The sequence below is a fragment of the Arenibacter algicola genome (assembly GCF_000733925.1).
Lineage (GTDB): Bacteria > Bacteroidota > Bacteroidia > Flavobacteriales > Flavobacteriaceae > Arenibacter > Arenibacter algicola.
On the sequence record NZ_JPOO01000003.1, the window covers coordinates 1,038,085 to 1,153,427 of the forward strand.

The window sequence follows — 115,343 nt, forward strand, 5'->3', positions numbered from 1 at the left end:
GCTTATTGACCTCTGAAGGGGAAAAGTCCCTGGTTCCTTTAGGAATGGATGGTTTTTGTGCCATTGTTTATAATTCTGTTGTAAATATAATGGATTGTAGAATTTTGCCTATACCGGATCAACTAAAATTAACCTATTAGATCATCGAACCATTTGTAAAGCTCCCCTTTGGTAATTACAGCTCCCTGTTTTATTAAACTAAACTTATCCAGGTTTTTATCTGCCGAATACGCTTTGGAGGCGGTTAGATATTCTACAAAATCTGATTGATAGTTTTTTCTGAACCAAGAAAAACCCTCTTTGGTACTAAGATCAATATCCGGATTCATGACTTTTACAGAAATCAGCTTCATCTCCTTTTCCTGCAGATGAAAAAAATGCATTTGCTGTGCGGATATATTTTCCAGAAACTGCACTTTGGACAATACACCCTCCCAAATTAAATCGCTAAAAACATCCAGTTCCTCCTCCGCTACCTCCGGTTTTTCTTTCTTCAACCTTTCCCATTCGTCCCCTGTAATGGACTGCGTAGCCAAAAAATTGATAAACTCTTGGTGCAGTTCCTCTAGTTGTTGCCTTGTTAGTCTTAAGTATTTCATTTCGCCATTAAATTTCGAAAATGCCCTGCCCATGAAACCAGGACGGACATATGGAACAATTTTTTGTTGTGAATTTTAAGGTAATTAACATAAAAAAGGCCACATAAATGCGGCCTTTCATATAACTTATCCGGATAGTATTATCCTTTTGCCTCTGCAATTACTTCAAATGGGAAATCGACCACCACATCTCTGTGCAATCTTATTTGAGCATTGTAAGGACCTGTCCTTTTAACGGCTCCACCCTGAATGGATATATATCTTCTATCCAAAGAGTGCCCAGCTTTTTCCAAAGCATCCGCCAAATCTATATTGGTAATAGATCCAAACAATTTGTCTCCGGCACCCGCTTTAGCAGCTATCTTGATTTCCAATTGCTTAATAGCTTCAGCTGTTTTATTGGCAGCGTCAACAATTTTCTTCTCTTTATGAGCTCTTTGTCTTAAATTTTCAGCCAATACTTTTTTGGCTGATGGCGTAGCTAAAGAGGCCAATCCTCTAGGGATCAAGTAATTTCTACCGAAACCATTCTTTACGTTCACCAAATCATCTTTAAAACCTAAGTTTTGTACGTCTTCCTTTAATATAAGTTCCATCGTCCGTTTCTTTTTATTTTAATAAATCGCCAACATATGGCATTAAAGCTAAATGACGCGCTCTTTTTACAGCAACGGCCACTTTACGCTGATATTTCAAGGAAGTTCCAGTAAGTCTTCTTGGAAGCAATTTACCTTGCTCATTTACCAATTTTATCAAGAAATCAGGATCTTTGTAATCTACATACTTAATACCTGATTTTTTGAAACGACAATATTTCTTTTGGGTATTGGTCTCTATATTAAGAGGAGTAAGATATCTGATCTCTCCGTCCTTTTTACCTTTTGCTTGTTGTTCTATTGATGCCATAATCCTTACGCTTTAGCTTTTAACTTTGTTCTTCTTCTTTCTGCCCATGATACGGCATGCTTGTCTAATTTCACAGTTAGAAAACGCATAACTCGCTCGTCCCTTCTGAATTCCAATTCGTAAGGGGCAACAACGTCGCCTTCAGCTGTAAACTCGAACAAATGGTAAAAACCACTTTTCTTGTGTTGGATAGGATAGGCTAATTTCTTTAGCCCCCAGTTTTCTTTGGCTACCATTTTGGCACCTTTGTTAATTAAGAAATCCTCAAATTTCTTAACTGTTTCCTCTATCTGTACATCAGATAGAACGGGATTTAGAATGAAAACAGTTTCGTAATTGTTCATATGTTTAAAATTTTTTAAGTGTGCAAAAGTAATTATTTTTTATTCATATCACAAGAAAATGAAAAAATCTTCGTTATACCTAGAGAAAACATAAGATTGAACTTAACCAAAAACAATTAAACTATGGTCATTGCCATTTACACAACAATTACTGCAATGTTTACAACTTTAGTTGTACATCAGCGTGATTTTTAAGTACTTTGTCGATGATTTAACCCCACAAATCAACCATTTATGAAATTAAGAAGCATTATCGTGGACGACTCGTCCATGCAGCGGATGGCAGTTGCCAAACTGGTGAATAACCATCCGAATCTGGCTTTGGTAGCTGAGTACAGTAATGCCATTGAAGCCAAGAACGGCATCAAAAACAACGAAATAGATTTAATTTTCCTAGATGTAGAGATGCCAATTATCACAGGATTCGACCTATTGGAGTCCCTAGATAACAGTCCTCAGGTAATTTTGATCACCGGTAAACCGGATTATGCCCTCAAGGCATTTGATTACGATGTAACAGATTACCTTCACAAACCCATTACCCTTTCACGTTTTGACGCCTCCGTTAAGCGGGCCGTAGCTAAATACGAACAAATTAATAAGGTAACGGAAGACGAAGAACATATCTTTGTTAAGAGTAACTTGAAGAAAAGAAAGGTTATTTTAAACGAGATAAAATGGATAGAAGCTCTGGGCGACTACATAAAACTAGTTACAGATGAGGCCAATATCGTAATTTTGTCAACAATGAAATCTTTTGAAAAACAGTTGCCGGAAGATAAGTTTTTAAGGATACACAAATCCTATATTGTCAACTTGGAGAAAGTAGAGAAGTTTAACAGCAAAAATGTAGAAGTTAGTGGAAAACAAATACCTCTAAGTAGAAATAAGAAAACTGAATTGGCAGAGGCGCTCAATAATTTTTAATTATATGTGATCTACATTGTAGATTACCCGAACACCTCTGTAATAGGAAATAGCATTAAAGGATTTTTCAATTCTTTTAATGCTATTTTTTGTTTTTACCAAAGAGTAGTTTTCCCCAATCTTGATAATAACATTCTTAATGTATTGATTTCGGATTCTTGCCACAGGCGGATATTCTGGCCCCAATACGTTTCCACCAAAACTATTTCTCAAGGATTTGGCAAACCATTCCGATGCATCGTTTAGTTTATTGTAATCCTTGTGCTTAAACGTAATTTTGATAATTCTGTTTATTGGAGGATACTTATACTGTTCCCTTTCATAAATCTGTTCTTGGAACATTCCAAGATAATCATTGGTGGTTACCTGCTGCAATATCCTATGGTTGGGATTATAACTCTGAATAATTACCTTGCCCCTCTTCTTGGTCCTCCCTGCCCTTCCGGCTACTTGGGTAAGCAATTGAAAGCTTCTTTCATGGGCCCTAAAATCCGGAAAGTTCAACAAAGAATCTGCATTCATGATTCCAACCAGGTTCACATTCCTAAAATCGAGTCCCTTGGTCAACATTTGGGTACCCACTAGAATATCTATTTCCTGTTGCTCAAAGGAGTTGATGATCTTTTCGTAACCATGCTTGCCCCTAGTGGTATCCAAATCCATTCTCCCAACATTGGCCTTTGGAAACAATGTATTGAGCTCCTGCTCCACCTGCTCGGTCCCAAAACCTTTGGTGTCCAAGGTGGTGTTCCCACAGGCCTGGCAAGTTTCCTGAAGGGCTATATGATAACTGCAATAGTGACATCGCAATTGTTTTCTGTGCTGATGATAGGTTAAACTTACATCGCAATTAGGGCATTGCGGGGCATGCCCACAGGTTGTACATTCCATAATGGGTGCAAACCCCCGTCTATTTTGAAAGAGGATAACCTGCTCCCCGTTATCCAAGGTTTCCGCAATCTCTTCCAGTAACCGCTCCGAAAAATGTCCCTTCATCCTCTTTTTTCGGGATTGCTCCTTTATATCTACCAATTCCATGTCCGGCATAAGAACATTCCCGTATCGTCTTTCTATATGGGCATAGCCGTACTTGCCAACCTTTACATTGTAAAAGCTTTCCACACTTGGCGTGGCGGACCCCAAGAGAATATCGCTCCCGTGCAAATTACCTAAAACAATGGCGGCGTCCCTTGCGTGATATCTGGGCGCCGGGTCATATTGTTTAAAAGAACTTTCGTGCTCCTCATCCACAATAACCAATCCCAAATCCTTAAATGGCAAGAACAAAGCAGACCTGGCCCCAATTACAATCTGTGCTACCGGCTTATTTTCCAAGACATTGTTCCAGACCTCTACCCTTTCCTGCACATTGTACTTGGAATGGTACACAGCAACTTTTTCACCAAAATAAGCCTGCAATCTAGAAATCAACTGGGTAGTAAGGGCAATTTCCGGGAGTAAATAAAGCGCTTGCTTTCCTTGGCTCAAAAATTCTTCTATCAGCTTCACATAGACCTCTGTTTTCCCCGAAGAGGTAACCCCATGCAAAAGCACTACCTTATTTTCCTGAAATGAGTTTTTTATGTCCTTAAGAGCAACCTTTTGATAGTCGTTCAACGATTTTAAGGCTTCGTTTTCATCATCACCCTCGTAAACAACCCTATCTATCTGAACAAATTGTTCTTCCAAAATACCCTTATCTATCAAAGTCTTAATAATAGAACTGGAACTATTACTGGCCTTTTCCAATTCGCTCACCTTTACGGGCTTTTTTGTAACCGCCTGTAATTGAAATAATGACAATACCACTTGGCTCTGTTTAGGGGCTCTGGTAAGGCCATTCAACAAGGCTTCCAAATTCTCTTCAGACCTATAGTTTTTTCCCAGTTGAACGTATCGGACCAATTTGGGTTTATATTGTTCGTACATCTCCTCCTTGAGAAAGATGATATTCTTTTTGAGCAACCTATTTAATACGGGGATGATATTCTTTTTGTCCAGGATATCACTTATTTCCTGAACCCTAAGAATTGATTGATGCTGTAAAGCCTCCAATACCATGAATTCATCATCGAGCAAATCGTTTTCCTCTATATTCGCCCTATCGTTCCTCAGTATCAAAGTTTCACTTTCCAAGAGCAGCGCACTGGGCACGGCCGAGCGAAAAACTTCCCCTATAGAACACATATAGTATTGGGCCAACCAATGCCAGAACTTTAGCTGGATATTGGTCACAATAGGTTGATCGTCCAAAATTTGATCGATCTCCTTTGCTTCGTATACTGTGGGAGCGGTGTTGTGGATTTCGAACACCAAGGCTGTATATATTTTTGACTTTCCAAAGGGAACGGCTACCCTCATTCCAGGTTTTAATGCTTTCGCCTCTTCCCCGGTAACCTTATAGGTAAAGAGCTTTTCTATAGGAATGGGTAAAATAACATTGATAAAATCCTGCATATTCCCTAAAATTCTATCCTTCCACCCGTATCCAAGTCTGGGTGCGGTAGATGAAGGCCAAATATCCCCTCACCTTTAATTCGTCCGGATTATCGGGATTTAGCCACAATTTGCACCTAAAGGTCATGGCCTGCTCTGGATCGAACAAAGTTTTGCCCTTCCATTCCCCATTGCCAACGTGCTCCACATCCTCAATTATTTTCATACCAAGAATTGGTTGATCTTTTTTTTTCCCATCGCATTTACCACATACGGCATTCTCCTTACCTTCTTCCAAGATCTCAACAACATGACCGTACATAAGTCCGTCTTCCTCATAGATGCTAATAATGGCTTTGGGATTACCCGTCCTGTCATCTATGGTCTTCCATTTCCCAAAGATACTTTGCGCCGATGCTGACAAAGAAAAAAGCATAAAAACACCCAACATTGCCCATTTATTCCTTTCCATCATGTTTTTCATATTTTTTTCTTAGTGAATTTAATGAGGCATTCAGTTCAAACCCCAGTAGCAAGATATTGGAATTTAACCAAATAAATACCAATAATATCAATAAACCTCCCAATGCCCCGTATAATTCGTTATATCGGGCAAATTTTTCCACATATACCCCAAACAAATAGGAAGTTAGGATAAAGAGCAAGGTTGTCATTAGCGCTCCAGCAGAAAAAAATCTGGCTTGCCTTCCCTCCTTGGTTCCAAAATAGTACAAAATAGCCGTAATAAAATAGGCCAACATACCTAAAAATAAAAACTTGCCCCATTGCACCAAAATAAATTCACTTTGGTCTACCTCCAATTCCACCCCCCTGTGGGTTATATCATATAAACCTATTAGTACATAGGCCTCAAAATAAACAAATATGACCGCCCCCAACAAAAGAAGAATGGACAGCATCAACCCCACCATTAAGGCATAAACATACTGCTTAAATATACTTCGGTTGAGATTTACATGGTAAGAGTTTTCAAAACCCACAAAAATTGCATTCACCCCATTGGCCATCAAAAAAATTGAGGTTATAAATGCGATTGCAGAAGACAGGACATCCCCTCTTTCCTGCGCACTGATCTGCAGATATATCTCGCTAAAATAATCACCGGTAGCCCGTGGCAAAAATGATTCCAAAAAAATAAGGAATTCCGTGTCAAAATTCGAATTTCCCACAGAAACATAGGGAATAATGAACGGAATTAAAGTGACCAAAAAAATCAACAACGGAAATAGGGCCAAAAACAAACTAAAGGAAATGGAGCTTGCACGGGTAGACAAGGCCCCCTTTACGATGCCCAAAACATACATCTCCATAAGGTCATAAAAAGAAAGGCCCTCAAAGGCCGGCAACTTAAAACTTTTCATTAGCCCCACAACCCAATTAATTATGGGAATCTTCTCCAGTTTTCTTTCAATTTCCTGGGACATTTACACTGCTTTAAGACTGAGATCCATATTGTAAATAGAATGGGTCAATGCCCCCGAAGAGATGAAATCAACACCGCATTCCGCATATTTCCGTATGGTTTCCTCATTAATTCCGCCAGAAGATTCAGTAAGACATTTATCCCCGATCATTTTTACTGCTTTCTGGGTATCCGTAAAACTGAAGTTATCCAGCAAAATCCTATATATTCCGTTGGACTGCAAGATTACCTCCACTTCTTGGAGGTTTCTAGCTTCTACAATGATTTTTAAATCCAATTTTTTGTCGGACAAATATTGTTGTGTTTTCTGGATTGCCTTGGTGATACCTCCTGCAAAATCAATATGGTTATCCTTTAACATAACCATATCATAGAGGGCAAATCTATGGTTTTCACCTCCACCTATCTTTACCGCCCATTTTTCGAGAGCCCTTATTCCAGGGGTTGTCTTTCTGGTATCCAAAATTTTAGTGTTGGTACCTTCCAAAAGTTTTACAAAATAATTGGTCTTGGTTGCAATGGCACTCATTCTTTGCATACCATTAAGTACCAACCTCTCCGCCTTTAAAATACTTTGGGAACTTCCCGAAACATAAAACACGATATCCCCAAATTTCACGGATGCCCCATCTTTAATAAGCTCTTCCACTACCAAATTGCTATCAACATATTGGAAGACTTTTTTGGCAAATTCCACTCCGGCAATAATGCCCTTGTCCTTAACCAAAAGCATAGCTTTTCCGTTTGCAGAAGCTGGAATACAGGCCAGAGAACTATGATCCCCATCACCCACATCTTCGCGTATCGCATTCTTTATTATTAAATCGAGTTCCTTCTTAAATTGTTCTTCTGATATCATGCACTATTTTTTCTATGCTAATTTACTAAAATGTTTCTCCAATTCCGCTTCCTTTGAAATTTCCTTAAATACATAAATGTTCTAAATAAAACAAAACTCCAAGGTATTCTGAAACCTATTTTTCCCCATGGGCACGGCAATTCTCCAAATATTTATCGCCATACACCTTTAAGCTTCTTTTTGGAGTTTAAAATATGCACATTACATTTGCCCTATGACTATAAAACTATTAGTACTGGGAAAAACCGATAGCACTCAATTGAGCCAATTAATTGAGGAATATCAGAATAGGTTAAAACACTATATTAAGTTTGAATTGGAAATAATTCCCGACATAAAGAATACCAAAAATCTGTCCGAAAAACAACAAAAGGAAAAAGAGGGCGACGCCATTCTGAACAAACTTAACGCTACAGATTTACTTGTACTGCTGGATGAGAAGGGGAAACAAAAAACTTCCGTAGAATTCTCGGAATACCTCCAAAAAAACATGAACTCTGGCCTAAAGCAACTCGTATTTGTCATTGGCGGCCCTTACGGGTTTAGTGATGCGGTATACCAAAAAAGCCAAGGCAAGATCAGTTTATCAAAAATGACCTTTTCCCACCAAATGGTCCGATTGTTTATGGTGGAACAACTCTATAGGGCATTTACCATTCTAAGGAACGAACCCTACCATCATCAATAGTAATAGATTATTGCTAAAGAAGGTTCCTACCTATTTAAAAATATCCTTTCCGTTGACCCCTAAAATACGGTTCCCAGAATTTATTCATTAAAAAGCATAAAAAAACTGCCTGAAAATAAATTTCAGGCAGTTTTATGGTTTTGATTATTAATTACATTCTAATATAAAACTCTAAATTTAATAGTATTATCTATTTTTTTAAGGGCCTTTAGAACATCCTTGTTGTACTCTTTGTCCAAATCGGAAATTACATATCCTACCTCGTTATCCGTAGAAAGATACTGTCCTGAAATATTCATATCGTAACGGGCCAAAACTTCATTGATCTTGGCCATAACACCAGGGACATTCTTATGAATATGTAAAAAACGATGTGCATTATTCTGTTTGGGCAGCCTAATATTAGGAAAGTTTACAGCATCTACAGTATTCCCCGAATTAATATAGTCCATTATCTTATTGGGGACAAATTCAGCGATATCGCGTTGTGCTTCTTCCGTACTACCTCCAATATGTGGTGTTAAAATAACATTCTCCAAGCCTTGAAGCTCTGTTAGGAACTCACCGTTACTTCTAGGCTCCTCTGGAAAAACATCAATGGCCGCTCCAGCAATCTTTCCACTTTTCAAGGCATTGGCCAAAGCTTCAATGTCTACCACAAAACCTCTGGACAAATTTACGAAAAGGGCACCATCCTTCATTTGGTTAATCTCCCTTTCCCCTATAAAATTATTATTGGCCTTATTATCGTCTATGTGCAAGGTTACCACATCGGAAACATTTAACAAATCTTCCAATGTACTGCACTTGGTAGCATTACCCAAAGCCAACTGGTCTCCCACATCGTAATAGTATACACGCATTCCCAAGGCCTCGGCCAATACGGACAATTGTTTTCCAATATTACCATATCCTACAATACCGAGATTTTTACCACGTACCTCTTTGGAATTGGCGGCAGTCTTATTCCATTGACCTGCGTGAATTTCAGTACTTCGAGGAAAGATACTTCTCATTAACATGATGATCTCACCAATAGCCAGCTCCACAACAGACCTTGTATTGCTATAAGGGGCATTGAATACCACTACTCCCTTTTTCTTGCAGGCCTCCAAGTCTATTTGGGTAGTACCTATACAGAAGGCACCAACCACCATTAATTTGTCCGCCGCAGCCAACACATTTTTGGTAACTTGGGTCTTGGAACGTATCCCTAGGACATGTACTCCTTTTATTTTTTCGATCAGCTCTTCTTCCGTTAAACTATGTTTTAACAGTTCTACGGAAAACCCTTCCTCTGAAAGGGTATCAAAAGCATTTTGATGGACATTTTCCAACAATAAAATCTTAATTCTATTCTTTGGGTAGGATATCTTTCTTGGCAACTTGTTCACAAATAAAAATTCATCTAAATTAGGTGTAATATAGTCTGCGTTTCTCGCAGCCTTTTCTCTATGCACATTCTCGGTATAGGCGAAAAATTTATCCGCAATACCCGCTTCGCGCATTACATAGTCACTATAACCGTCTCCAATTACCTGTACTTCCCCTTGTAAATCCAAGTTTTTTAAACAAGCAATTTTTCCGTTGTGCGAGGCCAATACGTTAGCCTCGTCAAATCCTATTATTTTTCCGCTTTCGTCGAATCGGAATGTATTGGCATACACCCTATCCGCAGGAATATTGTATTCGGCGACTATTGGATCTATAAACTCTTTAAAGCCACAGGAGATTACATAAATATCATCGGAATAATTATGAAAAAATTCCTTGTTGGATTCTATCGACTTGGATATCTTTTGGCGAAGTAATTGTACCAAATTCTCCAAATCATCCTTGTGTGCGTTTAATAGATTAATTCTTTTTTCCAAGGACTGGGTAAAAGAGATATCCCCATCAATGCCCAAATTGGTTATTTTTTGGATTTCCCGAATAATATCGTCCTTATCGGCTCTTCCATTTAGCGTAATTTCCGCCAAAACATCCAGTGCCTCTACCCTAGTTAGGGTACTATCAAAATCAAACACATATTTTCTGCCTGCCGCAACCATTGAATCTGAATTTTAAGGCGCAAAAGTATGAATTAATTTTATCCAAGTCCCTATAATTGCTAAGAAAAGTAATCGATACTTGATTTTCCTTCACAAATATGAGAAAATGATTTTTTTACACCTTTTAAATTAGGGAATTGATAAAATTTTTTCATCGCCGATCTAATGGGATATTTTTCAGATCCTTCAAATATCACTTATTTAATGATAATTGATTTAGCACAGATAATTTCCATACATATCCTTCCATTGATCAAATGCACCTTTAGCTTACCCCAAGATAAATTAATCCGGTCATAATAGCCAATCCAAAACTCAACAGTGTGCCGATCAAAATATACTCTGTGAGTTTCCTTGAGTTACTTTCCTTAAGATCGTTGAACCTGAAAACAGATTTAGCGGTAATCAACAGACCAATCGCCTCCCATCTACCTAAAATTATAAAAATAAGCACAAACAAACGCTCTATAATTCCTATGTATTTTCCCGCGTTTGGAAGGGATTTATGGTCCAATTCTATCTTGTCCGACATACCTTCCAACAATTTGGCCATAATAATGGAGGATGGGTAACTTACAAATACTACTGCGGTAACCAATGGCCAATTCATTTCCCGAAAAAGACCCACGGTGTGCCCCACTAAATCAGAATTAAACGCACAGTAATACAACACTGCCAAATGTAATGCCTGATCTATAAAAAAGGGAATGGCTTTATTCTTAAAATAAGGGTTGGCATATATTTTTAAGAGGTCTATAAAATAATGTGATAAGCCAATGACCAAAACCCACCCCCACAATTTTAAATCCCACACCAACAACATCGTAATTACAACATGAACCAATATATGTAGGTATAGATATTTGGATGCTATCTTATTTGCCTCTTTGTGCACTACCCATTTATTGGGCTGAAACAGAAAATCCCCCAGAAGGTGGGCCAAAAAGAGCTTGGTAAACAATATCATGCCTTAATATATTTTAGATTTTCATCGTAATAGGCCAGTAAATCCAACACCAAATCCATCCTGGCCCGCTTTAATCGCTGGCTTACCGCTGATTGCCTTATCTTCAATTGGTCCGCTACCTCCTGTTGTGAAGCATTTGGTTTTGTCAGGGCTAAACTCACCATTTGTGCTGAAACGGTAGACCAATCGTCCATAAAATTCAAAGCAAGTTTCAACATAAGGTTCAACGTCTTATCCTTGTCGTCATGGCCTGTGACTATGGCCAAATTAAGCTTTTGTTCTTTTAAGGTTTCAAAAATCCTACCCGAGCGTTGATAGGCCTTGCCGTTGGACTGACTCACACTACTGCCTACAAACGTTTCGGACCCCAGTCCTATTCCCATTCTTACATCCAAATTTTTAATGGATTTAATGAGGGCCTTAATCTGAATGGCCATTTGCAAAGCTTTTTCCGGGGTTGTTCTTATTTGAAATTCATCACCCCTATAAATCTCCCAATCATTGGGCGTTTTCCCCTGACGACCAAGATATGGCTTTAGAATATCCATCCATTCCGAGGCCACATAGCGGTCGGAATTAATGATATCCCCTGTAATTATAGCTACCATATATAAGTTAAAATGCTAATATATTAAAATATAAGCTAAAATACTAATATTTTCATTTATAAGTTAAATCGATTATAAAAAATAATTAAAACCAACGCCGGACCATTACGCAGTACTTTTGATACTCCTTCCCGAACATACTGGCCAACGCTTCCTCCTCGGGCATGATCTGAAAGGTATTCATATAATAGACAAATCCGGCCGCCAATAAGGTGTTAAAAGCATTTCCCAGATACAGTCCCCAGCTCAAAAGAAGCAACAACAATGCTAAATACATAGGATTCCTTGAATATTGATATAGCCCTCCAGTAACCAATTTGGATACTTTTGAAGGGGTACGGGGATCAATACTGGTTTTGGAACTAAAAAATTGAACCAAGGAAACAACCCCAATTAAAAATGCAAGAAAAAGAAGTACATACATTAAATAATACCTCCCGAAAAAATCAAAATAACCTACAGGCAAATATGTAGCCAAAAGATACATAAACAACCCAAAAATAAAAGTGACAACAAGTGGCGGGATTTTTAACTTCATAGAATATAAAATGATAAGGAAATAAAATTACTACTTTTAGGCCTTTAAAATTAATTTGCCCCTAAGATTATCGAACCCGAACAAATAGAATATTAAAACTAGGTAAAATGCAATTGGTATTTGCAACACATAATCCCAACAAACTAAAAGAAGTACAAATCCTATTTCCCAAGGACATAGAGCTATTGTCCTTAGAGGACATTGGCTGCATAGATGAGATTCCCGAAACTGCAAACGACTTGGAAGGCAACGCTGCCCTTAAAGCCAATTTTGTTACAGAAAATTACGGTTACCCATGTTTCGCTGACGACACGGGACTTTTGGTGGATGCTTTGGATGGGGCACCTGGGGTGTATTCCGCAAGATATGCGGGAGAACAAAAAAACGCAGATGACAATATGGACAAATTATTGCTCCAATTGGACAAGAAAACCAACAGATCGGCGCATTTTAAAACCGTTATCGCCCTAAATGTCAATAAGGAACAATATCTTTTCAAAGGAATTGTGCAAGGCGAAATAACAACCCAAAAAAAAGGCGGAAAAGGATTTGGATACGACCCCATTTTTAAGCCTAACGGCTATGACAAAACTTTTGCCGAATTACCTATTTCTGTAAAAAACAAAATAAGCCACAGGGGCCAAGCAATAGAACAATTACTTGCATTTTTCAAAAACAGAACCCATGTCGACAATTAAATCCGAGCAAACATCCACAACAACCCCTAGAACATTGGAACGCACCGAGACCATTGGAGGAATACTGATTGCCGTATTTGCCGCCTTATTGGCCATAGCGGAACTTGTCAACAATAATCTGGAGGAGGAAATGATGATCTCCCACAGCCAATTCGTAAACTACTCCAATTGGTACCAATCCAAGAGTATAAAACAAAGCTTAAAGGAAAGTGAACTGGACTATTTAAATGCCTTGACGGAAACAGGAATAATACCCGAGGATAAAATTAAAAATATTAATACCAAAATAGCCCAGACCAAAGGGATGGTATTAAAATACGAGGCGGAAAAAACCGAAATATTGGTGGGGTCATCCAATGTTCCAAGAGAACATTGGGCACAAGATCTTGATGGCGAAATGGGAAAAATTATAGGCATAAACGAATGGGAAAAACTTACCCAGGATTACGAAACAGCGACCAAGAAATTCGACTTGGGAAAATTATTGTTTCAAATATGTATCGTACTAGGGGCTGTTTGTATCATAATTCGTGATAACAAAAAATTACAGAAAAACTTTATTATACTAATGTTGGCGTTTGGCGCCATTGGAATTCTAATTTCTGCATACGGCTTTATCTTGGCCCCATAAAAACCGCTTTCAAAATAAAATATTTTAATTAAAAAATTAGCAGTACCTTTGCCGCTTCAATTAACGCCGCTGGTATAGCATGTGTTGCGCTGAGTCTAAATAGGTTATAAAGAATAATCGCTCTATGCAACATACATATTTGCGATTATTTAATACATATTATGACAAAATTTGAAGCATTGGGGCTAAAGAAGTCCCTATTGGATGCTATTTCTGATTTAGGATTTGAATCGCCTTCAGAAGTACAAGAAAAAGCTATTCCAATCTTATTGGAAAGTGAAACCGATTTAGTTGCACTAGCTCAAACGGGCACCGGTAAAACCGCAGCATTTGGATTCCCGCTAATTCAAAAAATAGATAGCGCCAGCAGAACTACACAAGGTTTGATACTTTCCCCTACCAGGGAACTTTGCTTGCAGATCACCAACGAACTTACATTATATTCCAAATATGAAAAAGGGGTTAATGTTGTTGCAATCTATGGTGGTGCCAGTATTACCGATCAGGCGAGACAAATAAAAAGGGGCGCCCAAATAGTGGTAGCTACTCCAGGTAGAATGAAAGACATGATTGGTCGTGGCTTGGTAGATATATCCAAAATTGATTACTGTGTTCTTGATGAGGCCGATGAAATGCTTAATATGGGCTTTATGGAGGATATTAAAGATATTCTTTCCAACACTCCAAAAGAAAAGTCCACTTGGCTATTTTCAGCTACCATGCCCAGAGAGGTAGCGGTGATAGCTAAAAAATTCATGCACAGTCCGCAAGAAATTACGGTAGGAACAAAAAATTCAGGAGCAACTACGGTACAACACGAATACTATGTAGTAGGTGGTCGTGATCGTTACCCTGCTCTAAAAAGACTTGCCGATACCAATCCGGATATATTCTCAGTTATTTTCTGTAGAACAAAAAGGGACACCCAAAAGGTGGCTGAAAAGTTGATCGAGGACGGTTACAACGCCGGTGCACTACACGGGGATTTGAGTCAGAACCAGAGAGATTTGGTAATGAACTCTTTCCGTAAAAAACAAATACAGATGTTGGTTGCAACAGATGTAGCCGCACGTGGTATTGATGTTGATGATATTACACATGTAATCAATTATCAATTACCAGATGAAATAGAGACCTACACACACCGAAGTGGACGGACAGGAAGAGCTGGTAAATCAGGGATCTCCATGGTTATTGTTACCAGAAGTGAACTTAGGAAGATAAAGGCCATCGAAAATAAAATTCAACAGGATTTTATTTCCAAAAAAATTCCTACGGGAATGGAAATATGCGAAATACAGCTTTACCATTTGGCCAACAAGATCAAGGACACCAAAGTAAACGAGGAAGTAGACAATTACTTGCCAGCTATAAATGATGTGCTTAAAGGTATTGACCGTGAAGAACTTATCAAAAAAATAGTTTCAGTAGAATTTACCCGTTTCTTCAATTACTACAACAAAACCAAGGATCTAAATACTTCAGATTCAGGCGATCGTGCCGAAAGAGGAGGATCCAGGGATGGCGATAGCCGTATCCCAGCTGACGGTAACGTAAGATATTTTATTAATGTAGGTGAAAAGGATGGCTATGATTGGATGTCCCTAAAAGATTTCTTAAGGGACACTGTTAATTTGGGCAAGGACGATATTTTCAAAGTTGATGTAAAAGATAGTTTCTCTTTCTTCAATACGGATGCGGCCGCTACCGAAGCCATTTTAAAAACCTTCACTGAATTTAAGGTTGATGGCCGATTTGTAAATGTTGAGGTATCTAAAAATCCTGGCGGAGGCGGAGGCGGAGGCCGTGGAAGACGTGATAGAAGTAGAAGCGGCGGAGGTCGTGATTCTAGGGACAATGATCGCAACAAAGGAAGACGAAGGGACCGAAGTGCGTCTAAAGGAAGTCCCAGTAGTTCAGGAAAAAGAAGAACTAAAAGAAAAAGTGATTTCTTTTAGTTAATTGTATATTAAAAAAATACGCTTCGGCGTATTTTTTTAGTTAGTTTACCAATTATAACATCGAATATATTTAATGAAAAATTATTTCTTGCCCCTACTCCTCATAATTGTTTCTTTTGGATATTCGCAGGACAACAAAAATGAAGAAGAGGTAAAACAATTAAAAGCGGTTGTCCAAAATGCCCAAACCGACCAGCCTATGGAAAGTGTCCATGTCGTAAATCTTAACGAAGTGGTGGGCACAATTACCAATGAAAAAGGAGAATTCAATATTCCTGCTAAGGTCAATGATACCCTATTTATTACTTTTTTAGGATTTAAATCCCAGAAAGTGAGGGTTACCAATGATATGTTCAAATTTAAGGATACAAAAATTTCCCTTACAGAATTGGCATATGCCCTGGAAGAGGTAATTGTTAGGCCTTACTCCCTCACAGGCTATTTAGAAATAGATGTCAAAAACTTACCCCTTAACAACGCTTTTCAGTATAGTATTTCCGGCTTGTCCGTGGGTTACGAAGCCGGGAGCAAGAACCCAAGCGCGGTCACCAAGGTATTGGGAGCAATACTCAACCCAGCCGATTTGTTGAGAAACTTATTCGGAAAGAAACCCAACCAAATGCGCAAATTACGTCAAATGAAGGAAGACGATCAAATTAGGGATCTTTTGGCCTCAAAATTTGACAGGGAAACCTTGACCGAGTTATTACAATTGGAAAAGGTAGATATTGAGGACATCCTTAATAATTGTAATTATTCCAAATCCTTTATTACCACAGCCAATGACCTACAGATCTTGGATGCCATAAGTGGTTGCTATGAAGACTATAAGGTATTGAACCGCAAAAGGTAACTTTTGGTTACTTTTTCTTCATGACCAAAATAATTTATTTTTATCTTATAGCAAGATTTGCAATTAGACTTAGCCTGTGGTTTGGCTGAAAATAAATTTTCTAGTCCCGACATCATTTTATAGCTTTAAGCAAAATAGATGCCAATGAAAAAGGGACTTCTTCTTGCCGCGCTTTTGTTGTTTTTTTTATCCTGCAAAGAGAATAAAAATGAAAAGGTAAAAGAAGCCGGTCCCACTACGGAGCTGCCACAAAAAAGGGAATTGAAATCGCCTTTTTTCTGGAATGCAGCCAACATTTATTTTTTACTTACCGACCGTTTTAACAATGGTGACACTTTAAACGATATTAGCCTAAACAGAACCAAGGAGACTGCTGTATTGAGGGGCTTTATGGGAGGTGATATCCAAGGAATAACCCAGAAAATAAATGATGGCTATTTTACAGATTTGGGTATTAATGCCATTTGGTTTAGCCCAGTAGTTGAGCAAATCCATGACAATGTGGACGAAGGAACGGGCAATACATATGGATATCATGGATATTGGGCCAAGGATTGGACGGCTCTGGATCCCAATTTTGGAACCAAAAAAGAATTGGAAATACTCGTTAAGACAGCCCATGAAAACGGCATCAGAATCCTGATGGATATTGTGCTCAACCACACGGGGCCTGTAACGGATTTAGACCCTGTATGGCCAAAGGAATGGGTACGCACCGGACCGATATGTGAATACACAAATTATGAAACAACAACCAATTGTACCCTAGTTAGGAACTTGCCAGATATAATAACGGAATCTGATGAGGCCGTTGAACTTCCCGATGCCCTATTGGCTAAATGGAAGGAAGAAGGTAGACTAAGCAACGAACTTGACGAACTGCAAGTTTTTTTTGAACGAACCAAATATCCCAGGGCACCACGATTTTATATTATTAAATGGCTGACCGACTATGTGAATGATCTGGGAATAGACGGTTTTAGGGTAGATACGGCCAAACATACGGACGAAAAAACTTGGAAGGAATTATACAGCGAAGCTTCATATGCTTTTAATACTTGGAAAAGAAAACATCCGGAAGAAGTCTTGGACGACAATCCCTTTTTTATGGTCGGAGAGGTGTACGGTTATAAAATATCCAGTGGTCGTGAATATGATTTTGGGGACAAAAAAGTAGATTATTTTGACAATGGGTTTCATAGTCTGATCAATTTCGAATTAAGGGATGATGCCAACCAGGATTATGAAACCATATTTAGCAAATATAATGACCTATTGTTTACGGAATTGGAAGGAAAAAGTGTGGTTAATTACCTTACTTCACACGATGATATTGACTCCTTTGACAAGGAGAGAAAAAACCCTTATCATGCCGCAAATGTATTGTTACTTACCCCCGGTGCCTCCCAAATTTATTATGGGGACGAATCCGCACGCAATTTAACCATTGAAGGCGCCCAAGGAGATGCTACCCTTAGATCTTTTATGAACTGGGGGGAATTGGACAGTATTCCATTGAATCAGAAAATATTGGGCTATTGGCAGAAACTGGGGCAGTTTAGAAACGATCACCCCGCAATAGGAGCAGGAAAGCACCAGAGGCTCTCCAAAAGCCCCTACGTTTTTGGCAGAACCTATTTAAATGGGGAATTTAAGGATAAGGTCGTAGTTGGTTTAAAACTTCCCAAAGGCAAAAAATACCTATGGGTAAAAGGCTTTTTCGGTGATGGAACAAAACTACACGATGCATTTTCCGAAACCGAGGTTACAGTAGAAAATGGCAAAGTTTTCTTAGAAAATGACCTTGACATTGCATTATTGGAATTAGTCAAGAAGTAATGGTCAAGATGCCACTTACATTATCTCTTTGACCCTTAATGGCATCAATTTAACTTTTTTACAAGACTATTTCTAAATATGTTTCCTAATTTCGTGCACTTCCTTTTTAATGTTAAAGAATGTTTCCAACAGATAATAAATGAAACTAAATAGAAGACAATTTATCCTAAAATTGGTTTTGGGGTCCTTTAGTTTTGTTGTCCTTGACGCTTTCTGGCTGGAAACCAATTTTATAGAGTGGACGGAGCACGACATTTCTGAATCGGAATCCAACAAAATCAAAGCCATTCACCTAACCGACCTGCATTTGCACAGTATAAAATCGGTTCATAAATCCATTGCAGACCGAATTAACGAGGAACAACCCGATGTCATTTTTTTTACGGGAGATTCCTTGGAACGAAATAAATATCTTCCGATTTTACAGGAATTTTTAAGTCTAATTGACTTCAAAATTCCAAAAATTACCATTTTGGGCAATAAGGAATCTTCGGGAAGAATAGATTTACAAAAACTAAAGGATGTTTATGTGAATCGTAATGGGATTTTGCTTGTCAACGAACCATACCTGCTAAAAACTAAAAATAGGAAAATTAACATTGTGGGATTGGACGACTTGGTGCATGGCCATCCGGATTTTAGAAAAACCACCGAAGTTATAGACAAATCATTAGCTACTATTATACTCAATCATTGTCCGGCCTATAGGGAGCAAATAGACCTTATCAGTGTAGAGCAAGAAATTAAGCCGAAATTAATACTTTCGGGACATACCCACGGAGGGCAGATAACATTTTTCGGAAAGCCCTTTTTTACGCCATACGGTAGTGGAAATTATGTTAAAGGATGGTATAATAACCAGGTTTCAAAAATGTACGTATCAAAAGGAATAGGTACAACATATTTTCCAATTCGCTTTGGAGCCCGCGCTGAGGCAAGCATATTCTACATCTAGTTACTAATTTTGCGAATGCAACGCTATTCTGTTGCCTTCCGTATCTTTTAGCAAAGCCATAAAACCATGGTCTTCACTAATTGTTTTCTTAGCTTGTAAGATTATCCCTCCAGCATCTTCAACCCTATTCAATTCAATGGTCAAATCCCTACATGAAAAGTACAATAATGGCCCTTTGGTATCACTTGGAATATACATCTTGTGCTGCACCAAAGACCCCATAGCTCCAGATTTACCAGGTGCGAACGGAAACCAACCCATTATCAAGCCGTCCAGGTCATGGACAGAAATAGTAATATTAAATACTGCCTCATAAAACTTTTTGGCCCGTTCCATGTTGGTCACTGGAATTTCAAACCAACCAACCATATTACTTTCCATGAACGACTTATTTTTCCAATATTGATTTTAAATTTCGTAGTCCCTCCTCAAAATCCTTACCAACAGCCTTATCCATGTTCATAAACAACATCATGATAGACATTGGAAACTTGTTCTCACCCTTAAATCCCCATGTAACCTTAGTTTTTCCTTTTCCCAGTTCCTCGAGATCCAAATAACTATCGGAGGTTGACTTAAAAGGCTTCATGAAACGCAGTTCCGCTTCTACCCTTTTACCTTCAATTATTCTAGTAATTTCCTGCTCACCCTCACCCACATCCTTGTTACCGTTCCAATAACTTATAGCCCCAACCTCGCCATCAACACCTGTGAATTTCTTTTCCATATTGGGATCTTTTTTTGACCAAGGAGACCACTCCTGCTGCTTCTTTAAATATTTTACATTATCAAACACTATGGCCTTTGGTTTAGCGATTTCTATAGAGCGGGAAACATCATAACTTTTGGGCGCCAATAGCGCCAGAACAGAAATCAATATAACCACCCCTATTATTATATAAAGCAATATTGTCATGAGCTTTTATGTATTGGTTAGTCTCGTACTAAATATACTAAAAATATCATTTTGTTCCGTGGAATCTGGCCAAAACATCATTCAAACTCCTTACGGATTTTTTGCTCCAATCCAATCTTTTTTCCAGTTTCTCTTCCTCGGTCAACCTCCAATTTATGCTCTCTTTGCGCAATTGACTCGTTAATGTATGCAAGATTATTGCGGCCGAAACGGAAATGTTTAAACTTTCGGTAAACCCCACCATTGGTATTTTCAGGAAAGAATCTGCCTTTTCCAATACCTCCTCGCTCAGCCCGTCCCGCTCCGTTCCAAAAAATAGCGCTGTCTTACCCTCTAACTTAAAATCAGTTAGGGAACAATTATTTCTATGAGGGGTTGTGGCCACAATTTTATACCCTTGTTCCCTCAGAGTGTCTATACAATCCGTCGTGGTATTGTATCTTTTTATATCTACCCATTGCTGGGCTCCCATGGCAATATCCTTGTCCAGTCTCTTGCCAAACTTACTTTCTATGAGGTGGGCCTGCTGCACTCCAAAGACATCGCAGCTTCTTACCACAGCGCTAGTGTTGTGCATTTGGTAAACATCCTCTATAGCCACCGTTATATAGTTTGTCCGATCTTCCAAAATATCCAAAAAACGGGCTTTCCTCTCCGGGGTTATAAAATCTTCCAAATAATCAAGCAACTTCAGATCGACCATAATCCTAAGGTATTAAAAAAGAAAACGTTTAATTTTACAAATATTACTATATTCTAGCACAATGAAAAAAATAGTAGTCTTAACCGGTGCAGGAGTCAGTGCAGAAAGTGGAATTAACACTTTTAGGGATGCGGATGGATTGTGGGAAGGTCATGATGTCACAGAAGTTGCTACTCCTCAAGGTTTTCAGAAGAATCCCAATTTGGTTCTCAATTTTTACAACGAGAGAAGAAGACAATTGTTCAAGGTCTCCCCCAATTTGGCCCATAAAGCTTTGGTGCGCTTGGAGGACCATTTTGATGTTAGCATCATTACCCAAAATGTGGATGACCTGCACGAAAGGGCAGGCAGCTCCCAGGTGATTCATTTGCACGGGGAGTTATTAAAGGCTAGGTGCAGTCATAATCCCAACAAAATAATTGACTGGAAAACCGACATTAAAATAGGCGACCTTTCTGAAGATGGAAAACAATTGCGCCCCCATATTGTGTGGTTTGGTGAGGAAGTGCCATTATTGGGAAAAGCAGCCAATATTACACAAACCGCCCAAATTTTGATTGTAATCGGCACCTCGATGCAGGTTTATCCAGCGGCCAGTCTAATACACTATGCACCCAGGGATACGCCGATTTATTTTATAGACCCCAGGCCTAATATAAGTAAAACCGATTTTAACGGACTCACCATAATACAGGCCAGTGCCGTAAACGGGGTACCCCAATTGGTTTCGGATTTAATTGGAAGGGAGTCCTAAATTTGGCCGTCCAGAGGTATACAAGCCTAAAATACTTTGCCTATTAGCCGAATGTTTAAAGTTCTTTTTATATTTATTTCATAAAATACCATCAGCTGTATAAAACAAAACTCAGATTACAGTCCAATAAAAAAATTAATTTTCAGGTGTATTTGTGACCTACCTAGAACTCTATAACGCCCTTAACTACGTTGATCATTCCAGGACCAAAAGAAGGGAAATGTCCAACCTTATCTTAAACGCTCCTACCCATATTGCACCCCTCATGGAAATTGCTTTTCAAGTAGATGACCCTGTTTCCTGTAAAGCATGTTGGGTTTTGGAATTTACTGCCAAAGAACATCTCGGCTACCTGTTTCCGAGTATTGACACTTATGTCCATAATATTGGTTCGGTGCATTTGGATCCAGCGGTAAGATCCATTGCAAAAATATGTGAGATCTTAATGAAGTCCTATTTTCAATCGAAGGACCAAGAGACCCGTGATACACTGAGCGAAAAACACTTGGAAAGTATCACCACCGCTTGTTTCGATTGGCTTATAGGTGACCATAAAGTGGCGGCCCAGGCATATTCTATGACCAGCCTTTTGTTATTGGGTAGAAAGTTCGACTGGATTCATCCGGAATTGCGAATGATATTGGAACAAAACTATCAAAATGGCAGTGCGGCTTATAAGGCCAGGGCAAGGATGACCTTGGCCAAACTAAGGTAGGCAACAGCTTTTGCACAAATAAGAGAACAATCTTCCGCTTCACTTTTAAACTCTTTAACTTATAGCTATCTTTGCGCTTTTCCAAAATCAATCAAATAGCATAAGATGTCATTAAACAAATTAAACGCCATATCCCCTATTGATGGCAGATACAGAAATAAAATAGATTCCCTTGCCTCCTATTTTTCTGAAGAGGCCCTTATAAAATATAGGGTGCGCGTAGAAATTGAATATTTTATTGCACTTTGCGAAATTCCACTACCTCAGCTTTCTAATTTTGACAATTCAAAATTCAATGATTTGAGAAAAATCTACATTGATTTTGACTCAGAGGACGCCATGGCCATTAAGGAAATAGAAAAAGTAACCAACCATGATGTAAAGGCCGTTGAATATTTTATAAAAAAGGAGTTCGACAAATTAGGTTTAGAGTCCCATAAGGAATTTATCCATTTTGGACTTACCTCACAGGATATAAACAACACTGCTATTCCCTTATCCATTAAAGAGGCCATGAACGAGGTTTACGTTCCACAATATTTGGAGGTGTTGAACAAATTAACGGCTTTGGTGAAGGAATGGGAAGCTGTGCCTATGTTGGCAAGAACACACGGCCAACCCGCATCCCCAACCCGTTTAGGAAAAGAGATCGAGGTATTTGCTGTTCGTTTGGAAGAACAGTTCAATTTGCTTAACGACATACCAAGTGCAGCCAAATTTGGTGGCGCAACAGGAAACTACAACGCCCATAAAGTAGCCTACCCTCAAATTGATTGGAAAGAATTTGGGCAAAAATTTGTTCAGGAGAAGCTTGGTCTACACCATTCCTTCCCAACTACGCAGATAGAGCATTATGACCATATGGCCGCCTTGTTCGACTGCCTCAAGAGAATCAATACTATTATAATAGATTTGGATAGGGATTTTTGGACCTATGTTTCCATGGACTATTTTAAACAGAAAATAAAAGCTGGCGAGGTGGGATCTTCCGCCATGCCCCATAAGGTAAACCCTATCGACTTTGAAAACTCGGAAGGGAATTTGGGGATAGCCAATGCCATTTTTGAACATTTATCGGCGAAACTTCCTATTTCCAGGTTACAAAGGGATTTAACGGATAGCACAGTGCTTAGAAATGTTGGCGTGCCTTTTGGCCATACGCTTATCGCCTTCCAATCCACATTAAAGGGGTTGAATAAACTATTGTTGAATAAGGAGAAGTTTGAACAGGACCTAGAAAATAATTGGGCCGTAGTAGCCGAAGCTATTCAGACCATTTTAAGGCGTGAAGCTTATCCCAATCCTTATGAAGCATTGAAGGGATTAACACGGACCAATGAGAAGATTACACAGCTGTCCATATCCAATTTTATCGATACCTTGGAAACAACGGAAGAAATAAAATCCGAATTGAAACAAATTACTCCAAGTAATTATACGGGTATTTAATCCCAAGCTAGAGAAGCCCCTTAGGTATAACCTTCACAATATAAACAAAAAGCCATCCAGAGAGCCATAGCGATACTCTGGATGACTTTTTTATAGTGACCACAAAGGAACAAAGCTTACCCCTTCTTTTGTATCTCCACCTGATGTGGATATGGTATCTCTATCCCCGCCTTATCAAGTGCCAACTTGCAATTTTCCAATGTCTCAAAATATACCGACCAATAGTCTGACGGAACACAAAAGGGACGTACGGCGAAATTCACGGAGCTATCCGCCAACTCCGAGACGTTAACGGATGGTGCAGGGTCTTTCAACACCTTTGGATTGGACAACAATACCTCCAACAATACTTCCTTGGCCTTCTTAATATCCTCATCATATCCGATTCCAATGGTAGTGTCCACCCTCATCTTACCTTCAGCGGTATAATTAATAATGTTGCCATTGGCCATGGCGCCATTGGGCACAATGGCCAGCTTATTTTGTGGGGTTATAAGTTTTGTTGTGAAAATTTCAATTTCCTTTACGCTACCCAATACTCCCTGTGCCTCTATTAAGTCTCCAATTTTGTAAGGCTTAAAAATCATAATCAAAACCCCGCCTGCGAAGTTGGACAATGAGCCCTGAAGTGCTAAGCCAACGGCCAAGCCAGCGGCTGCGATTACAGCGGCGAAGGTGGTGATATTTATCCCTAACTGCCCAATGACAACTAGGATCAAAAATATTTTAAGGACCCATGATACCATACTGAGTAAAAAACGTTGTAAGGATGCATCGTATTTACTACTGTACATAACCTTTCTTGTACCACCAATAATTCTTTTAATAACCCATAATCCAATTACAAAAATCAGGAAAGCCGTTAGTACCTTAGGTCCAAACTCCTTTGCCAATTCTATTCCGTAATTAAGCCATTCTTCTGCTTTTTCCATGATGTAATATAGTTAGTGTTTTTAGATGTACTAATATAGAAATTGAATCCGTAATAGCTTGATAATCTTAGTTATAAATATTTATGAAATGCCATTAACCCTATTTTAGGGTTGCCCACCCAAATATAACATACCACAAAAAAAGCCCTGAATTGCCGATTGACAAAACAGAGCTTATTAACTTTATTTTCAATATGTTAATACATCGTCTTTTATTTACCCCTTCAAAAAATTACCGATTTCACCTAAGCCTTCTCCCTTATAATCGGATTTTTCAACCGCCTTCATAAACTGGACCAATTTGGCAGGGCTCATATTTTTGCCCAATACCCGTACCAGTATAAAACCCTTATCATCACTATCACCATAGATGATTACCTCGTCAATGGCATCATCATCACCCAAATATCTTACGGAAGCTTTCCCATATTTGGTGTTCATTTTCATCAGCTCTGTGAATTTGCCATTTTTTAAGATGGCAGTTATATTCGCTTTTTCATTCTGAAACTCCATTAGGTTGTCCTCGGTTATTTTAAACGCCAGGATATTTAATTTTTTTAATGACCCAAGTGCTTCCCTTTGGTCTTCGGTTAAATCGGCCTTCTCCATGTTCAACAGGCTTACAGGCAGATCGACAGATAAAAAATTAGGATTATCCGCATTGTCTACAAAATATTCCTGTAGACTTTGTGTTGACGAACATGCAGACATTACAAAGATCAACAATATTGCCCACACCAATTTCTCGACTCTTGTTTTCATTTCCTATATTATAAAGTTTTGATCAAGTAGGGTAATGGCCTTTTTAGTTGACCACTACCCTAGCCTGTTATTACTTGTTCTTACCCGCCTTATTTAACTCGGACGGCAAATTCATCTTTTGAGTCAACGATCCAATCTTGTTTAGATCAATATCTCCGGTGAGCGATAACAATACCGTTTCAAATTTCCTATCATTGATTTCCACGTTCCCATTTTTAATACCGGTAACAAACATGAGCAATTCGCTTACATGGTCTTCATCCTTCCCGCTTTTGATGTAAAACTTTACATTGGCATCCTTATCCTTGACCCGCATAAGTTCCTGTAATGATGAAGATTTCAAATACTTCTCCATAGTAATCTGCATGTCTGTAGAAATCTTTTTATCCTCAGTAATAAAAACCTTTAAATTTTTCAAGTTTTGGGCTATGTCCATAAAATCCTGAGCCTCCTTGTCATCGACCTCAACATTTATCTTGCTCAACAATTTAAACATACTTTCATTGACCACAACGGCGCTCACATTGTCCAAATCTTCAAATTTATCGAACATAGATTGTGAAAACCCCATTAAAGGCAACACGGCCACTAATACTATTATGATATTCTTCTTCATCTTTTTTAATTTAATTTTTGTTGTAAATTTTTTGTTTTGTTTCTTCAAACTCCCGTAAATAAGCTACTTTCTCGGTTCCCTTACCAAGATTGGTCGCCAGAAGACTCAATGCCTTTTTGGTTTCCTGATAGGCATATTCTGCTTCTTTCTGTTCTTGATAACTTCTTCCAAAATATATACCAAATATCAAAATGCTCACTGCCGCAATGGAAATCCACTTTATATAACTTTTTTTCCTAGGTTTTAGTGGAACCTGTCTGGTAAACTTTTCTTCTCTGGCTATGGAAAAATACTGAAACATTGGGGCATATTCTTTTAAGTGCAAAGGAAGATCTTCCTTGGCAAAATATTCCCTCAACATTTCTTCTTCGGCAACCGTAGCAGTTGCTTCAAAATACCTTTCCAATAATTTTTCTATATTACTTAATTCCATAATTGTGCTTTTGAACTAATTTTTCCCTCACTGTTTTTCGCGCTCTGGATAAAGCTACCCTAACTGCCGTAGCACTCATATCCAATAGTTCTGCTATTTCCTCAAATTCATACTGCTCCACATCCCTTAACTGTAAGACCATTTTTTGCTGTTCCGGCAATTCCTGCATAATTCTTTCTATCCAACTTAAACTATCACTGACCTCCACCTGATTTTGCAGGGAAACATTGTCATCCCTGTAATTGCTGTGTACCAATTTTAAGTTTCCAGCCTGTTTGGACTTAAGTCGGTCCAAGCAAAAATTCTTGGTCATCATCATGGCATAAGCTTCTACATTATTGTAGTTTTCCATCATATTATTCTTGGACCATAGCTTCATTAAGATTTCCTGTGTGGCATCCTCGGCTTCTTCTTTAGAGACCAACAAACGTTTTGCCAGTCTGTACAGTTTATCCTTAAATGGCAATACCACATTTAAAAACTCCGTTTGTTGCATTTTGGTTTAGTTGTTTATAATCCTAAATAACAGGCTTACAATAGGAAGACGACATACATCGAATTTTGTTACAATTAATATCAAATTAGGTCCAATGTAAGTAAATTAGCGCAAAGGAAACCAAATTGGCATTATTACCGTATATAAATAAAATCGTTCCCCAAAACTGATTCATACTTTTTTAATGGAATGATATTTGTGAGTCTCTACTCGTAAGTTTTGGCAATTATTTTAAAAATTATGAAGAAGTATTTATTGATTTTTTTAGGATTGAGTTTGTTCCTCTCAAGTTGTAGCAAGAATGATGACACCCAGATTGCCGAGGAAATACAAGAAAATATTACTCCCCCGGAAGCAGAAATAGATGTAACAGTCCAAAACTTTATGTGGCAGACCATGAATACCTATTATTTTTGGCAAAGTGATGTAGTGGACTTGGGAGATTACCGTTTTGCTTCCTATGACGATTATGTATCATATTTGGAAACCGAGGAAGACCCCGGAAAATTTTTTGACGAAAAATTACTTTACACGGAAGACCGATTTAGTTTTTATTCCGATGATTATGAGGAATTGACTCAATCTTTCGCAGGAATATCCAAGAGTAATGGTTTGGAATTCGGTTTGAGCCTATTTGCCAATAGTGATGATGTTTATGGATATGTGCGCTACATTGTTCCAAATTCCAATGCCTCCACCAAAGATATCCAAAGAGGGGACATTTTTACCGGTGTCAATGGCACTACCCTTAACCTGGACAACTATATAGACCTATTATTTGGTGATAACGATTCCTACACCTTAAATATGGCTGAAATCTCCAATAATGTTATTACCGATACGGACAGGGAAGTTTCACTAACAAAAGAAGCCAACTTGACCGAAAATCCGATCCTTATCAACCAGGTATTGGAAACGGGAGGAAAAAAAATAGGCTATATAATGTACAATGCCTTTACCAATGAATTTGACGAACAGTTGAACACCGCCTTTGGCGAGTTCAAGTCAGCAGGGGTTACGGAACTAGTATTGGACCTTAGGTACAACCCTGGTGGGTCGGTAAATTCGGCCCGATTATTATCCAGTATGATTTATGGTACTTATACCAATAGTGTTTTCCTAAAAGCCAGATATAATGACAAACTACAATCGGAGTTTAAGGACGCTGACCTCATTGAGTATTTTGCCGACGCAACGGACAACAATACTCCTATAAATACGTTAGGCCTAAACAAGGTGTATATCATTGCTACTGGCAGTAGTGCATCGGCAAGCGAATTGGTTATGAATGGCTTGGACCCTTACATAAATGTAATCCATATAGGAACCACAACGACTGGAAAGAACGAATTTTCGGTTACCTTTGTAGACGATTTGGAGAATGGCAATGTTTACAATCCTGATAGAGAGGATAAAATCAACCCCGATAATCATTGGGCAATTCAACCATTGATAGGGCGAAATGAAAATACCAATGGCTTTTCCGAGTATACGGACGGACTTGCACCTGACATTTCGTTGAGTGAGGATCTATCCAATTTAGGAATATTGGGCAATATGGATGAACCCCTGTTGGCCAAGGCCATTGCCGAGATTACAGGAACTACTGCAAAAATGGATTTTACAGTTGATATGCCGGTAAAATTAATTAGTAGCTCCAAAATGTTCACAAAGATTAAGGATAATATGTTTATGGATATCAAAAAACCCTTAAACTTGACAAAAAAACAATAGTCAGTCCTCTTTATAAAGTGCCGCTTAAGGCTACAAAGATTAACATAGGCAAAATATTGAGCGACACTATTAATATTACAACTACATTATGAAAAAAATCTTAGGCCTACTTTTAATTGCCATAGCCCTTTCCTGCTCCGACAAGGATGATGACGCGTTCGTCTATCCCAAGGAGTCAACTGTGCAGAATTTTATGTGGCAAGGCCTAAATCTTTGGTATTTTTGGCAGGCGGACGCTCCTAATTTAGGTGATAGCCGATTCACATCCAATGACGACTATGTGGCCTATCTTGAATCCTATACCGATCCTGAGGAATTCTTTTACCAGACCTGTTACAAACACTCTAAGGTAGTTGGCAGCAGCTCCGCTATTGATCGCTTTAGTTTTGTTGAGGACGATTACGAAACATTGGTAAATTCATTAAGTGGCGTGTCCAAAAGCAATGGGCTGGAATTTGGATTGGCCCGAAATGAGGGTAGTACCGACCTTTTCGGGTACGTAAGGTATATAATCCCAAACTCCAATGCTTCCACCAAAGACATTGCCAGAGGGGATATCTTTACTAGAGTAAACGGGGTTCAGCTCAACGACGCTAATTATATAAGCCTCCTTTTTGGAAATTCGGATACCTACACCTTAGGTATGGCAGATATTTCCGGAACAATAGTTACGGATAATGATAAGGAAGTAACATTGACCAAGTCCGAAGGATTGCAAGAGGATCCAATATTGGTTGCGAAGACCGTAGAGGTCAACGGAACCAAAATTGCCTATCTCATGTACAACGGTTTTACAAATAGCTATAATGAACAACTAAATACGGTCTTTGGACAGTTTAAAACGGCTGGGGCTACGGAATTGGTACTTGATCTTAGGTATAACCCAGGAGGTTCGGTAAACAGTTCCAGATTATTGGCCAGTATGGTATATGGCACCAATACCAGTGAATTATATGTAAGACAACGATGGAATGACAAAATACAATCCATGCTGAACAAAGAGCAATTGGAAGATTATTTTGCAAATAAAACAGACTCTGGAACAGCATTGAATAGTCTAAACCTAAACAAAGTATATGTTCTGGCAACAGGCAGCTCTGCATCGGCCAGTGAATTGGTCATGAACGGACTGGCACCCTACGTTAATGTTTTTCATATTGGCGAAACTACCAGGGGCAAGAACGAGTTTTCCGTTACCATGGTAGATGACATAGACAATGACTATATCTATAGGTCCGACAGGGAAAATAAGATAAACCCCAGTAATAGGTGGGCAATGCAACCGCTTATGGGAAGAAATGAAAATTCTGAAGGATTTTCGGACTATACCTTAGGATTGACCCCCGATGTTGTTTTAGCGGAAGATCTTGCGGATCTAGGAGTTTTAGGGGATATAAACGAGCCGCTTTTTGCTAGGGCAATCCAAGAAATTACAGGAGTAAGTGCCAAAAAGGACTTTAGCGTAAAAATGCCAGTAAATGAAATATCCAACTCCAAAATGTTTACACCTTTAAAGGATAATATGTATCTGGACAAACCTGTTGATATTACTTTTCAATAGGCTTTGTACTTAGATTAATACCATCCAAAGCTATAAAACATACCCCCCCTCTTCTACTTGGTCCTTACCTTGTAAAAGAGGGGGTTTCGTTTTACATTTGTTATTGGTCAAGTAACCTTCTAGATTTCCTTTGTCAAAGAAACCCAACCTAATAGACCAATAACCTAATTAAAGTAAATTCCCCCAGGAACTATCCCCACCGTTAATGCTTTTATAGTCAGTTCAGTATTTAGATCATAAACTGTAAGCGTTCCATTACTGGCATAATCTCCTGCATCTGTTCCGTACAACCTGCCATTATTAACGACCATGGTATAAAAACTGACGCCTTCCAAGACGGTTTCCATATTCAAGCTTGTTGCCGACAAACTCTGTTCAAATACGGTATCTCCCAAACGATAGTACAAAATACCCCCATCCAAATTTAAACTACTGGGATGCTGGGTTGTTTCGAATTGGATATTGTTATCTACCTCATTGGTGACCGTATTGATCTTTGTCAGCACCCCTGCAGTTTCATCCCCCGTATAAGCAGGTTTGCCCGAAGCCAGTACCCATAAGTTCCCGGAGGCATCCAATTGCATGGAATTGGGCACGTCCCCCACTGTAAGCGTTTTTATTAGCTCGTTGGAAGTGGTATTGATAACCGAAACCTTATTGTTCTGCCCCCATGCACCCTGATGGGCTACATAAACCGTATTGTCCTTGGCCAAAATGGCCTCAGGGCCCAAAATTACAGATATGGTACCCTCTACGGTATAATTCTGAAGATTGATAATGGCTACGAAATCGTCTGTTTCATCTGCAGTATCACCCCAGTTGGTAACATACCCCTTGCCGTTAGCTTCAATAAAATACCTAGGATTGTTCAATCCGTCGGTAATGCTCGCTATTTTTTCAAAAGTATATCTATTTACTACATTTATCTTGTTGGAGACATTGGCCACTATAAAAGCCTCATTCTCCGTAAATCCTATCGACTGTACAACATTTCCTAAATCCTCATCATTCGTCATTTTATAAATTCCGTTATTTACTACGGACAGATCCTCGGAAATAAAAGTGACCGTTCCCGTGCCATTACTAAAGGGGCCTTCATTGGAAACCAATATTCCATTTGCGTAATCGCCCATTGGCTCTTGGATCTCCTCATCATCATTGGAACAAGACCAGGATAGGCCGATAATCAATAGCGGAAAAAATACATTTCTAATCTTCATTTGTTTAAGCTGATTTAAAATTTAGTAATTAATTGTAGTTGAAAATTTCTATTGGGCATTGGCCTATAGGCCACGTTCTGATAATTTTTATCAAACAAATTGTTCACCTTTAAACCCAAAATAAATTTGATTCCGGAAATGTTAGGCCAATGGTAATCCAATCCTATGTTCCCAACTGTATATGAGGACAAACTGTCGCTATTGTCGGTGGTGGTGTAGACCGAGCCAGTGTATAGAAATTGATAAAAGGCCACCAACTTCTTATATTGATAAGACAAATTTGATCTCAACATATGCTCAGGCACATAAAGAAGCTGATTTTTGGTTGTATTGTCGATCGATTTGGTATAGGCATATTCACTTTCCCAAACCAATTCTTGATTTCCCCATTTCCTTTTCCAGTCAAAACCCAGTTCCATTCCGTATTGGGAAACATCCTGAACATTCATCGCCATCCAAACTCCCTGTGTATTGGGTCGCCATTGAATTAGGTTATCGGTTGTAATACTATAGGCATTTAATGAAAGAGCTATATTTTTTACTTCTATTGTTTGTCCAATTTCCACCTGCCAAGAGGTTTCTGGCAAGACCTCCAAATTACCACTAGCTCCTGCCCCGGACCAATAAAGATCATTGAACGTTGGAACTCTATGGTTTTTGGATCCGTTGATATTTATAATGTAGTTTTTGGCAACCTTGTAACTGCTGTTCAGTGAAAAAAGAAAGGGGTTTTGATAATCGCTGACTACTTCTTGTCTCAGGTTAACACCATAATTCAATTTATCCGAGAGTTCATGGGAAAATAAAAAAGTACCGGAAACGAAACTTCTTTGGGCATTCTCAATAGAAGTCCCCTTGGCCCAAATGGAAGAAAAATCTATAATTCCATTCAAGGTTATTTTGTTCAATTGATATTTGTAATCATAGTTGGCAAGGAGGGTGTTGGCTTGCCCAAAGCTAAACTCCTCCCTTTGATTATTTGGGAAATACCGATAACGTTCATACAAATGCCCCACTTTTAAACGAGCGATCTTCCGTTCGTTAAAGCTACTGAGCTCTATGAGCGACCTGTGGTTTAAATCCCTGTAATTTTCATTGGCCGGGGCCGTCAGGGTACCCGAAAAATCCCTATCCCCGTTAAAGGTATTGTGGTAGACTTTTAAAATTTGTTGATCTGACAAGATAAAACCAACATTGGCATTTATATTAAGTTGATCGTACGCACCATTCTCGTTCCTTAAATCCGTTCCCAAATACTTGTAATCGTTATCCGAAGCTATGTGGTTGACTCCAATTTGAAGGGACGTTTTTTCCTTTCCAAGTGAAGTATTAAAAGCCAATTTACTGGTATTAAAACTACCATAACTTGTCTGTAAACTATTTTTCCAGCCGTCATTAAACCTAAAGCTATCGTTTAGCAGAATAACCCCCCCAACTGCGCCACTCCCATATTGTACAGACCCGCCACCACTTCTAACCACAACATCCCCATAGTTCCCAGGAATTAAAGTATTGAAATCTGTCTGACCGGTAAGTTGGGAATTTATGTTTATCCCATTCCAAACAACAGCGGTCTGTTGGGCGTTGGTACCGCGAAATGAAGCCGAAGAGACCATTCCATAACCATTTTCCTTAAAATATATATTTGAATTGTACCTTAATAGATCGGTTAGTGAGCTACCACTTTTTTCTTGTACGGAATCATTGACTACCCTAACTTTTGTTCCTTTGGAAAAATGAAGCAGTTTGGCGTCGCTCAAAATAACCTCGTCCAAAACAATAACGCCATCTCTCTGCCCAAAAACTTGAGCAAAGGCCATAAGTCCAATAAAAAATAAAAATAATTGCTTTTTTTCCATATTCAAGAAGATCCTTTGCCCGAAGATCTTTTCTATTTTGTGCTGAATATGGCAGGTCTCCTGACTTGCGTACTATCATTTACCTTCCCACCCCATAATTTAGGGCAGTGGTATTAGAAGAAATGATAGCCATCCAATAAACATGGATTAAGCTCACAGTTGCGGGAACAGTTTCGGAGTTTCACCGAATTCCCTTTTAATCCTACCCCTATAACATTAGGGAATAGAAACCAAAATTCGCAGCGAAACTACTACTTTTTTTTGGAAGTATCACTGTCTTTTTTTCTATTTAGTTTATAGGCCAACCAAATAAAACCGACCAAAAAATGCACGACTATAACAGCCGCAATAATGTATATTAGGGTGTTGGACTCTCCTCTCATAATTTTTTATTTGCCCAAAAATAAATACTCTGGTCGCAATAAATTATGACTATTGTTAGGCTTTTAGAAATTTCGATTCAAGAAATTAATGCTACTTTTGAATTCTGAAACAAACCTAAAGCCTCTTGAACAAAGCCCTGCTTTTACCAATCCTTCTATACATTTGTTCTTGTAAACAGACTAAGAAAGAGACTGTTACCAGCTCTGCTTTATCGCAGGCCATTAACATAGAATATGCCCAAGGTTTTACAGTTAATAGGACATCGCCCGATGTAACCATTATTAAAGTATCCTCACCTTGGCCGGAATCGGAAGACAGTTTCACTTACGCCTTGGTAGATAAAGAAAAATTGTCGACCATTACATTAAATAGGGATGAGTATAATGCCATAATTGGGGTGCCCGTCCAAAAAATAGTAGTAACCTCTACCACTCATATCCCTTCATTGGAAGCCCTGGGAGAGACCGAAAAATTAATAGGATTCCCGGATACGGAGTACGTATCCTCCCCAAAGACCAGAAAGCGAATAAATGAGGGCTTGGTGCAGGAATTGGGCAACAATGAATCCTTGAATTCAGAAATGGTAATCGCATTAAATCCGGAGGTAGTGGTAGGATTTAGCATTGACCACCAAAATAAGGCCTACGAAACTATACAACGATCCAATATTCCGGTTGTTTACAATGGAGATTGGACAGAAGAATCACCATTGGGGAAAGCAGAATGGATAAAGTTTTTTGCTCCATTTTTTCAAAAAGAAAAAGAGGCGGATAGTATTTTCAAATCCATCAAGGACAATTACAATAATGCCAAGGCACTTGCAAAAAAAGCGAATATACGGCCAAGTGTTCTAAGCGGAGCCCTTTATAAAGATATCTGGTACCTGCCAGGAGGGAAAAGTTGGGCCTCTAAATTTATAGAAGATGCAAATGCCGAATATCTATGGAACGATACAGCTTCAAATGGAAGCCTTTCCCTAAGTTTGGAAAGTGTAATAGAGCGTGCCCATGATGCCGATTTCTGGATTTCCCCCTCACAATTTGGGAGTTTTTCGGAATTAAACAAAGCCAACCGACATTATGCCCAGTTCTCTGCTTTCAGAAATAAAAAGGTGTATACCTATGCCAATTCCAAAGGGGAAACTGGGGGATTGATTTATTTTGAACAGGCACCGAACAGACCGGATTTGGTCCTAAAAGACCTTATCCATATTTTTCATCCTGAGCTGCTTCCCAACTATATACCCACTTTTTTTAAACCCTTGGATTAAGTGTTTCAATTAAGAACATATAAAACCTATTTTATCATACTGCTTTTGGTAATGCTGGTTTGTTTTATGGTGAACATCAGCTTAGGCTCCGTATCCATACCCATACAGGAAACATTGAATGCGATCATCGGAAAAGCTACCAAAGTGGATTCATGGAGCTATATTATTTGGAACTATCGAATTCCAAAAGCCTTTACAGCCATACTGGTAGGTAGTGGATTGGCCTTAAGTGGTCTATTGATGCAGACCTTATTTAGAAACCCTTTGGCCGGCCCCTTTGTCCTAGGCATAAGCGCCGGCGCAAGTTTAGGTGCCGCCCTCTTAATTTTAGGGTCCTCCCTATTCACCGGTATAATTGCCTTCGGCATGGTAAATGATATTTCCTTGGCACTGGCCTCCAGTATCGGGAGCTTTCTGGTGCTATTGGCGGTCATGGTTGTTGCGGCCAAGGTAAAGGATACTATGGCCCTTCTTATCATTGGTCTTATGTTCGGTAGCATTACCACTGCAGTGGTAAGCGTACTGTCTTATTTTTCCACGGCCGAAAAATTACAGCAATATGTTTACTGGTCTTTCGGAAGTATCGGGAATTTATCCTGGAACCAACTATTGTTGTTGTTAATGATTATAGCGATTGGAATTTTGATCAGTATTTTTTCCATAAAACCCCTGAACGCCCTATTATTGGGAGAAAGTTATGCCAAAAGTCTGGGTGTTAATATGAAACGATCCCGGTATTCCATAATTATTGCCACGGGATTATTGGCAGGTGGCGTAACTGCCTTTGCAGGCCCCATAGCTTTTATAGGCTTGGCTGTGCCGCATTTGACACGACAAATTTTCAACACCACCGATCATAAAATTTTGGTACCGGCCGTATTGATTTACGGCGCCATATTGATGCTGATCTGCGATACCATTGCCCAACTGCCCAATTCGGCCAGTGTTTTGCCCATCAACGCCATAACATCCATCATTGGGGCACCGGTAGTTATTTGGCTGCTACTTAGGAAAAGGAAAATGATTTTTTAATTTCTGATCAATATCGGGCAGTGGTAAAGTACCTTCTATGAATAAGTAGTGTAAAATGAGATATTAAAACGGCAAAACCTATAACTTAGCAATCATAAATTCATCTCAAATAGATACCACAACTTCCCATATCGCTCTAAAAACGGAAAACCTAAGTATAGGCTATTCCAACAAGAAACAACAGTCCTGTGTTGCAAGGGATATTAATTTTTCCCTAGTTACAGGGGAACTTGCGGCAATTGCTGGCATTAACGGAATAGGAAAGTCTACCTTATTACGCACACTTGGCAACGTACAGCCTAAATTATCGGGCAGTATTACTTTGAACAATTTGCCTATGGAACAACATACTATAGCCGAACTGGCTGCTGAAATAAGTGTTGTTTTAACCGAACCTATCGCTTCCAAAAATTTGACGGTGTTGGAACTTATCAGTCTAGGTCGGCAGCCTTACACCAATTGGATAGGTACACTTACCTCGGTTGACAGAGATCAGATCTCAATGGCACTGGACATGGTCCAAATTTCAGAATTAAAGTCCAAAAAATGTTATGAACTAAGCGATGGACAATTGCAGCGTGTAATGATCGCCAGGGCCATAGCACAGGACACCCAGCTAATTTTACTGGACGAGCCTACAACACATTTGGATATATACCATAAGGTACAAATATTGAAATTGCTCAAATCGATTGCCCATACAACGAAAAAGACCATTCTCTTTACTACCCATGAAATTGAAATTGCCATTCAGTTGTGCGACAAAATGTTGATATTGGAAAAAACCCAGAGCACCTTTGGCTCCCCTTGCGAATTGATACAACAAAAAAGTTTTGAAAATCTGTTCCCTACAGACACCATTACTTTCGATGCCCAAACAGGTTCTTTTAGAGTTAATAAGTAATAAAATTCAACATGATTTTTTTTAACACAATCCACTATCTTTACGGCAAAGATCAATAATTAAATGAATGAATTGCTTGTATATGCAGTCCTTGCACTAGTAGGCCTTGCCATTGGATATTTTCTAGGTAATTATATCCAAAATCTAAAAACAAAATCCAGCCAAAGTGCCCTTTTGGAGCGGGAACAGCAATTGAGAACCAACCTCAACGTCCTGGAACAAAAACTATTGGATGCTGAGGAATACAAAGCGCAATTACAATCCGAAAAGGAACAATTGGGTAATAAAATAGTCCGCTATCAGGCGGAAATGGAGAATTTAGACCTAAAAAACAGGGAACAAAAAGGGGAAGTAGAAAAATTACAAGAAAAATTCACCAAGGAGTTCGAGAATTTGGCCAATAAGATATTGGATGAAAAGAGCACCAAATTCACCGAGCAGAACAGGGAGAACATTAAAAATATATTGACCCCCTTACAGGAAAAAATAATTCTTTTTGAAAAAAAGGTAGAGGACAGCCAAAAAGAAAGTGTGGGGATGCATTCTGCCTTAAAGGAACAATTGGCCAATCTTCAAACGCAAAATCTTAAAATAACCCAAGAAGCCGAAAATTTGACCAAAGCCCTAAAAGGCGACAGTAAGATGCAGGGCAATTGGGGCGAATTGGTTTTGGAACGAGTGCTTGAAAAATCGGGTCTGGAAAAAGATCGGGAATATACGGTACAACAAAGCTTTACCAGGGAAGACGGAAGTCGCGTGCTGCCCGATGTTATTATAAACCTGCCCGACGGCAAAAAGATGATCGTAGATTCCAAGGTTTCCCTAACGGATTATGAGCGATATGTAAATGCCGAGGATGAATTGAAGGAAAAATTTCTTAAAGATCATATCAATTCCCTGAGAAGGCATGTGGACCAACTATCTGCCAAGAAATACGAGGACCTTTACGAAATGGAGAGCCCAGATTTTGTACTGATGTTCGTCCCGATAGAACCTGCATTTGCCATTGCAATAAACAACGATAACAACCTGTACAACAAGGCATTTGAACAGAACATAATCATAGTTACCCCTTCTACCCTACTGGCTACCTTACGTACTATTGATACCATGTGGAACAATGAAAAACAACAGCGCAACGCCATTGAAATTGCACGACAGGCCGGAGCCTTATATGATAAATTTGAGGGTTTTGTTGGGGACTTGATGAAGGTGGGCAAAAAGATGGACGAAGCAAAATCCGAATATAAGGGAGCTATGAACAAATTGGTTGATGGCAGGGGAAATATCATTACCAGTATAGAAAAACTAAAGAAAATGGGGGCCAAAGCAAAGAAATCCATCCCCGAATCCCTACTTAAAAGAGCACAGGACGATGATGACGACAACGAAGAACCCTTAACCCTGCTTTAAACAAACTAAGAATTAATATGAAAAAAATACTCGGATTAACCCTGCTCGGTCTGGCTCTAATTATGACGGCCTATTTTTCCTTTGTTTATTTTGTTCCTTATAGCGAAGGTATCCGTTCCGGGGAACTAATCAAAATTAGTCATAAGGGAGTGCTTATAAAGACATGGGAAGGTGAGATAAGCCAAGGAATATCAGGGGCACAAATATTTTCCTTCTCGGTCTTAAAAGACGATGTTATTGACAAGTTGAAAGAATATCAGGGGTCTTATGTTAAAGTGACTTATATTGAGCGCTACAGGACCTTTTTTTGGTTAGGTGATACCAAATATTTTATCACTTCTGTTGAAAAGGAAAACTCTCCCCACTTAAACTAAAAACAATGGACAAATTTAAAACTGCCAGACAATCCAGAATATCCATAACCGAGTTAATGCTGCCTTCACATTCCAATTTTGGTGGCAAGGTACACGGTGGCCACATATTAAACCTAATGGATCAAATAGCCTTTGCCTGCGCCTCAAAGCACTCTAGAAAATATTGTGTGACAGCTTCCGTGAACAAGGTGGATTTTTTGAATCCTATTGAAGTTGGGGAGTTGATTACACTTAAGGCTTCGGTAAATTATACTGGACGCACCTCTATGGTCATAGGCGTACGTGTGGAATCTGAAAATGTAACTACAGGTAAGAAGAAGCATTGCAATTCCTCTTATTTTACCATGGTCGCCAAAGATGCAGACGGACGGAGCACCCCTGTACCCGGCCTAATCATTGAAGACGAACAAGGGGTTCGTAGGTTTTGCCGTAGTATTCAACGGAAAAAACAGGCCATGTCCAGAAGCAGTCAATTTGAATCTTCCCAATTTAAAATGAATGACCACTTAAAGGATTTGGACAACGAAAATGTAAAAATTAATTTGGATCCCGCTTAATTGATTTGGGCTGCGGCCTCCTCGTCCAGAAACCAAATTAATTCCCCTGACGTAGGCGCTACCAAGGAAGCTGGGTAATTCTCATGACCTTCCTCTTTGGTAATTATAGACCTGACCTTTTCTGCTTTACTGCTCCCTGTAACCAAAAACGCAACCGTCTTGGCGTTGTTGATCAGCTTACCGGTTATGGTAATCCTTCTTTGTCCCGAATCGGGATGAATCGCTACTTCACAGTTATTAGGAGAGTCCCAAAGGCCAATTTCATGTGGGAATATTGATGCTGTATGTCCGTCATCACCCATGCCAAGGATCACCAAGTCAAATTGAGGTATGTTGTCCACTATGGGCAATTCCTCTTCCAAGACCTTTCCATATCTTCCAGCCTCCAATTCCGGCAGGTCTTCCCCAAGAACTCGATGAATATTATCTTTAGGAATATTGATCTTGGACAACAAGTGATCTACCGTCATTTTATAATTGCTTTCCGAATCGGTAGGAGGAACACAACGTTCATCTCCCCAATACAAATGAACCGTAGACCAATCCACCTCCTCATAATGCTCTGCCATATAATCAAAGACCACCTTAGGAGTACTACCTCCGGACAAGGCAATATGGGTTGTTTTATTATCTTTTATCAGTTCTTCCAGATAATCGGAAAAGTTTTTGGCAACTTCCGTTTTGGTAGGCGATATATTAATATGCATCTATTATATTTTATAAATTAATTTTTACTTAATAACACAGAAGCCCGGATCGTCGGCCAAGTTTTCACCAGGATTCCTCCACTTCAAGTCCCCTTCCAACAAACGGTCCGAATTAGTTGGACCCCATACTCCGGAAGAATAACCATATATGTTAACATCCGAACCATTCTTCCAATAGTCCAAGATAGGATCTACAAACTCCCATGCCGCTTCCACTTCATCCGCCCTGGCATAAAGTGTAGCATCGCCCTGCATGGCATCTAGCAACAGTCTTTCGTAGGCGTCCATTACATTATTGTCTGCCAGATTGGAATAGTAAAAGTCCAGATTGGCGCGTTCTACAGTAAAGCCCTGTCCAGGAACTTTCACTCCAAATTTAACAAGGATACCTTCATCCGGTTGAATCCTAATGATCAACTGGTTGTCCTTATTGTTCATATCAGAATTTTTGAACACCTGGTGGTGGGGCGATTTAAAATGTATTACCACTTCGGTTACCTTGGTAGGCATTCTTTTGGCGGTACGCACATAGAAGGGAACGTCTTTCCACCTCCAATTATCCACAAAAAATTTGATGGCGGCATAGGTCTCCGTCTTGGAGTTGGGATCTACACCTTCCTCCTCCCTATATCCTTTCACTTTTTTACCATCTATGACAGATGAGAGGTATTGTGCCCTAACGGTATTGTTGTATAAGGTTTCCTCATCGCGCATAATCCGCAATGATTTTAATGCCTTGACCTTTTCATTCCTAATTTCCTGGGCACTGGCATCGATTGGCGGTTCCATTACAATTAATGAAACTATCTGCAATAAATGATTCTGGAACATATCACGAAGCGCACCCGATTTATCATAATAACCGCCCCTTTTTTCCACACCAACACTTTCGGCATTGGTAATTTCTATATGGTGTATGTAATTTCTGTTCCATAGCGGCTCAAAAATACTATTGGAGAAACGGGTCACCAATAAATTCTGAACTGTTTCCTTACCCAAATAATGGTCAATCCTATAGATCTGGGATTCATTGAAGTAGGTCTGCAGACCTTTATTTAGATTCTTTGCGGTCTCCAAGCTATAGCCAAATGGTTTTTCAACAATGATTCGCTTCCAGCCGTCGGTTTCGTTATTTAAACCTTGCTCGGAAAGATTTTTTGCTATTAGCTCGTAGAGACTGGGCGGAGTGGAAAGATAAAATATATAGTTGCCCCCAGTGCTAAATTTATCATTTAAGTCAGATATCCTGGTTGCCAACTTACTGTATACCCTATTGTAATCATCGCCCAGATCCTCATAAAAAAACTTATCGGCAAAGGTGTTTATAAAATCCGAGGATGCGTCCTTTACCTTATCCTTTAGGTAGGTACTTTCCTGGACCACCTTCCTCCTGAACTCACCATCGGTCATGTTACTCCTACTTACTCCCAATACCACGAAATTCTCAGGAAGTTGTTTTGCCTTGTATAAATTAAATAAAGCTGGTACCAGCTTTCTAGCAGTTAAATCTCCTGATGCCCCAAAAATAACAAGCATTTGATTTGCTGTTTTGTTCATATTATAATTATTGGAAGTTTTGCTCAATTTGTTGGGAATTTAAAACTTTGGTTCTAAAAACCGTATAATTGACTATTTTTGATTTTTGAATTATCGTGCGAAGATAAAACTAATTTAGATTATTCATTTATAAACAAGGACACTTAACAAAAGCCACTTTATTTTGTTAAATAACTTTAAGGAAAAAACATGGAAAAAACATATGATTTTGGATTGATTGGCCTAGGGGTAATGGGACGTAATTTTATTTTGAACGTTGCGGACAACAACTTTTCGGCCATGGGATACGATCTTGATGATGAAAAAGTAAATGCACTGATCGAAGAAGGAAAGGATACCAAAAGAGTAAACGCCTCTACAGATATTCAACACTTCGTACAATCCTTATCACAGCCTAGAAAAATCATGCTTTTGGTACCCGCTGGTAAAATAGTGGACTCCGTAATTGAAAGCCTATTGCCATATTTGGACAAAAACGACCTTATCATAGACGGAGGTAATTCCTTTTTTACCGATACCGATCGCAGGGAGACCTATTTACAAAGTAAAGGAATTCACTTTTTTGGCTCTGGGGTCTCGGGAGGCGCAAAAGGTGCCAGGAGGGGTCCAAGCATAATGCCAGGAGGAAACAAGGAGGCCTACAAAGAGGTACAACCCATATTTGAGGCCGTCTCCGCCAAATTTAAAGGAGAGCCCTGTGTAGCCTATTTGGGACCAAAATCTGCCGGCAACTATGTAAAAATGGTTCATAACGGCATTGAGTATGGCCTAATGCAACTTACCTCCGAAATATATGACCTCTTAAAAAAAGCAGGCAAATACAATAATGATGAACTTCATGACATTTTTGATTCCTGGAACAAAGGTAGATTACAGTCCTTTTTAATAGAGATATCTGCAGAGATTTTTAAACAGGAAGATGATAAAGGAGAAGGTAGATTGGTAGATAAGATATTGGACAAAGCCAAACAAAAAGGCACTGGAAAATGGACTTCCCAAAATGCAATGGACCTAGGTATTCCAATTCCCAGCATAGATATAGCCGTGAGTATGAGGGAAATTTCGGCCTTAAAGGAAGAAAGGGTTTTGGCCGATAAGTTGTATAACAGGCCGGAACCGGCCATAATGGACAAAAAGGAAATGGCCAAATGGGCAGAGGAAGCCCTTTACTTTTCCTTTATTACCACCTATGCCCAAGGACTACATCAATTGGCGGATGCCTCCAAGGAATACGGCTACGATCTGGATCTTTCCGTAATAGCCAAAATTTGGAGGGCGGGATGTATTATCCGTGCCGGATTGCTGGAAGACATATCCGCAGCCTTTACCAAGGACAGGCAATTGCCAAACCTTTTGTTATCACCACAGTTTGTTACCAAGGTACAATCTACAGTAGGGGCCGCGAGAAATCTTGTAGCCTATGGGGCCAAAAATGGCATTCCATTGCCAGGTCTTTCCAACTCCTTAACGTATTTTGATGCCTATACCTCTGGCAGATTGCCATTGAACCTTATTCAGGCGCAACGCGATCACTTTGGATCGCACACCTATGAAAGGACAGATATGGAAGGCATCTTCCATACCGAATGGGAATAATAGCCTAGGGATTAAACAAACCTTTGTGTATAACTTTTTTTGGGCTATTTTTAATATTAATTAAAAGTAGCCCAAAATATTTAAGATGAGCGGAAGTATTCAGGACATGAACAATAGAGTGAACCAGAATCGCTCTTTAAAACCTTCCAATAGAGCTAGGTTTAAAGACAACAATAGGGATAACATATATTCCGATTCCTCACCCGCTCTTACAAAACTGAACTTCAAGACCGTTTCCGAAATAGAATTAAAGAAAATAAAGGAAAGAATTAAAAATAGGGCCCTAAGAGATCGCACTAGGCAAACTTATATTTTCCTTTTTATCGTAGTTGTCCTTTTAGGGTTGCTAATTTTACTCTTCAAATAAAAAGAACACCACAACAATATATGCCGTGGTGTTCCCACCTAAAAAACCACTAAACACACATTACCAATTTTAACCCCGCCTTAGAAATAATGTGTCCGCACCACCCAATTATTACGTGATCACAGATTCAAAATTTTGCTTTCCATAGTCGGACCAAGTTCATAGATTGCACCTAACAATTCCTGTTTTAATTCTGAAAGCTTGGAATAATTCCCAGTAGCCTTGTAAATTTCCGCTGTACGATAAAGTATTGTAGGCTCATAGGTTTTGCCTTCAATATGTTTCCTAACAATCTCTAGGGCCCTATCCTTTTCTCCTAGTTTAAAATAACTATAAGCCAATAGATTATAGGATTCCGGAGTAGGCCTATTATCCACTTCAATTTCCGCTACCTTCAGCGCCTTATTGTATTGTTCTGTCAATTCCAAATACATATCTGCATTATAAACATTGTACATAGCACCATAACTAGGGTTCTCCACGGCTATGGCATAACTGTCCAAGTTATGGGTCAATTGCGAGCTGTCCCCCATATACTCAGCTATCTCTGCTTTCAACAGGAAGTAGTCTGGAGACATATAAGTTTTGGTAATGGAATCCAAAATTCGCAATGCCTCTTTCGGATTTTTTTCATAAGAAAATACGATCCAAGCAATTCCTTTCTTGGCATAAGCGTTTTGGGGATCCATTCGTAGTGATTTTAAATAGTGATCATAGGAGTCCCGTATTCTTCCCGCATGTCCGTAATAATCCGCCAAATTGGTATAGGACCACAACATTAAGGAGGAATTCTTTGCGGATTCGGCTTTTTCCTTTGCCTTCTCCATGAAATGAATGGCTGTTTCCAAATCCCCTATATGATCGTTCCATTTGGCCAATCGAATCAAATAATCAAAATCGGACATATTCTTTATACTATCCAGATACTTCTGGGCGTCTACATAATTGCCTAGTTCCATATGGACGTCAAAAAGTAATTTCTGCGACTCTCCAACCCCACTGCCCATATTCCTGGATAATTTGGCCAGCTCCAATGCCTCCTTGAACCGGTGTTGTGAAATGTAGTTACGGGCCAATGCCCTGTAATAGCCGGATTTTCCAATCGCAGCGATTTCAACAGCCTTTTTCAGGGCTCTTTCCGCCATTTTAAGCTGAGTAATATCTCCGGTCTCCTGAAAATACCTACTGTACTCCCCTGCAACGATCCCAAAACTCATAAGCTGCATACTGTCCGGTTTGATCATGGAATTCCATTGCTCAAAATATTTGGATGTTTTCTTGGATTCCGCTGAACTGAGATAAACATCATAATCGCGGATGTCTGTAATTTGCTCTGGAGCCTCCTGGGAACAGGATACCAACATAAGCAACACTATAATTAGAAATGTATATTTCATTGTTGAAGGTTTAAAATACTAGGTGATACTTTCTTAAATAAGGGAGGACTATTGCCATCCTCCCCTATTCTCCTTTTCATCTACTTAAATTATATGGTATATTTTTCTGTTAGATCCGCCCTACTTCTTCATTCCCGTCCGTACCGGAACGGGCGGACAGGCCGGTGCAATTCGCCATTAAACAATTATTCCGAGTAATTGTACAGAGTTGTCCAAAACTGTCATGGCTCATTTCACAGATAAATACCTATTCCGGATTACCCACATATGGAAAACTTGAAGAGACGGTAGCTGTTAACGCAACACCATCGGAAGTTAGTCTTGGAGTATCCGGACTACCATCCATATTTTTATCGGAACCGTCAAAACGGTCCCCTTCAGCCCCACCAAATAGTAGTATTAACGAAACATCTATTACATCATCTGTCAACCTCCTACCGGTAAGTGCTACCTCGTCCCCGTCCGGAACCAATATCCTTCCATCGTTGTCAAAATCGGTTCCCGGATCAAAATAAGTAGTGGGCAAGCTTGGAGAAATCTCCAATACGTCTGCAGCCAAGTAAGTCGTTAGGGTAGCGGCATCCAGTCCCAAAATATTATTCTCGTAATTAAGGGCAGCTGGGTCAATACCTAAAAGATCGGCATACACATCATAATATTGCTCCAATCGAGCTTCATACCCAGCTTGGAAAGTAGCAGCCATTTCCGAAGGAATAGTCCTGTTATGTGCATCCTTTACACTTGGCTGACCCTCCATATCGTATCCAAAAACCGTATTTATTCCAGGTCTCCCCATATGATCCACCTGGGTATAGTTACCCGAAAAATTCACCGCGGTCATACAAGGTTCGCAAGAGCCTCCACAATCAATGCCCGTTTCACTTCCATTCATTATACCATCATTACAAGTGGCCATAGCAATGGGCTCCATCATGTCGTCATCGTTATTACAAGAAGCCATTACAGCCAGTCCCATTATCGACAGGAATAAGTACTTTATATTATTTAGTATCATAGTTGTATTTTTAATAGTTATGTGATTATTGTTTTTTGTTTGTAGTAACCCAGGCCTTATAAACCGGTAATTGCAACGCATTAGTACCTGTAGGGGTTCCTAACAAGGTGTTTGGTACCTCTACGACAATGGACATGGTATTTTTACCTTCAAAAGTATCCACTGCCTCATCAGCAGTCTTAAATCCTCCTGGAGCCATTCCGCCAATGACGGCATTAAATTGGAAGAAATCGAAGAAAAAAGAGTCCTGTCTAGGTCCGGCAAAAAGCGTTACACCATTGGCCGTAGTTGCCTTAATGGCGGTTGTTCCGGAAATTTCAACACTTCCCAACGGGGAGTCCACCAAAACTTCACTGTCCAATCCAGTTTTTACAGGCGTTACAGGTCCAAAGAAATACATTCTACCATCTCTAGGTATGGCCTGGATTACCAAATCCTCTACCAAATCCCCGTCGGTATCAATATTGATTTCGGTTAAAACCATTTCATCAAAGCTTCCATATGCCAAATCTGGCAGCACATTGGACTGAAGGTCTACCACAAAAACAGTATTGTCCGATCCCTCGGAAGGTTCAAATCCGTAAAAATCCGCGATATCCGCAGAAGTTCCCATGGAAGAAGGTGCGTCTATGTGATCCGCAGCCACTAAAATAGCGCCTGCCACCATTAACAAGCCAAGTCCAAATAATAATTTTGTCTTTTTCATAATTAAGATATTTTTAGATTAAAATCACCCTTACCTACGGAGGTTGAATTGTAGGGGTTTGGTTTTAAATGTTAATATTATGTTAACTTATAAATGGGCCCGTTTGCCGAAAAAACAAGCGCGATAAGAATGAAGTACCATATTTTAATTTAATTTTACCCTCTAAAATTTGGATCTATGAATCCTTCGGCCTCTGGTTGGATAGATAAGTTTGGGTATCTGGTAAAGGACAATAATGATTATTTCAGCTCCTTTGAAGATCTATATTCCCTTCTAAAAAGTACCGGTTTTGTATATGGGATCAATTTGGATATCCCCCCTTTTATCATCAAAGAGGTTCCCTTGTCCGAAGATGAGAAAGCAAAGATCAATTTAATAACCGCCCTTTATTTTACCTATAAGCTCAAAAACAAGGAGCACAATTTTGAAGCCTTCCTGGGATACATCTTTATGTTTTATAAAGACTTGGGAATAAACAGAATTTCCTTCCTAAACAAATTCCTGACGGGAAAGAAAACATCTTCCAAACTGGAAAACCTCTTAAATTCCAGAATATATCTGGAGGATAATGTTATCAGCAAGACCTTCAATAACATCATAACCAATTCGCTACTTTTTATAGATGTTCTTAGCTTTAAAAGATATCTAGAGGGAGAAACATCCATAAAGGAATATGCCCAACGATTGGAACATATCACCATAAACATCACATATCATACCTTAAATTCGAAAGAAAAAAACAAGAGTGACGAAAGATTGGCGCAACTTTTTGCCTCCTCGCTGACCTTCATTGAAAGTGTAAAACAGGATTTTGACGGCTCCTATAGAAATGAATTGGTGAACAAATATTCCACTTCGGAAAATAGATATTTCTTGGATGTTGCCTGCTTAACGGTATGGGAAGATCTGTCTTTGGATTACACCGAATCGGACTTTATTTTTGGCTTGGGAAGGGACCTTGGTTTTGATCAAAATGGAATAGCAAATTCGCTGCAGGATGTAACCGGATTTTTTCAATTAAATGCCGACAAAATACCCCATCTAAAAGATCATAATTTGGCTGTCCAATTTTACGATAGCATGTCCAAAATTGTAAACAAATTGATCCTCAGAAATAGCAAACGTCTACAAAAAGAACTTTCGGAAAGTAAGGAATTGGTCACCTTATTATCCAAATCAACGATCAAGGATCTTAGCCCGGAAGAGAAGAAAAAAGTACAAAATCACCTAGTCGATATTTTTAAAAGTATCCCCTCGTTGGCGATTTTTATACTTCCTGGAGGGGCAGTTTTACTGCCAATATTCATCAAATTAATTCCTAAATTACTACCTTCCTCATTTGACGATAACAGGGTTGATGAATAGTCCAAAATTGCCCAAAAACACTACTATAAGAAAAACCTATAGTGAATATTTTTTAAACTTAACATACTGAAAATCAAATAATTAAAATAATTTACTCCAACCATAACTTGAAGTCTTTTACCCTTTCCCTACTTACTATGATTTCCTGTCCATTAAATCGGTTTAATTTGATTTCCAACCTAGAATTGGTATAGGAAACAATGTCTTTTATATGGCTTATGTTCACATAGAATTTTCTGCTCACCCGAAAAAATGAGTTGGGATGAAGTTCCGATTCCAAGCTTTCCAAAGTATGGTCCAGCAGATAATTTCTTCCATCAATTGTGGATGCATAGGTGCCTTTATTCTCACTGTAAAAACATTCTATTTCCTCAGCATTGATAATTTTCAGATGTTGCCCTACATTCACTGTAAACCTCTTTTTGTATTCCCTCTCCAAAGGGTTTACCAACAACTTTTTTATGTCTTCAAAATCGAGTGACATTTTCTGTTTTTCAGGTCTAAAAGTTAGATACTTTTTTACGGCGATTTCCAGCTCTACATCATCTATAGGTTTTAACAAATAATCTATACTGTTCAACTTAAATGCCTGCAGAGCATATTCATCATATGCGGTAGTGAAAATTACCGAACTTTGAATATCAACAGCCTCAAAAATCTCAAACGATAATCCGTCCGAAAGCTGAATATCCAGGAAAATCAAATCGGGATGTTTGTTTTCCCGAAACCATACAATGGCCTCCTCAACGGAATAGAGCATAGTGGACACCCCTACATTCATATTGGTCAGTAATCTCCCCAATCTTCTGGCGGCCGGTTTTTCATCCTCAATAATGATTGCATTCATTTTAATAGCTCAATTGGTTAATTAGGTTTTATTTGATTGCCCTGGCGCTATCCGCTCATTCCTCCATATATTTTCGCATTTGCCTTTCCTCCCACTTTCTAAAAAATCCAGGTTTCAATTTCAAAAAGTAAACTCCCGACACCATTAGGACCACTCCCCAAATAACCGGAATTAAGACAATATTCCATTCCAGCCAATTTAGGAAACCTTGGTCTTCAACCCCATTTGCAGTAAAAAAATTCAAGATCCTTCCCTTAAAAACATAAAGCAGGGCATTCATAACCAGATATACTGCAATATGCGCGTAAAAATTCTTAAGATTATCCACTCGTTTTTTAGCCTTAATATACTTTTCCAAATGATGTTTATCCATTTCCATTATTTATATTTTTCAGCCTCCCGTTTTTCTTTCTCCATGTACCTGCGGATCTGTCTATCTTCCCAATCCTTGTTGAAAAATGGATTATAGGAAAAGACCTTTAAGCCATGGAACAATAAGCCAATGCCCCAAAACATCCACACTACAAATGTCCCAAAGTCCCAAAATGCCTCCACAAAAGACTCTCCATTGCCCAAATTCCGTGTAATCTTAGCTGTCGTAATAAAAACGTTGACAGCCAGATACACCACAAGGTGAACATAAAAGCCTTTTAATTCGGCTACGTGTTTTTTGGCACGCTTCAATTTATTTCCCTTATCGTAATCCATTATTTCCATGTGTTTTTTCTTTCATCCTCCTGCATATACTCTTTAATTTTCCGCTCTTCCCAATTCTTTCCGAAGAAAGGGTTCAAACCAAAAACTTTAACGGCGTGAAACACCAACCCTATTCCCCAACCAAAGGCCGCCCACAGAAACCAAGGGTAGCGCCATTGGTCGGTCCAGTAATTTAGAGCTGCCAAAAACCCTATAAAAACAAAATAGGATATAAGGCTCATATAGAACTTCTTTATGGCACCTACCCTTTCTTTGGCCCTGAAATATTTGTTTTCCTTTTCTAAATTTTCCATGATTTAAATTTTATTCAAAATTCGCAACCCGTCCATTCTTTTTCAAAACTATACTTATGAATTGTTGATTTTGCAGGATGGACCGTAGCCTTAAAAATTTTCATCTTCCATATACTTTTGAATTTTTCTTTCTTCCCAATTTTTCCCCAATAGCGGATTATAACCAAAAACCTCCATCCCATGGATAGCCACACCAAACCCCCATCCAACGGCTGGAAAAATCACCCAGGGAAAACTTGTAGTGTTATAATTAATTATAGCCAAGACCGGCAGCACTACACAATAGGATATCAGATTGCCATAAAACCCCTTTATGGCCTCTACCCGTTCTTTTGCCTTTTGATAGCGTTTTTCCTCCAAAAATGTTTCAGTTGTTTCCCTAAACCCTATCCCTTCCATAAGCATCGGGAGCTTGACCGTAAATTCCGAAACAGATTTTCCAATCTGAACTTCCCTACTGGATAACATTTGATAACGTTCCTGTATATTCCTGAGCCCAACTCCACTACTTTTTCTAATGACCTGCTTCTCTTGTAAATTATTCGACACACAAAGCATACCTCCCTCCTCATATACACGTATCCTCAAAGGTCTTACGGCCGTTACCACATTGTGCTTAACCGCATTTTCCAATAGGAGCTGCAGGGACAAGGGAACTATTTTTGCTTCGGCAATACTACATTTCACAGGGATATCGAAAACTATGCTATCCTCAAATCTCATTTTCAACAACCTCACATAAGTCTCCGCAAAGGCGAGCTCCTCATCCACAGTTACCAAGTCTTTGTTCTTCTGCTCCAAGACATAGCGATATACTTTTGAAAGGGAAGTGGTGAATTTTTGTGCCTGTTGGGGATCCTCCTCAATTAAACTGGTAAGCACGTTTAAACTATTAAACAGGAAATGCGGATCCAATTGATTCTTAAGGGCGTCAAATTTGGCAGAGGCAGTACCTGCAATTATTTTCTGCTCTTTCACCTTGTTCTCCTGCCTATGCTTAAAGTACCAGGCCAAATAAAATATTGCAGAAATTAAAATCGCCAACAAAAGAGAGACTTTGTAGTGCCCCAATGTCTCATTAGCCAAAAAATCCATGAAGGACATATTACCAATCCCTACATTGAGAATTAAACGCGAAACGAATATGCCTACCAAAGAGAGGATTATATTTCCAGAGATCCCAATCAACAAACGTTTCCGGGTGTAAATCTGTTGCTCATATTTAACCATAAGGAATTGAATCCAATATGCATTCACCATATAAAGGATAACAGCAAAAATCATATTGGCATAGTACTCCTGAAAAGCCCTGCGAAAAGTAAAGCCTCCATCAAATTCCCCCATAAAAAGGAAAACAGCTAGAAAAACAAAGTACAACAAGGTCCCTATAAACAGAGCATTTCCTAAATGTTTAATAAATCGTATCATTCAGCCTTATTTGTCACCCATTACTACATAATTCCGGAAATTCACCTTTCGGCTGTTTGCACAATGGGATGCTGCTGGCTTAAAGTTAGGAAAAAGATTCCACGACGGTTCAAGATCCATTGGAATGTATTGGACAACATTTTCAGCACTCACAGACACCTCCATGAATATTGCGGGCATCCACCTATATTCGTTACCGTATTGATTTGCAGTATCAAAAATACAGTTATCTACCAATTTACTTTCATCATATGCCGCCGCCAATTCATTGACGACTGTAGCTAGAATTATCAATATGACCTTATGCATAGCTCAATTTTATTTAAAATCTTCATTGCTCAAATTTGACCTAAATAAAATAGTTGGGAAAATTGGATCTACCGAATTGTAGATTTTACGGGATGGACTGGATAGGAAATAGCCATAAATATAAAAGAGGACGCACCCCTACGTCCTCTTTTGAAGTTTCAAAAAATAGTTTCGTTTTCGATAACTTATTTTTCAAGTCTTACTTATGAATGTTAAATTTAACATTTATTCCCATAGAAAAAGTTTCTTTTTGAAAAAAAATTAACTCAAACCGTAAATATGAATTTGCCCGCTATTAGGATTATCACTTACAAGGGAGCAATTACTGCCGCAAAATTAGACGTTCTGCCCTCTAACCGATACTTATTGAACGGACAGTAACAAGGCAACACTTACTAGTACAGGTTTGGGGTTTTTATTGCAAAAAGAGATGGATTTCCTTAAAATAAAAAAGAGGACGCACCCCTACGTCCTCTTTTAAAAGTTAAAAAATAGGCTTTTTACCAAATAACTTATTTTTTAAGTCTTACTTATGAATAATAAATTTAGGGATTATTTTCAAATAAATAACGCTTTTTTCGAAAAAAAATTAACTCAAACCATAATTCCTTCTCAAAATTAATTCTCCTTAACTCCCCCTCCCTCACTTAAAACATCACTTTAAATTTTATTATATAAGATTTTAAAAATAAACTATTTATCCAAAAAAGTAAACTCTGGCAACTTGATTATCTCCCCTCCTTTAAGCGCCGACTCATGAGCCAGGATCCCTACACAGGTAATGTTGGCAGACTGTTTTGCATTGGGGTATGGCGCTTGGTCTTGAACCAGTGCATTTACAAATTCGTTCACCAAATGCGGATGCGAGCCCCCATGACCAGCGCCCTGGGTAAAGGAAAGGTGTTGATGTTCATCCGAATCGTATACTCCTTGGGTCGTAAAATGCTGTATTTCTTTTGGCAATAATTTTGCGAAATCCGGACTTTCTACTTCCTCTGGAATCTCTGGCTCCGGTTTTTTGGCCGTGTGCACCACCAATGGCTTTCCTTCGATAAGAGGCCACTCTACTGATTTTTTTGAACCATACACTTCAAAACTTTCCCTGTACTGCCTAGCCACATCAAAAAGTGAACGATACACCTGTGCGCTCAAATCGGAATTCCGAAATTTAATATGTGTGGTCTCCACTGCGAATGGTGAGTTGTAATGAGGTATCAGCTCCTCCCGTATAGTTCCCGAACCAAAACAGGATACATATTCAGCCTCCCCCCTCGTAAGGGCCAAGACGGGGCCTACACAATGTGTTGCATAGTGCATAGGAGGCAAACCTGGCCAATAATTGGGCCAACCGTCCATATCCTGCTGGTGGCTTGCTTTTAAAAACTGAACCTTGCCCAGCTCGCCTTTCTCGTACAACTCCTTCATATACAGGAACTCCCTCGCATATACAACAGTTTCCATCATCATATAGGTGAGGCCGGTTTCCTGAGTTAGGCGTACGATTTCCTCACATTCTTCAACCGTAGTCGCCATAGGCACTGTACAGGCCACGTGTTTCCCGGCTTTTAGGGCTTTAATGGACTGAATACCGTGGTCTGGAATAGGCGTGTTGATATGTACTGCGTCTATTTCCGGGTCCTGCAACAGCTCGTCATATGAAGTATATCTTTTTTTAATGTTGAATGCATCGGCCAACTCCTTTAATTTATCAGGATTCCGTTGTGAAATTGCTACCAAATTGGCGTTTGGATGCTTTTGGTAGATAGGAATAAATTCGGCTCCAAATCCCAAACCCACTATAGCGATATTTACTTTCTTATTACTCATTTTCTTTATTTTTAATTAAATGTCTTTTTCATAAAATCGATTCCTTGTGAAGCAAATTCATCTTGGCTCTTTGCCAAGTTTTTCCAGATACATACTGCCCCTGCCAACTCTTTGATCTCCGGAGTAAAACTTTCGATGACTATTGCCCCTTTGTAATTTATGGCTTTTAAACCTTCTGCAAAATCGGTCCAAGGGGTTAGGCCGGTTCCCGGAATACCCCTATGGTTCTCCGAAACCTGCACATGTAGCAACTTATCCCCTACCGTCCTTATGGCTTGGGCGATGTTACTTTCCTCAATGGTCATATGAAAACCATCAAGCAATACTTTAGCATTACCATGGTTAACATCTCCAATAAAACGCATTACATCCTCGGCAGTATTGATTAAGTCCGACTCAAAACGATTTAGTGGTTCCAATGCAATGCATAGTCCATGATCCTTGGCCATAGAACAAACCTTGTGTATATTGGTCACCGCCAAATCCCATTCCTTTTGCCTTTCTTCCTTAGGCAACATTCGTGCTTTACCCACAGCTGCATACATGGGTCCAGCCAAAAAATCCACTCCCCACAGATTACAAAGTTCAAAGCATTTTTCAATGTAGTCAAAGCAATTTTGATGTACAGCGGCATCCTTATGGGTCAGATCCTTTGTAGGACCAAAAGCGCCACAAACAACGGCCTGTAATCCGTTATCTTTTAGCGCATTCTTTATCACCTCTCCATTGATCAATTCTGGGTCTTCCACAGGAATTTCCACCAAATCATACCCCATCCCTTTAATTTTAGGGAACAGGGAAATGGATTGGGTATTGAACGGTGACTCCCAAAGCCAGGTACTTACCCCGTATTTTATGTTATTTGTCATGCTTTAATAATTACTATAAATAAGTTACAGTTGTATTCTATATTTCAATTCTTTATGTATATAACCAACCGATTGGATCTACCACTACTTTGCCTTTACGACCTTCATTACACCCTGCATAATTCTCCAATGTCCGGGAAAGGTGCAGATAAAAGGGTAATCTCCTGGTTCTTCGGGAGCTGTAAATTTTAAGACAACCTTTTCTTCAGGGTTAATAATGGCAGTGGCATATAGTACTTCAGGCATGTTAGGAACATAATTTTTTTCTGCACCATCGGGATCCATTGCCAATTTATCAGCGGCCATCCCCACCTTTTCCTTTTCGCCTATCTTAGTAATGACAAGGTTGTGCTGCATAAAATCTGTGTTCTCAAATACAAGTTCAACAGCTTTTCCTGCTTCCACAACAAACTCTGTGATATCGTATTTCATCTCATTTTTAATGGTCTTTATATTAATAATTACAGCGCTGGAACCTGTCTCCAAAGTGCTGTCTGCACCCAATTCCACCTCATTGATGTAGGTTTCGACCAATAGCTGTGCCAAGGATTTATCCGCAAAAACGCTTTTGGTACTTTTGGAGTAGTCCGATTCCACTTCGTATTTCCAATCTCCGGCCAACGAAACGCTAAATGTACCTACCTTGAGAAACATCTGCTCTTTTTTACCCCAGATGCCGCCTCCTCCGCCAGTATCTTCAACACGGACTGCAATAGAATTGCTCCCTGCCTTTAGAACACCGGATGGAATTTTATACCCCCTTTCTGCCTGATAATCCTTTTCAATACCCCCCACGAAAATACCATTAACGTAAACCTTGTCCGAATCGTCAACAGGTCCCAAGGATATGGTACCGGACTTGGCAGCTGCGCTGGACGGAACTTCCACATTTTTACGAAACCAAATAATACCATCCATCTGCAATCCCGCATCTTCTATAAACTGTGGAAGACGCATGGTTTTCCAATTGGAATCATCCAGGTTTGCCGCTTCTCTTTGACGTTCATTAAACTGTGCCATTTCAAAATTGGGATTGGCAGCTAGAAAGGCCGTAATAAATCCCTGATGATGCTTACTTCCCGCTGCATAAAGTGCCATTGCCAACCAATTATCGGCCAATACTTGCTCGTTGCTGCTCAGCTCGAACAACTTTCGCCCTATTTCTATGTTGGGTTCCCTTTCGGAAAAATATATAAGTGCAGCTAATTGTACTTCCGGATCCTTATCCTGAAGTATATTGGACTCCAATAAAAGCGCATCTACACTATTGTTTTTCGGCAAGATCTGTATGGCCGCCTTCCTAACCGTTCCTGACGGATGGTTCAAAGCCCCTTTAACCACTTCTAGTGCTTCCGTATTTGAAGAAACAGCCCCAAGTCCGTCAAGGACCCATAAAGCATGCAGTGCGCCCGGATTAAGTCCCAAAATATCCACTTCGGTATTCTTGACCAATGAAATGAGTTCTGGTACTACATCAGCATCTCCATTTTCAACCAATAACCGCTGGGCGGTCATACGCCAGAACATATTGTCATTGGAAAGGGCTTTTACCAAGCCTTTTGAATCCTCCTTATCCAAAGTCATGGATGCCTTATCTTCCATATCTTGGGGCACAATGCGCCAAATACGACCCTTGGACTTATCACGTAACGGATTTTCATATGCATTCCCCAGCCCGTTCACAGCATCATACCCACCTCTTTCCACTCTGGGGGTCGGATTGTGCTGAATAATGAAATTATACCAGTCCAATACCCAAACTGCACCGTCAGGTCCTACCTTGGCCTCAACAGGGGAAACCCATTCATCCGAACTGGCCATCAAATTACCACCGTCCTTTTCCAAATACCCAGCGCCATCCTTTTCAATTTTAGCAATATGCACTACCCCTCCCGTTGGTTCGCAGACAAAGGCGTATTTATTCCAATATTCTTTGGGGAATGTCCTAGCCGTATAAAAATGGTGACCCGCGGCCGCTGTAAAGCCCCCAAAAACATCTACCTGTCTTATATTTTGGGTAATGGGCAACATGGCATAATGGCCATCAATTTTTGAGCTGCCTTTTAAGGAAACCCCTTTTACATCCTTTAGGTTCTTGTTAGGTATACCCATAAATACACTGTGGGTATTGTTCGCTGTGGAAGCAAAAATGGAGTTATCCTCGGTAATCCCCAATCCCCATGTATTGTTGCTGGTATTCGTCAAAAATTCAAAATTGCCAATTTCGCTATTAAAACGATATATTCCTTGACCAAACTCGAAGTTCTCACCCGCAATACTTCCCTTAAATCCTGAATAACCTACTACACCGTAAATATTGTTGTCAATGCCACGCTGAAGGTTGGAAGGCCCGGCGTGGGTATCAAAAACTCCCCATCCATCGATTACAATTTCCTTTACATCTGCCTTGTCATCGCCATCTGTATCCTTTAAGAATAAGAAATACGGTGCCTGGGAAACCAAAATTCCTCCATTCACAAAAGTAAAACTGGTAGGGATATTTAAATTTTCGGCGAATAGGGTAAATTTATCCGCCTTTCCATCACCATCGGTGTCTTCGCATATTTTTATCCTGTCGTCTCCTAAGCCTTTATCGTCCCGTACCGTATTGGGATAGTCTACCGTCTCTATTACCCAGAGCCTACCTTTCTCATCCCAATTCATAGCTATAGGATTAATTATATTGGGTTCCGAAGCAAACAGCTCCAACTTAAACCCAGCTGGAACCTGAATTAATTTTGCAGATTCTTCCGGCGATAAAGGCAATTGATATTTTGGTGCAGGATCCCTTTTCTCGTAATTGGGAATATTGGCCATTTCCTTATACTGCAAGGTTGGTATATCTTTAGAAAATGCCTCCCAATTCTTTTTTACCTGGTGGGCTACCGCCCAAAGAATACCTTCTTTGATAAGATTTTGAAACCCTGGCTTAGTCCACGTTCTTTCATCATGTCCGTAAGCAGTATAGAATACCTTGCCCTTGCCAAATTGCTTTACCCATGTCCATGGCTCATTATGTTCCCCTTCTACCCTTTCCATCAATACGGTGATATCACTGGCCAACTTATCATGCACATAAGTTTCATCCCAAGTGGAAAACTCCTCTAAATTTTGCATTATGGGGTGCGACTTATCAATAATTTTGGCCGTAAAGGTATCCGTACCGTGGGTTTTAAATTGCCCCCCTACCAAATCCACATAATCTTCCGACTCATTAAAACAAAAACTTGCACAATGAATCGGGATAAACGCGTGTCCCTCTGCTACATAATCCAACAAAGCTTTTTCCTGTTCCGGAAACCTACTTTCATGGTTGGCGTAAATAATTACCCCATCATAGAGTTCTAGATTTTCAGGATTAAGATCTTTTACCTCTTCAGTATAGGTAATGTTAATTCCACTTTGAGTCAAGGCCGAGGCCAACATGGGCATATATAGTCTGGAGTTATGGTGTTCCTGTGCGTGCCCAAGGAACAACATCTCAATTCGTCTGGGTTGATCGTCTTTCTTTTTCTTTTCAGAAGGATTACAACTTAACAAGGTTGTAAGTACAATTAGCGAACAAAAAAAACGTGCCGTTAAGGTTTTCATGATTAACTTGTATTTATGTTCAACAATTATAACAATTAATCGAGCACAAAGAATACTATATGTTATCTACAATTAACTGTATTATACCATTAAACAAGTATTTTGTATATATTTATGGACAAATAATTACAGAATACTAGAATTACACCTAAGATTGGCCCCTAGCATTTCCGTGTTTAAAACCTTATTCCTCGATGAAATCTGCATTACAAAAATCGCCCATTCCTAAATCCCATGCCTTTGTTGCCAAATTATTGCGACAGCCCAATTTTGACCCTATTTGGCATTTCCATCCGGAGTATCAACTATTTATGGTGTTAAAAGGTGGCGGCACCAGATTTATTGGTGACCACGTAAAGCATTTTAAGGAAGGGGATATTACCTTCACAGGACCCAATTTACCACATATGTGGCGCAGCGATAATGAAGGTTATGCAGTAGAGGACAGTTTATGGTCCGAAGGTATTGTAGTTTACTTTCATGAAGATTTTATTGGCCAAAGTCTATTACAAAAGGAAGAAATGATTAAACTAAGGCAATTATTTCATAAGAGTCTACGGGGTCTGGATGTGACTGGAAAAACCGCTAAATCTATCGGCACCATGCTAACCAAGCTAGTGCATCTTGAAGGCATGGAAAGTGTTCTGGAATTGTTTAAAATCTTAAACTGTATTGCCAACACAACAGAAACTATATCCCTGGCCAGTCCTGGATATACCAACTCCTTAAAGGAAGCGGATACCGAAAGGATGAACAATGTCCACGCCTACGTAATGAAGAATTTCAAAAGCAAAATAGAATTAAGCACTGTGGCCTCCTTGGCCAACATGACCCCAACCTCCTTTAGCAGATACTTTAAGATTCATGCCAACAAAACATTTTCTGAATTTTTAAGCGAAATTAGAATAGGCTATGCCTGCAAACTACTTATCGAAAATAAAATGAATATTGGCCAGGCCTGCTACGAGAGTGGCTTTCAAACCCTGTCCAATTTCAACAAGCAGTTCAAGGCAATCACCAAAAGAACCCCCTTGTCCTATAAAAAGGAGTATAGTGCATAAACAAACATAGAACTCACAGGCCGGTCATGTTTTTTTGGATAAATAATTACTTTAATTAAAGTAATTTTGCGCTATGGTAAGAAACATACAGCTCAGGACCACTTTATTGGAAGAATCGGTAGAGGATATCCTAAGGAAGAAAGCTTCAAAATATTTGGGAATCCCCATTGAGGAAATTTCAAAGGTAACCGTACTTCGCAGATCTATCGATGCCCGTAAATCTACCATATATTTTAATTATAAGGTCTCAGTTTATATCAACGAACCCGCACCCAAGACCAAGGAGTACATCTTTGATTATAAGGACGTATCCAAAGCTAAAAAAATACACATTATAGGTTTTGGACCTGCCGGGATGTATGCCGCGCTTCGCTGTATAGAATTGGGCTATAGACCCATTGTCCTTGAAAGGGGAAAAAATGTCAAGGACCGTAGACGGGACCTGAAGGCTATCAATAGGGACCACATAGTAAATGAAGACTCCAATTATTGCTTTGGAGAAGGAGGTGCCGGCACGTATTCCGATGGCAAATTGTACACCCGAAGTCTTAAAAGAGGGGATGTACGGCGAATTTTTGAAAATTTGGTCTACCACGGCGCCACAGAACAAATACTCATAGATGCCCACCCACATATAGGCACCAATAAGTTGCCCAAACTAGTGCAAAATATAAGGGAGACCATTTTAAAATACGGAGGGGAAATACACTTTCAATCGAAAGTGGTCGATTTTAAAATAGTCAACAACACCATAAAGGCCATTGTTTTGCACGATGGTTCCGAAATGCCCGCGGAAAGGGTTATTTTGGCTACAGGTCATTCCGCTAGGGATATCTATTATTTGTTGAACGACAAAAAAATTGCCCTACAGGCCAAGTCATTTGCCATGGGCGTACGGGTAGAACACCCTCAACATATTATAGATAGTATTCAGTACCACTGTAAAGGACAACGGAACGAATTGCTCCCTGCTGCTTCCTATAGTCTGGTAGAACAGGTAAAGGACAGGGGCGTATACTCCTTTTGTATGTGCCCGGGTGGATTTATAGTTCCCGCGGCAACCGCGCCGGGAGAAGTAGTTGTTAACGGTATGTCCCCTTCCAAAAGAAATAACCTATTTGCCAATTCCGGTATTGTAGTGGAAATAAATGTGGACATCGATATTCACAAATATGAACACCATGGCCCATTGAAGGGCTTGGAATATCAAAAGGATTTGGAGCGATTGGCTTTTACTTCAGGTGGGCGAACACAAACTGCCCCTGCACAGCGACTTACCGACTTTGTGGAAGGTAAACTGTCCATTGACCTGAACCCTACCTCCTATCAGCCAGGATTAAAATCCGCCCCTTTGCATTCCCTTTTGCCTAAATTGATTGGTAGTAGGCTACGCTCTGGGTTTACGGCCTTCGGGGAAAAAATGAAGGGCTATTACACTTCGGAGGCCAATGTGGTAGGGGTGGAATCCAGAACCTCCTCCCCTGTAAATATTCCAAGAAATGAAAACCTGGAACATCCGGAAATAAAGGGACTTTTCCCCTGTGGGGAAGGTGGAGGTTACGCCGGCGGCATTGTATCGGCAGCCATGGACGGGGAACGATGTGCTGAGGCCGCTGCTGCTGGATTCTAGGGTCTATTTTTTGATTTAAACGGTTTATCCAAACTAATCCCCTACCTTTGCCGCTTATTTTACATACTACATGACATTCAAAGAATTAGGTATTATAGAGCCTATCCTAAAAGCCTTGACGGCTGAAGGCTATACAAATCCAACCCCAATACAAGAAAAGTCCATACCCATTTTACTAAAAGGAAAGGATCTATTGGGTTGCGCGCAAACAGGAACCGGTAAAACGGCAGCATTTTCAATACCCATCATACAACAATTGGTGATGGACAGGGAAGCCAATCAACAACAAAGAAAAATTAGAACCTTGGTGGTAACCCCAACAAGGGAGTTGGCCATACAGATCGGGGAGAATTTTACCTCTTATTCCAGATTTACAGGAATAAGGAACACCGTTATTTTCGGTGGAATTAAGCAAGGAAGGCAAACGGACGCTCTTAGAAAAGGTGTGGATGTACTTATTGCTACTCCAGGAAGGTTATTGGACTTAATGAACCAAGGCTTTATATCTTTAAAAGATATAAAATATGCCGTATTAGATGAGGCCGACCAAATGTTGGACATGGGCTTTATCCACGATATTAAAAAGATAATTGCCAAACTACCGGAAAATAGACAATCCCTTTTCTTTTCCGCTACCATGCCACCTGCTATAGTGGAACTCTCAAAGAAAATATTGGGAGATTTTGAGCGTGTTACCATAAAACCTCAGCAAGCAACAGCGGAAAAAGTAGAACAGGGCGTTTATTTTGTAACCAAAAAAAATAAACCAAACTTGCTTATCCATCTTTTGGAAAAAGATCCAAATGATTCCGCCCTTGTTTTTTCGCGCACCAAACACGGTGCAAACAAAATAGTAAAACAACTGGCCAAGGCAGATATTAAGGCCGATGCCATTCACGGCAACAAATCGCAGAATGCGCGTCAAAAAGCTCTGGGCGATTTTAAAGATGGGGAATTAAAGGTACTGATCGCAACCGATATTGCAGCTAGAGGAATAGATGTTGAAGAACTTTCTTTAGTGATCAATTATGACCTTCCAAATGTTCCGGAAACATATGTACATCGAATAGGTAGAACAGGAAGGGCCAGTGCCAGCGGAGTTGCACTATCGTTTTGTGATGCTGAAGAGCGACCTTATCTAAAAGATATTCAAAAATTGATAAACCAGCAGGTACCCGTTATTACAGACCACCCTTTTGCGGACGATGGATCGGAAGAAATACCCTTGGAAGAGAAAAAGCATCACAATAACAGGCAAAAACAAAGGACGGGACATTCCAATCCTAGAGGTGGCAGAAATAACAGCCATAGCAGAAAAAGAAATAACAGACCAAAAAGGGATTGATATTAAAAAATCAGTTCCCTTTTTTCTTTTATTTTGGTGATATAAACCACAAAGGATTAGTAGGTATTTAAAAAATTCAGGATATTTATTCTTTTAAAAGATTTACTCTTAAAGACGAAAATAAATATCCAATGAAAAACACTCTAACTACCATATTAGTAGGCTTTGCCCTATTTATTATTCCGAAGACCTCCTTTTCCCAAACCACCAATCTTATCAGTTTTAATATTAGGTACGACAATACTTCTGATACGATCAATAATTGGAACAAACGCAAGGCCTCATTGGCCTCATTAATTCAGCACTATGATGCCGATATTGTTGGTATTCAGGAAGGCCTTCACCATCAGGTGGATTATTTGAACAATGCCCTTAATGGTTATTCCTATGTAGGAGTCGGTCGGGACGACGGGCAACAAAAGGGAGAGTACTCGGCAATTTTTTACAATAGTGATAAATTCAAAGTGCTAAAAACGAATACCTTTTGGTTATCAGAAACCCCAGAAAAAGTATCGGTGGGTTGGGATGCCTCCATGGAGAGAATCTGCACCTATGCCATGTTTGAAAATGTAACGTCCAAAAAACAATTCTATGTTTTTAACACACATTTCGACCATAGGGGAATGCAGGCCAGAGTAAATTCTGCCGAACTTATTTACAAAAAGATTAAAGAAATAAACACCTCCGACCTTCCTGTAATCCTAATGGGGGATCTAAATTTAACCCCGGACACCGAGCCTATACAATTCTTAAAAAAGCACTTAACGGATGCCATGGGAATTTCGAAGAAACCTTTCTATGGACCCATAGGTACTTTTAATGGTTTTGATCAGGACAGAATTATGGAAAATAGAATAGACTATATCTTTGTAAATAATATTGAAGTATTGTCCTATACCCATATTGATGACAGAATGGCCAATAACATGCATATTTCGGACCATTTACCCGTTTTGATGACCATAAAGAATTAAATGAGGTTCAGAGTATTGAACCACTTAAGCACTACTTAAAACATGTACACCCCATCCCATTATAAAAACGAAAACCTGGATGAAGTCCGGGAATTCCTTAAGCAAAACAGCTTTGGCATTTTGATCAACCAAACCGATGGCCGCCCATGGGCCACACATATCCCATTGGAATTGGATGTGGATGACGAAGGAAAGGACATATTGGTAGGTCATATCTCCAAGGCCAATCCACAATGGAAATCTTTCAAGGGAAATGAAGAGGTCTTGGTTATTTTCAATGGTCCGCATAGCTACATCTCCTCGTCCTGGTATAAGGAAGAAGAAGTGCCGACCTGGAACTATATAGCGGTACACGTCTACGGTAAAATACAAATACTAAATGATGAAGCGGTCCTGGATTCCCTACATAAATTAGTGGACAAATACGAAAAAGCTTCCACCAACCCGGTTTCAATACATAATCTTTCACATAAAACCATGAGACAAATTAAGGGTATTGTCGGATTCCAAATTGGTATAACAGATATTCATGCAACCTATAAGTTATCCCAAACAAGACCGGAGGACCATCCAAAAATAATAGAGGAATTACAAAAGACCAATAATCCAGGTTCCCATGAAATTGCCAACATGATAAAACAAAAAAAGTAACAACAGAATAATATTAAAATTCTTTTATATAATTATTATAGAAATGAACTTGGATAGAGAAAAACAACTTGCGGCCATAGAAGCCGTAAAATATGTTAAAAGTGGTATGACCGTGGGTTTGGGAACAGGATCTACTGCAGCCCATATGGTTAAAGAATTGGGGAGACTAGTACAAAACGGATTGAAAATAGTTGGGGTACCTTCCTCTGAAAACACCAAAAAATTGGCAATGGAATTAGGGATTCCCCTTACTACCTTGGAAAAAACCAACGCCATTGATGTATATATTGATGGTGCCGATGAATTTGATCCCTATATGCAACTTATAAAAGGAGGCGGTGGCGCCCTATTAAGGGAGAAAATATTAACCTTTAATTCTGATTTGGTCATTATTATTGCAGACTCCCAGAAAGAAGTGAAAAGGTTGGGCGATTTTAAACTCCCCGTGGAAACCATTCCTTTTGCTACCAAAAAAATTGAGCAATCGCTTCAAAAAATGGGGCTACAGCCAAAATTGAGAGTAAAGAATGACGAAAATTTTGTCACCGATGAGGGCAACTTTATATTAGACCTTAATATTGGACATATTTCAAATATCCAATTATTGGAGACCAAACTAAAACAAATTCCGGGCGTTGTGGAAACCGGCCTATTTTTAGATATGGCAGACATCATAATAATAGGACAAGGAGAAACTACCATTACCCTAAAGAAATAAGTAGGCACAATCATTTTCATATAGCTACCTTTTGGTAAACCCAAGAATCCTTATTACAAAAGAAAAACCTATAATGTCCAAATTATAGGTTTTTATTATTTGGTCCGGAAAACTATGGTCAATGTTTTGTTTACCTTACTTTTCTGATCAAATTGGCCATATAAACATATTTCATATCCCTCAAGGCTATGCCATCCTGCATTGCTTTGGTGGAGGCCGGCGTTGCCCCCTCACCCCAATTAATATTTTGGTTCAAGGCCTGCTTGTAATCCTTGAACATACTTACGGTCATGTGCGAAGCATAGGTATCACTCCCTATTGGAGAAATAAACCGAATTAAGCCCCAATTGCCCTTTCCGCCTGAGTCGACCACTTTTTGATGAATAGGCTGAAATATTTCCATCTCCGCTTTTTCATAAGAATCATAATCCATTAAACCTACCTTCATCATATCCATTTGGGCTACAGTGCCAATAGACATATCAAAATCGCCCTTGGTCACGGCTATTTCTTCGGCGAATATTCTTACAGCCAAGTCCCGGGTTGACGAGGAGTGGTTTATTTTTTTATTAAGGTCTGCCTCAGACATATTGGGATAAGCAGCCTTAGCCCTATCCATAAGATGTGCCCAACTGCTTCCATCCATCATCTTTACGGGATCATTATAAACAGTTACCGTGAGATATTGAAAGTCTTGCATCTCCCCCCCTGGGTAAAGGGACCATAAATCCCAACCACTGATATCACCGGCTTTTACACGTTGTTCTTGAATTTTTTCCCAAAACTCTTCAGTTGCGCTGTACTCCATTTCCTGTTCATTGTCTACATGCATAAACTCAAAAACTAGGTACAATTTTTCCTGGGCCACGCTCATGTTGCCCACCATCAATAATGCGATAAGAATTAATAAATTTTTCATGTTATCAGGTGTTACGGATTAATAAAGGTCTTTCGAGATTATTAACTCAACATTGCAATAATACCCAAAAGCGTATTTGGACATAAGGTTGGTCTGAACCATATATCATATTATATTAAGCAATACATCCTAATGTGTGTAGAAGTTTAGGACGAATGAAGGCCATTATTGTCCGTAGACAAACTTAAATTTACCCAAGCTCTGAATTAACTAAATTAAAGTGAGTTCGATTTATATTTAATTTCTAAGACGTTATTTATGAAATTTTTCAGGTCGAGCCTGCCTTTCGCAGTCAGGCTCGAGGGGACAGTAGAAATATTTTAATTTACACGAAATAAATGTCTTACAATTATTTTTTATGTCGAATTCACGTTGAATTAAATGGTATGCAAATGTTTCATTAGATGCTCCTTAAAGGATTTACTTAGGGGAATAACTTTCCTGTTTATTTCCAAATGGTTATCAGCAACCACATCCAATTTGGAGATATTGACCATATAAGATCTATGGACCCTAAGAAACATATGGCTTTTCATTTCATTTTCCACTACCTTAAGGGTAGTACTCACCAAATAATTTCCGGTTGAAGTGACTATGTTGCTATAATTCCTATCCGCCTCTATGTATAAAATATCATCCAGAAGCAGTTTTACCATTTTTCCATTATGTCTAACAAAAATTCGATCCAAAAGCACCTCCAAATTTTCAGATACCTCAATGCTGTCCAAATCGTTGTCTTTTATTTGATCTACCACCAAGGCAATTGTCCGCTGTAGATTTAAACTATTAAATGGTTTGGAGATAAAAGCATGGGGACGTGTAGCTTTGGCCTTGGCAAAAGTAGCTTCGTCACTGTTTGCCGTAAGGTAGATAATAGGAATTCTTTTTAATTTCTGAATTTGTTCGGCTGCTTCAATACCGTTGATATTGCCCCTTAAATTAATATCCAACAATATAATATCTGGACAATTGGCGGTGGCATGTAAAATTGCCTCCTCTCCCCTAGTTTCAATCCCCATTACCTCATACCCCAAGTTGGAGAGTTGCACAGAAATATTGGCTGCGATGATCATATCGTCCTCTACTATTAAAATACGGGTCTTTTGTTCCATAAATTAAGCTGCTTTATGATGTTGAAATTCGAAAGAAACCGAAGTCCCCTTCTTTTGATGAAGCACCATTTTACCATCCAATTGCTTAGTTAAAAGCGATATCAATTGGGTGCCAAATCCTGTACCATGGGTTTGATTTCCTTTCTTGATGCCTATACCATTATCCGTAACAGTGAGCTCCAAATGTGTAGACTTCTGAACTAGACTAATTGTGATTACACCAGTAAGATTATTGGGAAAGGCATATTTTAAAGAGTTCGTAATCAATTCGTTAACTATTAACCCAATAGGGGTTGCAATGTCTACATTTAGTTCTATCTCTTCCATGTCATAAACCATAACTATTTTTTGCCCCGCTCCATAGGATTGCAATACATAATCCCCTAAAATTTTGAAATAATTCTTCATCTCAATGCTTCCTAGATTCTTTCCTTGATACAAATTTTGATGGATCATAGTCATACTCTGTATCCTATTTTGGATTTGGTGCATATTTTCCTTTATTTTTTTATCCTCTATGTGGGTGGATTGGAGCGAAAGTAAACTGGATACCACTTCCAGGTTATTCTTCACGCGGTGGTGGATTTCCTTGATAAGAAATTCCTTTTCCTGATTTTGTTGTTGAAGAAGTTTATTTTTTCTGCGGTTAATTCTTATGGCTACGAAGCCCACGATCAAAAGAAACAATAATAATCCAGAGATAATGGAGGTTAAAATCTGATTACTTTTTTGCTTTCGAATGGTGCCCTGTTGCATCATTATGGTGTCTTCCTTTTGTGCAACTTCAAATTCTGTTTGTAGTTGGGCTATTCGTTGATCGGATTCTGCTGTGAAGATTTCCTTTTTTAGCCCATCATACTTTGAAAATGCCTTATAGGCTTCCATATAATCGTGGTCCCCGGCGTAAGCCTTTCCCAGAGCTTCGTAGACCTGACTTAAATAGTACTCATCTCCAAATTCGGCGGTAGCGACATCCAGTGACTTCTGAAGGCTTTCTATGGCATATCTATATTTTCCCTGGAGATTTTGCAGTTTTCCAATAGATAGCCAAGATCGCATAAGCATAAATTCATTATCCAATAACTCGGCGTACTTAACGGCATTGACCCCTGCAGTTTCCGCCTTCCTGTACTGGCCCAAATATGCATAGAGGTCCACCAGGGAGATATAAACATCACTTAAATTATTATAGAATCCATATCTCTCACCTATGGCCAAGGAGTGTTCATAATACTTTAATGCTTCGTCATGCCTGTTAAGTTTTAAGAAATTGTTGGCCACCACATACAAGGTAAAATCATAATCCAGATCAATTATTCCCCGTTCCTCAAAAATGACAATGGATTTAATACCGTATTTTAAACCCTTTTCGTATTTCGCCTGTTTCCAGAAAATATTACTTAAGTCACTATAAGCCAAGGCTATGGCCTTTTTATCGTTTAGTTCCTCTCCCAATTGCAGTACTTCCATGGCATAATCGGCGGCCTTGTCCAGTTGACCTCGACGCTCATAAACATAACCCAATTGCGTATTTAAAAAAGGGAGGTCTTTGGTCAGCACCTTAGTTTTGGCCTCTTCCAAAACTTCTTCGGCCCTGTCCAACTTTTCCATTCGCAATAGAATGGCACCTTGTGTAATTTGAAATCTACCATGCCACAGCATATCGCCCTTAGCCAATGCACAGTTTAAACCTTCTTCAGTAAAATTTAAGGCCTTGGTCAAATTACGGGTATGCCAATAATAGGCCAAATCGTTCAGGATTTCAAACTGTAGGGCATCCGAGGGAGCCTGTGTATAGAAATTCTCCAAATGTTGTAGATAGGAAACCCCAAAATTATCGGTATCTACAAATACCTTTTCATAAGGTATCTCTCGATCAAAGTTTATGAGTTGACCAAATAGCAAAGGGCAGCTAAGTATACTGACGAAAATTGCTATGAAGTAATGTTTGCCCATTTTTTTAAACAATGATTTAACTTAAAAATCCGGGGATGCTCAAGATACAATATTATTGGGATAAATCACAGGCTAAATAAAACTAGTTGTTCGGACATTAAAACAAGGACTCCGTCCTGATCAGATTGATAATCAAAATAAAAACTCATTATTTAGTTCAAGGTAGGTAGTTATTTGAAAGACATGAAATCGCCAATGATATTTTTACTTTTTATTGTTATAGGTTGTGTTTCATGTAAAAACAACAAGGTTCAAGTGGACAATGAAACTTCGGAAATTTCCGGCAACAACAATATGGTCCCGACAAAAAGTAACTTGGAGACAACTATAAAAGCCTATCTGAGCCCTTTGGATGAAAAAGAAATAGATAGTCTGGTTACCGAAGATTATTTAAGAAATATGAACGGAATACCCGTGGTTACCAATAAAACAGAATTAAAGGCAAAACGTAATCTATTTGGTATTGGGTTCCCGGACTATACCGTGACCTTAAGCAATAGCATTGTTTGTGATAACCAAGGGTATGTGGACTGGATATTTATAGGGACCAATACGGGCCAATTTGCTGAGGTTATGGCCACAGGTAAGAAAGTAAAAATAAATGGATTTTCGCATCTCTATTTTAATAAGGAGGGCAGAATATACCGAGAGGATATCTTTTACAATGAACTTGAACTTTTACAGCAATTGGGATACTCCTTGCAAAACCCTAATCTGAAATAATCTATTATAAACTCATTTAAAAATTAAATATTAAACCATTAAACAACAATTGTCATGAGAACACTAAAAAAAATCATTTTTATTGCCCTGGCAGCTATGCTCGTACCATTCATTGGAACGGCACAGGGCGAAAAAAACCAAGCGTACTATGTTCATGAAGACCAAGTAAAACCTTCCAAAATCCATGATTATGACATGGTTTCCAAAGATTTCATGGAAGCCTGTAAAAAACATAATCTTCAGGAAATGAGCTGGCAGGTAGCCTCTACCGATACGGGACGGTACTTTAACATTTCCCCTATAGAAAATATGGCTGAACTGGACAAGAACGTCATGGCTCCCTTAGCGGAAAAAATGGGAGAGGATGCTTTTAGAAATCTTTTTAAGCGGTACAATGAATGTTATGACAAACATGGGGATTATATAATCTATTTAAACAAGGAACTTACTTATATGCCCGAAGGAATAAGCACAACCACCGAGGGTCAGAACTATAGAAAATGGCATTTCTTATACGTTACCCCTAGCAACATCCAAAACCTCAAAGGAAAACTGAAAGAATTAAAAGCCCTATATACTTCCAAAGGATCCAAGGAGTATTATCGCATATACCACAACGGATTTGGTAATATGGGAGATTATTATCTCGCTGTAATTTCTGCGGTAGACGCCGAGGACTATGCCAAAAAATCCAAGGAAAACGAAGCCTTATTGGGTGAAGAGGGAAAAAAACTTTTTGACGAAATGTTTGGTTATGTCCTAAAATACGAAACAGAAACAGGACAAATGCATCCCAATTTAGCCTATACCCCTTCAAATTAAATAGATAAACAGGTAGGCTAAAGGTTTCTAAGTAAACCACAGGGTATCAAGTAGTTTGAAGATTTTCAATTTGAATTAGCAATTTCGTAAAGAAAATAAACCAAACCTTATCTACAACCCACCTACCTGTTTTTAAAATGTAAAATGAGATTAATAACCATTAAATTCAACCATATGAAAATTACAAAAACAATTATCGGAGCCCTAATGATCCTCGCCCTATTTATTCCTACCTCAGGATTAGCGCAAGAGGGAAACTATTTTACAGTTACCACCTGGAAACTAAGTATACCTGAAAATGGGACACGGGCCGAACTCAATGCCCTTTTAAAGGATTTTTCCGAAAAAATATCCTTCAAGAACGATAAGGTCATCAGTGAAAGGGTACTACATCATATATCCGGTGGAGACTTAAGGGATTTGGTTATTATTAGTGAATATGCCTCCTGGAACGACATTGATGCCGCCTCCAACATGCAGAACGAACTAATTGACAAGGCTTGGCCCAAGGAAGAAGACCGCAATGCCTTTTTTAAGTCGTGGAATAAATATGTTGTTACCCATTCCGATGAGATTTATCAAGAAAATCCGGAATTAACGAAAAAATAGTAAACTACCTCGGGGCAAGCCCACGAGGCATTGAAAGGAAATTCAATTTTGATTTCGACGCCCGCCTGAACGAACGGGTAGGCCCGCCTGACATACAGGGCAGGCAAGCGTCGGAGCACCTGTCTGCGGCAGGCAGGTTTAAATCTCGATTATCGAGTAAAAAATCCTGATCGGATATTTAATAAGGAACTTGTCCGGTCCATAAATCCTATAATATCATGAAAAAACTGATCATAATTGGGCTTACATTAGCTTTCATAACGGCCTGTCAGGAGAAAGGCCCGGAACGTTATACCCAGGATTCCCCACAAATTAATACTATTAAGCAATTAATTGGGAATTACAATAACAAAACCTACGATATGAGTATCTATGCAGATACTTCAAAAACCTATTACAACGCCAAGGAGAACCCATTGTCGCCAGAAGAGGTAATTGCCTACCACAAAGAAAGGGACATGGCCTACGCCCAGAGAAGTTTTCTGGACAAGGATCAAGAATATGAAATGGTGCTTACCGATGATGGGGAAACATGGGTAAACTGTTGGTTGGATTGGCAAGGTACCCTGGCTGGAAATGGTCAGGTAGTGAACATTCCCATTCACCTCACATATCGTTTCCAGGATGGCAAAATTGTGCGAGAAGTTGGAATGTGGGACCCCTCTGCTATAATGCTTGCACTTCAGGAAATAGAGATGAAAAATAGTATGTCTGCCGATGAAAAAGCAATACAGGCTACTATTGATAATGTCACCAAAGCTTGGAATGCAAACGACAAGGAATTAATGTATGCCAATTTGGTCAAAAATGTGACGAGAACCGCCAATGGGGTCACTATCGCCAAAAAACAATCAGATTATGGAGACTTTATGGATATCTATCACAGTGCCTTTCCTGATTTTAAGGTAAACCTGGACAAAACGGTAATTGATGGAAATAAAGCCTATCTCAACTGGACATGTACCGGTACCAACAAAGGAGAATTCATGGGCAATCCTCCTACCAACAAAAAAATTGAAACTCACGGTTTTAGTGTGTGGATGTTCGACACCGAAGGAAAAGCCGCTCGCGAAGACGCCTTTTATGACAATCTAGTAGTTTACGAACAATTGGGATATTCCATGCCCACCCCGAAATAAAAAAACCACCAAAGCTAATACCACAATGATCAAAAGAAGAAAATTTACTATAGGAATTATACTACTTTTCCTAATAGGAATAAGCCTGAACTGCAAGGAAAAAACCGCAGTTGAAGCTATGGATCAACCTGCGATTTTGGTTGAAAAAGAAATCCCCGAATATTTTCTATTGCGCCCTGATGTAGAGAAGGCCTACGGCTACTCACATGCCGTAAAAATCGGAAACGAAATAAAGGTCTCTGGAGCGGTGAGCATGGACGATGAGGGCAACCCTACCGGAATTGGGGATATGGAACAGCAAATGAAAAATTGTTATTCCGATTTGGAAAAGGTCCTAGCCCACTATGGATGCACCTTCGACGATGTGGTGGTAGAAAATGTCTTCACCACCAATATGCCAAAATTTTTGGAGGTTGCCGCCTATAGAAATGAGATTTACAAAAAGCAATTCCCCACAGGTTCCTGGCTTGGAGTGAAGGAATTGGCACTACCTGAATTTTTAATAGAAATTGAATAGGAAGTGCATAAATAGGGGCAATCGAAATCAAACAGTAAAATATTTAAAAAATAAATAAGACTAAAATGAAACAAACAATTGTAACCCGTCACAGGGTAGGAAACATAGAAACTTGGCTAAAAGGACATGAAGACCGTGTAAAGCTTTTTGCCGCTGTAGTATCCAGTTTTAGGACCTTTCAAGATGCAAATGATCCAAACTCCGTAGTTCTGGTTTTTGAGGATGCGGATATGGAAAAGCTTGGCGCTATTATCAACGACCCCAAGAACAAAGCAATTAAAGATCGCCACACTGTATTGGAACCCATAATTCTTTCCCTGCAACTTTCGCTTTAACGAAGAATCAAAATTATCCTCCCGATGGCCTGGATAAAATATTGAAAGTTGTCGACTTTAGTAGCTTATAATAGTAGACATATTTACCAAAGACCTGAAATTAACCACTAACTCTCTTAAAAGTAATACAATACCAACACACAATAAATGCTCTATTACTGGTTAAATTTGTTGAACATTTTTATTTGCTCCAGATTATTCTGGAAAAAAGTAGATCTTACCTCGAATCTGACCAGAAAGAGACGCGTAAGTATTTTGGATTGCGACACATTTAGGTATATGTCCAACGCAAAATACGCTTATTACATGGACTTTATTCGATTTGAAAAAATGTTTCGGTCCAAATTATTTGAAAATACCGTAAAGAAAGGAATGTATGCCGTTTTGGGTTCCCAAAAAATTATCTATAAGAAACCTTTAAAAATGTGGTCTACCTTCAAAATAACCTTGATTTTGGAAGGATGGGATGACAAATGGGTGTATCACAGTCAGGTTTTTGAACAAGAAGATCAAGTCTGCGCCATTGGTTATACAAAGGCCGCCTTTTGGAGAGGCAAAAAGGCTCAGGATATAAGGATGATAATAAAAAAATGTGGGATCACTAAGTCAGAGATGGATATACCCAAAAGAATACTCGATATTTTTAAAGGGGACTATGATCTTTTAAAGAATACTGTTCATCCATTATAATAACACTTATTCACATGGAAAAAGCATATAAAAATCTGGGATACTTTTTTTTGTTGCTGATACCATTGACCTTTTTGGGTTTTTACAAAACCTATTTCATTCAATTTCCCTCCTTTGAAGAAAATATAACTAGCTTCATTCACCTTCATGCCATTATTGCATCCATTTGGATCCTATTACTTATTGTTCAACCCCTGCTCATATTAAACAGAAATAACAAAGTGCATAGAAAAATCGGCAAACTTTCCTACATAGTTTTCCCAATTTTGATTTTATCCTTTGTACCCCAAATGATACGGATCATAAATTTTGATGCACCACAGTTTTTATTCTTTCCTTTGGCAGATAGTGTGCTTTTGATACTATTTTATTCTTTGGCAATTTACCATAGGAGAAAAGTTTCCAAACACATGCGATACATTATAGGATCTGCGACTGTTTTTCTCGGGCCCACAATCGGGCGAATTGGGCCACATATTTTCGAGTGGTCGGAGATTGTGACCCAAAATATACAATACGGAATAATCTACTTGATTCTTATTGGGCTTATTTTTTACGATAAAAGAAATAAAAATAATTACCGGCCATACCTTCTAATACTAACAACTTGGATAATACACCTAATTATCTTTAACATGATATTTTAAAATTGAAAAAAAGCCATTGCACAGTTAACAAATTTCTAAAAACGATCAATTATGGAAGCAGCAGCTCAGATTACAGTAGATCCCTCAAAAATTATGCAGATAGGCACAGGTTTTTTCGGAACCAAAACCTTGCTAACCGCAGTGAACATGGAACTTTTTACGGTTTTGGCAAAACGGGACTTATCCGGAAAGGATATTCAATCCAAACTAGGTTTGCATTCCCGCAGTCTTTATGACTTTTTGGACGCCTTGGTCTCCATGGGCTTTTTAAAAAGAAAAGGTTTAAAGGAAAGTGCACTTTACAGTAATGCGGAAGATGCAGATCTTTTTCTGGACAAGAACAAACCTAGCTATATAGGTGGGATTTTGGAAATGTGCAATAACCGTTTGTACCCTTTTTGGAACGATTTGGAGGATGGCCTAAAAACGGGGTTGCCACAAAATGAAACCAAAAATGGTGGGAAACCCATTTTTGAAGCGGTTTATGGGGACCCTAAGAAACTACGGGAATTTGTTGGAGCTATGGCCGGCGTACAAATGGGAAATTTTATGGAATTTGCCAAAGTATTTGATTTTTCGAAATACAAAACCCTGTGCGACATTGGTGGGGCGGGAGGATTTTTGGCGGCCCACGTTGCCATGAACAATCAACACATGCATTGTACATCTATGGACCTACCTCAGGTAGAACCAATTGCCAAGGAAAACATCCAGAATATGGGTTTAAAGGATATGGTGAAAATAACCTCAGGGGATTTCTTTATAGACAATTTTCCAAAATCGGACGTAATTACCATGGGCAACATTTTACATGATTGGGGCACCAAGGACAAAAAAATGCTTATTAAAAAAGCCTATGATGCCCTACCCAAGGGAGGTGCTTTCGTGGTTATCGAAAATATTATCGATAACAATAGAAGCAAGAATGCCTTTGGACTTTTAATGTCCTTGAACATGCTCATTGAAACCACCGAAGGATATGATTTCTCCTTTTCGGATTTTGACGATATGGTGAAGGAAGCCGGTTTTAAATCAACCGCATTAATGCCTCTAACTGGCCCAACCAGTGCAGCGATTGCCTTGAAATAATTTCACAATATTTACCCTAAAATTAGAAATGATGTAGCCCTCACTTACCCTTAACTATTTTGGGTAATACTTAATAAATTTTCACAATTCAACTCTATAAACAACTATATTTAAGCAAGTTAAATTTGAACCTGAATTTATGAAACCAAAAACCGACCGAGTGGAGTCCATCGACATTTTGAGGGGCCTGGTTATGGTAATTATGGCCTTGGACCATGTTCGGGATTATTTTAACTATGGCTCCTTTTTTATTGATCCTACCAATGTGGAAACTACAACGCCAATATTGTTTTTTACACGTTTCGTTACCCATTATTGTGCCCCGGTATTTGTTTTTCTTGCCGGGACTTCCGCCTTCCTATACGGAAGAAACAAAACAAACTCCCAACTCTCAAAATTCTTGCTTACCAGAGGGATTTGGTTAATTTTTATGGAGTTGGTGGTCAACAACCTTATTTGGACCTTTGACCTGACCTATAGTTTTCCAATTCTTCAGGTGATTTGGGCCATTGGCTTTAGCATGATCTGTTTGTCATTTCTGATTTATTTACCCAAAAAGATAATTCTTTACATCGGCATTATTATAATTGTCGGACACAATCTTCTTGATGGAATAATTATGCAGGGAAATAGTCTTGAAGCCATAATCTGGTATCTTTTACATCAGAATAACACCGTGGTTCTGGGACCTGACAAAATGATACTATTTCACTACCCTGTAATCCCTTGGATAGGACTAATGGCATTGGGTTATTGCTTGGGACAGCTATATCTAAAAGACTTTGACGCGAAATTAAGAAGAACATGGTTGTTGCGCATGGGCTTAGGAGCCTTGGGCCTCTTCTTTATAATCAGGGGTTTGAATGTCTATGGGGATTTGGTGCCCTGGGCAATACAGGACACCAATACCAAAACAATCATTTCTTTTCTTAACGTAACCAAATATCCCCCTTCACTTGCTTTTGTACTAATAACCATTGGTCCTGCCCTACTGTTCCTTTATACTATTGAAAATGTAAAAAACGCCTTAACCAATTTCTTTTTGGTTTATGGCAGGGTCCCCTTCTTCTATTATTTTTTGCACGTATTGGTAATCCATATTGCAGCAATCATAGGGATTATAATATCTGGTGGAAATTGGAGAGATATGATCTTGACCGCAGATGTATTTATGAATGAAAAGCTCGCAACTTACGGATATCCCCTCTGGGTCACCTATATGGTTTGGATCGGGATAGTGCTTGCCCTATTCCCCTTAAGTAAGAAATATATGATCTACAAGATCAATAATAGGGATAAATGGTGGTTGAGTTATTTATGACGTTTATATCAGATTTGTTTTAGATCAGCTCCTAAAAGTGAAAAGAACTTCTTAAAACTTGAAAACTAATTAATAAAAGAATAAGGACAAAGCATTGCCTTGTCCCCTTCTCTACTAACTTAAACAACTCAAAATCCGGTAATTTCATTTATGGTATTTGGTAAAGTAATAAAGGTTCATTGTTCCTAGCTACCAAAAGACCCCTATTTATCCCTAAGTTAATATATGCTGCTCCCCGAACATCCCCTTGAACATAAAGTCCAGATTTTTGGGGCGGGACATTTGTAAAATCACCATCACCATCACTCCTAAGATAATGACCGTAACTGGCATCATTCCTTGGGGTTTCGACCTCGGAACCATAAAGATTCCCAAATAAGATCAGGTCCGTGTTTTTGCCTCCATTGTTCTTGTTAATGAGGATTTTATTTATGGATGAAATCTGAGCCGTATTTGGAAGTGGAGTAAAACTAAAACGCGTATTGTCCTCGTTGATCAAGACACTATTTGCAAAATTTGTAGCTGCCAAGTGACGGGCATTGTCCAGACCTTCTCCATACACCTCCTGTAGATTAGCCTTGCCAAAATCCTCATAAGTTTGGAACTTTTTCTTTATAAATGGCATTTGACCAGAAGAACATTCCCTACCGCGCAGGGGATACATTTGTTCGCCCTCATGGTATCCCAATACAATATCATTGGTGTTATTTTTATCAAAATCATTTAAATACAGATGGAAAGGTGCCTTTTGCGAAGCCTTATATTTGTAATTAAGACCTAAATTCCCCGCAACCAAATCCATATCCCCATCATAATCAATATCGGCAGCAGCAAGACTAAACCACCATCCCACATTATTGTTTAATCCATATTGTTCGGATATATTAAAAAAATCATTGTTCTTGCAACTAAAGGCTTGAATATTTCCCCACTCCTGAGCAATAATCAGTTCTTCAAATTGATCATTATCCAAATCCACCCATAGCGCATCCGTTACCATCCCTAAATCATTAAGTTCGGGAAAAACTTCATCAGTAACATCCTTGAATTCAATGCTTCCGTTAAGGGATACATTTTTCAACAATACACTTTTGGAAGGATAGCCATAATTTTGAGGCTCTAGGCGCGAACCTATAAAAAGATCCTGGTTACCATCCCTATCATAATCCATAGCCTTCACCACCTGCCCACTACTAAGTATATTAGGAATTGCATTAAAGTTTCTTATAAACATACCAGTACCATCATTTTCATAAAAACGATCTAAATAAAACTGGTTTTCTGTTTCCTTTTCGTTACCCCCACTTACAACATACAGATCGTAATCACCATCATTATCGGCATCTAGAAAAATAGCACCGGTATCCTCATGAACTTTGTCCTCTTCAAACGATTCAATAAGCCTTTTCTCGAACTTATTGCTGATAGTTTGTACGAACAGTGCCCCGGCTTGCATCATAGCCCCTCCAACGTAAAAATCCTCCAATCCATCATTATTTACATCCGCAACGGTAAGGCAAGGTCCAAACTGGGACATTTTATGTGGCATTAAGGATTCTAAAGTAAAATCATTATAATCATTCTCCTCATGCTTAAAATCGATACCGTATTCCTCTGTTATATCCTGAAATTCATAACGCTGTTTATCCTTTCCAGTGTATATTTTTCCCTCGGGAGCATACTGAATGATAATTTCTTGATTGGCCTTTACATTGGTAACTAATTGGTGTTGCCCGTTGGGCCATATTACTTTAATGGAATCAATTTGGGCTATGTTTGCAAGACCGAAATGAATGGGTGAAGCCATTGCTGATTGAAAACCTTTGGAAAAATAATTTTCGGCAAAAAAAGATTTTTTGTTAGCTATTACTTCAATCCTGGCCCCAATACCATCGATGTTCTTATCATGGCCTTTTAGGGAAATTTTTAAAAATGAGTTATCAATCTGATTGTTACGGTACAGTTGGGCAAAATCATCCGTATTATTAACTATGATATCCAAGTCCCCATCATTGTCAAAATCTGCATAGGCAGCACCATTGGAATAGGTGGCTGTTTGATTTACGGTAAGTTTATTAAATTTTAAATCACCTCCATTTAAATAAAAATAGTTTTCTTTTTTTCGTTCCGGCAACTTGTCCAAAAGATCATCCACATACTTTGCCAGGTCCACCTTTCTGCTGCGTACACCTTCTTGATATTTTTCTTCCAAATAAATGGCAAAATCGTTGTTTCTGAAATCCATTCTAATACCATTGGAAACAAACAAATCTCTAAACCCATCGTTGTCCATGTCCAAAAGTAATGGGGCCCAGCTCCAATCTGTACTTGAAATATCTGCCAGCTGGGCTATATCGGAGAAGGCAGGAATAATCGTATTAGGAAAATTCCCATTGTTAACCTGAAGGGCGTTATACATATATTGTCTATGTAGGCCCAAATGCTCAATATTGTAAAATTGAGCTACGTTCATACCGCTCATGCTAGTCTTTTGGGTAAAATTATCCTCAGCCATCATGTCAAGCGATATAATATCCATTAAGCCATCATTATTAACATCTGCAATGTCATTGCCCATGGAAAATGTGGACATGTGGTTAAATGACTTAAGAGAACTTTCCGTAAAAGTGCCATTTTGGTTGTTCAAATAAAGATGATCCTTTTCATAGTAATCATTGCTTACATAAACATCAGGCCAACCATCATTATTAACATCACCAACAGCTACCCCAAGACCAAAACCAAGATTATTACTTATAATCCCTGCATCTTGGGTAACATTGATATACATTCCATCATCATTCCGATAAAGTTTTTCCCCAATCTTATCCGATTTGCCCATCATGATTTCAGATGTCTCTTCTAAACCGTACATTTCTATATTATGGTTGACCAAGAACATATCCAGATCACCGTCACGGTCATAATCAAAAAAAGTGGCTTGGGTCGAATAATGAGGAAGGTCCAATCCATACGACTTAGCATCTTCCTCAAACACAGGTATGTTATCCTTATTCATTCCCTTGTTGATCAACAAAAGGTTTCGCAAAGGCTCATCGGTTTCAAAACGGCCAGATTTAAGAATGTAGATATCCTTTAATCCATCATTATTAATATCTACAACGGTAACCCCTGTAGGAAACCCGCCATTGCCTTGGGCATTGGCAGCTACACTTACATTTCTAAACTTTAGGTTTCCCAGATTTAAGAACAGCTTATTGGTCCGAAGGTTACTAATAAAATATACATCTTGAAGTCCATCATTGTTAAAATCGGCCACTGCAACCCCTCCCCCATTATAAAAGTATTCATAGTAAAATCCGTTCATAGTAGTGGTTTCCTCCAGCTTATTTACAAAATTGAGACCAGTATCCTCCACCCCTAGTACAGTGTATAATTCCTGCTCTTGCTCAATAATTTTTTGGGCTCGATCATCTGAGCAGGAAAAGATCACTAAACCAACAATAAACAGTAGGACTATAAAAATGATGGTCTGATATTTTTGCATCATACCCCAACAAATATTTTTTTCTTTTGGGCGGTATATACCCAAAATGCGATTGTAATGGTCAGTGTTATAAGCGTGCCACCTATATAAGAAATATCATTGGGCAATTGAAAACCTTCTGGAGCTATCAAAATATAAGTACTGCACACCATTGTCATAAAAATTGCCGGTAATAGGGTAACCCAATAAGCCTTGTTTTCATAAATCAAATAGGCGGTTATAGTCCAAAGCACGATCATGGCCAAAGTTTGATTGCTCCATGCAAAATAGCGCCATATAATTCCAAAATCTATTTGGGTAAGTACAAATGCGATTACGAATAGCGGTAGACTAATAAGCAGCCTGTTGACTATTTTCTTTTGGTTGGACTTAAATATATCGGACAGTATTAGGCGTGCAGACCTAAATGCGGTATCGCCGGAAGTAATTGGCGCAGCAACAATTCCCAATAAGGCCAATACACCCCCAATTTGGCCCAACATATTAAGGGATATTTCATTGGCCGCCCAAGCGGCGTTGTTATTATTGGCAATCATGGCGCCATTTAAACCCTCCACATTTCCAAAAAATGTCATTGCTGCAGCCGCCCATATTAAAGCCACTATCCCCTCTGTGACCATTGTGCCGTAAAAGATCTTTCTCCCATCTGTTTCATTTTTCATGCAACGTGCCATGAGCGGGGACTGGGTGGCGTGGAATCCTGAAATGGCACCACAGGCAATGGTTATAAACAGTATTGGAAACAAGGGGGTTGCCTCTGGATCGCTGGTCATATTTATTAAATTCGCTGGAACCAGTTCGGGAATATTGTAGTCCCCAAAAAAAAGTGCAATTACCAAGCCTATGGCCATAAGTAACATGGCTACTCCAAAAATGGGGTAAAGTTTACTTATTAATTTATCTATTGGCAGTAATGTGGAGAGAACGTAATAAACCAAAATAATGGCCACCCAAATCCAGACGTTCCATATATTCCCGGTCATTCCATCGATTATTTTTGCTGGACCTACCAAAAAAACGGTCCCCACAAATATTAAAAGGACTACCGAAAAAAGGCGCATAAACTGTTTAGCAGTAGGCCCCAGATAAATACCGACCACTTCACTGATACTAAGCCCATCATGCCGAATGGACAACATTCCGGAAAAATAATCGTGCACCGCACCTGCAAAGATGCTTCCCAATACGATCCACAAAAAAGCGGCAGGTCCAAACATGGCTCCTGCAATGGCTCCAAAGATGGGTCCCAAACCTGCTATATTTAAGAACTGGATCAAAAAGACCTTCCAAGTGGGCAATGTCATAAAATCTACATCGTCCCTAAGCCTAACTGCGGGAGTTTCCCTATCCTTGTCCACCCCAAATATCCTTTCCATCAATTTCCCGTAAGTGAAATAGCCCAGTACTAAAGCTCCTATAGATAATAAGAATGATATCATTTCAATAATATTATAATTACAAATTTAATTTTGTTCCAGATCAGTCACCTCCACTCCAATTATTCCAATTCCTCCAAAGTATTACCAAATAATATCAAAACCTAAAAGGAAGCGTCATATAAATCTAATCACAACAAACATATACTATTTGCATCAACAATAGCAACGTTTACCCTAAAGGAATTTGTAAGCTGTAAGATTCCCTAACTATTTAGGAACATCGACAACTCTATATTGGAAATAATCCTTTACTCGTTATAACAGCGCACCTCGAATATTTTGGCGAGAGGGTCGCCATTGGTCCTAGTAACCTTGATTTTCAATTGCTTTATTTCAACAGATTCAAAGCTATGTTCTACCAGTCTCAAATAATTATTTTCATTACTAAGAAGTGTTTTGTCAATATTTTTCCCCTGGACTTCTATGACATAATCGGCCACCGTTTCCGGTTGTTGGCCTCTAATTTGGTTGTCATTTACCCAGTCCTGGGCAGAAAGTCGTAAAAAGCGATCTAAGCCGGTATCGAATATAAACTGGATTTTATTGATCTTGACCGGTTTTTTCCAACTCAACATGATCCATTGCTCCCCATTTTCCATACTGGCACACCATTTATGGGTAATGCCATCCCCAACTTCCCTGTTATAACCGTCAATTATCTTTATCGCCTTTCCATCCGCTGTTTCTGAAGAGGCCGTTATCTTGGCCGTTCTGGCCAAATCAGCTGCATCTTCGTTCTTTACTCCAAGTAATGCCTGGTCCTGCTTCAGTAAAATTTGTTGTAGTTTTATTATATGTTCACTACTATTCCCTAACTCAGTTGGAAGTATCCCATTTTTATTGCAATAATCCATGGCGGTGCCAATGGCCTGTCCCAAAGTACTGCAGGTTGCCATTACCCTGGTAGATGAAAGTGCCACATGGGAAACACTTATATTTCGACCGGCCATCAACAGATTGGGAATATTTTTACTATATAGTGATCTGAAAGGAATGGAATATGGTCCTTTTAATGGTATAGAGACATAAGGCACTTCTCCAGTGGTATCCATTCCCCCAGGAGGGTGATCGTCCAATGGCCAACCGCCATAGGCTACCCTATCTTCAAATAAGGTTGCCGCCTGTACGTCTTCCTGTTTCATTATGTAATCGCCTTCTACTCGTCTGCTCTCCCTTTTCCCAGGGATCATTCCTATGGAGTCCAATGCCCAATTTTCCGAATCCGGATGGTTCCCGGAGTTTTTAATATAATCCCAGACCCCAAATAGCACAGCCAAAAGATCCTTTCTATTTTGTTGTCCATCGCGAACAATGTCAATTTCCCCACCTAATTCCAACCACCAATAACCATATTCATAGGTTGAAATATTGCGGTGCAAAAAATCCTTGGTTGTATATTTCCTTGCCCATTTGGGAGGGGTATAGGGCATACTCTTTTCATATTTTTTTGCGGTAAACAATAAGCTGTTCCCCATTGTTTTTTGATCTTCAACATCTACGGCGAGAGATTCTCCCCATTTGGATTTTGCTTCCCTTCCACGCATATAATTTGCGCCTACTTGTGCTGCTAAGGTCGCATCGCCTGTACAATCCGCAAAGAACTTGGCCTTGATCACAGAAATTTCCTCAGTTGGCGAACAAAGGGCCATTATCTGATTGATCTTTCCATCAACTACCTCTGCGTCATATAAGGCCGTGTCCAGCAATAAAGTGATATTTTCTTCGGATATTAGTTTATCATATAAAATAAAATCCCACATCTCATAGGAACGCTGTGGGTTTTGTACGGCCTCCGTCAAAACCAATTCTTCCAATATTCCGGTTTCCCTCCATATTTGATTCAACTGGCTTGCTCCAGAAATATGCATTCTTATTTCACTACTGGCGTTTCCACCCAACCTTGATCTATCCTGAATAAGTATTACCTTACTACCATTACGTGCTGCTGCCAATGCCGCGCATATTCCCGCCATTCCGGCCCCGGCAATAAGGACATCGGTCTCATAAAATTTTTTCTTATAGACTTCGGTATCCACAAGGGCCTGTGCTTTATTGGAATCAGTAGTGGACTGCCCGAATAATTGCGCCCCGTCTACGGCATCCTTGCCAAAAACAGTGATTGGAGCCATCATAAAAGCACCTGATCCCAATCCAATGGTTTTCATAAATCCTCTCCTTTTTGTCATTGCTTTAAGTATTTTAATTTGATATTAATTTTTTTCTCTGTTCTTTCATTTTTTTGGAAACAAGCCCGCCCTCCTTTTCTAAGGAAGTAAGAAATTGTTCAGCCGCTTCGGAAATTTCCTTGTTCCCGGATTCCGACAGTGATTCTATTTCTCCAATGGATTCAACTGATAATCTGTCCCTGTTATTATTAAGAATATTAAAAGCCTTCTTTAATTGAGACTTATTTAGAGACTCCATAGAAGAGGTCAAAACAGTTATTGAATTTTCCTCTAACTCCCTGTTGTTAAGCTTGTTCAGTATTTCGTTTTGCATTCGAAATTCAACCTCTTTTAACAAGATTACTATTTTGGGTTGATATAGTGCAGAGGACCAAGCCCATTCAGGTATTTTTTCAATAGCAAAAAATGGCACATATGAATTACCTTCAGAAATTAACCTGATAAGATTTGGTGTATACTGTTCATTTCCTGTGTCAATCTTGTTCAAAGCATAGAATTGCAGATTGTAATTATCGGAATCCAACATCCAAATAAGCAGATCATCGTTCATCAAGGATTCGGTATGGGCCACAATCTTATCTGCAACTTCCCCATTAACAATATGCCACAAGGTATGGGAACTGTATACCGCCCCACGTACCACTGCTCCACTAAGGGATTTATACGTTGCTCCAGCTACGCCATCTATAACCTCAGATTTAATTTCAATACTGTGATCTACCAAATCCTCGGCCTTGTAATTGGCCAGTAAGGAGGTTTTGTCCCTTAAAATTTCCTTCATTTTATCATGATCCTCCCTAGTGAACTTGATATGATCAAATTTGGTTAAAGGATCTAAAACCGTCTCCTTATAATCCATAAAGTTTCCTAACAAATCCCAATAGACCTCCGCAATCAAATTATAACATACACCTTCCTCACATACCGGAGTAACCACGTAACTATAATACTTAACAGGCTGATTTTTAGAATTGAAAAGTAAATCCACTTCCATTTTCACCGAATCTTTGGTCATTGTTGTAAACGCCCTTTCTTTTCTAGTAGTCGGATTTTGATGTTCCAAGGACATCAAGAGCCAAGAAATTATACAAAGCAATAAAAACCTTGAAGCACGGTTAAATTCGACATGCTTTTTACTACCACTGGAAATTTTAGTTTTTGACATAAATTACATTTCTTCCATAAAACCATTACCCCTTAGGCAACTCCCAACCGTTGTGGTAATGGGCATTTATCAATGCATTTGAAGCATCATCCGAAAATTGTCCGGTATAATTGTCCCAATATATTCTATTACCCGTTTTAAAAGCTATATTTCCCATATGGCATACCAAAGCCGCATCATACCCCACTTGTAAAGGAGCCTTTAATTTGGAACCGTCCCTGGATTTCACAGCTTCAATAAAATTCACGGTATGATTATCCAACCCACTACCTTGGTTTTTTTGTAATGGTATACTTTGCATCTTATCCTTTTCAGATATCACCTCCCAACCCTTGCGGTCCAAAACCAGGGTTCCATTGTTGCCTATAAACGAAATACCGTGATTGCGTCCGTAATTGCCATTATCTATGCCTGTAGCATGCTCCCACAAAATTGAAAAACCATCATACTCATAAACGGTCTGCAAGGTATCCGGTGTTTCTGAAGCATCATCGGGATAGGCAAACTTTCCCCCTAGTGCCATCACCGATTTTGGGGTGTTGGCTTTCATTCCATACAGGGCATAATCCATAAGATGCACCCCCCAATCTGTCATTAACCCACCGGCATAATCCCAGTACCATCTAAAATTAAAATGGAACCTGTTGGCATTAAACGGTCTCTTGGGTGCAGGTCCCAACCACATGTCATAATCCACTCCGGCAGGAGCGGCAGTATCCGACAAAACTGGGATAGACCCCATCCAACCCTGATAGGCCCAAGCTTTTGCCAAACGAATTTCTCCCAATTTTCCCGAATGGACAAAATCTATGGCATCTACAAAATGAGGCTGACTCCTTTGCCACTGCCCTATTTGCACCATTCGATCACTTGCCTGTACGGAGTTCAGCATAAGGTTGCATTCCTCAATGGAATTGGCCAAAGGTTTTTCACAATACACATCCTTTCCTGCTTTAACGGCATCGGAAAGCTGCAGACAATGCCAATGATCCGGAGTACCAATGATTACAACATCTACATCCTTATCTTCCAATAATTTTCGATAATCCTTATATAATTTAGGCTTCTTAATTCCGGCCTTTTCCAAATCGGCCGTTCTCTTTTTTAAAACACTATCATCTACATCGCACAAAGCCACAACCTGAATTTCGCTCATTTTAAGCATGGAAGTCAAATCGCTAAAGCCCATACCATTGCAGCCTATCAAGCCTACACCAATTTTATCGTTTGGACTTGTCTTCCTTCGTATGGAAGCCAATAAGTCCATTGGAAATAAAAATGCCGCAGCTGTTCCTACGGCCATAAGGGAACCCTGCTTAATAAATTTTCTTCTATTGTGAATCATGGAATCAAAGTTTAAGTAAGCCCTTAATGTACAAAATATTACAACAAAAAAGCACCAACTTTTGGTTGGTGCCTTTTAAATTATTCGGAAAAAAATTACTTCTTTTCGGGTGCGTTTACTTTTTTGCTCATCTCCATGGATATGGCGGTACGATCAAATTTTATCTTCCCGGCCATAGTCTCAATAACACAGGAAAAATCATTGTCGTTCAAATCAACTATTTTACCGTGCATACCGCTCTTGGTAACAACTTTATCTCCCTTTTTTAATTCTTCGGTAAATTTCTTCTCTTGTTTTTGACGCTTTCTTTGTGGTGCGATCATAAAAAAATACACCACTACAAACATCAATATGAGTGGAAGATATGGATATTGTTCTAACATAATTATATGTGTACTTATTTAACAGGACCTACAGGACCTGCTCCTTTTGGAGTTACAAATGCTTTTATTCTAAGTGTTTCGGTTCCTTTACTAGTATTGGCAGTAACGGTTATAGTCTTGGTAACCTGATTTTGTCCAGAACCATTAAATTTAACCAACATTTCACCTTTTTCACCTGGTGCTATTGGAGTATTCTTTGGATACTCAGGAATGGTACAACCACAGCTGCTTTTTGCGTCGGTAATGATCAAAGGAGCATCACCGGTATTTGTAAATGTAAAAATTGTTTCCTGGGGCGCATTTTGATCTATAGATCCAAAATCGTGCTCTACTTTATCGAATTCCATAACTGGAAGACTTTTGGCAGCTGCATCCCTTTCGGCAGCAACCTCTACATTGGAAGCTTCTATTTTACTGGAGGCCTTTTCCTTACAGGAGGAAAGGACAAGAACAGAAACAATACTTAAGGTTAAGAATACTCTTTTCATCTGTTTAAATTTAATTATTTTTTAAGAGGTAATGTGCAAATCGCCATTAATGATCTTGGTGTATTTCAAGAACTACTATGGCTTATTTCATCCCTATTAATTTATATTTGCGCAAAATTAAGGAATATTTGTTTATAACAAACCCCTACCCACTTTTTTTAGTTTCCCTTCCTCCTTATATTCCCTCACCAGCTTATCCAATATACCATTTATAAATATGCTACTCTTGGGAGTGGAGTATTCCTTGGCAATTTCTAAAAACTCGTTTATAGTAACCCGTTCCGGTATAGAGGGAAAATTGAGTAGTTCGCAAATTGCCATTTTCAAAAGTATGGCATCGATATCTGCAATTCGATCCTTGTCCCAATTAGGTGTTTTACCTTCTATCTCTTGTTCCAGTTTGGAATTGTTCAGCAAAGTTTTCGTCAATAGTCTATTGGCGTATACCATATCGTCCTCATCCTTAAAAAGAGGCGGTAAAAAATAGGAAGGGACAGTACTTTCCTTTACTTTTTTAAACTGCTTTAAGAGAAAGGTGTTTACAATGGGTATATCATCTACCCATGTTAATTTGTCATCTTCAAAATAATCGTAAATCTTTTCATTGGGCGCAATAATATCCCGGAACAAATCGATTATAAGCCTTTTGTCCTCCTCATAAGTACTATCGGCATTGGACATATATTTGGCATATATCTCACTTTCCATAACCTCATTGTAAATTATCCTGATGTATTCTTCGTTCAAATACCAGTTGTTCAATTTTCTTTTGGATAATTCATCTTTTAACGTCTTGTTTCCCGCAATTTGAAGCAAAAGTTTATTTCTTAGGAATTTTTCCTTGTTGGGATAGGAATCTGTATTGTTTTTTAGGTATTTTTTGGAGGAAAGGCTAAGCTGGTTCTCCGCCCTTTCATGTAACTCTATAAAAAGACTCAGCATTAACAGGTAAAGAGTGTACATGTTCTCTATGCTTACTTTCAAAAATTTCTCTTGTTTTTCAAGGGAATCATCCTTCGATTGCGTCAATGCATAAATACATTGCATAACTTTAACCCTAATGTGCCTTCTTGTAAGCATTTTTAAAGAACTTTAGTAAGATAAATAAAACTTTCGGGTACAAAAATAGGATTATATTTTTTAATCCTAACTACCTTTTTAGGTATTATCTTATGTGTTTTATAACATTTGGTTTAGATCCAAAAAACTATCTTTGCCGAATTGTAATCCAAATTCCTGCAATTCCTGGTTAATATCCAATGAAAGAACTTCAACATCTAAATAAGTATTTTAAAAAGTACCGATTTAAGCTCCTCGTTGGTATTGTAATTACCATGATAGCGCGCATTTTTCAATTGGTAATGCCCTCCTATGTAAAAAAATCCATTGAAGTGGTTGAACGCTTTATTGGTAATGATATTCTAAAGGGAGAAGCCAAGGAAATGTTATTGGAATACATCCTGATTATTGTGGGAGCAGCTTTGCTGTCAGGCTTTTTTACATTTCTAATGAGACAGACCATTATAAATGTTTCCAGGTATATAGAGTATGATTTAAAAAATGAAGTATTTGACCACTATCAACTTTTGAGCCTCAATTTTTACAAAAAAAACAGGACAGGCGACTTAATGAACAGGATCAGTGAAGATGTAAACCAGGTAAGGTTATATGGTGGGCCCGCCATTATGTACGGCATACAAACGCTTACTCTTTTTGTTTGTCTGGTTCCCCTAATGTTTATTAAAGCACCAGTTCTTGCCTTATATGCTTTGTTGCCATTACCTATTCTTTCTGTGTTGATCTACCAGATCAGTAAAATAATTCATAAACGAAGCACAATCGTGCAAGAATTCCTATCAACACTATCTACTTTTACACAGGAATCCTTTTCCGGAATTTCGGTTATAAAAGCCTACGCTCTGGAACCCAAGATAAATGCTGAATTGAAAAATTTGGCACTGGACGGAAAAAATAAAAGTATGGATCTGGCTAAGGTCAATGCCTGGTTTTTCCCTCTGATGATCCTGTTGATCGGGATCAGTAATATTTTCGTTATCTACATTGGAGGCAAACAATATATTGATGGAGAAATAGCGTCAATTGGAATTATTGCCGAGTTCATACTATACGTAAACATGCTCACCTGGCCCGTAGCTGTTGTAGGTTGGGTTACCTCTATAGTACAGCGGGCAGAAGCCTCGCAAAAAAGGATCAATCAATTTTTGCAGGAAGAACCTAACATAGTAAGTACGGTTAAAGAAGAAACTCCTATAGAGGGAAAAATCGAGTTTAAGAATGTGACCTTCACTTACGAGGATACCAACATTACCGCCCTGAACAACATATCCTTTTCCATAAACAAGGGCGAGACCGTTGCCATCTTGGGAAAAACGGGTTCCGGAAAATCGACCATACTGGATCTAATTGCCCGTTTATACGATATTGACTCCGGACAAATTCTGATAGATGATGTTCCTATTAAGCAATTAAACCTGCAAAGCCTCCGACAAGCTATTGGGGCAGTACCACAAGATGCTTTCCTCTTTTCCGACACCATAAAGAACAATATTAAGTTTGGAAAAGAAAATTCTACAGATGAGGAAATTATAGCCGTTGCCAAGAAAGCGGTAGTACATGAAAATATCATGGGCTTTAACAAGCAATATGAGACTATCCTGGGAGAAAGGGGCATTACCCTAAGCGGAGGCCAAAAACAACGTGTTTCCATTGCACGCGCCCTACTTAAAGATCCTCAGATCTACCTCTTTGATGATTGTTTATCCGCAGTTGATACTGAAACAGAGGAGGAGATTTTGAACCAATTGAAAAAGGAATCCAAAAACAAGACCACTCTTATCGTAAGCCATAGGGTTTCATCTGCTAAAAACGCAGACAAAATTATCGTTTTGGAAGATGGAAAATTAATACAGGAAGGTACACATGATGAATTAAATTCTGTAGAAGGATACTACAAAGAGCTTTATATGCACCAACTTTCTGAGAAAGAAAAATAGAAAAATGTTGTTATATTAGGTTTTTTTTTCCACTTTTGACAGATATATACCTATGAAAAATTAACTATACACTAGACGAAATGAGCGATAAAGATTTAATGGACCAAGAAGAAATTTATTCAAAAGTTTTAAGAGCAGGAAGAAGAACTTATTTTTTCGATGTTAGAAGCACAAAGGCAGGAGATTATTATTTAACTGTTACCGAAAGCAAAAAGTTCACCCATGATGATGGTTCTTTTCATTATAAAAAACACAAGATTTATTTATACAAAGAAGACTTTACCGCCTTTAAAGAGAATTTGGATGAGATGATGGATTACATTATCGATGAAAAAGGTTCAGAGGTTATTTCCGAACGTCACCAAAAAGATTTTAAGAAGGAAGATTCTGAGGAAAATGGATCCATCAGTTCTACAGATAGTTTTACAGATGTAAGCTTTGACGATATTTAATCGTCATATTTTTTATAAAAACATAACGGTCCCAAAAATTTGGGGCCGTTTTTATTTTAACCCCGTTTTAGTCTTCCCATGACAATTTAACCAGGACGATATTTAACGTTAAATGGGCCAGACAAATAATTGAGGTAACCGGCCAATTAAGAAACTCTAGCATGCCTGCGATAAACAATAGATAAAAGAATGGGTAAATCAATAAGGCATACATAAAACGGGTAGTACTCAAAAATTCCGGTTCGCTTACCTTGGGTTTAATGAATATTGACCATATAATTATCATTGGGAAATTCAAAATAGAAAATGCTCCCCTAAGGATATACTTCACGAGTGCAACTTTTCCTTTTCCAATTTTCCTGTACTCTGGGGATGTCCCTTCTTCTTTAATTCGATTAACACCAACAGGATCCAAATAATCTACCTTGGCCCTATCCAATGTATGTACTATTTCCTCATAACTTGACTCCTCTTCAATATGGGCGGTAAGCTTTTTTAAATGATGATACACTTCCTCCTTGAGCCGGCTTGCAGATCCCGACACATCCTTCTTATCAAAAAAATCCTGTACCCTTATCGCTTTCCCATAATACAGTGCGGCCTTATCGGGAAACTTTGCCGCATTGGCGTAATTAACTCCAATTGGGACAATACCTATATCCATTGACGGATTACTTTCCAAGGCCAAAAACAAAATACGGGTAAATCCTTTACTCAATGGCCGGACCCTACGTTTTAAAGAATGGTTTCCCTCTGGAAAAATAAGTACGGCCTCTCCCCTTCCCAGCAGCTGGGCACAGCGTTCAAAAATGGCAGTATTACCCGCCAAGGAATTCTTACCATCCCTGATCCTATAAACGGGAATCATCTGTAAAAATCCGAAAAATACTTTCAACAAGGCCGTCTTGAATACATCGGACCTAGTTAAAAAATAAGGCTTCCGCTTACAATGGGTTGCAATCAATAAGGCATCAAGCAAAGCGTTTTGATGATTTGCCAAAAACATAATGGGTTTTCCGGAAGGTACATTGGACGACCCTTCAATCTTTATTTTGGAAAAATAGAAAGTCAAAGCCGTGCGTATCCAAACCCAAATTACAAGATATCCTATTTTTCTCAAACAAATTCTTCTTTATCAATTGGAAAATACCCCCAAAAAGTAGCTATTGTCAAACCGGATATTAAGTGCCAAATACCCCAAAAAGCAGCCAAAAGAGCCATCCCTCCCAGTCCGTCAAAAAAAGTAAATATCAGTAACAATCCAAGGCCTGAATTCTGAATCCCGGTTTCTATTCCAATTGTTCTTTTATCCATTTGTGAAAGACTAAAAAATTTAGCCAACGAAAAGCCAGTAACAAAAGCCAGGAGGTTATGCAGAACAACTATCCAGAACACGTAGAGAACATATTCCATAAAAATATCCCTATTGTCATACAGCGCAATAAAAATGAGGACAACAAAGAACACCAGCGAAAGTACTTTTAAAACCTTTGCTATTTTGGAGGCAAATCTTGGTCTGAAATGCTTTATCAACATCCCCAAAATTAATGGTAGAGCCAAAAGTAATGCCACTAGTTTCACCATGGAAAAAGGGGCTATGGCAACTTCTTGAAGGATTGATGCGGTAGGCCCATATAGGGAACCCCATAATTGAAGGTTCAAAGGGGTCATAATTACAGCCAGTAAGGTGGCTACAGCCGTTAAACTTACTGACAGGGCCGTATTCCCCTTGGCCAAATGTGTAATAAAATTGGAAATATTACCTCCCGGACAGGCAGCGACCATAAACATTCCCAATGCAATACTGGGCAAGGGCTCCACTAGCAAAACCAACACAAAGGTTACCGCGGGCAATAGAACAAACTGACTCAAAACGCCCACAAAAAGAGGCTTAGGTTTTCTTGCCAATCTTCTAAAGTCATCTATGGATATATCCAATGCTATCCCAAACATTACCAAAGCCAATGCCACATTGAGCACCCAAAGTGATTGTTCATTAAAATCTATATGGATCTTATCCAGAGGGGTAGTTACCAAAAATTATGAAATTTTAAGTCCATTGTCAACTTCTGCTTCCGGTCGCAACAATATTACATCGGAACCGTCAACAGCGCCCAATATAAGACATTCACTCATAAAATTTGCAATTTGCTTTTTAGGAAAATTGATCACCGCAATTATCTGCTTCCCCAAAAGTTCATCTTTGGAATACCTTTGCGTAATTTGGGCCGATGTTTTCCTAATCCCTATCTCCTTGCCAAAATCTACCTGTACTTGGTAGGCAGGTTTCCTGGCCTCTGGAAAATCTTTAATTTCAATAATAGTGCCCACTCTCATATCTATTTTGGAAAAATCGGGCCAAGTAATAGTTTCGTTCATTTAACAATTCTGAGTTTATCAATAATATCCTTAGGAATATTTCCTGAATATGCCCCATAAGCATCAACCAATAGGCCCTTGTTTCCGGCTGAAGTTTCAATTACATAAAGGACCATGTTATCATCTGGATCACTCATTCCCTCAAACCTGTAAAATTTAATCACATTAAAATCCTTAGCAGAATGTATTTTTCTAATTTTTTATTTTCTATCCCTAGCTCACACAAATTCAAATCTACTGTGAAACCGGCATTTTTTAAAATCAGTTATGGCCTCCGACAATGTTGGATAAGAATTCTTCATTCTCCATATAATTTAAGGATTAATCCAAAAATAACTAGTTTACGATCCACATACAAGAATCTTTAATTTCAATTAACTTTGTACAAGACCTAAATTCAAAACATCAAAGTCATGGCCAATACACCCAGTAACATGCTTCCTTTGGGCACAATAGCTCCCAACTTTAAACTACTAGATACCACTTTGGACAAACAAAAAAGCCTTCAAGACCTAAAAGGCACAAAGGGTACCGTAATTATGTTCATATGTAACCACTGCCCTTTTGTTAAGCATTTGAACGCCGAAATCGTTAAAACCGCAATGGAATATCAACCTAAAGATATTTCATTTATAGCAATTTCCAGCAACGACGTGGAAAACTATCCTCAAGATGCTCCCCATTTAATGAAGCTGATCAGTATGGAACAGAAGTATACTTTTCCCTATTTGTACGATGAGAGCCAAGAAGTGGCCAAAGCCTATGATGCCGCCTGTACCCCTGATTTCTATTTATTCGATGCCAATTTAAAGCTGGTATATCGGGGGCAGTTTGACAACTCCCGTCCGGGAAACGGCATTCCCGTTACCGGGGAGGATTTAAAGACAGCCATGGACGCCCTTCTTGCAGGAAAAGAAATAAATGAGAAACAAAAACCCAGTATGGGCTGCAATATAAAATGGAAAAAATAATAGTTCCTAACTACATTCTATAGTATTCTATTGGGCCAAACCTATTGCTGTTCTAAGGAATTCTTTAGGGAAGTTATTGGCAAGTCCAACCTTTACGCTCCAGAACGCCTTCTATATGTGCTAGATGATGGTTACCGTGCCAAGCATATTTTCCTATATTTTCCAGAAGGCTTACCGCCACATTACCATCGGGATGAATGTACACCCTTTCCAAATCTTCTTTGGACAAACCTTTTAAGAGATACACCAATTTCGCATGTAGTGCCTTAAGATAATTTACGGAAAGGACTATTGGTGCATTATTGGCATCGAACAGTTTGCTCCATTCCTTCTCATCATACGCTTTAATTATAGGTCTATCCTCTGTCAAAGCCCATTTGAATCTGATATAACTATTATGATGGCTATCTGCAATATGATGCACCACTTGCCTTATGGTCCAACCACCTGGGCGATATGGTGTATTTAGCTGTTGATCGCTAAGATGAATTACCAGGCCCTCCAAACGGGCAGGTAAAGCCTCTAATTCAGAAATCCAATCGGACAGTGTTACGTCACTTACCGTCTTCGTAAAGACGAAATGGCCAATGGGATACTTTAATTCTTCTAAGGTTCTTTCTTCCATAGCATAAAATTAAAGAAGAATAATGAATATCAATAGCAAAATCAATGATTAATAACGCAGTATTTTGAGATTTTACCCATCCATTATTTGAGTTGGAAAAAAGGTTGACCCCTTGATTCCCTAAATGATAAAAATAAATATTTTAAAAAAATAAAAAGCCGGGAACATGATTAAAAAACTTGCAGTAGTTCTTGAATTTCAAAAGATTATGAATCAATAACTAAAATTAATTCTATTCAAATTATTATCCAAAACCAGTTATTTTTTGTTAAATTTTAATACATTTTTAACCTTTTAAAAAAGTTGGTTCCAATATAATCTACTAATTTTATAGGATAATAAAATTTTAATTAAAACACTAAAATATGGCAACAATACGATTGGGCGACGTAGCCCCTGATTTTACAGCAGATAGTTCCATGGGAATGATCAATTTATATGATTATTTGGGCGATGGATGGGGAATTTTATTTTCACACCCGGCTGATTTTACCCCGGTATGTACGACCGAGTTGGGGACTGCCGCAAAATTCAAAGGTGAATTTGACAAACGAAACGTAAAAATGCTGGCACTTAGCGTTGATGGGGTTGCATCTCATGGCGAATGGATCAAGGATATTAATGAGACACAGCATACCACTGTTAATTTTCCCATTATTGCCGACGATGACAAAAAAGTTTCTACGCTTTACGATATGATACATCCAAATGCGAACGACAGTTTAACCGTGCGATCCGTTTACATTATAGCTCCGGACAAAACGGTTAAGCTCATAATCACCTATCCTGCTTCTACAGGGCGTAATTTTCACGAGCTGCTTAGGGTAATAGATTCATTACAGTTAACTGCTTACCACAAAGTAGCCACTCCTGCGAATTGGGAAAATGGAGATAGGGTTGTTGTAAGTCCGTCTATAAATACCGAGGATGCCAAAAAAATATTTACCAAAGGCGTGGAAGAAATCAAGCCGTATTTAAGGATGACCCCACAGCCGAACCTTTAATTTTATAATTCTACACTTTTGGTCACAATCAAATAATATAGTCTTCCCTAACTAGGGAGGACTTTTTTTTAGTTCTAAATATGCCCCAATCTTATTAAAAGAAATATGGGATACATAAAGAATTAATTATCTCACTTGTCTATTAAATGGACGGCCACTGCAATAACTTGATCGGGAATAGAATGAAAAATATAACAAAGACCATTAGAGCACAGTTGATTAGCAAGTTATTTTCTTTTTCATAAGTCCTGAAGGATTCCCTAAAAAAATATAACTATCAAAAAATCATGCAGTTAAATTATAAAACCTTATCTTGTGGGCTAATTTAATTTTTTTAATTTTTTATAATGAATAAAGGAACAGTAAAATTCTTCAATGACTCCAAAGGTTTCGGATTTATCACTGAAGAAGGCTCAAGCGAAGATCACTTTGTACACATTTCTGGTTTAATCGACGAAATTCGCGAAGGTGATGTTGTAGAATTTGAATTACAACAAGGTAAAAAAGGATTGAACGCAGTAAATGTAAAAGTGATTTAATAATTACGGTACAATTTTTTTAGAAAATAGAGCCCATCCTATCGGATGGGTTTTTTATTGGACTTTAGTGTAAATAAAAACACACCTCCTTATATTTTTAACATCCACTTTTCAATTCCAATTTTGCCCGAATTTTCAACCTAAAAGGTAATATTTATATTTTTTACGCAACCTTTCCCCTATTTCATCATCTTGCTTTTAAACACTGAATATACACCATTATAAATAACTTTAGCATGACCACTTTTTTCACTATTTTACTGTCCTTGTTGGTAATAAACATAGCCCTTTTAGTTCTAAGCCTAAATAGGACCAAAAGGTAAAAAGCAATTTCGAATTCACCGCTTCTGGCTTCACTTCATAATATAAACAATGGGGTTTAATACATTCGTCGGCTCCGAATTATCCGAACTTATAGTATAAAAAAAGGCCCTAATTTCTTAAGGCCTTTTTTATATGAATTGGAATCTTATCCTATCCCCATTAATTCAACGTCAAATATAAGGGTGGCATTTGGCGGTATAACCCCTCCAGCACCTGCGCTTCCGTAAGCCAAATTAGAAGGAATTACAAACCTGGCTTTGTCACCAACCTTCAATAGGCCAATGCCTTCATCCCATCCCGGAATTACCTGACCTACACCCAATTGAAAACTAATAGGTTCCTTTCTTTTATAGGAAGAATCAAAAACTTGACCGTTCAACAAGGATCCTTCATAATGGACAGAAACATTTTTTCCACTGACTGCCTTAGTTCCTTTTCCCTCTTGAACAATTTTATATCTAAGTCCACTTTCCGTTTCATTAAAGCCTGCGGCTACCTTATCCAATTCAGCCGCTATTTTTTTCTTTTCCTCGGCAAGTCTTTTTTCCCTTGAACCCTCAAAAGTCCTAAAAGCCTCTACCGCGTTCCATTTATCGGCTTCAGCACCGATTCTTTCTATGGTTAAACTTTCTATTTTATCTCCTTGTTTAATAGCATCTACTACATCCTGACCTTCTACTACGTGCCCAAAAACAGTATGCTTGTTATCTAACCAAGGAGTAGCCACATGGGTAATAAAGAATTGGGTGCCATTTGTTCCTGGACCTGCATTGGCCATTGAAAGTACACCAGGTCCGTCATGAGTAAGATCTGGATGAAATTCATCATCAAATTTATAACCTCCGTCACCGGTACCCGTTCCCAGTGGACAACCACCCTGAATCATAAAATCCGGAATAACCCTATGGAATTTTAATCCGTCATAATAAGGCTTACCTTGAGCTTTGATACTATTTTCTAGATTACCTTCCGCCAAGGCTACAAAGTTCCCCACAGTACCAGGGGTTTTATCATGGGTAAGCTTTACCAGTATTTCTCCTTTCGAAGTATTGAATTTTGCGTAAATTCCGTCTTGCATATCGCTGTTTTTTAATTAGTCTGCAAAGGTAAGGATAAGTTTTCTGTTTATAAAAAGCTCTATATATTAGAAAACATTAATCTATTTTCTAATATCCATTATTTACAACAAACTTCCTCCTGCCAAATATAATTCCTGTAATTAGGGGAAGTAACTATTTAATGCCATACTGATCAAACAAATAAATTAAACTGGCCATTGAGGCGGCTCCAAGTTCCAGCTCCCTTTTATTTACATGTGCAAAGGTGTCATTTGCAGAATGGTGATGATCAAAATACCGCTGACTGTCAGGTCTTAAACCGGCCAAAACAATATTATCATTTTTTAGCGGTCCAATATCAGCTCCACTCCCACCTTTTACAAACAGATGTACCAAATAGGGTTCGAACAAGCTTTTCCAACTCTCTATCTGTTTAAAATTTGCCTGATTACAATCAAAAGAAAAACCCCGGGGCGTAAAACCCCCGGCATCACTTTCAAGGGCAAAAATATGTTTCTCATTATTCTTAGAGGCTTGCTCCGCATACTTGGTTCCCCCACGAAGTCCGTTTTCCTCGTTCATAAAGAGTACCACCCGTATGGTGCGTTTAGGTTTGTATCCAGTAGCCTTAAACAACCTTAGCACTTCCATGCTCTGAACACAACCCGCACCGTCATCATGCGAACCGTCACCCAGATCCCACGAATCCAAATGTCCACCCACTACCAAAATTTCATTTGGGTAGGTACTACCTTTAATTTCCCCAATTACATTGTAAGAATCTACATCTGGCAACATTTTGCAATTTTGTCTAAAGAAAAAATTTATGTCCGGATTAAGCTTCAAGGTGGCACTTAGCAATTCGGCCCCATTTGTACTTATGGCCGCAGCGGGAATCCTGCTTTCCATAGGGGTATCTCCATAACTCATAGCACCCGTATGGGGAAAATCGTCCAACCTAAGGTTCAACGATCTTACTATAACCCCTACTGCTCCGTATTTAGCAGCTTCGTTGGCACCTGCATATCGTTGGTCCACGGAACCGCTATAAGACATATAGGTGTCAATATTGGTTGGGTCCATGGCTTTATTAAAAAATACAATCTTACCTTGAATTTTTTCTTTACCCAATACTTGTAAGCCCTCTATCCCTTGTACCTCCACGACCCCTGCCTTTATACCGCCTAGGGGAGTAGCTACGGATCCTCCCAGAGCGCATATTGGAACATTGTTGGTTAATCCCGGATCACTCTCAATATATGCAAATTCCGGTGTGCCCCTTACCCACTTTGGAACTTTAACAGGCTGAAGCCAAACGCGGTCCAGACCCATGGAATCCAGAATTTTTTTTGTGTAATCCACGGCCTTCTGTGCCTGCAAAGAACCTGAAAGTCTTCCTCCAATCTGGTTGGACAAATAGTTTAACCAAGCATAACCACTTCCATTGGTCAGGGCCGTATTATATATTTCATTAATTTGCTTTTGATCATTGTTCTGTGCTTCAATCTGTGTAGTAATTAGTAAAAATACCAACAATAAATACCTCATTCGTTTTCCAGTTGTTTTTTATATTCTTCTAAATTAGCCTTTATTTTATCATCCAGTTCTGGTTCCCTTATATCTTTGTATTTTTTTAACTCTTCATGTAAAATACTGGCAACTATTAACCTGGCAGCCTTTTTATTGTCCGATGGAATAACAAACCAAGGTGCATGTGGTTTTGAAGTATTGTTAAGCGCATCCTCATAGCATTTTTGGTACTTATCCCAAATAAGTCTTTCTTTTAAATCGCTAGGGGAAAACTTCCAATTTTTCTTCCTTAATTCCAACCTGCGCAATAATCGTTGTCGCTGCTCCTCTTTGGACAAATGCAGAAAGAATTTAAATATAATGGTTCCGTTATCCGCAATATGCCGTTCAAAATTATTTATTTGTTCAAAGCGTTTGTCCCAAAAACTTTGATCTATGTCATCTACACTATGGATCCCAGGAATATGTTCGTTCATAATATATTCCGGATGTACCCTGGTCACCAAAACATTCTCATAATGAGTACGGTTAAAAACCCCAAATTTTCCCTTTGCAGGCAGGGCAATATAATGCCGCCAAATATAGTCGTGCTTTAATTCCAGCTCTGTTGGCACCTTAAAACTGTGGACCACCACTCCCCTGGCATTAAAATCCTTGAATACCTCCCTAATCAAGCTGTCCTTTCCAGCAGTATCCATACCCTGCAAACAAATTAAAACGCTGTATTTGGCATGGGCATACATTGTATCCTGAAACTCCCCCAGCTCTATCCTAACGCTTTCCAGTACCTTCCTTAATTTTTTATCCGAGGACCCCAAATCTTCCCTCGTATTTAAATCAGATAATTTAATTTCGCTATCAACCCTGTAAGTCGCTGCTTCTATGTTCTTCATGAATTAGGTTTAGTGCTCCATTGTTGAGCAAATTAAAACAAAAAATATATGAAATTTTTTAGATTACCTAAAAGTCAGGTCTAGAATTCCCTTGGTCAACGGATTTATTCAATAATTGTAAATATTATGTTGACTTCCAAACCATATATTCCTATCTACGCTAGGAATAAGGAATTGCCTTACCCTACCAAAGAGAGATAGGAGCTTTTATGGAACTTTATCGATCATTTACAAGGAAACCCGGAACAAAAAATAACCATATATCCATAGAAAGTTTCAGTTGGTCTAAAAAAACGGTCCATAGCTGTACTTCATCGAAAAAATCATGAAAAAACAAAGTCGTAAGATTACCTTTACAAGGTTATATTTCCCAGTATAACAATAAACTAAAACCTACTTTATGAGACTTTCCGTTCTAGCTGTTTGTTCTTTTTTGGCGTTGTTTATTTTTTCTTCCTTTAAAAGTAACAAAGCCTGTGAATATGCCGGTTCCAATATTGGCTACATCCAATCACAAACTGAAAAGGCAATAGCCACCGAGGACATTAACATGTCGAAATATTTCGCCTATAAAGCGTTGAACGCCATAGTAAAATCCAAGTCGCAATTAAAGGATTGTGGTTGTGAGCATGCCATGGAACTTATAGACGAAAGTTCGGTTAATCTAACCAACGCTACCAGAGCTACTTCGCTGCCAGGTGTCAAAATATTACTAAAAAAGGCTTTGGACAATGCTTTGGGAGGTATGGAAGCCTTGCACGAACACGACTCCCATGATAGTAGGTACAATAATGATGTTCTGGCCATGAATACCAAGACTTCCATAGCCGAAAAAGAATCACACAAACCTCTGGATAACAATACCCTTGAAATAAAAGTGGATATTGCTTTGGAAAAGTTCAAAGAATCTCTGGACAAGGTGGTAGAATCTGTAGATTGTAAGGAGGCTACTGCATTTGCACAAAACGTTTATGATATCTGTGAACAGCAACTTATGAAGCCCAATCTTTCCGAAGGCAAAAAGTATTACAACTTAAAAACCAAGGAAATTGCTGCCAACGCCCTTAAAAAGTTGAGCGGCTGCAAGAACTAAGAATTACTGCTGAAAATAGTTAAATAGGGAGGGTTTAATTCCCATAGGACTAATTTTCCTTGAACTTTATTAAAGCCGTGTATTAATAGCTTTTAATTTCCCCATTCTTCCATAATCAGCCATATAGCCCGTCACAATATAGCCAAGTCTGCTTATTTACTGGCAAAAGATTTTACGTCTTCCTCGGTTACTTCATTACCCCCGAGTATTATAAGACGCTCAACAACATTTCTCAATTCCCTAATATTTCCGGTCCAATCATACCCCTTTAGCAAGGCAATGGCCTTTGCCGAAAATGTTTTGGGCGCAGTACCTTGTTCAGCGGCTATTTTTTCGGAGAAATGCTTGATGAGCAATGGAATATCATCCCTTCTGTCGTTTAAGGCAGGAACCTTGATCAGAATTACGGCCAACCTATGGTATAGATCTTCACGGAACCTTCCGCTCTCTATTTCCTTTTTTAGGTCCTTATTGGTTGCGGCCACTACCCTAACATCTACTTTGATATCTTTATCCGATCCAACCCGGCTTATTTTATTTTCCTGAAGTGCCCTAAGCACTTTTGCTTGGGCAGAGAGGCTCATATCCCCTATCTCGTCCAAAAATATGGTTCCATGATTGGCTGCTTCAAATTTGCCGGCCCGGTCCTTCACAGCTGAGGTAAAGGCACCCTTAACGTGTCCGAAAAGTTCACTTTCAATTAATTCGGAAGGGATTGCTGCACAATTGACCTCAATCAAAGGATTGGTATTTCGCTCACTTTTTTCATGTATCCAATGGGCCACAAGTTCCTTACCCGTACCGTTGGAACCCGTAATGAGGACTCTGGCATCGGTTGGAGCTACCTTCTCTATCATTTCCTTGATTACGGAGATTTCCTTACTTTCCCCGATCATTTCATAGTTCTTACTTACTTTTTTCTTTAAGATCTTATTTTCTACCACCAAATCCTTTCTGTCCAAGGCATTGCGCACTGTAGTCAACAACCGGTTTAGGTCTGGCGGTTTGGAAATATAATCGAAGGCCCCAAGTCTCATGGTATTCACAGCCGTATCCAGGTCCCCGTGCCCGGAAATCATAATAAAGGGAATTTCAGGCTTTATTTTTCTAGCCGCTACCAATACCTCAACCCCGTCCATTTTCGGCATCTTGATATCGCACAGCACAAGATCAAAATCATCTTTTTTTATTGATTCCAATCCCATCAACCCATCTTCGGCCTCCTCTACTTTATAGTTTTCATTTTCTTCCGAAAGGATTTTCACCAAAACCCTTCTAATGGCCGATTCATCCTCAATAACCAGTATTCTAGACATAATTAAGTATTTTAAATTCCAATTCTAAAACCCGTTCTAAAATAAAAACTAGGTTGATCATTCAATGTAAATATATCCTCTCGTTCTTCATTCCTCAACACTCCGGCCTGAAACAAGGTATGGCCGGCGTAGCCATAAAAGAAAATATTTTTGGCCACTGCATATTGGTATCCTAGCGTAAACAAGGCAACCGAGGTGGAAATGGATGAGGCAACACCAGAATCCGAGCTTATCACCGTATTCTGTAAATTAACGTAATATCCATCCAAAATAAACTCTGTTTGCAGCATATGTTTCTCGTTAAAAAAGTACTTCATACCACTTTTTGGGGCCCCCACTACATATGCCCAATTGGGATGAAACCTCTTTTCAAAATAGACCAAGGGCAATGGCACTCTAACGGCCACAGTTGAGTTATAGGCTATCCCTAATACCAATCGCGTTGGTTTGTCTATTTTTGGTCTATCGCGAAGCGCCCCTACCGTTATGTTCACGGAAACATCCCCTTGGCCAATATTGTTGGTCAAAGTGGAAGACAAACGAGGAGTTACGACCCCAACAAAGCGCCAATCTTGATTGTATTGCAATATGTAGGCCATATTTAAATCGGCTACATGAAAAGTTTCTGTAATTACATCGTCATAGGGTGTTCTACGGTTTAAGTCGTATTCAATACGATTGTATTCGCCCCCTACAATAATATTGTCATTCTGCCCTACTTTAATTGGCATGTTGGCCACCAATTTAATTCTGGATAATTTTGCTTCGGCCGTATTTCTGGGCATTAGCATATACTCTAACCTAAAAATATCCGGCGTTTGGGAAAGACATAAATTGACCGACAAAAGAAATCCCAATAAGAATCCCCCACCCTTTATTCTAATTCCCATTTCCAACATTCTTTTTTTCGACTTGCACCGTTTGAATTGGACGGGATTGAAAAACATGAACATCCCTTTGAGGAAAAGGAATACTTATATTGTGTTCCCTAAATTTAGCATCAATAATATACCGCATAGCACTTTTAATTTTTGGATCTCCATAGCTGTCATTAATGAAAAAATTGATGGAAAATAACAAAGCAGAATCCCCGAAATCTTCAAAAAGTACAAATGGCTTGGGATTTTTTAGGACCCCTTTCTGTTCAATGGCAATATTTTCCAAAATTTTGGTCACCAAAACAACATCGCTTCCATAGGCCACTCCAACCTTAACGCTCTCCCTAGTGCTTTTATGATTTTGGGTATAGTTATAAATACTATCCGTTAAAAATTGGTGGTTGGGAATTATGATTACCTTATCATCCCTTGTAAGCGCCCTAGTAGTCCTTAATCTTATTTCAAAAACCTGTCCTACTTTTTGATTTACCTCTACAATATCCCCTACGCGCAAGGACTGATCCATAATAATAAGAATTCCGGAGATGATGTCTTGGAACAAATATTGAAGCGCAAACCCCAAACCAACAAACAGTGCTGCCGATGCGGTAAGCAAGACAGTGAGATTAACACCTGAAGTGTGTAGGACGACCAACACCACCAATATGTAGAACAAATATCTTAAAAATCCAAAAACACTGATAAACTTATTCTTGTCCTCCTCGGGCAACTTTGCAGTAACCAATTTGTGAAACAGTTTCAGAGCATAGTTTACTGTGATCAAAGAAATTATAACGGTTAAAAAGGTAGCTGCGGTTATATCCACCTTATCACCATTCCAAATTTTGTAGGCGAGAAATTCATCCAAACCCTTAAAAATATTCTTTAGTCCTTCCATTCTAATATTTCAGCCATTTAAGCAAATCCCTATAAGAAGGTTTTTTTCCGTACATCAATATCCCCACCCTATATATCTTGGCGGCCAACCATACAATACCTATAAAAGTGATAATCAATAGAAGAATTGAAACCACAACCTCCCAAATAGGCACACCTCCTTCCCCTATACCGCCCGGTAGACGCATAAGCATCACTATAGGTGATGTTAAAGGAAATAATGAGAATCCTACAGCAATTGGGCCATGGGGATTATTAAAGACAGAAAAGAAGCCTACATAAATGGCCAACATTAAAGGTAATATTATAGGAAAAATGAACTGTTGTGTATCTGTCTCGTTGTCCACCGCAGCCCCTATTGCGGCATATATTGAGCTATATATAAGGTAGCCCAGAACAAAATAGATCACAAAAAAACAAATAAGCATAATCCAAGGTATCCTAAAAAGTTCGTTAGCATATAATTGCATGGCAGAATCGGATGCTGCCACATAGGCAGCCCCCCCTATAAGGCCAGGTGTATTACTTGCCCCGGAATTAAGGGCTGATGGATCTATGTCGAAAACCAGGATCAATACACCAAACATTAAAAAAGCCGAAATGATCCATATAGCGAACTGGGTAACTCCGGCCAAGGAGGTCCCTATAATTTTTCCCAGCATAAGCTGAAAAGGTTTCACCGAAGAGATAATAACCTCTATTATCCTGGTTGTTTTTTCCTCAATTACACTGCGCATGACAAAACCACCATAAATAATGATGAACATCATAATCAGGTATCCGAATGCCCCACCTATAAATGCCTTGATTTCTGTTATTCCCTTCAGGTTCTGTTCCCCGGTAAAGGTTGCAGTCTTAATTTCAAAATTATTGCCCACACTCTCAAAATCCGATACTGAGACCCCTAATTCCTGTAATCGTTGCATTCGCAAACGGTCTTCGAACACATTTTCCAAATTATCCAATATAGACGAACCCGGAGCGTCCTTGCTATAAAAGAAAGACCTGCTTGCCACTTGTTCCAGGTCCTGTTCATTAGGAATGTACAGCAAACCATAAAATCCCATTTTTTGAATAGAGTCCTTGGCCGCCTGTAAGTCAATATCCTTAAACTTTACAAACGAAGTGCTTTCCGTTCCCTGAAAATCCGTGGAAAAATAATTGCTCTCATTTAATATTCCGATAGTTCTAATTTCATTATCGTTGATTTTGGTCAGATAAACAATAAGCACTACCATTCCCACCATAAGGATCGGACTCAAAAAAGTCATTACCACAAATGATTTATTTCTAACTTTTGCTAAATATTCGCGTTTTATGATCAGCGATAACTTACCCATGAATACTATTTGGATTGAACGGTTCTAATAAATATGTCGTTAGCCGATGGAATGGTCTCCATGAATTTATTGACATTTGCCTTGCCCGATAAATGGGATAGAAAGGGACCTGTATCATCAGAGGGCAATTGCACTGTGAAATTTAGTTGCAATCCCTCGTCTACATACTCTGAAGATAGAATCTCAAATTTATCCTTTAAATCCTCCAAGAGTCCGTTGGCGCTTTGCACACCTAGCCCCACCTTATAAATATTATTTTTATATGCTTTTTTAATATCGCTAAGTTTGCCGTCCAGTATTTTTTCCGATTTGTGCACCAAGGCAATATATTCGCATAGTTCCTCAACAGATTCCATACGGTGCGTAGAAAAAATTATGGTGGTGCCTTTATCCCTTAATTGAAGGATTTCATCCTTAATAAGATTGGCATTTATTGGATCAAAACCGCTGAAGGGCTCATCAAATATCAGCAGCTTTGGCTCGTGCAAAACAGTAACAATAAATTGGATCTTTTGGGCCATGCCCTTAGATAGTTCCTGTATTTTCTTGTTCCACCAATCCCCAATTTCAAGTCTATCGAACCAATATTTTAACCTGATTTTGGCATCGGACTTGGACAGTCCTTTTAACTGGGCAAGATATAGGGCCTGTTCCCCCACTTTCATACTTTTATATAGTCCCCTTTCCTCAGGCAAATATCCGATCATAGAAATATGTTCGGCCTGCAAAGGCTTACCATCAAAAAAAATTGCCCCTTGATCCGGATAGATTATTTGATTAATTATCCGTATTAATGTGGTTTTCCCAGCTCCGTTGGGTCCAAGTAGACCGTAGATACTATTTTTGGGAATTTCCAATGAAACCTTGTTGAGAGCTATATGGCTCCCAAACTGCTTGGAAACCTCATTAGCGACCAATATATTATTCATGCATGCAATTTCCCCAAAGATATATAATTGCTATTTAAGAGATAGGCAGGAATATTATAAATTACACATTTTTACATAATTTAACTTCGGTAATTATCGAGGCCCAAGTCCTCTATGAAATTCTGAAATCAGCTATATCAAAAAACGAAAAAAACAGAAGTACCCAAAAACACCAAGTTCTCCCGAGCACGGAAGGATCCACACCTCTAACTATGTTCATTGCGTTCTTTTTGTACTTGCAGACCTTCAAACAAGGAGATCCCGCCAAAAGGCGGGATTAGTTCAACCAACCATGCTCACGGCGTTCCTTCGGAACTGGAGGACATTCCAACTAATAGATCCCGCCAAAAGGCGGGATTAGTTCAACCAACCATGCTCACGGCGTTCCTTCGGAACTAGCGGGCATTCCAACTAATAGATCCCGCCAAAAGGCGGGATTAGTTCAACCAACCGTGTTTATTGCGCCCCTTAGGGGCTTATAAAAACGGGGTTTCACTAACAAAACCCACCCAGAATAACGTTAAGATCCCGCCAAGGGCGGGATTATTTCAACCAGCTATCTTTAATGCGCTCCTACGGAGCTTTTAAAGAAAGGGTTGAAATAACAAAACCCACCCTCAACGAATCAAGGATGGGAAAAAAAATTGCTATGAAAAAGAAAATAATATTGGTTTCCCAATATTATCTCAAATATACGTTTTTTATTTAAAACGGTAAATCCTCTTTTAAGAGAACATATCCTTGACCTTTTCAAAGAAAGATTTATCCGATTTCTCGGGCCTAGGCTCAAAATTTTCGTTATTCTGCATGCGTTCGAAAAAATCTTTTTGCTCTTTGTTCAATTCTTTGGGTGTCCAAACATTTACGTGTACCAATAAATCTCCACTGCCGTATCCGTTTAGACTCGTAATACCCTTACCTCTCAATCTTAAGATCTTACCAGACTGTATCCCAGCTTCCAATTTGATTCTTACCTTACCACCTACGGCATCAATCTCTTTAGAGGTACCTAAAACTGCTTCAGAAATACTAATATAGAGGTCATAATGTAAATTATCGCCTTCCCGTTTTAGCGTATCGTGCTCTTCTGTCTCAATGGCCACCAATAAATCCCCAGGAACTCCATTTCCAGGAGCATCATTTCCTTTGTTGGGCACTTTTAACTGCATACCATCTTCTACCCCTGCCGGAATATTGATACTCACTGTTTCCTCTGCAACCTTTAATCCATTGGCATCCGCATCACTGGGTTTCTTATCTATTATTTGTCCACTACCGCCACAGGCGCTGCAGGTAGCTGCAGTCTGCATTCTTCCCAGAATGGTATTGGTTATTTTGGTTACCTGGCCACGACCTCCACAGGTCCCGCAGGTTTGGTAGGTTACCCCTTCTGCCTGAACTTTTCTCCTTACTTTTATTTTCTTTTCAACACCATTGGCAATTTCCTCCAAGGTCAGCTTAACCCTGATTCTCAAATTGCTTCCTTTAACACGACGTTGTCCGCCACCGCCGCCAAATCCGGAAAAGCCACTAAAACCTCCGCCTCCGAAGGCGCCACCGAAAATATCGCCGAACTGACTAAAAATATCATCCATGTTCATACCGCCGCCGCCAAATCCGCCGCCGCCCTCAAAAGCTGCATGACCATATTGGTCATATCGCGCCTTCTTATTGGGGTCACTTAATACCTCATAAGCTTCGGCCGCTTTTTTGAACATTTCCTCTGCCTTGGCATCACCTGGATTTTTGTCAGGATGATACTCTATTGCTTTCTTCCTATATGCCTTTTTTACTTCAGCCGCAGTAGCATTTTTACCAATGCCCAAGATGTCATAATAATCCTCCTTCATAAAATATTTTTAATTTCCAACAACCACTTTTGGATGGCGTATGATTTTATCACCCAATTTAAACCCCATTTCAACGACATCTACTATTTTCCCCTTCAACTTTTTGCTTGGAGCAGGAATTTGAGTAATGGCATCGTGAATTTCCGCATCAAAAGCATCACCTTGCTTGACTTCAATTTGTTGAAGACCCTTATTTTTTAATGTTTCTTTGAATTTATTGCTTATTAATTCAACTCCCTTGAACATTTCCTGGTCCTCAGACTTGGAAATTTCCTTTAACGCACGGTCAAAATCATCAATAACTGGCAATAGCGACACTATTACCTCCTGACCTGCCGTTTTAAACAAATCCATTCTCTCTTTGGAAGTACGCCTTTTGTAATTCTCGAATTCTGCAAAAAGACGTAAAAATTTGTCCTTTTCCTTACTAAGGTCTTCCTTCAATTGCTCTTCCAAGCTAAGTTCCTGGCTTTTCTCAATGTCAGCGTTCGCAGAAGATGAATCATCTTGTTCCAATTCTTGATTTTCTATATTGTTCAGAACATCATCTTCCATCTCTTCCGTTTTATTTTCGTTGCTCATTTAAAATACATTTATATGCTTCCGATTTCAGATGGCAAAAGTACTGCCAATTCTTTAAAAATGTCATAATGTCATTAAACTTTATAAAAAAACATCCACCAATGGCGGATGTTAGGAACTTATAAACTTATTATGATATAATGTCTAGGAAATAAACTCATTCCGGTAGAGTGCATCTATAGCTGTTTGCGCTCCTTTATCCAAATATATATTTTCCAAGGCCCTGCAGATATTAGGAAATATAAAATCAAATCCCGAATCTTGGATTTTTTTACTACTTACGCGCTGACTGGAAAATAACAAATAGGACATTTCACCCAACACCAAACGCATCAATGTTTGTGGAATATTGGGCAAAAACAAAGGTTTTTCCAAAACTCTCGCAATTTCTTTGGTAAGCTTAATATTGGTTACAGGGTTTGGGGCCACTGCATTATAAACTCCTGTTAGGTCCTTTGATATTACATGTAGAAATAACCGGCCAAGGTCTTGCAGATGTATCCAGGATTGCCATTGATTGCCAGAACCCATGGCAGCGCCTACATAATATTTTACGGGTTTGGCCATTTCTGGCAGTGCCCCACCTTTGCCGGACATTACCAATCCTATCCTGATCTTGGCGGTTTGGATATTCAATTTTTCGAAGGCATCTACCTCTTTCTCCCAAATGGATACCACCTCCCCTAAAAAACTGTCATCCACTTCTTCTACATCCTCCCTATAATATTGGGAAAGAGAATTGGGGTAAATCCCTATCGCCGAAGCAGAAACTATTTTTTTAATACTATGAGGTCCGACTTTGGGTATAGCCCCCAACAGAGTTCTAAGTGACTTTACCCTACTGTTAAGAATCTTCTTTTTATTGCTTCGAGTCCATCTCTTAGAAATACTGGACCCTGCAAGGTTGATAATTGTGGTTACTCCATTAAAGCAATTTTCATCTATTTCATTCTTTTCAGGATTCCAATAAAAGCCTTTATAATTAGGTTGGGATACAATTTTATCCTTCCTAGTGGTCAAGTAATTTACCGAGATATTGTTTTGTTTGCACAAATTTACAATTTCACTCCCCACCAAACCTGTTGAACCTGTTATCAAAACCTTCATACCCTTACTTTCTTTCTATCAACTTTAATATAAATATATGGGTTTTTAGAATTTAAATAGTTGAATTTAGTTTAGGTTTAACAGTCCAAGTCCTTTAGATGTTAAGTAAACCATAATTAAAGAGTAACTATTATGAAACCTTTAAGGCCCGTAGCATTTCTCTTTTTCCTGGAGGCCCTGGCAAACGTTCCACAACAAATCCTCCGGCCTGCATAGCCCTCCTAACACTTCCTTTTGCGGAATAGGTGACCAGCACACCATCTTTTTTCAATGCCTTGAACATTATAGCAAAAACTTCCTCTGTCCAAAGTTCCGGTTGCACCCTGGCGCCAAAGGCATCAAAATAAATTAGATCGAATAGATCAATATCCGAGATATCCCTAAAATCGATCTGTTGCTTTATCAGTGAAAAATTGGCCGATATTGGATGTGATTGTCCCCATGAAGTTTGGTGCATACTCAAAAAATCCTGTTCCAAATTCCCTGCATTCAATGCTGATATATAGTCCAATTGTTCCAATTCTTCGGGAACAACGGGATAGGCCTCTATACCTTTATACGTTATATCCAAACTTCGCTTTTTAGACTCCAATAATGTTATAAGCGCATTCAAGCCCGTTCCGAAGCCTATTTCCAGTATAGACAATTGCCGGTCCTTGAATAAGGACAAACCGTTCTTAATAAAAACATGATAGGCTTCTTGAATAGCACCATGGATAGAGTGGTACTGCTCGTTCCAATCTTCGATCTGAATGGTTTTGGAGCCGTCGGCCGTAGTTATGATTTTTCTTTTCAATTTATTTTTTTATCAGCACTCCATCCGCCTCAAAGGCGTATTTTTTCTCAACCATTATTATAGCGGCAACTTCCTCTTCCGATTTTCCCGCATCACGGGCAAAATGTCTTTGGTCCCCAACACTCATTTCTTCAACATAGGCCAAACCATTTACAACTACCTCTTTTCCCACCAATTCCTGAGGCACAAAGAATCCGTAATCCTTAAATTTAACCATGCTTTCTTTGCCGTTCCCCAATTTCAATTTCATCCAACATCCTTTGGCCATACAAACCTCCGTTACCAGACCGGAAAACCTGGATGCAAGTGTATCCGACTTGGCCATTTTTTCATAATTCCCAAGCATTTGTCCACTGCTTATGGCATCGGAATCGTCAAATTGAGTTCCGATATAATCATAATTCTCGTTGATCAAGGCCGCGCTGGTCGGTACCGACGGCTTATTTTGCGCCAGACAAGCCGAAAACACCATAAAAGTCACAATCAAAATGTTAAATTGCCTCAAAATATTCAGATTTTATATCACTTTACAAAACTGGGCATTTTTAGACGAAAAAAGAAGAACTACTAATGATATTTGCTTAATTTTATTGCTTTAAATTAGAATGCTATGCAAACTGTTTCAAATTCAATAATAGTTGAGAAAGTTAAAGACTCGAAAATTAATAAAGTAGATTTTAATAATTTATCGTTTGGAAAATATTTTACGGATCATATGATGGTCTGTGATTACAAGAATGGTGCTTGGGAAGTACCAAAAATAGTTCCATATCAACCCATTACACTTGACCCATCCGCTAAGATTTTTCATTACGGACAATCTGTTTTTGAAGGAATGAAGGCCTATAAGGACAAAGATCAAAATGTCTGGCTCTTTCGCCCTTTGGAAAACCAAAAGCGGATCAACATATCGTCCAAAAGGCTTGCTATGCCCGAATTCCCTGAAGATTACTTTATGGAGGGCTTAACGGCACTTTTGAAATTGGACCATAAATGGATTCCTACGGCTGAAGGAAGTTCCTTATATATTAGACCTTTTGTCTTTGCCACGGGATGCGGATTCCACGCTTCCCCCTCTGACGAATACAAATTTATTATTGCCTGTTCCCCATCGGCCTCCTATTTTGCAGGGAAGGTAAAAGTTTTAATAGAGGAGAAATATTCAAGATCGGCCAATGGTGGTGTAGGTTTTGCCAAAGCCGGAGGTAATTACGCCGGACAGTTTTACCCAACACAGCTGGCAGTTGAAAAAGGTTACAATCAAGTAATTTGGACAGATGACAACAACCACGAATATATAGAGGAGGCCGGGGCCATGAACATATTTGTCAGGATTAACGACACCTTGATTACCAGTCCTACGAGCGATAGAATATTGGACGGTATAACTAGAAAAAGCATTATAGAGATTGCCAAAGACGAAAACATAGCAGTAGAAGTTAGAAAAATCACTGTAAAAGAGGTGGTCGAAGCCTCCAAAAATGGCAGTCTCAAAGAAATGTTCGGAGCAGGTACCGCTGCGGTAATTTCCCCTATAGCCACTTTCGGTTACCAAGAAAAGGATTATGACCTGCCGGAGTTAAAAGATAGTTACGCCTCTATTTTAAAGAAGCGCATTACGGACATACAATACAACAAGGCCGAAGATAAGTTTGACTGGAGATATAAGGTGGATATTGAATAAAAACCAACTTTACATTTTAAAAAAATCCCCTCTTCCGCAAGGATCGAGGGGATTTTTTTGCCCTTTATTTAGGTTTCCCGATAGCTATGGCCTACTTTTTGTCTAAAATATCCACAATATTCGGTTTAAAATAATTTGGACCTTTAAGCACTTTTCCATCTTCACGATAGATTGGTTTGCCATCTTCCCCTAATTTACTCATATTACTACGCTGTATTTCTTCAAAAACTTCCTCTATTTTATACTGCATACCGTGCTCCAATATAGTACCGCACAATATATATAGCATATCGCCCAGGGCATCTGCAACTTCAACCAAATCATTATTGTTTGCCGCTTCCAGATATTCCTTATTCTCTTCATCCATCAAATTAAAGCGTAGTAAATTCTTGGCCTCTCCCAAATTAGCCCTGATTTCTTTGGAAACACCCAACCCAAATGAATTATGGAACAATTCAACGGCATTAAGTTTACTTTTCATAATTGAAATTATTTAAGTTAGATTTGCGTAAAAATATAAATATGTTCAGTGCGGGACAATTAATTTTTGCAGGACTTTTTTTCGCTGCATTTTTAGTAATTATCATATTTTCCTATCAAAAAGACAAAAAACTTCATAAAAAAAACTACAAAGGCGTTCAGTGGGTAGGACTTTTCTTCATAATTTTCATAATAATTTTGTTTCTAATTAAGTTTTTCCTTAAAAATTAACATATTTTTTCGGTTCACCATAAAAAGGACCCCTCCCAATAACATTCCTGATTATTACATCGTTTAATATACGAAAAGACGTAATTTTGCGTTGAATAACTAAATCATTTAGTTGTATGGTAACTTTTTTCAGTATTTTGTTAGTTCTTATTGGTATAAACGCATTGCTTTTTTTAGTCAGTTTTAACAGTAGTTCCAAAAAGAAAGAAAAGTCCGTCAAAAATATTTCAGAATCTACAACAGTAATCTTCCCCCTAGATTTAATTAACTCGAAATATAAGAAGGCAGTTTAATTCTTGTCTAAGGAAATTTATGCATCTTTGCCTAAATACTATGTCACAATAGTATTTACAATTACGCTATACCTATTATTAAGACCTTTGTATATGATAATTTTTATTTACTTTGAACAAGAAATAAAAACTATTTGTGCATGAAGCAATTTCTACTCGTCTTTCTTGGAGGGGGTCTAGGTAGTGGCTTACGGTTTTTAATAAGCAAAGCTTTCAACAACACTTTTCACAATTTTTTTCTCGGCACTTTTATAGTCAATATAATAGGTTGCCTAATTATTGGTTTTATCCTAGGACTTTCACTTAAAAACAATTTCCTTGCAAACAATCAGACATTATTTTTAACCACAGGCTTCTGTGGTGGCTTCACTACTTTTTCAACCTTTGCCCTGGAACAACACTCCTTTTTAAAAACCGGGGATCTTCTCAACTTCACCGCTTACACTCTTGCCAGTCTTGTAATTGGAATCTCTGCCGTAGCTATCGGATTCTGGTTTTCAAAGCTGTAAACTCCTATCAAAATCTTTTAACACGTTTTTTGACCTTTCTATTTATTTTGGTGGAATTGGCCATTTTTCTGCATTATCAATAGCAAAACACCTAAAAAGACGCGATTTTTTCAGGTTTTGACCAAAACAAGTGTTAAAAGTATTAACATATCAACATAATATTTAATTTGAAACACAATACCCATAAAATTTATGGGGCATTTTTATGTAAAATGTAATTCTTACGCATATACCCCCCAAAAAATAGGGGGGGTATTAAATTAATATATATTTTTGTCTCATAAATAATAAATCAATTATGAAAAAAATCGAGGCAATTATTAGGAAGTCAAAATTTGATGACGTAAAAAAAGCGCTACATCAAATTGGAGTAAACTTTTTTAGTTACTGGGACGTAACTGGAGTCGGAAATGAAAAAGAAGGGCATGTCTATAGAGGCATTTCCTATAGCACATCCGACATTCAACGTAGGTATCTTTCCATTGTAATATCGGACGATTTCTTGGAAACTACTGTAAACACCATTCTGGATACAGCATATTCAGGCAACGTAGGTGACGGTAAAATTTTCATTTCTGAAGTTTTGGAAGCTTATCGAATCAGAACAAAGGAAAGCGGAAAAGCAGGAATCAACTAAAAAATTTAAGAACCAACAAACAAATAACAACATGGACGTAGGATTATTTACAGCAAATAATGTTTGGATGATGATATGTACGGCTCTCGTATTCTTCATGCATTTAGGATTTTCTCTTTTGGAAATCGGACTAACCAGACAAAAAAACACAATTAACATTTTATTTAAGAACGTATTCATCATTTGTATAGGGTTGCTCCTATATTATATTGGAGGATTTAACCTTATGTATCCTGGTGATTTCAACGGTTATCTTGGTTTCGCAGGATTTGGCCTTGAAGCCCCAATTTTACCAGATGGTAGTTTGGACCTTACCTATAGTGAAGGATACACGTATTGGACAGATTTTCTTTTCCAAGCGATGTTTGCCGCAACAGCAGCAACCATAGTTTCCGGAGCAGTAGCAGAACGTATTAAGCTAGGTGGATTCATGATATTCACTATAATATACGTTGGTTTCGTTTATCCTATAGTAGGATCTTGGCAATGGGGCGGTGGATTCCTTTCCACTCTTGGTGGTGATGAAGGTGGTTTCCACGATTTCGCAGGATCTACTTTGGTGCATTCCGTAGGGGGATGGGCAGCTTTGATTGCCATATACATATTAGGACCAAGGATTGGCAAGTTTGGCGAAGATGGAAAACCAAATGCAATTCCAGGTCACAATATTCCTTTGGCAGCAGCTGGGGTACTTATTCTTTGGTTGGGCTGGTTCGGCTTTAACGGTGGATCAGTATTATCCGCGGATCCAGCTGGAACTTCAATAGTATTGGTTACTACTTGTTTGGCTGCAGCCGCAGGTGGAATAGGGTCTTTTATATTCTCTACCATTCTTTACAAAAACTATGACGTTACCATGATGTTGAACGGTATCTTGGGTGGTTTGGTAGGAATTACTGCCGGAGCCGACCTAATGTCTCCCTTTGAATCCATTGTTATTGGACTAATTGCCGGTGTAGTTATTGTATTAGGTGTTGCCCTAATAGACAAATTGAAACTGGACGATCCTGTTGGAGCAGTTGCAGTACACTTAATCTGTGGTATCTGGGGTACTTTGGCCGTAGGGATCTTCGGAGTTAAGGCTGGTGTAACACAATTTTTATATCAATTAACAGGAGTAGCTTCTGCAGGTGTTTTCTGTTGCCTAACAGCATTTATCATTCTTTTCGCTATCAAGAAAA

Annotated in this window: 114 protein-coding genes and 1 riboswitch (2 of these 115 only partly in view); of the genes, 47 read left to right on the plus strand and 67 right to left on the minus strand. The window is 38.9% G+C overall.

The window, feature by feature from the left end; genetic code table 11:
* From hisS to rpsF, 5 genes are all read right to left on the minus strand, one after another.
* Window positions 1–64: the 5' end (the start) of a histidine--tRNA ligase gene (gene hisS, locus U735_RS0114765; protein WP_031444564.1), read on the minus strand. The gene continues 1,313 nt to the left of window position 1, outside the view; only the first 64 of its 1,377 coding nucleotides appear in the window; its start codon is at window positions 62–64; its stop codon lies off the left edge, out of view.
* Window positions 65–128: 64 nt separating this feature from the next.
* On the minus strand, window positions 129–599 hold the full coding sequence (locus U735_RS0114770) for a DUF6495 family protein (protein ID WP_031444565.1): 471 nt from the start codon (window positions 597–599) through the stop codon (window positions 129–131).
* A 140-nt stretch (window positions 600–739) separates the two neighbouring features.
* Complete coding sequence (gene rplI / locus U735_RS0114775) at window positions 740–1,195, minus strand: 50S ribosomal protein L9 (protein WP_031444566.1); 456 nt, start codon at window positions 1,193–1,195, stop codon at window positions 740–742.
* Window positions 1,196–1,208: 13 nt separating this feature from the next.
* Window positions 1,209–1,508 carry a 30S ribosomal protein S18 gene (gene rpsR, locus U735_RS0114780; protein WP_176225701.1) on the minus strand — a complete coding sequence of 100 codons (300 nt, stop codon included), beginning with the start codon at window positions 1,506–1,508 and terminating at the stop codon, window positions 1,209–1,211.
* Between the two features lie 2 nt (window positions 1,509–1,510).
* Window positions 1,511–1,849 (minus strand): 30S ribosomal protein S6, encoded by a 339-nt coding sequence (gene rpsF / locus U735_RS0114785; protein WP_031444568.1) that lies wholly within the window; start codon window positions 1,847–1,849, stop codon window positions 1,511–1,513.
* A 234-nt stretch (window positions 1,850–2,083) separates the two neighbouring features.
* Here rpsF and U735_RS0114790 point away from each other — a divergent pair, with 234 nt between their 5' ends.
* Window positions 2,084–2,776: a LytR/AlgR family response regulator transcription factor gene (locus U735_RS0114790; RefSeq protein WP_031444569.1), complete on the plus strand. Its 693-nt coding sequence runs from the start codon at window positions 2,084–2,086 to the stop codon at window positions 2,774–2,776.
* Here U735_RS0114790 and priA read toward each other — a convergent pair whose 3' ends face one another.
* From priA to nadC, 4 genes are read right to left on the minus strand one after another with little or no spacing between them, the layout of a single operon-like run.
* Complete coding sequence (gene priA / locus U735_RS0114795) at window positions 2,777–5,233, minus strand: replication restart helicase PriA (protein ID WP_031444570.1); 2,457 nt, start codon at window positions 5,231–5,233, stop codon at window positions 2,777–2,779.
* Between the two features lie 13 nt (window positions 5,234–5,246).
* Window positions 5,247–5,687 (minus strand): DUF2147 domain-containing protein, encoded by a 441-nt coding sequence (locus tag U735_RS0114800; protein ID WP_083260713.1) that lies wholly within the window; start codon window positions 5,685–5,687, stop codon window positions 5,247–5,249.
* Window positions 5,671–6,657: a YihY/virulence factor BrkB family protein gene (locus U735_RS0114805; RefSeq protein ID WP_031444572.1), complete on the minus strand. Its 987-nt coding sequence runs from the start codon at window positions 6,655–6,657 to the stop codon at window positions 5,671–5,673. Before U735_RS0114805 ends, U735_RS0114800 begins: the two co-directional genes overlap by 17 nt.
* Complete coding sequence (gene nadC, locus U735_RS0114810) at window positions 6,658–7,515, minus strand: carboxylating nicotinate-nucleotide diphosphorylase (RefSeq protein WP_031444573.1); 858 nt, start codon at window positions 7,513–7,515, stop codon at window positions 6,658–6,660.
* Between the two features lie 214 nt (window positions 7,516–7,729).
* On the opposite strand from nadC, the gene rlmH reads away from it, so the two are divergent.
* Complete coding sequence (gene rlmH / locus U735_RS0114815; protein WP_031444574.1) at window positions 7,730–8,203, plus strand: 23S rRNA (pseudouridine(1915)-N(3))-methyltransferase RlmH; 474 nt, start codon at window positions 7,730–7,732, stop codon at window positions 8,201–8,203.
* A gap of 158 nt (window positions 8,204–8,361) precedes the next feature.
* On the opposite strand, the gene serA is transcribed toward rlmH, so the two are convergent.
* The 4 genes from serA to U735_RS0114835 all read right to left on the minus strand — a co-directional run bounded on the left by serA (window position 8,362) and on the right by U735_RS0114835 (window position 12,367).
* The gene (serA, locus tag U735_RS0114820) at window positions 8,362–10,254 is read right to left on the minus strand and encodes a phosphoglycerate dehydrogenase (protein ID WP_031444575.1); all 1,893 of its coding nucleotides are present in this window, start codon (window positions 10,252–10,254) and stop codon (window positions 8,362–8,364) included.
* Window positions 10,255–10,519: 265 nt separating this feature from the next.
* Window positions 10,520–11,221 (minus strand): DUF3307 domain-containing protein, encoded by a 702-nt coding sequence (locus tag U735_RS0114825; protein WP_031444576.1) that lies wholly within the window; start codon window positions 11,219–11,221, stop codon window positions 10,520–10,522.
* The gene (locus U735_RS0114830) at window positions 11,218–11,829 is read right to left on the minus strand and encodes a SatD family protein (RefSeq protein WP_031444577.1); all 612 of its coding nucleotides are present in this window, start codon (window positions 11,827–11,829) and stop codon (window positions 11,218–11,220) included. The genes U735_RS0114825 and U735_RS0114830 overlap by 4 nt, the downstream gene beginning before the upstream one ends.
* Before the next feature lie 85 nt (window positions 11,830–11,914).
* The gene (locus U735_RS0114835; RefSeq protein WP_031444578.1) at window positions 11,915–12,367 is read right to left on the minus strand and encodes a methyltransferase family protein; all 453 of its coding nucleotides are present in this window, start codon (window positions 12,365–12,367) and stop codon (window positions 11,915–11,917) included.
* 107 nt (window positions 12,368–12,474) lie between these two features.
* Between U735_RS0114835 and U735_RS0114840 the strand changes: the two genes are divergently transcribed.
* The 6 genes from U735_RS0114840 (at window position 12,475) to U735_RS0114865 (ending at window position 19,304) form a co-directional block, all read left to right on the plus strand.
* Window positions 12,475–13,065 (plus strand): non-canonical purine NTP diphosphatase, encoded by a 591-nt coding sequence (locus U735_RS0114840; protein ID WP_031444579.1) that lies wholly within the window; start codon window positions 12,475–12,477, stop codon window positions 13,063–13,065.
* Window positions 13,052–13,696 carry a DUF4337 domain-containing protein gene (locus U735_RS0114845; protein WP_031444580.1) on the plus strand — a complete coding sequence of 215 codons (645 nt, stop codon included), beginning with the start codon at window positions 13,052–13,054 and terminating at the stop codon, window positions 13,694–13,696. The genes U735_RS0114840 and U735_RS0114845 overlap by 14 nt, the downstream gene beginning before the upstream one ends.
* A 161-nt stretch (window positions 13,697–13,857) precedes the next feature.
* A complete protein-coding gene (locus U735_RS0114850) occupies window positions 13,858–15,654 on the plus strand; it encodes a DEAD/DEAH box helicase (RefSeq protein ID WP_031444581.1) in 1,797 nt (598 codons plus the stop codon).
* A 76-nt stretch (window positions 15,655–15,730) separates the two neighbouring features.
* Window positions 15,731–16,510 (plus strand): carboxypeptidase-like regulatory domain-containing protein, encoded by a 780-nt coding sequence (locus U735_RS0114855; RefSeq protein WP_031444582.1) that lies wholly within the window; start codon window positions 15,731–15,733, stop codon window positions 16,508–16,510.
* Between the two features lie 144 nt (window positions 16,511–16,654).
* On the plus strand, window positions 16,655–18,349 hold the full coding sequence (locus tag U735_RS0114860; protein ID WP_031444583.1) for an alpha-amylase family glycosyl hydrolase: 1,695 nt from the start codon (window positions 16,655–16,657) through the stop codon (window positions 18,347–18,349).
* Window positions 18,350–18,488: 139 nt separating this feature from the next.
* Entirely contained in the window at window positions 18,489–19,304 is an 816-nt protein-coding gene (locus U735_RS0114865) for a metallophosphoesterase (RefSeq protein WP_031444584.1), read from the plus strand.
* A 3-nt stretch (window positions 19,305–19,307) separates the two neighbouring features.
* On the opposite strand, the gene U735_RS0114870 is transcribed toward U735_RS0114865, so the two are convergent.
* The 3 genes from U735_RS0114870 to U735_RS0114880 are packed head-to-tail and all read right to left on the minus strand — an operon-like array spanning window position 19,308 to window position 20,923.
* Window positions 19,308–19,685, minus strand: a complete 378-nt coding sequence (locus U735_RS0114870; protein WP_031444585.1) for a VOC family protein — start codon at window positions 19,683–19,685, stop codon at window positions 19,308–19,310.
* Window positions 19,686–19,692: 7 nt separating this feature from the next.
* Window positions 19,693–20,220 (minus strand): SRPBCC family protein, encoded by a 528-nt coding sequence (locus tag U735_RS0114875; protein WP_031444586.1) that lies wholly within the window; start codon window positions 20,218–20,220, stop codon window positions 19,693–19,695.
* A gap of 46 nt (window positions 20,221–20,266) precedes the next feature.
* A complete protein-coding gene (locus tag U735_RS0114880; RefSeq protein WP_031444587.1) occupies window positions 20,267–20,923 on the minus strand; it encodes a TrmH family RNA methyltransferase in 657 nt (218 codons plus the stop codon).
* Window positions 20,924–20,984: 61 nt separating this feature from the next.
* Between U735_RS0114880 and U735_RS0114885 the strand changes: the two genes are divergently transcribed.
* The 3 genes from U735_RS0114885 (at window position 20,985) to purB (ending at window position 23,841) form a co-directional block, all read left to right on the plus strand.
* Complete coding sequence (locus tag U735_RS0114885; protein WP_031444588.1) at window positions 20,985–21,677, plus strand: SIR2 family NAD-dependent protein deacylase; 693 nt, start codon at window positions 20,985–20,987, stop codon at window positions 21,675–21,677.
* Between the two features lie 154 nt (window positions 21,678–21,831).
* Complete coding sequence (locus tag U735_RS0114890) at window positions 21,832–22,392, plus strand: hypothetical protein (protein WP_031444589.1); 561 nt, start codon at window positions 21,832–21,834, stop codon at window positions 22,390–22,392.
* 105 nt (window positions 22,393–22,497) lie between these two features.
* The gene (gene purB / locus U735_RS0114895) at window positions 22,498–23,841 is read left to right on the plus strand and encodes an adenylosuccinate lyase (protein WP_031444590.1); all 1,344 of its coding nucleotides are present in this window, start codon (window positions 22,498–22,500) and stop codon (window positions 23,839–23,841) included.
* A 116-nt stretch (window positions 23,842–23,957) separates the two neighbouring features.
* Here the strand turns inward: purB and U735_RS0114900 are convergent, their stop codons facing one another.
* The 5 genes from U735_RS0114900 to U735_RS0114920 form a co-directional block, all read right to left on the minus strand.
* Window positions 23,958–24,773 (minus strand): mechanosensitive ion channel family protein, encoded by an 816-nt coding sequence (locus U735_RS0114900; protein WP_031444591.1) that lies wholly within the window; start codon window positions 24,771–24,773, stop codon window positions 23,958–23,960.
* Window positions 24,774–24,989: 216 nt separating this feature from the next.
* Entirely contained in the window at window positions 24,990–25,535 is a 546-nt protein-coding gene (locus U735_RS0114905) for a DUF4252 domain-containing protein (protein WP_031444592.1), read from the minus strand.
* A 70-nt stretch (window positions 25,536–25,605) separates the two neighbouring features.
* Window positions 25,606–26,151 (minus strand): DUF4252 domain-containing protein, encoded by a 546-nt coding sequence (locus U735_RS0114910; protein WP_031444593.1) that lies wholly within the window; start codon window positions 26,149–26,151, stop codon window positions 25,606–25,608.
* A 10-nt stretch (window positions 26,152–26,161) separates the two neighbouring features.
* Entirely contained in the window at window positions 26,162–26,584 is a 423-nt protein-coding gene (locus U735_RS0114915) for a hypothetical protein (RefSeq protein WP_031444594.1), read from the minus strand.
* The gene (locus tag U735_RS0114920) at window positions 26,571–27,080 is read right to left on the minus strand and encodes an RNA polymerase sigma factor (RefSeq protein ID WP_031444595.1); all 510 of its coding nucleotides are present in this window, start codon (window positions 27,078–27,080) and stop codon (window positions 26,571–26,573) included. The genes U735_RS0114915 and U735_RS0114920 overlap by 14 nt, the downstream gene beginning before the upstream one ends.
* A 240-nt stretch (window positions 27,081–27,320) precedes the next feature.
* Here U735_RS0114920 and U735_RS0114925 point away from each other — a divergent pair, with 240 nt between their 5' ends.
* Window positions 27,321–28,814 carry a S41 family peptidase gene (locus U735_RS0114925; protein ID WP_031444596.1) on the plus strand — a complete coding sequence of 498 codons (1,494 nt, stop codon included), beginning with the start codon at window positions 27,321–27,323 and terminating at the stop codon, window positions 28,812–28,814.
* Between the two features lie 88 nt (window positions 28,815–28,902).
* On the plus strand, window positions 28,903–30,375 hold the full coding sequence (locus U735_RS0114930; RefSeq protein WP_031444597.1) for a S41 family peptidase: 1,473 nt from the start codon (window positions 28,903–28,905) through the stop codon (window positions 30,373–30,375).
* 164 nt (window positions 30,376–30,539) lie between these two features.
* Here the strand turns inward: U735_RS0114930 and U735_RS0114935 are convergent, their stop codons facing one another.
* A complete protein-coding gene (locus U735_RS0114935; protein WP_031444598.1) occupies window positions 30,540–31,595 on the minus strand; it encodes a YncE family protein in 1,056 nt (351 codons plus the stop codon).
* Between the two features lie 14 nt (window positions 31,596–31,609).
* Window positions 31,610–33,454: a TonB-dependent receptor gene (locus U735_RS0114940; RefSeq protein ID WP_031444599.1), complete on the minus strand. Its 1,845-nt coding sequence runs from the start codon at window positions 33,452–33,454 to the stop codon at window positions 31,610–31,612.
* Window positions 33,455–33,487: 33 nt separating this feature from the next.
* Window positions 33,488–33,704, minus strand: a riboswitch (cobalamin riboswitch).
* Window positions 33,705–33,962: 258 nt separating this feature from the next.
* Here U735_RS0114940 and U735_RS0114950 point away from each other — a divergent pair.
* The 6 genes from U735_RS0114950 to U735_RS0114975 all read left to right on the plus strand — a co-directional run bounded on the left by U735_RS0114950 (window position 33,963) and on the right by U735_RS0114975 (window position 39,388).
* Window positions 33,963–35,108 (plus strand): ABC transporter substrate-binding protein, encoded by a 1,146-nt coding sequence (locus U735_RS0114950; RefSeq protein WP_031444600.1) that lies wholly within the window; start codon window positions 33,963–33,965, stop codon window positions 35,106–35,108.
* A 51-nt stretch (window positions 35,109–35,159) separates the two neighbouring features.
* Window positions 35,160–36,140, plus strand: coding sequence for a FecCD family ABC transporter permease (locus U735_RS0114955; RefSeq protein ID WP_051892339.1), 981 nt, complete (start codon window positions 35,160–35,162; stop codon window positions 36,138–36,140).
* A 202-nt stretch (window positions 36,141–36,342) separates the two neighbouring features.
* Window positions 36,343–37,044, plus strand: coding sequence for an ABC transporter ATP-binding protein (locus tag U735_RS0114960; protein WP_316933041.1), 702 nt, complete (start codon window positions 36,343–36,345; stop codon window positions 37,042–37,044).
* 63 nt (window positions 37,045–37,107) lie between these two features.
* On the plus strand, window positions 37,108–38,457 hold the full coding sequence (gene rmuC / locus U735_RS0114965) for a DNA recombination protein RmuC (RefSeq protein WP_031444603.1): 1,350 nt from the start codon (window positions 37,108–37,110) through the stop codon (window positions 38,455–38,457).
* Between the two features lie 17 nt (window positions 38,458–38,474).
* A complete protein-coding gene (locus U735_RS0114970) occupies window positions 38,475–38,831 on the plus strand; it encodes a hypothetical protein (RefSeq protein ID WP_031444604.1) in 357 nt (118 codons plus the stop codon).
* Window positions 38,832–38,836: 5 nt separating this feature from the next.
* Entirely contained in the window at window positions 38,837–39,388 is a 552-nt protein-coding gene (locus U735_RS0114975) for an acyl-CoA thioesterase (RefSeq protein WP_031444605.1), read from the plus strand.
* Here the strand turns inward: U735_RS0114975 and pgl are convergent.
* Both pgl and zwf read right to left on the minus strand, forming a co-directional pair.
* On the minus strand, window positions 39,385–40,095 hold the full coding sequence (gene pgl / locus U735_RS0114980; RefSeq protein WP_031444606.1) for a 6-phosphogluconolactonase: 711 nt from the start codon (window positions 40,093–40,095) through the stop codon (window positions 39,385–39,387). The two genes, U735_RS0114975 and pgl, sit on opposite strands and share 4 nt — an antisense overlap.
* A 24-nt stretch (window positions 40,096–40,119) precedes the next feature.
* Window positions 40,120–41,652 (minus strand): glucose-6-phosphate dehydrogenase, encoded by a 1,533-nt coding sequence (gene zwf, locus U735_RS0114985; protein WP_031444607.1) that lies wholly within the window; start codon window positions 41,650–41,652, stop codon window positions 40,120–40,122.
* 189 nt (window positions 41,653–41,841) lie between these two features.
* Between zwf and gndA the strand changes: the two genes are divergently transcribed.
* The gene (gene gndA / locus U735_RS0114990; protein ID WP_031444608.1) at window positions 41,842–43,248 is read left to right on the plus strand and encodes an NADP-dependent phosphogluconate dehydrogenase; all 1,407 of its coding nucleotides are present in this window, start codon (window positions 41,842–41,844) and stop codon (window positions 43,246–43,248) included.
* A gap of 85 nt (window positions 43,249–43,333) precedes the next feature.
* Window positions 43,334–43,615: a hypothetical protein gene (locus U735_RS0114995; protein ID WP_031444609.1), complete on the plus strand. Its 282-nt coding sequence runs from the start codon at window positions 43,334–43,336 to the stop codon at window positions 43,613–43,615.
* Between the two features lie 119 nt (window positions 43,616–43,734).
* Here U735_RS0114995 and U735_RS0115000 read toward each other — a convergent pair whose 3' ends face one another.
* From U735_RS0115000 to U735_RS0115010, 3 genes are all read right to left on the minus strand, one after another.
* Window positions 43,735–45,012 carry a tetratricopeptide repeat protein gene (locus tag U735_RS0115000; protein ID WP_031444610.1) on the minus strand — a complete coding sequence of 426 codons (1,278 nt, stop codon included), beginning with the start codon at window positions 45,010–45,012 and terminating at the stop codon, window positions 43,735–43,737.
* Window positions 45,013–45,259: 247 nt separating this feature from the next.
* Window positions 45,260–46,027, minus strand: coding sequence for a DUF4331 family protein (locus tag U735_RS0115005; protein ID WP_031444611.1), 768 nt, complete (start codon window positions 46,025–46,027; stop codon window positions 45,260–45,262).
* A gap of 25 nt (window positions 46,028–46,052) precedes the next feature.
* Window positions 46,053–46,733, minus strand: a complete 681-nt coding sequence (locus U735_RS0115010; RefSeq protein ID WP_031444612.1) for a DUF4331 family protein — start codon at window positions 46,731–46,733, stop codon at window positions 46,053–46,055.
* Between the two features lie 177 nt (window positions 46,734–46,910).
* Between U735_RS0115010 and U735_RS0115015 the strand changes: the two genes are divergently transcribed.
* Window positions 46,911–48,098 carry an LETM1-related biofilm-associated protein gene (locus U735_RS0115015; protein WP_031444613.1) on the plus strand — a complete coding sequence of 396 codons (1,188 nt, stop codon included), beginning with the start codon at window positions 46,911–46,913 and terminating at the stop codon, window positions 48,096–48,098.
* 91 nt (window positions 48,099–48,189) lie between these two features.
* On the opposite strand, the gene U735_RS0115020 is transcribed toward U735_RS0115015, so the two are convergent.
* The 9 genes from U735_RS0115020 to U735_RS0115060 all read right to left on the minus strand — a co-directional run bounded on the left by U735_RS0115020 (window position 48,190) and on the right by U735_RS0115060 (window position 57,979).
* Window positions 48,190–48,945, minus strand: coding sequence for a LytR/AlgR family response regulator transcription factor (locus U735_RS0115020; protein ID WP_031444614.1), 756 nt, complete (start codon window positions 48,943–48,945; stop codon window positions 48,190–48,192).
* A gap of 55 nt (window positions 48,946–49,000) precedes the next feature.
* A complete protein-coding gene (locus U735_RS0115025) occupies window positions 49,001–49,324 on the minus strand; it encodes a 2TM domain-containing protein (protein WP_031444615.1) in 324 nt (107 codons plus the stop codon).
* Entirely contained in the window at window positions 49,324–49,653 is a 330-nt protein-coding gene (locus U735_RS0115030; protein WP_232233269.1) for a 2TM domain-containing protein, read from the minus strand. Before U735_RS0115030 ends, U735_RS0115025 begins: the two co-directional genes overlap by 1 nt.
* Entirely contained in the window at window positions 49,653–49,955 is a 303-nt protein-coding gene (locus U735_RS0115035; protein WP_031444617.1) for a 2TM domain-containing protein, read from the minus strand. Before U735_RS0115035 ends, U735_RS0115030 begins: the two co-directional genes overlap by 1 nt.
* A gap of 90 nt (window positions 49,956–50,045) precedes the next feature.
* Window positions 50,046–51,383, minus strand: a complete 1,338-nt coding sequence (locus U735_RS0115040) for a 2TM domain-containing protein (protein ID WP_031444618.1) — start codon at window positions 51,381–51,383, stop codon at window positions 50,046–50,048.
* A gap of 6 nt (window positions 51,384–51,389) precedes the next feature.
* A complete protein-coding gene (locus U735_RS0115045; RefSeq protein ID WP_031444619.1) occupies window positions 51,390–51,692 on the minus strand; it encodes a hypothetical protein in 303 nt (100 codons plus the stop codon).
* A gap of 693 nt (window positions 51,693–52,385) precedes the next feature.
* Window positions 52,386–53,519, minus strand: a complete 1,134-nt coding sequence (locus U735_RS0115050) for a Gfo/Idh/MocA family protein (RefSeq protein ID WP_031444620.1) — start codon at window positions 53,517–53,519, stop codon at window positions 52,386–52,388.
* Window positions 53,520–53,530: 11 nt separating this feature from the next.
* On the minus strand, window positions 53,531–54,388 hold the full coding sequence (locus tag U735_RS0115055) for a sugar phosphate isomerase/epimerase family protein (protein ID WP_031444621.1): 858 nt from the start codon (window positions 54,386–54,388) through the stop codon (window positions 53,531–53,533).
* 84 nt (window positions 54,389–54,472) lie between these two features.
* A complete protein-coding gene (locus tag U735_RS0115060; protein WP_031444622.1) occupies window positions 54,473–57,979 on the minus strand; it encodes a PVC-type heme-binding CxxCH protein in 3,507 nt (1,168 codons plus the stop codon).
* 194 nt (window positions 57,980–58,173) lie between these two features.
* On the opposite strand from U735_RS0115060, the gene U735_RS0115065 reads away from it, so the two are divergent.
* From U735_RS0115065 to rpiA, 6 genes are all read left to right on the plus strand, one after another.
* The gene (locus U735_RS0115065) at window positions 58,174–59,040 is read left to right on the plus strand and encodes an AraC family transcriptional regulator (RefSeq protein WP_031444623.1); all 867 of its coding nucleotides are present in this window, start codon (window positions 58,174–58,176) and stop codon (window positions 59,038–59,040) included.
* A gap of 73 nt (window positions 59,041–59,113) precedes the next feature.
* Window positions 59,114–60,670 carry an NAD(P)/FAD-dependent oxidoreductase gene (locus U735_RS0115070; RefSeq protein WP_031444624.1) on the plus strand — a complete coding sequence of 519 codons (1,557 nt, stop codon included), beginning with the start codon at window positions 59,114–59,116 and terminating at the stop codon, window positions 60,668–60,670.
* A 70-nt stretch (window positions 60,671–60,740) separates the two neighbouring features.
* A complete protein-coding gene (locus U735_RS0115075; protein WP_031444625.1) occupies window positions 60,741–62,015 on the plus strand; it encodes a DEAD/DEAH box helicase in 1,275 nt (424 codons plus the stop codon).
* A gap of 131 nt (window positions 62,016–62,146) precedes the next feature.
* On the plus strand, window positions 62,147–62,989 hold the full coding sequence (locus U735_RS0115080; RefSeq protein WP_031444626.1) for an endonuclease/exonuclease/phosphatase family protein: 843 nt from the start codon (window positions 62,147–62,149) through the stop codon (window positions 62,987–62,989).
* Between the two features lie 42 nt (window positions 62,990–63,031).
* Window positions 63,032–63,640 (plus strand): FMN-binding negative transcriptional regulator, encoded by a 609-nt coding sequence (locus U735_RS0115085; protein ID WP_031444627.1) that lies wholly within the window; start codon window positions 63,032–63,034, stop codon window positions 63,638–63,640.
* A 43-nt stretch (window positions 63,641–63,683) separates the two neighbouring features.
* Window positions 63,684–64,358 (plus strand): ribose-5-phosphate isomerase RpiA, encoded by a 675-nt coding sequence (rpiA, locus tag U735_RS0115090; RefSeq protein ID WP_031444628.1) that lies wholly within the window; start codon window positions 63,684–63,686, stop codon window positions 64,356–64,358.
* A gap of 130 nt (window positions 64,359–64,488) precedes the next feature.
* Here rpiA and U735_RS0115095 read toward each other — a convergent pair whose 3' ends face one another.
* The 3 genes from U735_RS0115095 to U735_RS0115105 all read right to left on the minus strand — a co-directional run bounded on the left by U735_RS0115095 (window position 64,489) and on the right by U735_RS0115105 (window position 68,345).
* Complete coding sequence (locus U735_RS0115095; RefSeq protein ID WP_031444629.1) at window positions 64,489–65,277, minus strand: hypothetical protein; 789 nt, start codon at window positions 65,275–65,277, stop codon at window positions 64,489–64,491.
* A gap of 377 nt (window positions 65,278–65,654) precedes the next feature.
* Entirely contained in the window at window positions 65,655–66,389 is a 735-nt protein-coding gene (locus tag U735_RS0115100) for a LytR/AlgR family response regulator transcription factor (RefSeq protein WP_031444630.1), read from the minus strand.
* Window positions 66,390–66,392: 3 nt separating this feature from the next.
* Window positions 66,393–68,345 (minus strand): tetratricopeptide repeat-containing sensor histidine kinase, encoded by a 1,953-nt coding sequence (locus U735_RS0115105; protein ID WP_031444631.1) that lies wholly within the window; start codon window positions 68,343–68,345, stop codon window positions 66,393–66,395.
* A gap of 195 nt (window positions 68,346–68,540) precedes the next feature.
* On the opposite strand from U735_RS0115105, the gene U735_RS0115110 reads away from it, so the two are divergent.
* From U735_RS0115110 to U735_RS0115155, 9 genes are all read left to right on the plus strand, one after another.
* Window positions 68,541–69,068, plus strand: a complete 528-nt coding sequence (locus U735_RS0115110) for an ester cyclase (RefSeq protein WP_031444632.1) — start codon at window positions 68,541–68,543, stop codon at window positions 69,066–69,068.
* A 54-nt stretch (window positions 69,069–69,122) separates the two neighbouring features.
* Window positions 69,123–69,890: a hypothetical protein gene (locus tag U735_RS0115115; RefSeq protein WP_031444633.1), complete on the plus strand. Its 768-nt coding sequence runs from the start codon at window positions 69,123–69,125 to the stop codon at window positions 69,888–69,890.
* A gap of 174 nt (window positions 69,891–70,064) precedes the next feature.
* Window positions 70,065–70,499 carry a hypothetical protein gene (locus U735_RS0115120; RefSeq protein ID WP_146032797.1) on the plus strand — a complete coding sequence of 145 codons (435 nt, stop codon included), beginning with the start codon at window positions 70,065–70,067 and terminating at the stop codon, window positions 70,497–70,499.
* Window positions 70,500–70,717: 218 nt separating this feature from the next.
* Window positions 70,718–71,638: an ester cyclase gene (locus U735_RS25045; RefSeq protein ID WP_051892158.1), complete on the plus strand. Its 921-nt coding sequence runs from the start codon at window positions 70,718–70,720 to the stop codon at window positions 71,636–71,638.
* A gap of 118 nt (window positions 71,639–71,756) precedes the next feature.
* Window positions 71,757–72,155, plus strand: coding sequence for a RidA family protein (locus tag U735_RS0115130; RefSeq protein ID WP_232233329.1), 399 nt, complete (start codon window positions 71,757–71,759; stop codon window positions 72,153–72,155).
* A gap of 65 nt (window positions 72,156–72,220) precedes the next feature.
* The gene (locus U735_RS0115135; protein WP_031444637.1) at window positions 72,221–72,490 is read left to right on the plus strand and encodes a hypothetical protein; all 270 of its coding nucleotides are present in this window, start codon (window positions 72,221–72,223) and stop codon (window positions 72,488–72,490) included.
* A 147-nt stretch (window positions 72,491–72,637) separates the two neighbouring features.
* Window positions 72,638–73,180: an acyl-CoA thioesterase gene (locus tag U735_RS0115140; protein WP_031444638.1), complete on the plus strand. Its 543-nt coding sequence runs from the start codon at window positions 72,638–72,640 to the stop codon at window positions 73,178–73,180.
* Window positions 73,181–73,878: 698 nt separating this feature from the next.
* On the plus strand, window positions 73,879–74,916 hold the full coding sequence (locus U735_RS0115150; protein ID WP_031444640.1) for a methyltransferase: 1,038 nt from the start codon (window positions 73,879–73,881) through the stop codon (window positions 74,914–74,916).
* A gap of 139 nt (window positions 74,917–75,055) precedes the next feature.
* On the plus strand, window positions 75,056–76,237 hold the full coding sequence (locus U735_RS0115155; RefSeq protein ID WP_031444641.1) for a DUF1624 domain-containing protein: 1,182 nt from the start codon (window positions 75,056–75,058) through the stop codon (window positions 76,235–76,237).
* A 148-nt stretch (window positions 76,238–76,385) separates the two neighbouring features.
* On the opposite strand, the gene U735_RS0115160 is transcribed toward U735_RS0115155, so the two are convergent.
* The 8 genes from U735_RS0115160 to nusB form a co-directional block, all read right to left on the minus strand.
* Window positions 76,386–79,748: a VCBS repeat-containing protein gene (locus U735_RS0115160; protein WP_051892161.1), complete on the minus strand. Its 3,363-nt coding sequence runs from the start codon at window positions 79,746–79,748 to the stop codon at window positions 76,386–76,388.
* The gene (locus U735_RS0115165) at window positions 79,745–81,184 is read right to left on the minus strand and encodes a carbon starvation CstA family protein (RefSeq protein WP_031444643.1); all 1,440 of its coding nucleotides are present in this window, start codon (window positions 81,182–81,184) and stop codon (window positions 79,745–79,747) included. Before U735_RS0115165 ends, U735_RS0115160 begins: the two co-directional genes overlap by 4 nt.
* A gap of 248 nt (window positions 81,185–81,432) precedes the next feature.
* Entirely contained in the window at window positions 81,433–83,370 is a 1,938-nt protein-coding gene (locus tag U735_RS0115170; RefSeq protein WP_031444644.1) for an FAD-dependent oxidoreductase, read from the minus strand.
* Between the two features lie 13 nt (window positions 83,371–83,383).
* Window positions 83,384–84,535: a hypothetical protein gene (locus U735_RS0115175; RefSeq protein WP_031444645.1), complete on the minus strand. Its 1,152-nt coding sequence runs from the start codon at window positions 84,533–84,535 to the stop codon at window positions 83,384–83,386.
* Between the two features lie 25 nt (window positions 84,536–84,560).
* Complete coding sequence (locus U735_RS0115180; protein ID WP_031444646.1) at window positions 84,561–85,880, minus strand: Gfo/Idh/MocA family protein; 1,320 nt, start codon at window positions 85,878–85,880, stop codon at window positions 84,561–84,563.
* A 95-nt stretch (window positions 85,881–85,975) separates the two neighbouring features.
* Window positions 85,976–86,263, minus strand: coding sequence for a preprotein translocase subunit YajC (gene yajC, locus U735_RS0115185; RefSeq protein ID WP_031444647.1), 288 nt, complete (start codon window positions 86,261–86,263; stop codon window positions 85,976–85,978).
* 14 nt (window positions 86,264–86,277) lie between these two features.
* Window positions 86,278–86,751, minus strand: coding sequence for a DUF1573 domain-containing protein (locus tag U735_RS0115190; protein WP_031444648.1), 474 nt, complete (start codon window positions 86,749–86,751; stop codon window positions 86,278–86,280).
* Window positions 86,752–86,883: 132 nt separating this feature from the next.
* Window positions 86,884–87,831, minus strand: a complete 948-nt coding sequence (gene nusB / locus U735_RS0115195) for a transcription antitermination factor NusB (protein ID WP_031444649.1) — start codon at window positions 87,829–87,831, stop codon at window positions 86,884–86,886.
* A 179-nt stretch (window positions 87,832–88,010) separates the two neighbouring features.
* Here nusB and U735_RS0115205 point away from each other — a divergent pair, with 179 nt between their 5' ends.
* The gene (locus U735_RS0115205) at window positions 88,011–89,765 is read left to right on the plus strand and encodes an ABC transporter ATP-binding protein (RefSeq protein WP_031444650.1); all 1,755 of its coding nucleotides are present in this window, start codon (window positions 88,011–88,013) and stop codon (window positions 89,763–89,765) included.
* 80 nt (window positions 89,766–89,845) lie between these two features.
* Window positions 89,846–90,217 (plus strand): PUR family DNA/RNA-binding protein, encoded by a 372-nt coding sequence (locus tag U735_RS0115210; RefSeq protein ID WP_031444651.1) that lies wholly within the window; start codon window positions 89,846–89,848, stop codon window positions 90,215–90,217.
* A gap of 67 nt (window positions 90,218–90,284) precedes the next feature.
* On the opposite strand, the gene U735_RS0115215 is transcribed toward U735_RS0115210, so the two are convergent.
* Genes U735_RS0115215 through U735_RS26000 form a run of 4 tightly spaced genes read right to left on the minus strand, consistent with a single transcriptional unit; the run spans window position 90,285 to window position 92,760 of the window.
* The gene (locus tag U735_RS0115215; protein ID WP_051892163.1) at window positions 90,285–91,337 is read right to left on the minus strand and encodes a lysophospholipid acyltransferase family protein; all 1,053 of its coding nucleotides are present in this window, start codon (window positions 91,335–91,337) and stop codon (window positions 90,285–90,287) included.
* Window positions 91,334–92,254, minus strand: a complete 921-nt coding sequence (locus tag U735_RS0115220; RefSeq protein WP_031444653.1) for a bile acid:sodium symporter family protein — start codon at window positions 92,252–92,254, stop codon at window positions 91,334–91,336. Before U735_RS0115220 ends, U735_RS0115215 begins: the two co-directional genes overlap by 4 nt.
* A 3-nt stretch (window positions 92,255–92,257) precedes the next feature.
* Window positions 92,258–92,596 (minus strand): tRNA-binding protein, encoded by a 339-nt coding sequence (locus tag U735_RS0115225; protein ID WP_031444654.1) that lies wholly within the window; start codon window positions 92,594–92,596, stop codon window positions 92,258–92,260.
* Window positions 92,593–92,760, minus strand: a complete 168-nt coding sequence (locus U735_RS26000) for a hypothetical protein (RefSeq protein WP_232233271.1) — start codon at window positions 92,758–92,760, stop codon at window positions 92,593–92,595. Before U735_RS26000 ends, U735_RS0115225 begins: the two co-directional genes overlap by 4 nt.
* Window positions 92,761–93,009: 249 nt before the next feature.
* On the opposite strand from U735_RS26000, the gene U735_RS0115235 reads away from it, so the two are divergent.
* Window positions 93,010–93,567 (plus strand): thioredoxin family protein, encoded by a 558-nt coding sequence (locus U735_RS0115235; protein WP_031444655.1) that lies wholly within the window; start codon window positions 93,010–93,012, stop codon window positions 93,565–93,567.
* Between the two features lie 73 nt (window positions 93,568–93,640).
* Here U735_RS0115235 and U735_RS0115240 read toward each other — a convergent pair whose 3' ends face one another.
* Window positions 93,641–94,192 (minus strand): YfiT family bacillithiol transferase, encoded by a 552-nt coding sequence (locus tag U735_RS0115240; protein WP_031444656.1) that lies wholly within the window; start codon window positions 94,190–94,192, stop codon window positions 93,641–93,643.
* Window positions 94,193–94,557: 365 nt separating this feature from the next.
* Here U735_RS0115240 and U735_RS0115245 point away from each other — a divergent pair, with 365 nt between their 5' ends.
* Window positions 94,558–95,196 carry a peroxiredoxin gene (locus U735_RS0115245; protein WP_031444657.1) on the plus strand — a complete coding sequence of 213 codons (639 nt, stop codon included), beginning with the start codon at window positions 94,558–94,560 and terminating at the stop codon, window positions 95,194–95,196.
* 347 nt (window positions 95,197–95,543) lie between these two features.
* Complete coding sequence (locus tag U735_RS0115250; protein ID WP_026812084.1) at window positions 95,544–95,735, plus strand: cold-shock protein; 192 nt, start codon at window positions 95,544–95,546, stop codon at window positions 95,733–95,735.
* Window positions 95,736–96,204: 469 nt separating this feature from the next.
* Here the strand turns inward: U735_RS0115250 and U735_RS0115255 are convergent, their stop codons facing one another.
* The 3 genes from U735_RS0115255 to U735_RS0115265 form a co-directional block, all read right to left on the minus strand.
* On the minus strand, window positions 96,205–97,137 hold the full coding sequence (locus U735_RS0115255) for a peptidylprolyl isomerase (RefSeq protein WP_031444658.1): 933 nt from the start codon (window positions 97,135–97,137) through the stop codon (window positions 96,205–96,207).
* 154 nt (window positions 97,138–97,291) lie between these two features.
* Complete coding sequence (locus U735_RS0115260; protein ID WP_031444659.1) at window positions 97,292–98,665, minus strand: M20/M25/M40 family metallo-hydrolase; 1,374 nt, start codon at window positions 98,663–98,665, stop codon at window positions 97,292–97,294.
* Window positions 98,662–99,540: a PPK2 family polyphosphate kinase gene (locus U735_RS0115265; protein ID WP_031444660.1), complete on the minus strand. Its 879-nt coding sequence runs from the start codon at window positions 99,538–99,540 to the stop codon at window positions 98,662–98,664. The genes U735_RS0115260 and U735_RS0115265 overlap by 4 nt, the downstream gene beginning before the upstream one ends.
* Window positions 99,541–99,940: 400 nt before the next feature.
* Here U735_RS0115265 and U735_RS0115270 point away from each other — a divergent pair, with 400 nt between their 5' ends.
* Window positions 99,941–100,633, plus strand: coding sequence for a hypothetical protein (locus tag U735_RS0115270; RefSeq protein ID WP_031444661.1), 693 nt, complete (start codon window positions 99,941–99,943; stop codon window positions 100,631–100,633).
* 152 nt (window positions 100,634–100,785) lie between these two features.
* On the opposite strand, the gene U735_RS0115275 is transcribed toward U735_RS0115270, so the two are convergent.
* The 10 genes from U735_RS0115275 to U735_RS0115325 form a co-directional block, all read right to left on the minus strand.
* Complete coding sequence (locus U735_RS0115275) at window positions 100,786–101,949, minus strand: sigma-54-dependent transcriptional regulator (protein WP_031444662.1); 1,164 nt, start codon at window positions 101,947–101,949, stop codon at window positions 100,786–100,788.
* 11 nt (window positions 101,950–101,960) lie between these two features.
* Window positions 101,961–102,839, minus strand: coding sequence for a DUF6268 family outer membrane beta-barrel protein (locus tag U735_RS0115280; protein ID WP_069859389.1), 879 nt, complete (start codon window positions 102,837–102,839; stop codon window positions 101,961–101,963).
* Window positions 102,829–103,725 (minus strand): mechanosensitive ion channel family protein, encoded by an 897-nt coding sequence (locus U735_RS0115285; RefSeq protein ID WP_051892167.1) that lies wholly within the window; start codon window positions 103,723–103,725, stop codon window positions 102,829–102,831. The genes U735_RS0115280 and U735_RS0115285 overlap by 11 nt, the downstream gene beginning before the upstream one ends.
* Window position 103,726: 1 nt before the next feature.
* Window positions 103,727–105,064: an ABC transporter permease gene (locus U735_RS0115290; protein ID WP_031444665.1), complete on the minus strand. Its 1,338-nt coding sequence runs from the start codon at window positions 105,062–105,064 to the stop codon at window positions 103,727–103,729.
* A gap of 5 nt (window positions 105,065–105,069) precedes the next feature.
* A complete protein-coding gene (locus U735_RS0115295; protein ID WP_031444666.1) occupies window positions 105,070–105,993 on the minus strand; it encodes an ABC transporter ATP-binding protein in 924 nt (307 codons plus the stop codon).
* A gap of 725 nt (window positions 105,994–106,718) precedes the next feature.
* A complete protein-coding gene (dnaJ, locus tag U735_RS0115305) occupies window positions 106,719–107,843 on the minus strand; it encodes a molecular chaperone DnaJ (protein ID WP_031444667.1) in 1,125 nt (374 codons plus the stop codon).
* A gap of 9 nt (window positions 107,844–107,852) precedes the next feature.
* Window positions 107,853–108,425 (minus strand): nucleotide exchange factor GrpE, encoded by a 573-nt coding sequence (locus U735_RS0115310; protein ID WP_031444668.1) that lies wholly within the window; start codon window positions 108,423–108,425, stop codon window positions 107,853–107,855.
* A gap of 144 nt (window positions 108,426–108,569) precedes the next feature.
* Entirely contained in the window at window positions 108,570–109,532 is a 963-nt protein-coding gene (locus U735_RS0115315) for a TIGR01777 family oxidoreductase (RefSeq protein ID WP_031444669.1), read from the minus strand.
* Between the two features lie 130 nt (window positions 109,533–109,662).
* Entirely contained in the window at window positions 109,663–110,328 is a 666-nt protein-coding gene (mnmD, locus tag U735_RS0115320) for a tRNA (5-methylaminomethyl-2-thiouridine)(34)-methyltransferase MnmD (RefSeq protein WP_031444670.1), read from the minus strand.
* Between the two features lies 1 nt (window position 110,329).
* Window positions 110,330–110,833, minus strand: a complete 504-nt coding sequence (locus tag U735_RS0115325; protein WP_031444671.1) for a DUF4920 domain-containing protein — start codon at window positions 110,831–110,833, stop codon at window positions 110,330–110,332.
* A 105-nt stretch (window positions 110,834–110,938) separates the two neighbouring features.
* On the opposite strand from U735_RS0115325, the gene U735_RS0115330 reads away from it, so the two are divergent.
* A complete protein-coding gene (locus U735_RS0115330; protein WP_031444672.1) occupies window positions 110,939–112,012 on the plus strand; it encodes a branched-chain amino acid aminotransferase in 1,074 nt (357 codons plus the stop codon).
* Window positions 112,013–112,103: 91 nt separating this feature from the next.
* Here the strand turns inward: U735_RS0115330 and U735_RS0115335 are convergent, their stop codons facing one another.
* A complete protein-coding gene (locus tag U735_RS0115335) occupies window positions 112,104–112,493 on the minus strand; it encodes a pyrophosphohydrolase domain-containing protein (protein WP_031444673.1) in 390 nt (129 codons plus the stop codon).
* A 663-nt stretch (window positions 112,494–113,156) separates the two neighbouring features.
* Here U735_RS0115335 and crcB point away from each other — a divergent pair.
* The 3 genes from crcB to U735_RS0115360 all read left to right on the plus strand — a co-directional run.
* On the plus strand, window positions 113,157–113,525 hold the full coding sequence (crcB, locus tag U735_RS0115350) for a fluoride efflux transporter CrcB (RefSeq protein ID WP_031444676.1): 369 nt from the start codon (window positions 113,157–113,159) through the stop codon (window positions 113,523–113,525).
* A 298-nt stretch (window positions 113,526–113,823) separates the two neighbouring features.
* Window positions 113,824–114,162, plus strand: coding sequence for a P-II family nitrogen regulator (locus U735_RS0115355; RefSeq protein ID WP_031444677.1), 339 nt, complete (start codon window positions 113,824–113,826; stop codon window positions 114,160–114,162).
* A 31-nt stretch (window positions 114,163–114,193) separates the two neighbouring features.
* Window positions 114,194–115,343 carry the 5' portion of an ammonium transporter gene (locus tag U735_RS0115360; RefSeq protein WP_031444678.1) on the plus strand. The gene runs 101 nt beyond the window's last position, so 1,150 of the gene's 1,251 nt are visible here — the first part of the coding sequence; its start codon is at window positions 114,194–114,196; the stop codon falls past the right edge of the window.

Excerpts from the sequence above, each read along its gene's own strand:
- U735_RS0114770 (WP_031444565.1), bottom strand. The coding sequence starts at position 599 with ATGAAATACTTAAGACTAACAAGGCAACAACTAGAGGAACTGCACCAA.
- rplI (WP_031444566.1), bottom strand. The coding sequence starts at position 1,195 with ATGGAACTTATATTAAAGGAAGACGTACAAAACTTAGGTTTTAAAGAT.
- rpsF (WP_031444568.1), bottom strand. The coding sequence starts at position 1,849 with ATGAACAATTACGAAACTGTTTTCATTCTAAATCCCGTTCTATCTGAT.
- U735_RS0114790 (WP_031444569.1), top strand. The coding sequence starts at position 2,084 with ATGAAATTAAGAAGCATTATCGTGGACGACTCGTCCATGCAGCGGATG.
- priA (WP_031444570.1), bottom strand. The coding sequence starts at position 5,233 with ATGCAGGATTTTATCAATGTTATTTTACCCATTCCTATAGAAAAGCTC.
- U735_RS0114800 (WP_083260713.1), bottom strand. The coding sequence starts at position 5,687 with ATGATGGAAAGGAATAAATGGGCAATGTTGGGTGTTTTTATGCTTTTT.
- U735_RS0114805 (WP_031444572.1), bottom strand. The coding sequence starts at position 6,657 with ATGTCCCAGGAAATTGAAAGAAAACTGGAGAAGATTCCCATAATTAAT.
- nadC (WP_031444573.1), bottom strand. The coding sequence starts at position 7,515 with ATGATATCAGAAGAACAATTTAAGAAGGAACTCGATTTAATAATAAAG.
- rlmH (WP_031444574.1), top strand. The coding sequence starts at position 7,730 with ATGACTATAAAACTATTAGTACTGGGAAAAACCGATAGCACTCAATTG.
- serA (WP_031444575.1), bottom strand. The coding sequence starts at position 10,254 with ATGGTTGCGGCAGGCAGAAAATATGTGTTTGATTTTGATAGTACCCTA.
- U735_RS0114825 (WP_031444576.1), bottom strand. The coding sequence starts at position 11,221 with ATGATATTGTTTACCAAGCTCTTTTTGGCCCACCTTCTGGGGGATTTT.
- U735_RS0114830 (WP_031444577.1), bottom strand. The coding sequence starts at position 11,829 with ATGGTAGCTATAATTACAGGGGATATCATTAATTCCGACCGCTATGTG.
- U735_RS0114835 (WP_031444578.1), bottom strand. The coding sequence starts at position 12,367 with ATGAAGTTAAAAATCCCGCCACTTGTTGTCACTTTTATTTTTGGGTTG.
- U735_RS0114840 (WP_031444579.1), top strand. The coding sequence starts at position 12,475 with ATGCAATTGGTATTTGCAACACATAATCCCAACAAACTAAAAGAAGTA.
- U735_RS0114845 (WP_031444580.1), top strand. The coding sequence starts at position 13,052 with ATGTCGACAATTAAATCCGAGCAAACATCCACAACAACCCCTAGAACA.
- U735_RS0114850 (WP_031444581.1), top strand. The coding sequence starts at position 13,858 with ATGACAAAATTTGAAGCATTGGGGCTAAAGAAGTCCCTATTGGATGCT.
- U735_RS0114855 (WP_031444582.1), top strand. The coding sequence starts at position 15,731 with ATGAAAAATTATTTCTTGCCCCTACTCCTCATAATTGTTTCTTTTGGA.
- U735_RS0114860 (WP_031444583.1), top strand. The coding sequence starts at position 16,655 with ATGAAAAAGGGACTTCTTCTTGCCGCGCTTTTGTTGTTTTTTTTATCC.
- U735_RS0114865 (WP_031444584.1), top strand. The coding sequence starts at position 18,489 with ATGAAACTAAATAGAAGACAATTTATCCTAAAATTGGTTTTGGGGTCC.
- U735_RS0114870 (WP_031444585.1), bottom strand. The coding sequence starts at position 19,685 with ATGGAAAGTAATATGGTTGGTTGGTTTGAAATTCCAGTGACCAACATG.
- U735_RS0114875 (WP_031444586.1), bottom strand. The coding sequence starts at position 20,220 with ATGACAATATTGCTTTATATAATAATAGGGGTGGTTATATTGATTTCT.
- U735_RS0114880 (WP_031444587.1), bottom strand. The coding sequence starts at position 20,923 with ATGGTCGATCTGAAGTTGCTTGATTATTTGGAAGATTTTATAACCCCG.
- U735_RS0114885 (WP_031444588.1), top strand. The coding sequence starts at position 20,985 with ATGAAAAAAATAGTAGTCTTAACCGGTGCAGGAGTCAGTGCAGAAAGT.
- purB (WP_031444590.1), top strand. The coding sequence starts at position 22,498 with ATGTCATTAAACAAATTAAACGCCATATCCCCTATTGATGGCAGATAC.
- U735_RS0114900 (WP_031444591.1), bottom strand. The coding sequence starts at position 24,773 with ATGGAAAAAGCAGAAGAATGGCTTAATTACGGAATAGAATTGGCAAAG.
- U735_RS0114905 (WP_031444592.1), bottom strand. The coding sequence starts at position 25,535 with ATGAAAACAAGAGTCGAGAAATTGGTGTGGGCAATATTGTTGATCTTT.
- U735_RS0114910 (WP_031444593.1), bottom strand. The coding sequence starts at position 26,151 with ATGAAGAAGAATATCATAATAGTATTAGTGGCCGTGTTGCCTTTAATG.
- U735_RS0114915 (WP_031444594.1), bottom strand. The coding sequence starts at position 26,584 with ATGGAATTAAGTAATATAGAAAAATTATTGGAAAGGTATTTTGAAGCA.
- U735_RS0114920 (WP_031444595.1), bottom strand. The coding sequence starts at position 27,080 with ATGCAACAAACGGAGTTTTTAAATGTGGTATTGCCATTTAAGGATAAA.
- U735_RS0114925 (WP_031444596.1), top strand. The coding sequence starts at position 27,321 with ATGAAGAAGTATTTATTGATTTTTTTAGGATTGAGTTTGTTCCTCTCA.
- U735_RS0114930 (WP_031444597.1), top strand. The coding sequence starts at position 28,903 with ATGAAAAAAATCTTAGGCCTACTTTTAATTGCCATAGCCCTTTCCTGC.
- U735_RS0114935 (WP_031444598.1), bottom strand. The coding sequence starts at position 31,595 with ATGAAGATTAGAAATGTATTTTTTCCGCTATTGATTATCGGCCTATCC.
- U735_RS0114940 (WP_031444599.1), bottom strand. The coding sequence starts at position 33,454 with ATGGAAAAAAAGCAATTATTTTTATTTTTTATTGGACTTATGGCCTTT.
- U735_RS0114955 (WP_051892339.1), top strand. The coding sequence starts at position 35,160 with ATGCTGGTTTGTTTTATGGTGAACATCAGCTTAGGCTCCGTATCCATA.
- rmuC (WP_031444603.1), top strand. The coding sequence starts at position 37,108 with ATGAATGAATTGCTTGTATATGCAGTCCTTGCACTAGTAGGCCTTGCC.
- U735_RS0114970 (WP_031444604.1), top strand. The coding sequence starts at position 38,475 with ATGAAAAAAATACTCGGATTAACCCTGCTCGGTCTGGCTCTAATTATG.
- U735_RS0114975 (WP_031444605.1), top strand. The coding sequence starts at position 38,837 with ATGGACAAATTTAAAACTGCCAGACAATCCAGAATATCCATAACCGAG.
- pgl (WP_031444606.1), bottom strand. The coding sequence starts at position 40,095 with ATGCATATTAATATATCGCCTACCAAAACGGAAGTTGCCAAAAACTTT.
- zwf (WP_031444607.1), bottom strand. The coding sequence starts at position 41,652 with ATGAACAAAACAGCAAATCAAATGCTTGTTATTTTTGGGGCATCAGGA.
- gndA (WP_031444608.1), top strand. The coding sequence starts at position 41,842 with ATGGAAAAAACATATGATTTTGGATTGATTGGCCTAGGGGTAATGGGA.
- U735_RS0114995 (WP_031444609.1), top strand. The coding sequence starts at position 43,334 with ATGAGCGGAAGTATTCAGGACATGAACAATAGAGTGAACCAGAATCGC.
- U735_RS0115000 (WP_031444610.1), bottom strand. The coding sequence starts at position 45,012 with ATGAAATATACATTTCTAATTATAGTGTTGCTTATGTTGGTATCCTGT.
- U735_RS0115005 (WP_031444611.1), bottom strand. The coding sequence starts at position 46,027 with ATGATACTAAATAATATAAAGTACTTATTCCTGTCGATAATGGGACTG.
- U735_RS0115010 (WP_031444612.1), bottom strand. The coding sequence starts at position 46,733 with ATGAAAAAGACAAAATTATTATTTGGACTTGGCTTGTTAATGGTGGCA.
- U735_RS0115015 (WP_031444613.1), top strand. The coding sequence starts at position 46,911 with ATGAATCCTTCGGCCTCTGGTTGGATAGATAAGTTTGGGTATCTGGTA.
- U735_RS0115020 (WP_031444614.1), bottom strand. The coding sequence starts at position 48,945 with ATGAATGCAATCATTATTGAGGATGAAAAACCGGCCGCCAGAAGATTG.
- U735_RS0115025 (WP_031444615.1), bottom strand. The coding sequence starts at position 49,324 with ATGGAAATGGATAAACATCATTTGGAAAAGTATATTAAGGCTAAAAAA.
- U735_RS0115030 (WP_232233269.1), bottom strand. The coding sequence starts at position 49,653 with ATGGATTACGATAAGGGAAATAAATTGAAGCGTGCCAAAAAACACGTA.
- U735_RS0115035 (WP_031444617.1), bottom strand. The coding sequence starts at position 49,955 with ATGGAAAATTTAGAAAAGGAAAACAAATATTTCAGGGCCAAAGAAAGG.
- U735_RS0115040 (WP_031444618.1), bottom strand. The coding sequence starts at position 51,383 with ATGATACGATTTATTAAACATTTAGGAAATGCTCTGTTTATAGGGACC.
- U735_RS0115045 (WP_031444619.1), bottom strand. The coding sequence starts at position 51,692 with ATGCATAAGGTCATATTGATAATTCTAGCTACAGTCGTCAATGAATTG.
- U735_RS0115050 (WP_031444620.1), bottom strand. The coding sequence starts at position 53,519 with ATGAGTAATAAGAAAGTAAATATCGCTATAGTGGGTTTGGGATTTGGA.
- U735_RS0115055 (WP_031444621.1), bottom strand. The coding sequence starts at position 54,388 with ATGACAAATAACATAAAATACGGGGTAAGTACCTGGCTTTGGGAGTCA.
- U735_RS0115060 (WP_031444622.1), bottom strand. The coding sequence starts at position 57,979 with ATGAAAACCTTAACGGCACGTTTTTTTTGTTCGCTAATTGTACTTACA.
- U735_RS0115065 (WP_031444623.1), top strand. The coding sequence starts at position 58,174 with ATGAAATCTGCATTACAAAAATCGCCCATTCCTAAATCCCATGCCTTT.
- U735_RS0115070 (WP_031444624.1), top strand. The coding sequence starts at position 59,114 with ATGGTAAGAAACATACAGCTCAGGACCACTTTATTGGAAGAATCGGTA.
- U735_RS0115075 (WP_031444625.1), top strand. The coding sequence starts at position 60,741 with ATGACATTCAAAGAATTAGGTATTATAGAGCCTATCCTAAAAGCCTTG.
- U735_RS0115080 (WP_031444626.1), top strand. The coding sequence starts at position 62,147 with ATGAAAAACACTCTAACTACCATATTAGTAGGCTTTGCCCTATTTATT.
- U735_RS0115085 (WP_031444627.1), top strand. The coding sequence starts at position 63,032 with ATGTACACCCCATCCCATTATAAAAACGAAAACCTGGATGAAGTCCGG.
- rpiA (WP_031444628.1), top strand. The coding sequence starts at position 63,684 with ATGAACTTGGATAGAGAAAAACAACTTGCGGCCATAGAAGCCGTAAAA.
- U735_RS0115095 (WP_031444629.1), bottom strand. The coding sequence starts at position 65,277 with ATGAAAAATTTATTAATTCTTATCGCATTATTGATGGTGGGCAACATG.
- U735_RS0115100 (WP_031444630.1), bottom strand. The coding sequence starts at position 66,389 with ATGGAACAAAAGACCCGTATTTTAATAGTAGAGGACGATATGATCATC.
- U735_RS0115105 (WP_031444631.1), bottom strand. The coding sequence starts at position 68,345 with ATGGGCAAACATTACTTCATAGCAATTTTCGTCAGTATACTTAGCTGC.
- U735_RS0115110 (WP_031444632.1), top strand. The coding sequence starts at position 68,541 with ATGATATTTTTACTTTTTATTGTTATAGGTTGTGTTTCATGTAAAAAC.
- U735_RS0115115 (WP_031444633.1), top strand. The coding sequence starts at position 69,123 with ATGAGAACACTAAAAAAAATCATTTTTATTGCCCTGGCAGCTATGCTC.
- U735_RS0115120 (WP_146032797.1), top strand. The coding sequence starts at position 70,065 with ATGAAAATTACAAAAACAATTATCGGAGCCCTAATGATCCTCGCCCTA.
- U735_RS25045 (WP_051892158.1), top strand. The coding sequence starts at position 70,718 with ATGAAAAAACTGATCATAATTGGGCTTACATTAGCTTTCATAACGGCC.
- U735_RS0115130 (WP_232233329.1), top strand. The coding sequence starts at position 71,757 with ATGGATCAACCTGCGATTTTGGTTGAAAAAGAAATCCCCGAATATTTT.
- U735_RS0115135 (WP_031444637.1), top strand. The coding sequence starts at position 72,221 with ATGAAACAAACAATTGTAACCCGTCACAGGGTAGGAAACATAGAAACT.
- U735_RS0115140 (WP_031444638.1), top strand. The coding sequence starts at position 72,638 with ATGCTCTATTACTGGTTAAATTTGTTGAACATTTTTATTTGCTCCAGA.
- U735_RS0115150 (WP_031444640.1), top strand. The coding sequence starts at position 73,879 with ATGGAAGCAGCAGCTCAGATTACAGTAGATCCCTCAAAAATTATGCAG.
- U735_RS0115155 (WP_031444641.1), top strand. The coding sequence starts at position 75,056 with ATGAAACCAAAAACCGACCGAGTGGAGTCCATCGACATTTTGAGGGGC.
- U735_RS0115160 (WP_051892161.1), bottom strand. The coding sequence starts at position 79,748 with ATGATGCAAAAATATCAGACCATCATTTTTATAGTCCTACTGTTTATT.
- U735_RS0115165 (WP_031444643.1), bottom strand. The coding sequence starts at position 81,184 with ATGATATCATTCTTATTATCTATAGGAGCTTTAGTACTGGGCTATTTC.
- U735_RS0115170 (WP_031444644.1), bottom strand. The coding sequence starts at position 83,370 with ATGACAAAAAGGAGAGGATTTATGAAAACCATTGGATTGGGATCAGGT.
- U735_RS0115175 (WP_031444645.1), bottom strand. The coding sequence starts at position 84,535 with ATGTCAAAAACTAAAATTTCCAGTGGTAGTAAAAAGCATGTCGAATTT.
- U735_RS0115180 (WP_031444646.1), bottom strand. The coding sequence starts at position 85,880 with ATGATTCACAATAGAAGAAAATTTATTAAGCAGGGTTCCCTTATGGCC.
- yajC (WP_031444647.1), bottom strand. The coding sequence starts at position 86,263 with ATGTTAGAACAATATCCATATCTTCCACTCATATTGATGTTTGTAGTG.
- U735_RS0115190 (WP_031444648.1), bottom strand. The coding sequence starts at position 86,751 with ATGAAAAGAGTATTCTTAACCTTAAGTATTGTTTCTGTTCTTGTCCTT.
- nusB (WP_031444649.1), bottom strand. The coding sequence starts at position 87,831 with ATGCTTACAAGAAGGCACATTAGGGTTAAAGTTATGCAATGTATTTAT.
- U735_RS0115205 (WP_031444650.1), top strand. The coding sequence starts at position 88,011 with ATGAAAGAACTTCAACATCTAAATAAGTATTTTAAAAAGTACCGATTT.
- U735_RS0115210 (WP_031444651.1), top strand. The coding sequence starts at position 89,846 with ATGAGCGATAAAGATTTAATGGACCAAGAAGAAATTTATTCAAAAGTT.
- U735_RS0115225 (WP_031444654.1), bottom strand. The coding sequence starts at position 92,596 with ATGAACGAAACTATTACTTGGCCCGATTTTTCCAAAATAGATATGAGA.
- U735_RS0115235 (WP_031444655.1), top strand. The coding sequence starts at position 93,010 with ATGGCCAATACACCCAGTAACATGCTTCCTTTGGGCACAATAGCTCCC.
- U735_RS0115240 (WP_031444656.1), bottom strand. The coding sequence starts at position 94,192 with ATGGAAGAAAGAACCTTAGAAGAATTAAAGTATCCCATTGGCCATTTC.
- U735_RS0115245 (WP_031444657.1), top strand. The coding sequence starts at position 94,558 with ATGGCAACAATACGATTGGGCGACGTAGCCCCTGATTTTACAGCAGAT.
- U735_RS0115250 (WP_026812084.1), top strand. The coding sequence starts at position 95,544 with ATGAATAAAGGAACAGTAAAATTCTTCAATGACTCCAAAGGTTTCGGA.
- U735_RS0115255 (WP_031444658.1), bottom strand. The coding sequence starts at position 97,137 with ATGCAAGACGGAATTTACGCAAAATTCAATACTTCGAAAGGAGAAATA.
- U735_RS0115260 (WP_031444659.1), bottom strand. The coding sequence starts at position 98,665 with ATGAGGTATTTATTGTTGGTATTTTTACTAATTACTACACAGATTGAA.
- U735_RS0115265 (WP_031444660.1), bottom strand. The coding sequence starts at position 99,540 with ATGAAGAACATAGAAGCAGCGACTTACAGGGTTGATAGCGAAATTAAA.
- U735_RS0115270 (WP_031444661.1), top strand. The coding sequence starts at position 99,941 with ATGAGACTTTCCGTTCTAGCTGTTTGTTCTTTTTTGGCGTTGTTTATT.
- U735_RS0115275 (WP_031444662.1), bottom strand. The coding sequence starts at position 101,949 with ATGTCTAGAATACTGGTTATTGAGGATGAATCGGCCATTAGAAGGGTT.
- U735_RS0115280 (WP_069859389.1), bottom strand. The coding sequence starts at position 102,839 with ATGGGAATTAGAATAAAGGGTGGGGGATTCTTATTGGGATTTCTTTTG.
- U735_RS0115285 (WP_051892167.1), bottom strand. The coding sequence starts at position 103,725 with ATGGAAGGACTAAAGAATATTTTTAAGGGTTTGGATGAATTTCTCGCC.
- U735_RS0115290 (WP_031444665.1), bottom strand. The coding sequence starts at position 105,064 with ATGGGTAAGTTATCGCTGATCATAAAACGCGAATATTTAGCAAAAGTT.
- U735_RS0115295 (WP_031444666.1), bottom strand. The coding sequence starts at position 105,993 with ATGAATAATATATTGGTCGCTAATGAGGTTTCCAAGCAGTTTGGGAGC.
- dnaJ (WP_031444667.1), bottom strand. The coding sequence starts at position 107,843 with ATGAAGGAGGATTATTATGACATCTTGGGCATTGGTAAAAATGCTACT.
- U735_RS0115310 (WP_031444668.1), bottom strand. The coding sequence starts at position 108,425 with ATGAGCAACGAAAATAAAACGGAAGAGATGGAAGATGATGTTCTGAAC.
- U735_RS0115315 (WP_031444669.1), bottom strand. The coding sequence starts at position 109,532 with ATGAAGGTTTTGATAACAGGTTCAACAGGTTTGGTGGGGAGTGAAATT.
- U735_RS0115330 (WP_031444672.1), top strand. The coding sequence starts at position 110,939 with ATGCAAACTGTTTCAAATTCAATAATAGTTGAGAAAGTTAAAGACTCG.
- U735_RS0115335 (WP_031444673.1), bottom strand. The coding sequence starts at position 112,493 with ATGAAAAGTAAACTTAATGCCGTTGAATTGTTCCATAATTCATTTGGG.
- crcB (WP_031444676.1), top strand. The coding sequence starts at position 113,157 with ATGAAGCAATTTCTACTCGTCTTTCTTGGAGGGGGTCTAGGTAGTGGC.
- U735_RS0115355 (WP_031444677.1), top strand. The coding sequence starts at position 113,824 with ATGAAAAAAATCGAGGCAATTATTAGGAAGTCAAAATTTGATGACGTA.